A 99,076-nucleotide genomic window follows, 5' to 3' on the forward strand; every position below is an offset into this window, starting at 1 on the left:
TGTTGGCAAACAGGAAGACTCGCGCCTGACGATTTCCAGCAAGGAGAAGAAAGGTTTTTGGGGCAGGTTCAAACACAAGTATGCGCGTAACGACGCCTTTATGTGGCAGGTGCGAACTTTCCTTGAGGAAGAGAAATATGACGAAGCCCAGGCTTTACTGAACGTACTGGAGGCCGACCCGAACTTCCCTTCCCGCCTTACACCTGCCATGAACGAAATTAAAGCATATGGCCTGTATAAAAGGGAAATGTATGCCGAATCGGTAAATCCACTGAAAATAGCCATTGAAGGCAGCCGTAGTAAGGAACAGAAGGCACGTATGTCTTACATCCTCGGCCAGATCTATCTTTCCCAACGAAAAGCCGATTCGTCCATTGCCTACTTCCAGGATGTGATCCGACTGAAGCCCGATCCGATGATGGACTTCCATGCCCGGCTGGAAATAGCCAGGGCGAACATCCAGGCCAGCGGTGGCACCATGGAGGAAAGTATTGCTGCCCTTCAGCACATGCTGCGGAAGGAGAACTTCATCCCCTACCGCGATGTTATTTATTATACCATGGGCTCTATTGCCGCCACCAGCGATCCGGAGGCGGGTAAAGCATTTTTACAGAAAGGGCTGAACGTGGAAAGCACCAACCTGCTGCAGCGCACCCTTACCTTCAAAGCCATGGCCGACATCAACTATAAACAGCGTAACTACCTGGATGCCAGGCGCTGGTACGATAGCACGGCCGCCATTATGCCACCCGAATTTACGGATGCCAATGATGTAAATGCCCGCAAAAATGTATTGGGCGATATCGCTGCTAAAATAGCCATTATCCGCGCAGAGGACAGTCTTCAGCAAATTGCCGCCCTTCCTGAAGCACAGCGAAACCTGGTGCTGGAAAAGAAGATACGCGATATGCAAAGGCAGGCAGCAGCCAAAGTACAGGAAGAAAAGATGCAAAACAGCAGGAACAATGCTGCCAATACACCTTTTAATCCTGCCATGAACCGGTATAATACTAACCAGAATTTACCCGGACAGGAAGCAGCGTCAGACTGGTACTTCTATAATATGGCCAGCAAAGCCAGTGGTTATTCGGAATTCCGCCGCCGCTGGGGTAACCGTAAACCCGTGGACAACTGGCGCAGGAGCCAGCAAAGCGGCACCCAGGAAACGGTGTTAACACCTATCCCGATCGATTCTGCCAATGCCACAGAAGGGGAACTAGCCGCCGCAGCCATCGATCGACTGCCGGCTGACAGTCTTACCGCCGATATTCTCAGCAAGGCACTGCCGCTTACAGAAGCAAAAATGCAGGACTCCCGCAACCGCCAGATGGATGCCTGGTACGACCTGGGTAAAATGTATCACGACCAACTAGACAACTATCCTGATGCGATTGCCACTTACGACACCCTGCTGATGCGCTTCCCTAACCACCCCCGCCGGGCGGAAGTAGCGTATTCACTGTACGTATGGAATAACAAAATTAACCGTGCTAACGCAGCTTCACCGTATAAAAACATTGTACTCAACGAGTTCCCGACCACCAACTTCGCAGGCCTTATCCGCAGCGGAGGCGCTATCAACGATGCGTCCAGCGAAACGAAGAAGGCAGCAGCGGCCATTTATGGTGAGGCTTACACTGCTTTTAAGGAAGGGAAATACGAAGAAACGATGGCTAAGAAACGATTGGCAGACTCTTTGTATCCATTTAACTACCTGCAGCCCAGGTTCGACCTGCTGGCGGCGATGACAAAGGTGAGGACAGGTACGGACGAGGAAGGCAAAGCGGCCATACAGGAAGTGATTACCAAATATCCTGCGGACGACAGGATTCTTGGTCAGGCGAATGATATTATGGCAGCACTTACCCGTAAAAACGAGATCGTAGGGTATTTGTCTAACCTGCAAACTACTGTTACCAAAGATTCTACCGGTAAGATAGACGAGAATATCAGCATTCGTTACCCATGGCAGACCCCGCAGCCCAATCTTATAGATTCCGTTGCGATCAAGAAAAGAATGGCAGATTCGTTGGCGGCCGTGGTAAAAAACATACCACCACCTCCGCCACCTAAGCCAGTAACGCCGTATAAGCTTACCGATGAAAAATCGGCCACGGCCACCCCGCACTTTGTGGTGATGTCGTTCAAGCGGGTCGATAAAACCCTTCTGGACGAGGCATTAACACAGTTTGCGAAGTACAATGCAGATAAACACGCCGCCGATAAAATCGAGGCCAGCAGTTTTGTACTCACGCCTACGGAACTGATGCTTATTTTCAGACTGTTCCCGGGCGAAGAGCAGGCGTTTAAGTACTATGATGAGGTGAGGAAAGAAGCGTCACTTAGCATTGTACCGCGCATCAGGCCAACAGAGTATACATTCTTCATTATCTCACGCGAAAACTTCATTTTGCTGAACAGTACCAAAGACCTCGAAGGTTACGCAAAGTTCTTTAGGGAGAGCTACTATACAGAATAAGGCTTTAACAGCGTTTTAGTAGTAACAAGAGATATTTTTCGATAGCTTTGCACTGTTGCACTCAATTTTATTTTAATATGAATAAATCCTTGAAACCGATGTGGGAGAAGGTCAGGAAAAATGCAGTGAAAATATTATGGTATACAGTATTCGGCGGTATAGGGCTGCTCGTTTTACTGGTGCTGCTGATCAACTTCCGCATTATCGGCAATATGCCATCTATGGAGGACCTCGAAAATCCCCGTGCCGCACTGGCCTCTGTTGTGCTGGGCGACGATGGCTATGTGTTAGGTAAATATTATGAAGTAGACCGTTCCAATACTGACTATAAAGATATTTCTCCAAACGTGATCAAGGCTTTGATCGCGACGGAAGAAACACGTTTTTACGACAACTCTGGCATCGATGCCAAAGCAACCATTGCCATCCCTTTTTACCTGGCTATCGGTAAAAAGCGTGGTTCCAGCACCATTACCCAGCAGCTGGCGCTGAACCTGCGTAACGACCGGCTTAACACCCAGCGTTCCTCCAACATGTTCGGCAGGGGTTTCCAGAAACTGGAAGAGTGGATCATCGCCATCAAACTGGAAAGAAACTTTACCAAACAGGAAATTCTTACATTATACCTCAATACGGTAGCCTTCGGCGACAATGTGTACGGCATTGAGAACGGCGCCCGCACCTTCTTCAGCAAAAGTGCCGCTACGCTCACGATTGAAGAAGCTGCCATACTGGTAGGTATGTTGAAGGGTAACACCCTTTACAATCCACGTCGTAACCCGCGTACAGCGCTTTCACGCCGCAATACGGTAATCGACAACATGGTGAAGGAAAATGCCATTACACAGGCAGAAGCCGCTACGGCCAAAAGCAAACCTATCGTATTGCGCTATAACAAAATCGATCACAATAAAGGTCTGGCCCCTTATTTCCGCGAAGTGCTGAAAGATGAGTTGAGGACCTGGTGTAAAACACATACAAAAGCAGACGGTTCTAACTACAACCTGAACCGCGATGGTCTTAAAATATATACGACCATTAACCCGCGTATGCAGATGTATGCAGAGGAAGCGGTAGCCCATCACCTGAAAGACCTGCAAAAGATTTTTTACCAGCAGGCCAACATCAAATCGGGCAGTGTTTGGAAAAAATGGGATAAGGAACTGGATAAAATGGTAAAACAGTCGGACCGCTACCGCAACATGAAAGCCGACAACCCCGACATTACCGACGAAGAACTTCAGAAAGCCTTCACCACCAAAACGCAGATGAAGATTTTTTCCTGGAAAGACATTACTAAACCAGAAGCGAATGAAATAGATACCGTAATGACCCCGCTGGACTCGCTCAAATACATGCGCGCAGTGCTACAGGCTGGCTTTATGGTGATGGACCCTGAAAGCGGCGAAGTAAAAGCCTGGGTAGGTGGTCCGAACTTCTTCTATTTTAAAAACGACCACGTAAGAAATATGCAACGCCAGGTAGGTTCCACATTTAAACCTTTCCTGTACACCTTTGCCATCATGAACGGTATGTCGCCCAACACCATGTTGCCGAACGAACCGATTTCCATTGGCAACTGGCATCCTAAAAACTCCGAAGGCAGCACGGGTGGCAGCATTACGATGGCAGGCGCACTGGCCAAATCACTCAACCTGGTTTCTGCCTACCTCGTTCGCGAACTTACGCCTAAAGCCTTTGCTGATTTTGCACAGAACAAGATCGGTTTCAAAAGCAAGATACCAGAAGTGCCTTCTATCGCACTTGGTTCCGCCGACATTTCTCTTTTTGAGATGCTGCAGGCCTACACTATGTTCCCAGGCAGGGGCTTTAACACCAGGCCTACTTACATCACCCGCATAGAAGACCGTAACGGCAACATACTGGAAACCTTTGTATCAGAAAAGCGTGAAGTGATCAGCGAAACAGAGGCCTACACCATGGTGAAGATGATGCAGGGCGTGGTAGATCACGGGACGGCTACACGCTTACGCAACAGGTTTGCTATTAAGGGCGAAGTGGCCGGCAAAACCGGTACTACGAATGATAATACAGATGGCTGGTTTATTGGTTATACTCCACAGCTGCTGGCCGGTGCATGGGTAGGTTGCGAAAACAACTTTATCCACTTCTCCAGCACCGCTAATGGTCAGGGTGCCAACACCGGCTTACCGATATGGGCTTACTTCTTCCAAAAGGTGTATGCAGATAAAACACTCGGCATCGATCCAAACTCCACCTTCCCCGTTCCGCCAAACATGCGCGGCGATCTTTACCTGAACTACGACTCTAACGTAGAATCAGGTGCAGAGGCAGAAGATGTGGGCAATGGTGCGGCCAGCGATTTCGGATACCCGGCGGAAGATAATCCTTATGATGATCAACCTGCTCCGCCACCTGCCAAACCTGCAGATAACAAGGAGCCGGTAAAACAGCAGCAGCCGGCTACGACTCCGGCCAAACCAGCTACAACTCCGGCTACAACGCCGCCGGCACAGCAGCCGAAGGCTACGTATCCGCCTAAGCCGGGTAAGGGGAATTAAGAAAGATAAAATTGAGAATATTAGAGCCCCGTGTTACCACGGGGCTTTTTGTTTTAGAGAAACTGTGGAAATCCAGGCGGTGTATACTCCGTAGTAAACTAATGCACAAAAAAGGATACACCGTACGGCATATCCTCTCGTCTTTTATTTAATGGTACTTACTTCTTCTCCTCTCCCACATAATTAAGCTTAGGATACTTCATCGCATTACCCAGCAACTTCAATCCTAACTCAATAATAGAGGCTTCTTCTACCGCCTTTAATTTCTCCACATCATCTGTTGGTTTGTGGTAATCGTCGTGGCCGCCGGTATGGAAGAACATTACGGGAACACCGGCTACGAAGAAACTGCCATGGTCGGAACCTCCTTTGCCTGCGGCATCTGTAAAGTATTTAATGCCATCCTGCTTCACATCTTTGAAGATAGCAGGCCATTCCTGCGCACTGCCGTAACCGCCAATACCAATGCCTCTCTCCCCGTTGTAACGACCTATCATGTCCATGTTCAGCATAAAGTGCATTTTTTCCAATGGCAGGGTGGGATGGGCTACATAATACTTTGAGCCCTGCAGTCCCAATTCTTCGCCACCAAAGGATATGAACAGGAAATTGAAGGGTTCCTTTTCACCGTTTTGTGTGTAGTAGCGGGCAAACTCCAGCAGGCCGGCCACTCCGGACGCATTATCGTCGGCCCCGTTATGAATTTGGCCAACCGGGTACTTACCATCAAACAATCCCGCGGTACCCAGGTGGTCGTAGTGCGCCCCAATAACAATCGTGTAAGCGGCGCCGTTATCGAGGTAACCGATTACGTTACGGCTGGGGATGTTATTATGTTTGTTCTTATTGAATGTAAAATCCTGGAAATAACTATTGCCGTTACCAAGTTGAAGCCCCAGTTTCTTAAACTGTTTCGCTACCCAGGCCGAAGCTTTTTTACCACCTTTTTCGGCCGTACCACGACCTTTCAGCTTCTCAGAGGCCAGGTAACCAACGTTGGCCTTAATACGGCTGGCTGAGGGCTGGTAATCCTGTGCAAAGGTCATGTTAGCGCTAAAAGCCAACAGCAGCGCCGCGGCTATTATTTTCTTGTACATATTCACTGTTTTTCGATGGGTAAAAATAGCGAAGGCTCCCTGTTATAGGAGCCTTTCGCGAAAATTTATAAGCTAATTGCGCAAATGCTATTACTTCTTACGGTTGGGCTGTTGCTTCTGCATATCCTGCTGGCGCTTCTGCATTTCCGAAAGTTTCTCCTGCCATTTAGACTGGGTCTTAGGCTTCTTTTTGTTCTCCTCGATCTGAGCATGGATCTTATCATGGTTGATAATAAACTTCTGGATCACGAACTGCAGTATGATACTGATTACGTTGGAGAGGAAGTAGTAGAAGGTAAGCGCCGCGGCCAGTTTGTTGAAGATACCGAGCAGCATTACCGGGAATACGTACGGCATGTACTTCATTACCGGGTTGCTCTGGTCGGTCATGCCCCTGTTGTAGAATGCCAGGAACAGGCTGGAAACAGTCATCAGCAGGGTAAACAGGCTGACGTGGTTACCATAGAAAGGTATCTCAAAACCGAAGTTAAAGATGGAATCGTAAGTCGAAAGATCTTTTGCCCACATGAAGCTTTCCTGGCGCAGCTCGATAGACGATGGGAAGAAGCTGTACATCGCTACCAGGATCGGTAACTGTAGTAAAGCCGGTAAACAGCCGCCCAACGGACTAACACCTGCACTACGGAACAATTTCATCTGTTCCATACCAAATGCCTGCTGGTCGTCTTTATGTTTAGCACGAAGCTCGTCCAGTTCTGGTTTCAGCACTTTCATTTTAGCCTGTGATACATAGCTCTGGTAAGTAAACGGAGCGATCAGGAGGCGGATGAAGATAGTGAGCAACAGGATGATAAGACCATAGTTACCAATAAAGCCGCTCAGGAAGTTAAACACAGGGATAATGATCCATTTGTTCACGTACTTCACGAAAGCGAAGATGCCAGAACCCAGTGGTATAATGCTCTCCAGGTTGTTATCGAACGATTTAAGCGTTTTATAGTGGTTGGGACCGTAGTAGATATCGATCGGGAAGTTGTAGTTCGCCGAGTGGTCGTAAGGCAGTTGCAGGGTCGTCATTTGCTGACCCACGATGTTCGGGCTTTGCGGTACGGAAGTAGTAATGTCTGCACTGGCAAAGTTATCTTTCTTCGCAATGAAGGTCACGTTGAAGAACTGCTGTTTGAAGCTGAGCCACTGGATTTTCTCCAGTTTCTCCTGGCTTTTGTTCTGCAGGGTAAAGTAGTCGTGGTCCTTGTTACCCAGGCGGTAATGCATCTGGTTGTTCATGCGCTCCGACGTCATATCATGTTCCTGCTTGGTAGCGCGGCTGTTCCATTGCAGGGCAATGGTGTTACCGGGAATCATGTTCTGCATACCTACAGCGTGTACGTTGAAATTAACCACGTAGCTGTCTTTCTGCAGGGTATAAATGTACTCCAGGTATTGCCCGGGATTACCGGTGTTAAGGCGGTAAGTAACTACCTGGCTGCCGTCTGCGTTTTTCTGTACTTCGCTACCCGCGAAATACAGATCGGCCGTGTTTACAGGTTTGCCGTTAACAGGAAGCTGGAGGGAAATGCGGTTGAATGCGCCAGCCTGGAGGTCCAGTGGCTGGCCATCGGAAGAAAGGAATTTTTTCGTAGCCTTATCGCCGGTTTTACCCTGCGATTTAAAGGTTAACACCCTTACCAGTTTAGGCTGGCCGCCCTTGTTGGTCAGTTCGATCCTTACCAGGTCGTTTTCAAGTACCTGTACCTGTTCGCTGCCTGTAGCTGCGCCGGCCAGTGTACCGTAATCGGCGGCCAGTGCGGCAGAATCGGCTACGACGTTACCGGTCGAATCCTTCTTGATCTTCTCTTCCTTCGGTTTGTTCAGGTTTGCAATAGAATCCTGGCGGGCTTTTTCTTTCATAGACGCAACCTGACTCTTATTGTTGTATACGATGTAGCCAACAAGCAGGGCGCCTAATAACAAAAAGCCGATGATCGAATTTCTGTCCATGAAGTGCAATTAAAATTTAGGGAGCAAAGGTAACGAATAAGGGAAGAAAAGGCGAAACAGTTCCTGGAAAAAAGGACTATTTAAGATGATTTAACTTTTTAGCTGAAAAAATTTCTTATCTACCTAATTATCAACCATTTATTCATTAAACAAAAAGGGAGAAAAGATAGACTCTTTTCTCCCCTAAACTATAAAATTGAAGTATTAACCGTGATGTACGATTTTTTCCTCGATGATGATCGCCTTTTCGTTCCTGATTTCGGCAGTTTGTTTGGCTGCGCGGATAAAGCCTACGAAGATAGGTGCCGGAGCTTCAACGGTGCTTTTCAGTTCCGGATGGAACTGGCAGCCTACGAAGAAGGGATGGCCAGGAATCTCGATCATTTCTACCAGTCCGCTTTCCGGGTTGCGGCCAGAAAGCAGCAAACCGTTTTCTTCGAACTGGCTGATGAAGTCGTTATTGAATTCGTAACGGTGACGGTGACGTTCGGTAATCGCAGTTGATCCATAGATCTCGGCTGCTTTTGAACCTTCTTTCAGGTCGCAGGCGTAAGCACCCAGGCGCATCGTACCGCCTTTCGCAGTTACTTTCTTCTGCTCTTCCATCAGGTTCACTACCGGGAACGGGGTTTCCGGGTTCATTTCCACGGAATGCGCATCTTTCAGTCCTACCACGTTACGTGCGTATTCTACCACAGCCATTTGCATACCTAAACAGATACCGAAGAACGGCAGCTGGTTTTCGCGGGCATACTGGATAGCGGTGATTTTACCCTCGATACCCCTGTGACCGAAACCGGGAGCCACCAGCAAACCATCGAGGTTTTTCAGTTTTTCCGCTACGTTATCGGCAGTAATATGCTCAGAGTGAATATTTTGTACAATTACTTTACACTCATTCATAGCACCTGCGTGGATAAATGACTCCAGGATAGATTTATAGGCATCCTGTAGCTCCACGTATTTACCAATGAGGCCAATAGTAACTTTTGATTTCGGGTATTTCAGTTTGTCGAGGAACTCGCGCCATTTAACCATCTCCGGTTCTTTTTCAATCGGCAGATGCAGACGCTGGAGTACTGTAATATCAAGCTTCTCGCGCATCATTTCGAGTGGAACTTCGTAAATGGTGCTTACGTCGTTCATTTCGATAACCGCTTCGATCTTCACGTTACAGAACAGGGCGATCTTCTTTTTAAGGTCGCGGTACATCGGCTCCTCCGTACGGCAAACGATAATGTCGGCATGTACGCCATATTCGCTGAGCAATCTTACAGAGTGCTGTGTAGGCTTGGTTTTCAATTCCTTAGCTGCGCGCAGGTAAGGAATGAGGGTAAGGTGGATAACCAGGCAATCTTCTTCACCCAGCTCCCACTGCAACTGACGAACCGCCTCTATATAAGGCAGCGACTCGATATCGCCCACAGTGCCACCCAACTCGGTGATGATGATATCGAATTTATTGTCTTTACCCAGCATCAGGATCCGGCGTTTGATCTCGTCGGTGATGTGAGGGATAACCTGTACTGTTTTACCCAGGTAGGCACCTTCGCGCTCTTTATTGATAACGGTCTGGTAAATACGGCCGGTGGTAACGTTATTAGCCTGGGAAGTAGGCGTGTTCAGGAAACGCTCGTAGTGACCCAGATCCAGGTCGGTTTCCGCGCCATCTTCGGTTACATAACATTCCCCATGTTCGTAGGGGTTGAGTGTTCCCGGATCCACGTTGATATATGGATCAAATTTCTGAATTGTCACTTTTAAACCACGCGCCTGCAAGAGCTTTGCCAGCGAAGCAGCTAAAATTCCTTTACCCAATGAGGAAGTAACACCTCCCGTAACGAAGATATATTTTGCCATAAAAATGATGTTCGAAAAAAAATACTTGACCTAAAGAGGAAGCCCGGACTGTTTGGTGTTGGTGTCAAGTACATTTACTTCCGCAGGTCATGCAAAGTTACATAAATTTGGTGCTCAGCCAAGCGGGTTTTTCATAAAGGTGTTGAAACACATTTCCAAATCAGCCACCATGGCCACTTTAAACCGACTCATTTGTTAATAACTAATATAAAGTGTTTTTACAGGGATGCTCCCCCTGCGGGAATTTCCATTTCATTAACGTAATTTCGCGTCCGAAATATATACCACACAATGACGCTTTCGCCCAAAACCGCACAGCAATCGATTATCCAGATGACAGAACTGGTTCTTCCGAACGATACCAACACTTTTGGTAACCTTATGGGAGGCCGTTTAATGTACTGGATGGATATTGCCGCAGCGCTCTCCTGCATGAAACATTGCGCTGCCCCGGTGGTGACTGCCTCTGTAGACAATATTTCCTTTGAAAACCCCATTAAACTGGGCAATGTTGTGCATATCGAAGCCAAAGTGAGCCGTGCGTTCAATACTTCGATGGAAGTACATATGAAAGTTTGGGGTGAAGACCCTGTACAGCAGTATCGCTACAAGTCAAACGAGGCCTTTATGACCTTCGTGGCGCTTGATCCCAACGGCAACTCCCGCCCTGTTCCCCCTGTAGTACCCGAAACCGAAGACGAAAAGAAACTGTTCGATGGCGCTCTCCGCCGCCGCCAGTTACGCCTTATCCTGAGTGGGAAAATGAAGCCGGCAGATGCTGCCGAACTCAGGGCCCTGTTTATGGAGGCATAAAAGCGCCCGGTTTTATCCCGATGTTGAAGCGAGCGTGGCAACGGCGGCCTAATGGCTGTTCCCATGCTAAGTTCAATATCTATTCTTTCCCCTCCCACTCTTTGTAAAACCTGTCGAGGAATTGCTCCATGAACTGGTGCCGCTCTTCCGCCAGTGATTTACCTGTGTCCGTATTCATACGGTCTTTCAGTAACAACAGCTTTTCATAGAAATGGTTGATGGTAGGGGCTGAACTGTGTTTATATTCCTCCCTGGTCATATTCAGGTTGGGGGCTATAGTTGGATCATGGAGTGCGCGATTCTTGAAACCGCCGTAGTTAAAGGCCCTGGCAATACCAATAGCGCCCAAAGCGTCCAACCGGTCGGCATCCTGCACGGCTGATAACTCTGGCGATGTGAAGCCCGCCGCCTGGTGCCCACCTTTGAAAGAAATATAACGGATAATGTTTTCAACATGATCGATTACCGGGGCATCGACCTGCAGCGAGGTTAAAAAAGCCCTTGCCTTCGCAGGGCCCACTTCTTCATCGCCATTATGGAACTTGGAGTCGGCAATATCATGCAGCAAAGCGCCCAACTCTACAACAAATAAGTTCGCCCCCTCTTTTTGGGCGATATGTTTGGCCAGCTGCCACACGCGGTATATATGCCACCAATCGTGTCCTCCCTCTGCCATAGCCAGTTCCTGCTTTACGTAAGCAACCGTTTTTTCGATAACCATGACGGCAAATTAAAACAAAAAAGCCGTCCCGGATAACCGGGAACGGCCTTAACTAAACCTTTAAGCGAATATTTTTATCAGGAAGAGGATTCCTTTTCTTTGACCAGTACGGAAGTAATGCGATTAAGCTCTTTCACCTTTTCGTTAAAATCACCTTTCAGCTTTTCGCGCAGGAAATGCAGCTTTTGCAGCACATCTTCCAGCGCATCCGGCAAGGCTTCCTGGAATACTTCCTTCAGTCTTTTGGCGATGGTGGGCGATTTGCCATTGGTAGAAATAGCGATCTTTAAATTACCTTTCTGTACAATGGAACCAAGGTAAAAATCACAGAGGTCCGGTGTATCGGCTACGTTGATCAGTACTTTAGCAGCTTTCGCTTTTTCCCAGATGCAGTGATTCAGTTCGCGATCGTTCGTGGCGGCTATCACAAGGTCTTTACCGAAAATATCGCCGCAGGAAAAGGCTTTTTGTACCAATTCCACATCAGGATAACCTTTCACCAGCTTTTCCAGTTCGTCGGAAAACCAGGTGGCCACTACGGTAATACGCGCACGGGGACTGTTATGGAGCATTGCACTCACTTTTTCGTGACCGATGTTGCCACCGCCCACTACCAGTACCTGCAATTGGTCCAGCTTAAAAAACACCGGGAATAAATGATTTTCTTCCATTATACTGCCAATTTATAATCTTCCGCCAGCTTGGTCTGCAGCGCATGGAACGCCTCATGGAACCTCACTACTTCGCCTATCACGATGATAGCCGGGTTGGTGAGTTGATTCTCCCACGCGATCTTCGGCAAATCGGCTGCAGTACCTACTCCGATTTTCTGCGTAGGCAGTGTGCCATTCTGGATAATGGCCGCCGGTACAGCCCCAAAGCCCTGGGCTTCGTAAATACCCGCGATCTGTTCCAGTTTCTTCATACCCATCAAAATCACCACCGTTGTATTCGCCTGGATGGCGTACTCAAGGTCGCGGCTCAGTTTACCGTCCTGCGTGCTGCCGGTAATTACCCAGAAACCTTCGCTTACATTGCGGGCGGTAACTGGTATATTGTTGATACCGGGTACGGAAATAGCACTGCTGATACCGGGAATTACTTCCGTTTTAATATCATATTGCTGTGCATAGGCAATTTCCTCGGAGCCGCGGCCAAACACAAAGGAGTCGCCCCCTTTTAGCCGAACTACGTTACCGAAAGTTAGTGCATATTTTACAATCATCTTGTTGATTTCGGCCTGTGTATACACATGCATACCTGCACGCTTACCAACAAAGCGTTTAAGACAGGTGGGGGAAGCGTGTTCCAGCAGTTCGTTATTGGAAAGAGCATCGTAAAGGATAACTCTTGCCTGCTGAATGGCTTTCAGTCCTTTCACTGTAATCAGTTCCGGATCACCGGGTCCGGCACCCACAAGGGTCAATTTGGGCTGAGTTGGTAACATGTTGGTCGTTTTACAGGTTGATAATTGATTATACGCTTGCTTCTACAGTGGCTTCCGTTTTCGTCTGCCGGTACTGTTGTACCTCTTTGTAAAATGTTTGTGCCTGCGCAAAGTATTGTTTAGCGAAACTTTCGGTAGGCTCGTGCTGATTGATCTGCAATACCAGGGTCTTAAAGTTCCCGATAGGCAGTTTGCCGGTTTCTACGAAATGTTTATCAAAGTCGTTGATAATACCATGCTGACTGTTGCAGCTCACGTTTTCGTCAAGCAGCAGTGCTTTTGCAGCCTGCACGAAGGATGAATAAGTGTGATAAATACCGTCGGCCCAGGCTTTGGCTTCCAGCGCCTCTGCTGCCCAAACCTGCTTTTCTTCTGCTTCAAAAAGCAGGGTGGCAATCAGGTCGATCACTACGCCCGCACACTCCCCTACACCAATTGCTGTAGCAAATGTTTGTGCCTGTCCCCAGTCTACAAAATCTTCATCCCTGATAGACGCGAGGTCGGTCAGTGGTTTCAGCAGGTCATAGAAGTAACGTTCACCCTGGCGGTCGAAGTAATCGTTAAACAGTTCTCCTTCGTTGCCATTGCCTTCGTAATCGTGCAGCAGGCTGCGGAGTACATCCGGACCACGGCGGCTGGGCACCTTAATTACCTTATCGGCTACACGGCCAACGCCGTCGCCAACCAGGCCACCCCCCAGCAATACCTGCAGTGCGGGAAGTACCTTACCGTTCGCCTTCATGGAGCTGCCATGGAAGCCGATATGGGCAAGACCGTGCTGACCGCAGGAGTTCATACATCCGCTTATTTTTATTTTAATATCGTTATTATAAATCAGGTCGGGGAATTCGTTGGCGATCACTTCTTCCAATGCGCCGGCAATACCCGTGCTGCTGGAAATACCCAGATTACAGGTATCAGTACCGGGGCAGGCGGTGATATCAGCAATAGAATCGAAACCAGGAGCGGCCACGCTATTTTCATCCAGTACGGCGAAAACGTATGGCAGGTGTTCCGGCCTTACGAACTTCAGCAACAGGCCCTGGTTAACGGTAACGCGTACGTCGTCGGCAATCACGGGGCGCAGTTGTTCTATCAGCTTACGGGAAGTAGCCGAACTGATGTCGCCCAGTGGGATACGGATGTAGGCACCAAAGAAGCCACCTTGTTTTTGTTCGAAAGTATTGGTCCGTTTCCAGGCTTCATACTTTTTAGGATCGGCGATAGTATAAGCAGGCACCGCGTTATCGGCAGCAGCAGGCAGTGTTTCGGGCCAGGCATCAGCATCTACCGGAACGGCTTTCAGCTTCACTGCTTTATATTCTTCTTTTACCAGGCGATCAAATTCTTCAAAGCCAATTTTCTGGATCAGGAATTTCAAACGAGCCTTGTTACGGCTGGTCCTTTCACCATGGCGGTCGAACACACGCAGTACACTTTCGATGTAAGGGATCAGCTGTTCTACTTCCAGGAACTCGAACGCCACTTTGGCGAGCATGGGTTGTGCGCCCAAACCACCGGCCAGCATTACTTTAAATCCCCTGACCTCTTTGCCGTCCACCAGCCTGATTTTGGGTATTACGCCAATATCGTGCATGAAAGAGAAAGCAGTATCCTTATCGCTGGAAGAGAAAGACATTTTAAACTTACGGCCCATATCCTGGCTGATAGGGTTGCGCAGGAAGTAGCGGAAAGCAGCATCGGCGTAAGGAGTAACGTCAAATGGTTCCTCCGGATCGATGCCCGCTTTGTCGGAAGCCGTGATATTACGCACCGTGTTACCGCAGGCTTCGCGGATCGTAATTTCGTCCAGTTCCAGTTTAGCCCACAGTTCCGGTGTACGGTCGAGGCTTACATAATGGATCTGGATATCCTGGCGGGTAGTAAGGTGCAATTTGCTGGTGGCGAACTCGTCGGAGATGTCCGATATACGTTTCCACTGCTGCAAAGTCATTTTACCATAAGGCAGTTTGATGCGCACCATTTGCACACCCGGCTGGCGTTGGCCATATACGCCCCTTGCCAAACGGAGACTACGGAACTTTTCGTCCGGAATTTGTCCTTCGCGGTACAGGCGGATCTTCTGTTCCAGTTCTATGATGTCCCGTTCTACAAGTGGATTTTCCAGTTCTGTTCTGAAGCTTTGCATTTACTGATAATTTTTTTGCGTCAACAATTGATAACCACAACGTTTGGTACCGATGCAACAAAAAACCCCCGTTTGATACCGGAGGTTTCTGTTATAAGAAGCTATTATGTGTGTATTGATCACTAATATTTCAGAAAAACCTCCTCTACTCTGTTGATTTCCAACAGCTACACATCGAATTTACAAAACCAACAATACCCATATTTCCTATCTATTTAGTAGAGTAATACAAAGGTAGCCATGTGAGTGAGAATTCCAAAATTATTTTGGTGATTTGTGAAGAAAATTCAGGGATGGGGGTTGTTAACAGCCCGGGTACTGCCGCTGGGTTGCAAACAGATCTTTTGCCAGCCGGGCCAATGCGGTGTTTTGACAATCCCGTGCCAGTGTTGCGGTAAAAGGGCCGTATATTTGCGGCGCAAAAGCTTGTAATTATGATCAATACGGTGATTTTCGATATGGACGGACTGTTGGTGGATTCTGAACCGCTTTGGGGGTTGGCCATGCGCGAGGTGTTTGAAACGATCGGGGTTGAACTTACGCCCGAGCTGACGCACCGCACAACCGGTTTGCGCACGAAAGAAGTGGTAGACTACTGGCACGACCATTTTAAATGGAATAATAAAAGCACCGAGCAGGTAACTTCTGAAATCATTGAAAGTGTAACGGGTAAGATATTAGCTAAAGGCCGTCCGATGGAAGGTTTGGAGTACATTCTTGCGTTCTTTAAGGAGCGCGGGTTCAAAATGGGCGTGGCCTCTTCGTCCAACATGAGCATTATTCGTTCCGTGTTAGACAATCTGGATATTAACTCCTATTTCCAGACGGTTATTTCCGCGGAGTTCGAGCCTTACGGCAAACCACACCCCGCCGTTTACTTATCCGCCGCCCGCGAATTGGGCAGCAGCCCGCTTCAATGCGTGGCTTTTGAAGATTCCGTAACAGGCATGACGGCAGCCAAAGCCGCCCGCATGAAGGTTGTGGCGGTACCGGAAATACATAACCGCAACGACAAACGTTATGCGTTGGCGGATGTGCAGTTGAATTCTTTGCTGGAGTTTAATGATGACGTGCTGGCCCGACTCCGTTAGCATTATCTATCTTTATAAAGTAGTTTTAGCCCCGCTGCTTCGCAGCGGGGCTAATTATTATTCCAATGTCAGCGGGGGGCCTACTACCTGCATTTCATTGTCGGCAAATGCACGCGCGACTTCTTCCCGGCTGGGCTCGTGATCCATTCCGGCCATGGTGACAAAGAAGTTTTCCAGCTTTCCTGCTGGTTGTAAGATAACCAGCATCCTTCCTTTTGCCGACGCCTGCGTCCAGGCGTGGGGTATTTTACGTGGCAGAAAAATGCTTTCGCCGCTGGCTAGTTTAAATTTCTGATCTCCTACTTTGAATTGGTAACTGCCCTCAAGTACATAAAAAATCTCGTCCTGGGCCGGGTGTACGTGCAATGGCGTGCCTCTGCCCTGAGAAAGAGAGGTTTGTTCAAAAATAGCCAGGTCGCCATCGGTGTCACTGCCAGATATTTTTACATCCAGCACATTTCGATTTACGCCTTTTAGTTGCAGATGGCCATGAATACGGCCTTTACCGACATTTGCTTTAAATGCCTTCGCCCTGTCCAGCAGTCGGGGAATGGCAGCGGTGAGCATTAGAGGAGCGCTGGCAATAGCAGCGAGCGCGGCGAGGAACTTTTGTCGTTTCATACTTTTGGGGGTATTTAGATAGTTAAATATACCACTCCCTTTTTTACTACGAAGCAGACAAGGCTGTTCCTGTTTGTTGTTCGCGCACTGCAAACAGGGAATATAGGCACAAAAAAAATCCCCCGGCCATAGCCAGGGGATTCCTTATTTTTTAACACGTCTTAAGACTACTCAGCTTTCTTTTCTTCGCCGCCTTCAGATTGTTTGAGTTTTTCTCTCAGTTCAGCCAGTGCGCCCAGGTCGCCCAGAGTAGCTTTTTCTACTTTAGACTGGATGGTTTTCACTGCTTTACGGGTTTTGTCAGCATCGGCACGTTTTTCTTTAACAACAGCCTCTTTCTCTTCGATCTTAGTTTGTTCCCAAACTTTAGTGTGAGATACGAGGATGCGTTTTTCGTTACGGTCGAATTCGATGATCATGAAAGTTTTCACGTCTTCTACTGCAACTGGTTTTTCGTCTTCTGTACGCAGGTGACGGGCAGGAGCGTAAGCTTCCAGGCCATATTGCAGCTGAACGGTAGCACCTTTTTCGTCTTTCTTAACGATGGTACCTTCGTGGGTAGAACCGATCGGGAAGATAGTTTCGAAGGTGTTCCATGGATCTTCTTCGATTTGTTTGTGACCGAGGCTCAGTTTGCGGTTATCTTTATCGATACCCAGGATCACCACGTCGATTTCGCTACCAACTTTGGTATACTCGCTCGGGTGGTTGAAACGTTTGATCCAGCTGAGGTCGGAGATGTGGATCATACCACCGATACCAGTTTCCAGTTCTACGAACACGCCATAAGGAGTGATGTTTTTAACAACACCTTTGTGACGGCTTTCGAGCGGGAATTTAGTTTCGATTGTAGACCATGGATCTTCGGTCAGTTGTTTGATGGAGAGGCTCATCTTACGCTCGTCTTTGCTGAGCGTAACTACTACTGCTTCGTACTCTTCGCCCAATTTGAAGAATTCCTTCGCGTTGATCGGAGTAGATGCCCATGAGATCTCTGATACGTGCACCAGACCTTCTACGCCAGGCAGAATTTCCAGGAATGCACCGTAATCTTCGATGTTCACTACCTTTCCTTTTACTTTTGCACCTTCGGTGATGGTTGCAGGCAAAGTATCCCAAGGATGTGGGGTCAATTGCTTGTAACCTAAGCTGATACGTTTCTTCTCGTCGTCGAAGTCCAGTACCACAACGTTGATCTTCTGATCCATCTGCAGTACTTCGCTTGGGTGAGAGATACGACCCCAGCTGATGTCGGTGATGTACAGCAGGCCATCCAGACCACCCAGATCGATGAATGCACCGAAGTCTGTGATGTTCTTGATAGTACCTTCCAGTACCTGACCTTTCTCCAGTTTGGAGATAATGTCCACCCTTTGTTGTTCGATATCGCTTTCGATGAGGGCTTTGTGAGATACAACGGCGTTCTTAATGGCTTCGTTAACCTTAACCACCTTGAATTCCATTGTTTTACCCACGAACTGATCGTAGTCAGTTACAGGTTTAACGTCGATCTGTGAACCTGGTAAGAATGTTTCCATTCCGTACACGTCCACGATCAGGCCGCCTTTGGTTTTGCTGGTAACAGTACCGGTAACCACTTCGCCTGTTTTGTAAACTTCCACGATTTTTTCCCATGCGCGTTGCATACGAGCTTGTTTACGGCTCAGGTGCAGGTTGCCATCGCGGTCTTCTTTTTCAACTACCAATACTTCAACCTCGTCTCCGATTTTGATGCCCTGCAGATCGCGGAACTCGTTAAGGGAGATAAGACCGTCGGATTTGAAGCCGATGTTGATCACTACGTCGGTTTTAGTAACACCTACGATAGTACCGGTCAACAGACCGTTTTCCTCGATTACCTTGAACGTGCTGTCATAGGTAACGTCGTACTTAGCTTTCTCTTCTTTAGAATAAGAAGATACGTTGCGTTTGTCTACGCTCCAATCGAAATCGTCATGGGCAGTTTCAACGGCAACGGCAACAGGAGCGTTTTGTGTCGCAGTTTCAGCCGTAGCTGCCTGTTGTTCTGCGTTTTGTTCGTTAGTAATGTTGTTTTCTGTCAAAATTTGTTTCCTCCTTTTAAAATAAAATGTTTAAGGACGGCAAAGATAAGGATAATATCCCTATTCCAGACATTTTTAAGGAGAAAAATCCGACCCACTATTACATATCTATCCTTATAACAACCAAGGTGTTACAAGACTTCTCCACGCAACAAATCTTGCTGCCCCAACAACGGCCGTTTACACACCAGCCGCCAAAAAACTCTGCATTTTCACAAAATCACAACGCTTTTCTAGGGTAAATGCAATAATTTTAGAGTAGGAAATTCTTTATTATTTTTTTGCATGAACGGCACTTCACTGAAATCGGATGTACGCAACTGGCTTAACCAGGGTAACACTGTTAACCATCTACTTTTATGGAATACAGCAATATTCCTGGTTGTGGGGATATTACGGCTTTTTGCTATGGCCAGCTCCAATGCGGCATCAGCCTCTTTTTTCTTATACGATAACCTTGCCTTACATTCCGACATTCCTACGCTTATCCAAAAGCCATGGGGTTTCATTACCTACATGTTTACTCACCAGGCAGTATTCCACTTCCTCTTTAACATGCTGAACCTGTACTTCTTCGGAAATCTTTTCCGTTCGGACATAGGACAGCGGCGGGTATTGCCGGTATATATTCTTAGCAGCATATTGGGCGGACTACTATTCGTACTGGCCTATAATGTAATACCTGGTCTGGGAGTAGGCGGTACGCTTGTGGGCGCCTCTGCGTCTATTATGTGTTTTATCACCGCTACTGCTATGACGTTGCCCAATATGGAATTGAACATACTGCTGGCCTCCATTCGACTTAAATGGCTGGCCATAGCGATCGTAGTAATAGATATCATTTCCATCCCCGAGGGTAATATAGGTGGTATTATAGCACATATGGGAGGTGCGCTGTTCGGCGTGCTTTACGTTTTGGCGCTTCGTGGCGGATTGGAACCTGCTAAACCGCTTATATGGTTATTCGGGAAATTGAGCAACATCAACACTAAACGTGAGCCCGCCCCTTCCCGCGGCTTTAAAACCTTTAAACCGAAGAAATCGCCGCTAAAGGTGGTAAAACGCTCTGGCGAGGAAAACCGGCAGCAGAAATTAGATATCCTGCTGGATAAAATAAATGAAAGAGGTTACGACAGCCTTAGCAGCGAAGAAAAATCATGGCTAAAAAAATACAGCAACGAGAACAGCTAAGCTTTAATATTCATTTTTAACTCCATTTTAGCTGGCTGCAGGTATATACACCCTGTGTCCGGGACGATATTATTTAATCACCACCCCAAAACCCCAAAGGGTATGAGTAATTTACCACAAGGCGACCAAAGCCTGAATTACCTGTTCAATGACCCCATTGTACAGCATAAAATCGCGCAGCTAAAAGAGGCCGATCTTCATATATCGGACATCGTAGACGATGCCGGCCATCAATACATAGACATTGTACTGGAAGGCGGAGGCACACTGGGCATGGCTTTGCTGGGTTACCTGTACACGCTCGAACAACTGGGCATCCGTTTCCTGTGTATCGGCGGCGCCTCCGCAGGAGCTATCGCCGCTTTGCTGCTGGCTGCCGGCCCTATCGAGGATGCCAAAACGGAATGGATCATCGAAAAAGTAGCCCACAAGGACTTCTATGATTTTGTTGATGGAGATCCCGATTCCCGTAACTTCATCGACAACCTGCTTAAACACCGCCACGACGACCCCGGGGTGTTCGATACCTTACGCCGCGCATGGTATTTCACCTGCATTATCGATAACCTCTCCAGCAACAAAAAAGGACTGAACCCGGGCACGGAATTTCATAACTGGATAAAGGAGATACTGGCGGAACGGGGCATTACCACTTATGGAGAGATGCGGCAAATGCGGATGAAAATGCCGCAGGGACTGCGCAACCGGGCCACTGGCAAACCTTTAGGTGATGAATTTAACGAAGAATATATAGAACTGGGCATTGTAGCGGCCGACATTACCACTGAAACCAGGGTAGTGTTCCCGCGCATGGGCTCCTTGTATTACCCAAACATCGACCAGGCCAACCCGGCCGACTTCGTGCGGGCCTCTATGTCGATTCCCCTGTTCTTCCGTCCTTTCGAAATTCCTAATATCCCCACGCACGAAGGCCAGCAGGACGCCTGGAGAACACGCTGTAATTTTTACGGCACCATCCCGGAAAAGGTATTGTTCGTAGACGGCGGCATACTTTCTAACTTCCCCATCGACATCTTCCACGACTATCATAAAATACCCTCCTCTCCGACTTTCGGTGTTAAAATCGGGTTCGATCGTACCAAATGCAACGATACCCATGGCTTCCTCGACTACATTGGCGCCATCTTCTGGTCGTCGGCCCACAGCCTCGATAACGAGTTCATCCACCGTAACCCGGATTTCAAGCAGCTGGTATCATTTATCGATTACAACATGAAACGATACAGCTGGCTGGATTTTTCGCTGGATGAAGACGAAAAACTGGAACTGTTTAAACGGGGCGTGGAAACGGCCGCCTTCTTTATCAGCAACTTTGACTGGGAAAAGTACAAGCAATCGAGGCAGGTAGTGAACGGGTAAACGGTGTATACACCGCCTGGAGGTAATGACAAGGTATGCTGAAAGTATGGTGAAGCGGAGGGTGAGCGGACGGTGAGCGGACGGTGAGACGTGTTTTAAGCCTGCGGGTGTAATTGCGACAAGGTACCTGTCGCACAATTGACCATATAATCCCACCGTTGAAGGGAGTGACGTTGAGATTTATATCGCTGTGTATACACCGCCTCCATGGGAATAACGGAACCTGCCCAGTGCTGTTACTGTCGCTGAAGGGAGTGACACAACGGCGGCTGATAGCAGTACTATGCCAGCCCCACCCGTCTCCCGGTTAACCGGTTAAAGTAAGCCATGGCGCTTGTGACCGGTAATCGTTATCTTTGTGGCACTGGAAGCTACCGCACAAACATGAAAACATTCAACGTTCCGATTATATACCGCAGCCCGCTGATCAGTGCTATCAAACAGAAGCGCAAGGTGGACGATAAGATGAAGAAAGATTTTACGCCAACGGCCCTGGACTTTGGCCCTGTAAAAATATTACTGGCGCGCCACTTCGGGTTTTGTTACGGCGTGGAAAACGCGATTGAGATCGCTTTCCGTACCGTAGACGAAAATGAGGGTAAACGCATTTTCCTGCTTAGCGAAATGATCCATAACCCCCAGGTGAACAATGATTTACTGTCGCGCGGGGTGCGTTTTATTATGGATACCGGCGGCAAACAACTGATTTCCTGGGAAGAACTGACGCCGGACGATATCGTGATTATCCCGGCCTTTGGCACCACCCTGGAAATTGAAGCCCGCCTAACTTCTATGGGCATTACCCCGCTGCAATACAATACCACCTGCCCTTTCGTGGAAAGAGTATGGAATAAGGCCGACCAGATCGGCAAAAAGGATTACACGGTAATTATACATGGTAAGCCTAAACACGAAGAAACCCGCGCCACGTTTTCGCACAGCCAGTCGGTAACGCCAACCGTGGTGGTAAAAGATATTAAAGAAGCCGAAACGCTGGCCGCCTACATCCGTGGCGAACTGCCGGCCGAAAGCTTTTACGAAAACTTCAAAGGCCAGCACTCACCTGGGTTTGATGTTACCAAAGACCTGCAACGTGTGGGGGTGGTGAACCAAACTACAATGCTGGCGTCAGAAACACAGGCTATCGCGGACTACATCCGCAGCGTAATGCAGCAACATTACGCACTGCCGGACGAACAGGTGCAGGAACGGTTTGCCGATACCCGCGATACGCTCTGTTACGCCACCAACGACAACCAAAGCGCCGTTACCGGTATGCTGGCCGAAGAGGCCGACCTGGCCATTGTTGTGGGCGGATATAACAGCTCCAACACCTCGCACCTGGTGGAACTTTGCGAGGAGAAACTGCCTACTTTCTTTATTTCTTCTGAAGACAAACTGGTATCGCGCAACGAAATCAGCCATTGGGACTTCCATCACAACCAGGAACTGTACTCTACCGGCTTTGTGCCTGAGAAAGAGCAGGTTACGATCATGCTTACCAGCGGCGCCTCCTGTCCCGATGCTATCGTGGAGGCCGTCATCCGGAAACTATTGTCGTTCTGGGAACTGGAGGATGAGGTGGAGAAAATGAGCGCATCTATCAACTAGATATAATAAAAAAGACACCGTCCGGTGTCTTTTTTCTTTGGGGCTAATCAAACGCTAGTAATGCAGAGAAAAATCTTTATTGTAATAACAAACAGTTAATTTTCAATTGTGTACTCAAAAGTAACCCAAGGCGCTGCCTCCTGCAACCATGATTTAGTATCCGGTACGATCTAACAGATAACTGGTATCGAAATGACTAAAATTGGCTTAGAACTGTACCGCCTTTTTCAGAAACTCCGCTTTCCTTCTCCTCGATACCTCTACCTGTGTGCCATCGCTCATCAATGCAAATCCGCCTTCACCCTGGATATAGGAGTCCATTTGCTGGAGGTTGATAAGATGAGAATTGTGTATACGGAAAAAATCGATGTCGCTCAGTAATTCTTCAAACTCCTTTAGTGGTTTAGACACCAGCAACTGTTTGCGATCGGTAAAGAATATTTTCGTGTAGTTGCCTGTAGACTCGCACCGCACGATGCTCTGCACCGGCATAAACACCAGTCCGTTCAACGTGGGCAGCGCTATCTTTTTATTGGAGTGCTGCATTGTTTTCATGTTCTGGAGGAACATTTCGATAGGCGCAGCTACCGACCCGTCGGCTGCCTTTCCGTTCCGGCGGTTGGTGAATTTCTGCAACGCATCCTGCAGGTCGGAAATACCGAAGGGCTTAAGCAGGTAATCCAGCGCGTTAAACTTGATCGCTTTCAGTGCGTATTGCTCATAGGCGGTGGTGAATATCACATCGAAATCTACCTTATCGAACAGTTTCAGTAATTCGAAACCATTCTGGTAAGGCATTTCCACGTCAAGAAAAACCAGGTCGGGCCGCAGTTCGTCTATCAGTCCTTTACCTTCCTCCACACTACTGGCGCCTCCCAGTACCGTTACGTGTGGAAATTTCTTCTGCAACATAGTTTTTAACGCATCGACGCAGTGCTGCTCGTCATCTATGATGACTGCTTTAATCTCGCTCATGTCAAACAATTAATACATTATGGTTGTAAGGGCTGGCATGTTTCCTTTCCTGAATGCTGCATTACACACATGCTGCCAATGTTCGTTAAAATAAAAATTCGGCGGGCAATACGATGGTCACTTTGGTGCCTTCCGCTTGTCCTTTATCATCTTCCAGGTCGGTGATTTCAACGTTCGCGTCTTTGGTGTTATTTATTTTCCTGATGAGTGCTATTCTTCCTTCGGTTACTTTCATACCCATTGAATTATGGGTTTTGTTCTTCTTCTCTTTGATTTCCATCGCCACTTTACGGCCAATACCGTTATCGGTTACGATACATTCCAGCACCTTTCCTTTCAGTCGTACTTCGATATCCAGCATACCCTTCATTTTACGATGTACCAGGCCATGCCAGATGGCATTTTCCACATAGGGCTGGATAATCATCGGGGGAATCATTACCTCTTCCTCATTAATATTATCGCTAAGGATGATGCGGTATTCGAACATATTATTACAACGCAGCACCTCCAGGTCGAGGTAAAGGCGCAACGATTCCAATTCTTTATTCAGGGGGATGAAGGCATGCTGACTGTTATCCAGTATCATACGCATCAACTTGGAAAATTTAGTAAGATAGTCGGACGCTTCTTCCTGGTTGTTACTCCAGATGTAGCGGTGTATAGAACTGAGAGAGTTAAAGATGAAGTGCGGGTTCATTTGCGCACGCAGCGAACGCAGTTCCAGCTGCAGGGCCTGGCGGTTGCTTTCAAGGTTACGGTGCCGCATGTAGAAAAAGCCACCGATTATCAGCATAAATAAGATCACCCCGAGGGAAATAGCCACGGCCAGGTTGCGCTTTACGCGGAGTTTCTCATTATCCTGCGCCTGGTGCAGTGTTTTTATTTCGTTATCCTTACGGTTTACGTTATAACGGGTTTCCGACTGGGAGGCTACCAGTTCGTTCTTCTCCATTTGTATACTGTCGTTGTATACAATAAGGCTGTCCATATAAGATACTGAACGATCGTAGGCCTTCGACTCCCGCAGGCTGTGCGCCATACCTTTGTAAGCGTCCACCAGTATCGATTTAAATCCCCACTTCCGTCCCATATCAATTGCTTTCTGGAAATAGATGCGGGCACTGTCCTGATTGCCCTGCTCGTCCAGCAGTTTGGCTATGCTGAGGTAGTTATCCGCTACATGGATCTGATCGTCTACTTTGGAGTTGACTGCCAGCGATTTAAGCAGGTAACTTTTGGCGGTGTTATAGTCTTTCTTCTCCTGGTACACCGCACCGAGGCAGTTGTAACAAATAGAAATACCGGTAGTACTGTTGATTTTCTGATTGGCATCCAGCGAGCGTTTAAAGAACTCGATGGCCATATCGAGGCGGCCGAGGCCCTGGTAGGCATAACCAATATTACCTAAGTTGATAGCCACGCCCAGCTCGTTGCCCGCCTCTTCTTCCAGCTGCAGCGACTTGGTAAAATGCCTTAAGGCCTCCTGGTACTTTTTGTTAGACAAGTGAATATTGCCAATGCTATTAGTAGCTACACAGATGTTTTTGATATCGTTACTTTTCTCCGCCATGATCAGCGCATTAACATGTGCATCAAAAGCTTTGTCAAGTTTGTCGAGCCGGCGGTAATCGACACCTAAGTTATTGTAAGAGAAGCTGATGAGCCGGTCGTCTTTGGAGAGTTGCGCATTTTGCAGTGCCTTTTCGTGATAGTCGGCCGCCAGAATGTACAAAGACCGGTTGCGTTTACTGGTACCTATTTCATTATATATTTCCGCGAGTGCCTTATAATAACGATTGGCCTCGGCGATAGCGATGGCTTCTTTATAAAAGAGGTTGTCGGTGTTGCGGCTATCGAAATAGCGATTAAAGGTACGACCACGTTTAGCCATCAGGTTTACCTTCAGCGTATCGTCTTTTAACGCCTTAAGTGAGTCGAGTGCTTTATACACTGAAGAGGAGTCCTGCGCATAAGCGCTGGTAACCAACCCCAGGCACAGGAGTACAATGACAGATAAGTTTTTGAGTAACATGCTGCAGGGGCGACAATTATCAGCCACAAGTTAGATATTTTATTCCAATGTTGCACGCCTGGGTACCGTAGGTTGGTTAGCGGTGATGGCAACACGTAAATAGTTGGTAAACAAGGCCTTTGTAAAAAAAATGAAGGGGCGAAAGAATTCGCCCCTTTCCTATTAACCGAATACACCTACTGAAAATATGAAACAAAGCCAAATATGGCCCTACTTCACATTACCTTTAAAACATCCAGTCCTGGTGTTGGACCGGCGTTAGAATTTATTGAAGTGTTAGTTTAATAAACGGTTAATAGTTTGGTCTTTTTCTAGAATACAGTCGGATATGGCTCAAAAACTTTATAGATGAGTAATCTATATTCAATTCGATCTACACTGTCCATCTGTCCGCTGATCTCTGCACAAATGCTTTTAGCCGGCAATAAAAATGACATTCATGGTCATAGGTAAAACGGGTCTATAAAACATCTCTACGTGAGTTGCGCTTTGCGGGTTATAGCATTAGCTCAACACGTAAATGTATCATTTACAACACTTGACTAACTTAATAATAATGCAGGAATTTCTGAGGATTTGGCAAAAAACTATATGGTGTGGCACAGGATGTATCCTGTAACTATGACAAATGTAATAACACTTTTTTAATATAAAAAAAAAATTCAAGAAGAATGTTCCATTATCGCATCTTCTACCCATTGTAACACGAGGCCGAGTTGCTCGTCCATAGTTAACTGACTGTTATCCAATATGATAGCATCGTCGGCTCTACGAAGGGGGCTAATTTCACGATTGGCGTCGATGTAATCGCGCAATTCCAGGTTCTCTTTTACCTCGTGGATCGTTATATTCTGGTTCTTTTCGTACAGTTCTTTAAACCGGCGTTCTACGCGTACTGCAGGATCGGCGGTCATAAATATTTTCAGTTCAGCCTGAGGGAAAACAACGGTACCGATATCACGGCCATCCATTACAATGCCCTTACGGTTGCCCATCTTTTGCTGTTGTGATACCGCAAAGTGGCGTACAGCACCAATAGCGGCTACTTCGCTCACCTTTTCGGCCACCAGCATTTCGCGAATAAGGTGCTCCACATTCTCATCGTTGAGGTGCATATCTGCCTGGGCGGTGGCAGGGTTGTATACAAATTCGAGGTGTACATCGGCCAGGGCCTTCTTTACTTCGGCCTCATCTTTCCAGTTAATGTCATGACGGATAAAGTAGAGCGTAACCGCACGGTACATGGCGCCGCTGTCTATGTATATATAGTCAAGTTTCTTCGCCAGCTGTTTAGCCAGCGTGCTCTTTCCACATGAAGAGTACCCGTCGATGGTAATGATTATTTTTTTCAAGCCCTGTTAGATTATGGCAAAGTTAAGGCTAAAAAACAAAATGCAAAAACGGGATGCAACGCAAGCGCTGCATCCCGTTTCGGTTGCTAACTTTCCCAGAAAACTACCGGTCGATAACGATTACTTTTTCAGTTCGCATTAACCGGTGAGTAGCTTTATCGTAGAACACCACGAGGTAGGTGCCCTTACTAAGATCATTTACGTACACTGTGCCTTGTGAAACCAATTCGTACTGATGCATCACCTGCCCCAGTATGTTGGTGATCTGCACCAACACGGCCCCTGTGTTACCCTGCACCCTCAGCTGGAACTGTCCCCTGTTCGGGTTAGGCCAGATATTAACTTCCAGGAATGGCGGTACTGCTTTGACTTCGGAATAGCTGGTACGGCCATTTTTAGATACTGATTTGATACGGTAGTATGTCCAGCCGCCGTACTGGTTAGGATCGGCGTGTTTGTAATCAATTTTGAAGGTGCTGTTACCGTTGGCTGCCATGGTGGGCACAGTGCCCACTTTAACAAAACCCGTATCCTGGTCGTAACGTCTTTCTATTTCAAACACGCTGTTGTTCAGCTCGCGGGTGGTGGTCCACTCCAGCTGGGCGAAGTATTTAGAAAGGCGCCAGGCGTTAAAATAAAGATAGATGGCGGGAGAATAAGGTCCGTAAATAACAGAGGCCTTTGCAAAGTATTCGTTAGGGCCGAAACCATCGCTAAAGCGGCGCATTTGCATGGTGGACGTACGTAGTGCAGCTCCTGATGTAAGAGCGCCGGCTACGGGCAGGTAATCAGGATTATCGATGAAATCCCACGCGCTATTATCATAACGGCTTACATAACTGTTGGAGCGGAAAGAAGAGAAGTCCTGCCCTTCGTCCGCATTCATGTGCTGCAGGGTAAGATCAGTACTTACCAGCTGTGAACCATGTCCAATATTCCATGTTTTATTTGTAAAGTCTTTCCTGTTTGCCGGACCGCTGGTCGCATACTGGTATACACTATCAAATACGCGTACACGAAAATCCTCTACCGTGCCAGAAAATTTAAGCTGGGCAGGAGAATAAGAAGCAATATTAGTGCCCACCGGGAACACCACGTCGCCATCGGCGGCGCTTACCTGTTCGCGGTAAACGAAGCCTCCGTTAATGGCAGGGCCGGTAATGATGAATGATTTGTCGCTATAACCAGTAATAGTTCCCGGCCTGTTATTTCCCACTACCAGGTTCCACCCATTGAGAAACAGGTGACCGTTAACGAGGTGAAGGTTATGACGCACTTTCAGATCGCTCAGATCGGCCAGCAGCACACCCAGGGGATTATCTATTTCCAGGTTAGGAAAAGTAGTGCCCGATTTACCGGCTACATTATATCCGCCGAAAATGCTTTGTATGCCAATATTGTTGTAGCGCGGATTATTACCGAGGAAACGGAATACACCGCCTGTACCGCTAACACCGTCAACACTTTCGTCGAGCAGGGCCGAGCCTACAACGTTATACCAGTACTTCCCGTAGAAGTTCACAACTGCGTTCGGATTTGTAAGTATAGCGCCTTCATTCACCACATTGCTGTAAATGGATACAGGATCGCCGGTAAGTACGCCTACTCTCGACACAGCCGGTACGAACACCGTATCCTGTGCGGAAGCAGCGGACCATAGCACGCAGCTGATTAATATGGTTAGAATGTGTTTCAGAAGTTTAAGTTTTTGGTGTGAGAAACAGTGAATTTTTTTTAATTCGATGTTACGTACCAGATGTTACCGCCACCGGATTGAAAGGTGTAAGAACGGTAAACCGCATTGGTTTGCCCGGAGATTCCTGCCACGATGGTATTGTCGATATCGAACGACGTTGGTCCGGCAGCCCGTTCAAATGTGTCACCAACAGGCGTTTCAACGCTAACGGCCACATCTTCGGTTTTCTTCACAACATAAATCCTTCCCGGGCATGTACTGGCAGGCGGCAGTGTTACGTTTCCCGCCCCTGTCATCACTACAAAATAATGAGCATCAGTTAATGTGATGGCCGAACCGCTAGTGGTTACTGGCTTAGATACAGATCCAGTTACCTGCAATGTACTCGTAGCCGCCACAGCGCTACCCACCGCAACATTTCCACTCACCGCCGCATTACCTGTAACACTTAACGGCTGTGTTGGTGTGGCGTTACCAATGCCTAAACGGCTATTTGTATTATCCCAGAATAAGTTTGTATTCGCTTGTGTTACTACGCCAGAAGCTCCTGCAAATAAAACAGAGCCCTGTGTAAGTGTGGCAGACGCTTTCAGAAAATCAGGCGTCCAGTTAGCCCAGCCTGTTCCGTTATGGCGGAGCAGCTGGTCTGTTGCTGGTGATGCAATGGTTACATCACCCAATAAGTTAAGGGTATAATCGGCTTCAGCAGGTACCACCGCGCCATTGCGGGTGTTAAAACTGATGACACCGTCGTTCTCAAACAAAGTTCCGGTTACGGTAAGGCCGGTTCCGGCGGTAAGCGAAACGGCTCCGGATGCGCCGTTAACAGACGATACTTGTGTAGCGCCGGCATCTAACACTTTTTGCCAGGAGGCACTTGTTCTTACAAACAAACTATTCAGATCAGTATTATATACCACCAGGCCATTGGCCGCTGTATCAAGAGGATGTTGTGCAAGAGCAGCAGAAGTTACACGGGGAAGTAAAAGACCCTGTTTATTCGAATTAAGTTCCAGCAGCGCATCTCCGCGCATAACGCCGGGAGCGGTACCACCCATCTTGATCTGGGCGTTTGCCGCCTGTTGTAGCAACATACAGGTGAGGAACGTAAAGCCGGCTTTAATAAAAGCTTCAGGTTTCATAGGAGGATTTTATAAAAAAGGGCGCTGGACAGATATGGAACAGTAAGAAGATGGAACGGCGCTTTCCGCCGCTCCATCGGTATTATGTGTATTAGTTTCTTCTCAGGATGTACCAGTTAGTACCATCAGACTGAACCTGGATACCAGAGTAGTCTACAGTGATAGTGGTTGATGCCGCACCTTCGATAGTACCACCTGCAGAGGTAATCTCCAGGATGTTTTCTGCACCGGCAGGTAATTTCTTGATGTTATAAATCCTTCCTTTGCTGGTAGTAGCATCTGGCAGGGATACAGTGTTTGTACCGGCACCACCGATCTGTACCAAAACAGTGTAGTCGTTATCCAGTATAGCACCGGCAGCGGTAATTGTTCTGATAGCAGCAGATAATGAACCTTCTACGTTAAGAGTAGAAACACCTGCAGTTGCGGAACCAACGGTTACCGCGGCGGCAAACTGCTTAGCACCTGCGAAAGCCTGTGCTGCGTTAGTTACTAAACCACGTGTAACGGTGGTAGCATTCGCATCGGGGAGCTGGAGTACCAGTTCGGTAGCAGATGGACTGGTAATGCCGGGTGCTGTACCAGCGTTATCTGTAGCAAGGGTAACAGCGCCTTTCAGTGTATTCAAAGTTGCAACACCGGGAGTGAATGCATCACTGTTCATATCAAGGGAACCAATCTGGTTACTGCCATCCAGGTACATTAAACGGTAAACAGTATTTGGAGTAATAGCACCGGCAGCTACGTGAGGCGCTTCATCCATTGTTACTGTACCATGGATGCTGGAAGTATTGGCATCGCCGAATGTACCGATCTGCACGTTACCTGAAAATTCAGCCGTTCTACCTACCAAATTCTGGTTAAAGGTTGCATCACCATCAGAGATCAAACCGCTTACGAACGTTTTGATACCATTGAAATTCTGGTCTGCAAGGCTCACCAAACCAGGAGATACCTCGTTGGCCAGGGCGAGAGAAAGTGAATATTTACCTGTAGCGGCATCATAAGTCAGCGTAGCACCATTAGTAGCAGTAGTTAAATCACCAGCTGCTGCGGCTGCAAGCGCAAGACGATCTGTAGCATTCAGTTTCAGGTAGTCATCTTTTGTAAGGAAACCGTACTCGATAGTGCTGGCTGCAGTTACTGTTGGTCCGAGTACTGGCGTATTAAACGTCAGTGTTTTTGCAGTCGCATCGGATAAGATATTAAAGTTGTTGTGGGTGCCCAGTACGCTGGTCTGGAACGTTGCATCACCTTTAACTTCTACACCACCGGAACCTACTGAAGTTACAGACTCCTCAAATGCACTGGCACTCATGGTGCGCTTCAGTACTTTACCGGTTGCATCCAACATCAGTACGTCGAGATCTGTTACAGCACCAACCGTAGGTTGTGTACCTAATTCCACCTGGCCGTTAGCTTTCAAAGTCAGGGCATTTGCGCCACCGGCTTTCAGTATAAAGTCAAAACCATCGTTGTTACCGATAGACTGGTTCGCGCCAGGATTGTTACCGCCGAACTTCCAGAAGCTCTGGCCGATAGCGTCCAGATCGCCCAGCTTACGCCATGCACCGTCTGAAAAAACATGCAACCCTGGATCTGTCGCACTTGCGAGATATACGATCATACCCTCAGTAACGCCTGTAGTTCCAATAGCTGTGAAGTCGGTAAGACGCGGAAGTAACAGACCCTTGCTGTTGCTTTCGAGGTGTAATAATGCCTTCGGGTCTATCACAGTTGGATTGGCACCGATTTTTAACTGGGCTTTTGTGCTACTGTACGACAAAGACAGCAGTCCCACCAGCGCAAAGCTGGCAATACGAAACGTGTATTTCATAGGATAAAAGGTTAAAAAATGTTCGTTTTAGTATAGAGTTTTTAAGATTCCTGAATCGGGTGTTCGGTATTAAAAAAGGTTTTTCATTCTGGTATTAAATCAATTTCCGCACTACAATATTACATATATAAATTGATTTTATACATCACACATGGAATATTTTTATAAATTAATATTCACATTCGCACCTTTAAATTACAACAGAATAAAATAGGGGTTGATAAGGAACAACTTAGGAAAAGGCGAACTGACATCTGCCAGATTAATAAATACATTTAATAATATATAAATAGACAAATTAGTGCCTAAAAACAAGAAAGGCCTCCTTAAAAAGGAGGCCTTTTACTTATCGAGAAAGTATTATTAAGCTTCTGATTTTTCGGACTTACTCTTAGAAGGATTCTTTAAAGTAAATACGAGTTTCTGATTTTCTGTATCCAGATCGGCAATAAGAATATCACCATTGTGAATGTTCATATTCAGGATCTCTTCCGCTAAAGGATCTTCCAGGTATTTCTGGATGGCCCTGTGCAGCGGACGGGCACCGAACTGCTGATCGTAACCTTTGTCTGCCAGGAAGCCTTTCGCAGCTTCTGTCAGCTCCAGGCTGAAGCCCAGGTTGTTAAGGCGTTTTAATACACCCTGCATCGTGATGTCGATGATGGTGTATATATGTTCCTTCGACAGCGCATTGAATATGATCACATCGTCAATACGGTTCAGGAACTCTGGAGAGAAGGTCCGTTTCAGTGCTTTTTCAATTACTGATTTGGTATTATCTTCTTCTGCCTGTACCCTCGCCGTGGTGGAGAAACCAACACCTGCACCGAAGTCTTTCAACTGACGAACACCAATGTTAGAGGTCATGATGATGAGCGTATTTTTGAAATCCACTTTACGGCCAAGGCCATCGGTGAGTATGCCATCATCCAGTACCTGCAACAGGATATTATAGATATCCGGGTGTGCTTTCTCTATTTCGTCGAGCAGGATTACAGAGTAAGGTTTACGGCGAACTTTTTCAGTAAGCTGACCACCTTCTTCATAACCAACATAACCCGGAGGCGCGCCTATTAAACGGCTTACAGAGAATTTCTCCATGTATTCGCTCATATCAATACGGATCAGCGCATCTTCAGAATCGAACATATAACGGGCGAGCGATTTAGCCAGCTCAGTTTTACCAACACCGGTGGGGCCGAGGAAGATGAAGGTACCAATTGGTTTCTTCGGATCTTTCAAACCTACACGGTTACGCTGAATAGCTTTGGTTACTTTGCTGATGGCTTCATCCTGACCAACTACCGCACCGCTAAGGTCAACGGTCATGCGGCGCAGTTTCTCCGTTTCGGCCTGCACCATCCTTTTAACAGGGATGCCGGTCATCATGCTCACTACTTCGGCTATCGCCTCTTCATCGATCGGGTAACGTTTGTGCTTTACTTCTTCTTCCCAGATGTTTTTGGCCTTTTCGAGGTCTTCACCCAGTTTCTTTTCCGTATCGCGCAAAGCTGCTGCCTCTTCGAAGCGCTGGCTTTTCACCACTTTATTTTTTTCCTGTTTGATGTCTTCGATCTGTTTTTCAAGATCGAGGATGTTCTGAGGAACGTTGATGTTTTTCAGATGCACCCTGGCGCCCACCTCATCCAGCACGTCTATCGCCTTGTCGGGCAGCAAACGGTCGGTCATATAGCGGTCGCTGAGTTTAACACATGCCTGGATCGCTTCATCATTATAACTTACGTTATGGTATTCTTCATAACGCGGTTTGATATTGTTGAGGATCTGGATGGTTTCGTCTACAGTTGGTGGTTCTACGATCACCTTCTGGAAACGACGGTCCAAAGCACCATCTTTCTCGATATACATGCGGTACTCGTCGAGCGTGGAAGCGCCAATGCACTGCAGCTCGCCTCTTGCGAGGGCTGGTTTAAAGATGTTGGAAGCGTCCAGTGAACCGGAAGCGCCACCCGCACCTACGATCGTATGTATTTCATCGATAAAGAGAATTACATCGCGGTTCTTTTCCAACTCGTTCATGATCGCCTTCATCCTTTCTTCGAACTGGCCACGGTATTTGGTACCGGCTACCAGTGCAGCGAGGTCGAGGCTCACCACACGTTTATCGAACAGCACGCGGCTTACCTTGCGTTGTACAATGCGGAGGGCCAGGCCTTCCACGATCGCGGTTTTACCTACGCCAGGTTCACCTATCAGGATCGGGTTATTCTTTTTACGACGGGAAAGTATCTGCGATACCCTTTCGATTTCCTGCTCACGGCCTACGATCGGATCGAGACTGCCACTTTCGGCCAGCTTCGTAATATCGCGACCGAAGTTGTCAAGTACAGGTGTTTTCGATTTTGCATTCGCCTGCTTCGATTTTGAAGCATAACTTTTTCTTTCGTCTTCGAACTCTTCTTCTCCGGGATCATCAAATTCGGCCTTAGGGTCTGTTGATTTCACGAAGCCAAGTTCATTTTTAAATGTATCGTAGTCCACGTCAAACTGTTGAAGAATTTGAGTACAAACGTTTTCTTTATTCTTAAGGATGGATAACATCAGGTGCTCTGTTTCCACGGTTGGGCTTTTGAGCGCCTTTGCTTCCAGTACGGTCACGCGTATCACCTTTTCTGCCTGTCGCGTTAGCGGCAAACTGTTGATGTTAGCGATATTCTTACCGGTTTTATCCTTGATAGCCAGTTCCACCTCTTTGCGCAGCTCATAAAGATCCACGTTCAGAGCCTGTAAAATTTTTACAGCTGTGCCCTCACCTTCCCGAATAATACCTAGCAGCAGATGTTCTGTACCGATGAAATCATTTCCCAAGCGTAAAGCCTCCTCCCTGCTGAATGAAATGATTTCCTTTACTTGCGGTGAAAAATTCTGGTCCATTGTGAGATTATTTATTGATTAAAACCCTTACGGGGGCGTGCCTATACAATATTAGCAAATAAATTTGATTTACCTTTTTGTCCTTGCAATTTTATACTTAAGATTTACTTTTGCTCCTGGAAGGCCTGCGGTGTAATAATATCTACGGAGAGAAGGATGTTTTGGTATGAGGTACTTCGTAGTGTTTTTTACAGATGGTTTCCTTGATTCCTTTTTTTAGAGATTAAAATTAAACATCCGGGCTCATGAAGTTCAAAATTGATACCAAAGAAAAAATAGTGATTTTTAGTCCTGAAGGCGACTCCCTGGATGCTAATTTGTCAGCTTCGTTTATCACCGGCATCACCCATTACCCCGACCTGGAAGGCCGCAATCTCATACTGGACATGGCCGGCATCGAAAAAACCGACGCAAAGGGAAAAGAAGCCATTTTAGCAGTCTACCAACACTGTTACGAGAACAACCGCTCCTGCGCACTAGCCCGCCTTCACCCCGACTTAGCACAATTTTTCACCCAAAATCACCCGGAAGTGCTAAATCTTGCACCTACTCTTGATGAGGCCGTCGACCTCGTGATGATGGAGGAACTGGAGCGCGAGATCGGCAACGGCGACTGGGAATAAGCGCCGTGTTCATCAACAATACTATCATTACACATGTTTGCGGTAACAATACTGGGCAATAATTCGGCCCTCCCAACCCCGGAAAGACACCCCACCGCGCAGATCATCACCCTCAACGAACAGTTGGTGCTGGTAGATTGCGGCGAGGGTACACAAGTGCAGCTGGCCAGGTACAAAATACGCCGAAGCCGGATCAGGCACATTCTTATCAGTCACCTTCACGGCGATCATTACTTCGGTTTGATAGGACTGCTTAATACCCTGAGTATGCTCGGGCGTACCGAACCGCTGTTCCTGTATGCGCCACCAGAGCTGGAAGCCATCATTGCCCTGCAACTGCAATGCGCCGCTTCGGTGCTTAACTACCCCCTTACCTTTAAACCCCTGCTGGGCGAAAACGCCGGACTGCTTTTCCAGGAAAAGGATTACGAGGTGAGCTTCTTCCCTACCCGCCACCGCATTGCCTGTTACGGCTTTTCCTTTAACATGCGACGCCGTAAACGCAAACTCATTCCCGAACAGGCAAGGGCTTACGAAATACCTGCCTCCTTCTATTCCCAGCTCCAGGAAGGCGCCGATTACCTGCGTAAAGACGGCACCCTGGTGCATAACGACTGGGTTACCCTGCCTCCCGAACCCGGCAAACGGTACGTATACTGTGCCGATACTATTTATAATGAGGAGATGATCCCTCACATACAGGGCGCCGACATGGTGTACCACGAAACCACTTACCTGCAGGACCAGACCCAGAAAGCCGCCGACCGGTTCCACAGCACCAGCGTTGAAGCGGCCACTATTGCCAAAGCTGCAAACGCTAAAAAACTGCTCATCGGCCACTTTTCCAGCAAATACACCGAACTGCAGCCCTTCCTCGACGAATGCCGCCCTGTTTTTCCAAACACCGACTTAGCCGAAGAAGGAGTGAGTTACATCATATAAGATACTGAATTTCCTACACTAAAATCTTATTAATTTTTAAAATACTCATATTTAGTGATTGTTTGGTAGTTTCTGCGTATTACCTTTACGTATTAATAAAATACCTATACTGTATGAAAAAAGCGCCATTCCACTACCTGGCACTCGTATGCCTGCTTGCCGGCTATTCGGCCAAAGCACAAGAGGCAGTACCAGATTCCGTAGCTTCACCTGTTGCCAGCGCCGACACTGCGTCGACGCCATTAACTAACGAATTTGAAAGTGAAAAGCCTGCCAAACAAGGCCGTAACTCTTTCTACTACAAGAACAACGTAAAGCTTGGCCTCAGCCCGATTTTGCTGGGTAATTACAGCCTTACTTACGAGCGCGTGCTGAACCGTTTCATTTCTGCATCGGCCAGCTACCGCATCATGCCTAAAACCGCTTTGAACGCCACTCCCCTTACCAAAACCGTAATGGACCAGCTGGCAGACGAGGGCGACGAAATAAGCGAGCAACTGGACAACGCAAAGGTTTCGGGCAATGCAATTACTGCGGAAGTGCGTTTCTATACCGGCTCCCGCAAAACAGGTGCAAGGGGCTTTTATGGTGGTGTTTATGGTCGCTATTCCAGCTTTAAATACGACTTCCCCTACGATTTCGAGGCTACCGATGCCGGCATCACCAAAACAGTACCGTTCCTCGGCGACTCCAAAGGGTTCGGCGGCGGTGTGCTGATGGGCGTGCAATGGCAAATCAAACGTGTAACCATCGATTTCACCATCCTTGGCGCACACTGGGGTAAAATGACCGGCAATGTAAACGGCCAAACCGACCTCAGCGAACTGTCCGAAGGCGACCAGGCACAGTTGAAAGAAGATATCGAAGGTGTAGTGAACTTCATCGAAGACAAGAAGTTTGTTACCGCCACCGTGGACAATAACGGTGTCAGGGGCAAAATAGACGCTCCATTCGCAGGCATCCGCGGGCTGAACCTCAGCATTGGGTTTAACTTCTAAACAGCGCTAACATAGCTTTTTAATACCGAAAGGGCGTCCGGTGAGGATGCCCTTTCCGCATTCGTATAAGCCCGGGGAAAGGGCAGCGAAAGGGCAGTTTAAGGGCAGGCAAAGGGCCTGGGTGCCTACTGGTAAGCTTTCCAGACACTTAAAAACAGCAAGATGCCTATTCCCACTGTTGTTTCCGCGGACTCCTTTTTCCGGAAAACCACTTTAATAGGACGGAAAATAACAGTTTAGGGACAAGCAGGAGGAATACTATTGCAGAAACCAGGGTAGCTGACAGGGAGTGAGCGAACGGCAGGTAAAAGAAGAAAAAGGATATTCGTGATATTATATCGACACCGGCTGGGCCTTTTGTTGCAGCTGAAGGGAGTGACACAACGGCGGCCGGGGGTGGTTACTGAAGCTGGTTAAAAAAGAAAAAGGCAAACACCGGATAAACCGGCGTTTGCCCTTGTGTCATATTGTCATAACCAGCTATTTATAAGCAGCGAGGTATTTTTTGATTTTAGCGTGTAGCTCGTCGCTCACCGGCACAACCGGCAGGCGGAAGGTGTTTTCCACGATGTTGGCGTAGGCCAGGAACGCCTTAACGCCGGCGGGGTTGTTTTCCGCAAACATCAGGTCGTATCCTTCGAGCATTTTGTAATGCAGGCGGCGGGCCTCTTCGTAGTTATTAGCCAGGGCAGCCTGCACCATGGCGGAGAAATCTTTCGCGAAGAAGTTGGCTGCTACGGAAATTACACCGTCCATACCACAGGCTATCTGCGACAAGGCCAGGCCATCGTCGCCGCTCACCACTACGAAACCTTCCGGTTTGCTGCGGATGATTTCCATGCATTGCTGCATATCGCCGGAAGCCTCTTTCATGGCTATTACGTTCTCCACCTCGTTCGCAATGCGCAGCGTGGTAGCTGCAGTCATGTTACGGCCTGTGCGGCCCGGAACGTTGTAAAGGATGATCGGCTTCGGAGAAGCTTCTGCTATCGCTTTATAGTGCTGGAAAATACCTTCCTGCGAAGGTTTGCTGTAATAAGGCGCCACGCTAAGAATAGCGGCAGCTTCGTCGAGCGGGCAGGATTGCAGACGTTTTACCACATCCTGCGTATTATAATCGCCGATGCCCACAACAACGGGCACCCGTTTATTTACCTTTTCGAATGTAAACTTTATGAGGTCCAGCTTCTCTTCGGACGAAAGCGTAGGTGTTTCGCCGGTAGTTCCTAAAGACACTACATAATTAACGCCACCAGTAATGACGTGATCGATCAGCCTTTCAAGGGCGTTCCAGTCGATGGCGCCGTTGGCTGAAAAAGGAGTAACCAGTGCTACACCGGTTCCCCTCAGTTGTTGCTGTAACATAGTTTGCATTCACTAAATTTCAAATATCCTGTTTGCCAGGCTCTGTAAAGAGGTGCAAAGATGGAAATTTGAAATGGTATGTCTGAGAATAATTTTAACGCTCTTCGAAAAATCCCATATTGGAGAATTTCTCTATTCTTTGCTGGATCCTTGTTTCCGGATCGATCTGCTTAAGTTCGGCCAAGGTGGCCTTTATAGAGTTCTTCAGGATTTCCGCCATTTCGTCGTGGTTGGTATGTGCGCCACCCAGTGGTTCCTTGATCACACCATCTACCAGGCCGAAGTTGCTCATCTGGTCGGAAGTAAGTCTCAGTTCTTCGGCCGCCTTCTCTTTGAAATTCCAGCTGCGCCAAAGAATGGTGGAGCAGTTTTCCGGAGAGATTACGGTATACCAACTGTTTTCCAGCATGAATATGCGGTCGCCGATGCCGATGCCCAAAGCACCACCTGAAGCACCTTCACCAATGATGATGCAGATTACAGGCACTTTCAGTTTTACCATTTCGAACAGGTTACGGGCAATAGCCTCGCCTTGTCCGCGTTCCTCCGCCTCCAGGCCAGGGTAAGCACCGGGCGTGTCGATGAGGGTAACGATGGGTTTATTGAACTTTTCGGCCAGTTTCATGAGGCGCAGGGCCTTACGGTAACCTTCGGGGTTAGCCATACCGAAATTTCGGATCTGGCGCATTTTGGTATTGATACCTTTCTGCTGCCCGATGAACATTACCGTTTCACCATCGAGGTCGGCAAAACCGCCCACCATGGCTTTATCGTCCTTAACGTTCCTGTCGCCGTGCATTTCCACGAAGTTGGTCACCATCCGTTCCAGGTACGCAAGCGTATAAGGGCGGTCGGGATGACGGCTCAGTTGTACCTTTTGCCAGGCAGTAAGGTTGGCGTATATGTCTTCGCGTGTTTGCGCGATCTTTTGTTCGTACTCTTTCACGGTGGCAGAAACGTCTACACCAGACTTGTCGCCATTCTCTTTGAGTTTATCGAGCTGCTCGTACAGTTCGGCAATAGGTTTTTCGAAATCCAGGAATTGCATAAATAGACTTAAAAAAGGTTAAAGAGAGTGTAAAGGTATGGTTTGATTTTTTTTAAAAAAAGATTTGCGCAATTGATTTTTTTGTTGCTATCTTTGCAATCCCAAAACGGAAGAGCATTGCTCTGAAGTTGCTGGAAGGATTGGTAGTTCAGTTGGTTAGAATGCCGCCCTGTCACGGCGGAGGTCGCGGGTTCGAGTCCCGTCCAGTCCGCAAAATTTAGAAAAGCACTCATAACGAGTGCTTTTTTTTTATGCGCGATATTCCCATATACGGTTGTTTTCAAATAATTGCATACCACAAAAACCTTTTAAAGTATCGGAAAAGATGACCTATTCGCTGACCCATGTTTCTGTGAAGGAGGGTTTAGAACGAGCGAATTTATTCGACCACCTACAAATGTGTTGTATGAAGTTGGTTAAAATTAATCTCCGGCGCCTCCTGTACCTGGAGAAAAGAAAACAGGGAGAACACGGGAAATGTCCTATTACCATCTGCATTACCTGCAAAAGCAGAAGAAACTACATTATTAATTGTTTCCTCTATAACACTTTAAAATGATACACACCGGATGCAAATTGTGCTTCATATTTGTTGTTGACTTTTTTTGTAGGGATGCTTTTGCCGGAGTTATCCACCAACTTCATTAGTTCTCCTGGTAAAACAAATGTTGCTGAAGTATTTGCAGGTATTTCTATTAGAATTTCCAGGTTTCCTCCCTCGCCAATCTTCCATTCGGAACGTACTATCCCGAATAAGCTATTATACGATGATTTGCAATAAGTCAAATCTCCTACCGGGTTAGGCTTAATAATGAAATGCTTAATTCCAGCCCCTGCCGTATCTTGTTTTATTCCAGCTATACCTGAATATAACCACTCGATCACACTGCCAAACATTGGATGACTATGAGAGCCGCCGCCGGCCCATTCTTCCCATAATGTACTGTTTTTACCGTCCAAAAGATAGCCAAATCCAGGTTTATCTTTTTGGTTCATGATTTTATAGGCAATGTCATCCCGGTCATTCTCGGAAAGCACTTTTAACAATAGCGGCGTTGCCAGTATGCCGGTATCAAAATGATAATCAAGTTTAGCTAAATGATTGATCAGGGAGTTGAAAACAGCGCCGTATTTTGCTTTAGGCACCAAGCCAAAAGCTAATGCAAAAACGTCAGCGCCCTGTCTTCCTTCCCAATAAGTTTTTGTTGATGCATTGTAATAGGCTTTATTGAAATCTATTTTAATCTTTTGGGCTAAGCTTGAAAACTCAGATTCGTCCCCACTTTCCCCTAAGATACGGGCGACCCTGGTCATCAAATCTGTAACATAGTAGAAATACGCGGTGTTGACCAGGGGTTCGGGTAATTGAATATCGGACGGCGTACACCAATCACCTAAGCACCAGCCATCAGGTTCTTCTTTGATGATCAGGCCGTTTTCATTGGTTCGTGTTTTTAAGTATGCTACCCACTGTTTCATACCCACATAGTGCTGCTTCAGGATCGTTGTGTCGTTATAATAAGTATAGTACAACCAAGGCATAATTACGTAGGCTGATCCCCAGGCAGGACCACCGCCTCCGCCTCCAAATGGAGCAGAATGCGTAACAAACCCTGTCTTATGGTTTCTAGCATCATCGATATCAATTAGCCATTTATTATAAAACTGAGGCATATCAAAAGACAATAGGGCACTTTCCATAGCTACTTGTCCGTCTCCGGTGTAACCAAGTCGCTCCCGGTGCGGGCAATCGCTGCTTATGCTGCCGTGGAAATTGGCCTTTTGGGTTGTTAAATAAGCGGTATTAATTTTATTCATGAAAAAATTGGAGCACTCAAAACTTCCATTTAATGCCACGTCGGTATGTACGTCTTTCACTTTAATGCTTTCTGAGTCAAGGACCACATCTTTTGAATAAACTTCTATTTTTCTAAAAGCATGCCAAGTGAATTTTGGTTCCCAAATCTCGATGCCATCACCCTTTAATATATAGTGATCATATTGCCCGTAATCTTCGCCTTCTTCACTGATGTACCTTATTTTGATTTCACTTCCTGCCTTACCTTTCACGCGCAAAGCTGCCCAGCCTGCTACCGTCTCGTCCAGATGATATTGATAAACAGAATCTTTTACCCGGCCATCAAAGACTGGGGTTAAAGTTCTTAACACTTTATCGAAAGGCGCTGTTTGCGAATGCAAAGGTCCTGTAGGAGGTTTTGCAATAATTGAGTATTTCCATTTCGAATCATCATATGCTGGCTTGTTCCAAGCCCCGAGTTCTGATCGCGCATCGTACTTTTCGCCAGTAAAAATTCCACTTTTTAACAGCGGACCATTACTTGTTTTCCACTTGTTATCTGACACAATAAGATCTGATGTCCCATCGGTATACGTAATCTCCATCTGGAAGATCAATTTCGGGACGTCATACCACATCTTACCCTCCACCGTTCTGTCCCGCTGGTTATACCACCCATCACCTAATATTATTCCTAAGGCATTATTTTGTGGAATAATACTGCTGGTAATATCGAATGTGTTATAATAAACCCGTTGTGTCGATTGATCATCATACGGATAAAGCAAATTTTTAAGCTGCCTTTTGTCGTAATTTGATACGGCCGGGGCCAGCACCTGGTCGCCTACTTTTTTACCGTTTATAAAAAGTTCATAAAAACCAAGTCCACTGACATACACTATGGCTTGCTTTATCTCCTTTTTCACCGTAAAGTCTTTTCGGAAAAATGGTGCCGGGTAAGTTATCGCTGTGTCGGGATTTTGATCAATAACAGATCCGATCCATTTCGCTTTCCAATCTGCAGCATTTAACAGGCCCATTGACCAGGTTGCTGCGGAGCTCCAGTCAGACTGAACGTTTTTCTCATCCCACACCATTACTTTCCAGTAAACCTTTTTTCTGGAACTTAGCGGCTTGCCCTGATAAATCACTTGCGTAGAATTAGATGAATTTACTTTATGACTATCCCATAAGTCACCTATATTCTTGTCTAATAAAGAGATACTGCTTGCTGCTAATATGTGATATGCTTTTTGCCTTTTGGCGAAGTTTACGGATGTTAATTGCCAGCTGATGATTGGATGCTGACTTTCTATAGCTATAGGATTGATTAAGTACCCGCACTTTAAATTCGTTACTTTTAAATCTGCCTGCCTGCTGAAGGCAACAGTTATAAAAACAAGTACAAATACTGCAATGCTAAAGCCAGCTTTTATTTTGAAATTCATGTTAGAAAATTTAAGCGCAGGTTGCCATTTAATCAGGTTAACAAAGATTTAAAGCCACAGCTTGTCAAAGTATTTACAAGTCTGTGGACCTTCAATACCGCACCCTAAAAATGAGTCTCGCATCTAAGCATACCATTTACTTAAACAGTATTTTATAAAGTAGACACTGCCTTATTAACATCCCCTACGCCCCAAATGGTTCCCGGTTTGCTCCCCATAGTAATTACCAATTCGCCACCATTCATGATATCAGAATGTTTAAAGTAGGTTTTTGTATAGTCAACGCCATTAAGTTTCATGGCGTTGATGTATTTATTTTTTGGACCGTTGTTTTTCACTGTGATGTGAAACGTTTTGTTTTCGTTCAATACCAGGGTAGCTTCGTTAATAGTCGGGCTGCCAAAAACGTATAACCCATTTGCAGGATTAACAGGGAAAAAGCCTAAGGCCGACAAGATGTACCATGCTGACATCTGACCAACGTCTTCATTTCCAATAATACCATCGACTTTATCGGTGTAAAAATTATCTAAAATAAATCTAACCTTTTCTGCTGTTTTCCAGGGCTGGCCAGAGTAGTCATATAAATAGGCCATGGAGTGTCCCGGCTCGTTACCATGTGCGTACTGGCCCATTAAACCAGATACATCCGGTGATTTGAATTCACCCATATCACCTTCTGCGGTAAACAACGAATCAAGCTTTGTATTAAACTTGTCTTTACCTCCCAATAGCTTAATTAATCCTTCCACATCATGTGGCACCATAAACGTATATTCCCAGCCATTACCTTCGCTAAAATCGCCGTTCTCATGTATGGAAGTGAAAGGGCTGTAGGGAGTACGCCACTTATTTTCCGAAAGGCGACCGCGCATAAAACCAGTTTGTGGATCGTAATAATTTTTATAGTATTCAGCACGTTTGCTAAAATAAACGTAATCATCCTGTTTGCCCATTTTTTTTGCTACCTGCGCTACACACCAGTCATCGATAGCGAATTCCAGTCCCTTTGAAACTGATTCCGCAACACTGTCAGCCGGAATATATCCGAGGCTTTTTACAAACTTGAGGCCTCTGGAATTTCCCATGGCGGTGGCTTTCAAGGCTTCGTATGCGAGGTTGATATCGAAACCTTTGTACCCTTTTAACAATGCGTCGGCAACAACGGGCAGCGCGCTGTTTCCCGGCATAGTGTTGGTCTCATTTGCCATGAGGTGCCAAATAGGCAAACTGCCTTGCTGCTGATAAATTGCCAGCATAGAATTGATCATGTCATTGACATGTTTGGGCTGGATAATGGTGAACAGCGGATTGTTTGCCCTGTAGGTGTCCCATAAAGAAAATGTAGTTACATTATTAAAACCCACATTCTTATGAACCTTTTTGTCTGTACCCCAATAGTCGCCATTAACGTCATTGAATATCGACGGCGCTATCATCGTATGATAAAAAGCAGTATAGAATTTTTTTAATTGAGATAATGAATCGGCTTTGATAGTGATCTTCGCTAATTGCGCATTCCAGGCTTTATCGGCGTCCTTAATTACTTTATTGAAATCCCATCCAGGGATTTCGGCTTTAATATTCAGCATGGCATTGGCCGAACTAACCGGGGAAACACCAACTTTGGCATAAACTACCTCGCCTTTTGTGGTTTCAAAGGTTAATACTCCTTTGACTTTTTTGCCTTTGAGCTGCGTACCCTGCTTGCTCTCGGTATCATCATACACAGCGAACGATATTATCGGTTTTGAAAAGACTGCCGTGAAGTATATACGCTGCGCTTCAGCCCAGCCATTAGAAAAGCGGTAGCCTTCAATGGTGTACTTATCCACCTGATTAATATAAGTTTCCGAAGATTCATCCCAACCGATTCCCTCCTTGAGATCGATCACCACGTGCGCATCTTTTGAAGCAGGGAAGGTATATTTATGCATTCCTACACGAGTACTGGCCGTTAGCTCCACACCAATATCATAACGCTGCAGCTTAACCTTATAATAACCTGGTTTTACTACCTCATCCTTATGGCTAAACAGCGAAACGTAACCGCCTTGAGGGTTTTCTAAAGTGCCCTTGACAACTTTTATAGCGCCGGTGGTGGGCATAAAAGAAATATCACCAAGGTCGCCGATGCCTGTACCGCTAAGGTGGGTATGCTGGAAGCCGATGATGGTGGAATCAGATATGTGGTACCCAGACGACCAATCCCACCCTTCAGACATATTAGTTGGCCCTAACTGAACAGCGCCAAATGGTACACTGGCCCCAACAAAAACATGTCCATGGAAACCGCTGCCAATATACGGATCGACATATTTTGTGAAATTCACCCCAGCCGGTTTGTTGGTCTGACTAAATAAATTAGAGGTAAAAATTGTTAGCATCCCAGCTAAACAAATCAGATTTTTCATATTTAACTATTACTTATATTAAGTTGATTTTCAAAGGGGACGCAGAATATAGCTCTTATAATGGCAGCTCATTACTAAGGCTGTCATTAAAAATGATATTTGATTAACGTCTTCTTTGAATCAAACATAATGATAAATAAAATTAATACTGTCCTGAACTGTCTTTCTAAGAAGGAATCTAAATGTATTGCATACCAGGAAAAAGATCAGCGAAAGCGCTAAACGAAACGATGTATTAAATTGCATAACTCGCGGTATGGGCGGTTGCAAAGATCATGAATTTCCAAAAATGACGTTGCTGGTGCTTGGTATACGTGACTTTTCGGGGTGGGGTGAAAGGCGTATTTTGGGTAAATAACGCTGGTTCTCTTATAACTGCGCGAGATACTCCGGGTAAATTATCCTATAAAATGCAACGAACGTGTAATGTCCGTTGTTGCATATGGCAAGCTACTAACGTTCCCGGCGGGCGGGGTTTGTCGCCATCTGCAACACCCCCAACTTTGTGCAACGTCCATCGGCAGTAAAACCATGGATCACCCGAGTTTGCTCATTCAGGCTCAATTAAAAAGTATAAACTTACTCGCCTTCCACATATCGCTTAAACTTATCTAACACCGACTGTGTAAACGCTTTCTGCTCATCAACAGGCGTCTGGCTTTCGGGATCAAAGTCCTCGGTCATCACTACCTTATTATCCACAATAGCAAACTTGTTGATTACCTTCCGGTTATCCGATAAGGTGCATTCAATGTATTCATTCACCACTACTTTGTTGTATACACCGCCGAAGTTGAAGGCTACACTCCCATCGCTGGCGATCATCTTATATAAAAAGCGACCACCATTTTGCAGATCTACCTCAGCACCAGTTGTTTCCCAATCGGCGGAAGGGGTGTTCCAGTGAATAATATCAGTGGGAGTAGTCCAGCATTTCCAGACTTCCTCAATAGAGGCGTTGATGGCAATATGGGCCGTGAGCATTGACATAGGATAGGTTTGTACCTGTAATTTACATATTTACGGGCATTTATATACGTTATGCGGATCATTTTTTCTTATATTGATGCAGTTATCTGTCTATCAATACCTAAATGAACAGTACTTACCGCGTCATTACTTGTCTTATTTCCGCCGTATGGCTGGCTAATGGTCTTTTTTGCAAAGTATTAAACCTGGTTCCACGACACCAGGAAATTGTAGCGAACATCCTCGGACAACAATATTCGAGGCCGCTAACGATTTGCATTGGTTTACTCGAAATGGGGATGGCTGCCTGGATCATTAGCGGGTGGAAGTCGCGGTTGAACGCTATTGTGCAGATAATTGCAGTGGCTGTAATGAACCTGCTTGAATTTATACTGGTGCCGGAACTGTTGCTATGGGGCAAATTCAATTCAGTATTTGCCTTTATCTTTATCCTGATCGTTTATTTTACTGAATTCCATCTCCGCCCAAACAGGCACACATCCCTTACCGCATGATATCCTTCCTGAAAAATCACCCTTTCTCTGTAGAGGCGTTCTTCGAAAGTTCGCTGGTACTCACTTTCGCAGCGCCTAAACAGGATTTACAACACTTTCTTCCTGACTGCCTGGAACTGGATACGTTCCAGGATAAATGGGCATTCGTAGCCATGGCGATGGTACAAACAAAAGATTTGCGTCCTAAAGGTTTTCCACGATTTATGGGCAATGACTTTTTCCTGATCGGCTTCCGCATCTTCGTAAAATATACCACCAATGCAGGTAAGCGACTGAGAGGTTTATACATCATCCAGTCGCAGACGGATAAAAAGAAGATGGAATTGATGGGTAATACTTTTACGCATTACAACTATAGCACCACGGATATTCAGCAAACGAAACAAAACAACATTATCCATATCAACTCCCGTAAATCAGATTTCTCCATAGCGGTGGAAGATGACCCGGAAGCGGCACTGCCTGCCGGTTCGCCATTTGCTGACTGGAAAGAAGCGAGAAGGTATGCGGGGCCGCTTCCTTTTACATTTACGTATAATCAAAACACTAAAGAAGTACTGATCATCGAAGGTGTAAGAGAAAACTGGACACCACAGCCTGTAAAGGTGATGGACCATCACGTTGCTTTTGTAAATGACCTGGCTTTAAGTGAGTGTGTACTGGCCAATGCGTTCATCATCAAAAACATTCCCTATTACTGGAAAAAAGGGAGGGTAGAAAAATGGGAAAGATAAGAAAACCCTTCCAGGGCGTATTCAACATCATCCGGTTTAACTGGCACTTCTACGTACTCTCTGTCGTTGTGGTATCGTTACTGCTAACGTTCGCATGGTTTGTAGATAACCCGGCCGACCCCTACGTTTACGTTGCGGCGTTATTAATAATCGACGTCAACCTTGTATCACTCGTAACATCCTGCCTTATATACGATTTCTCCGGTCTTTATGATTTTAAATGGATAAAGGCAAACGGGGATGAAGAAATGGTGGTGAATATAAACGCCGGCTTTGATGAAACGAGTACACTGCTGGCGGAAAGGTTTAAACACAGCAAACTGTTGGTACTCGACTTTTACGATCCCGCCAAACATACAGAAGTATCTATCAAAAGGGCAAGAAAGGCTTACCCTCCCTACCATGGCACAGTTCAGACAACAACTAGACGCCTGCCTGCAGTCAACAACACTGCCGATAAGGTATTCGTAATTTTCGCCGCGCACGAAATAAGAGACGAGCAGGAGAGAATTGATTTCTTCCTGGAACTTAACCGCATCCTTAAACCTGGCGGAATAGTTTATGTGGTAGAGCATCTCAGGGATGCCGTCAATTTCTTAACGTATAACATCGGGTTCCTGCACTTCCATTCAAAGTTCAGCTGGCAGCAAACGTTTACACAATCGAATTTTCGCGTTCGGCAGGAATTAAAACTAACACCATTTATATCTGCTTTTATACTTGTGAAAAATGGAGATACACATTAAAATCATCGGCATCCTGCTGGTAATACTGTCCCTTATCCACGCCATCTTCCCGAAATACTTCCGCTGGTCTGAAGAAATGGCTACGATTAGTTTGATCAACCGGCAAATGATGTATGTGCATACTTTTTTCCTGGCGATCGTGTTGCTGCTGATGGGCTTATTATGCCTGACTTCTGCCGCAGACTTAAGCAACACCAGTTTTAGCCGTAAGGTGGCGCTGGGCATTGGTATTTTTTGGCTATTGCGTTTGTTTATCCAGTTCTTTGGGTACTCTTCTTCGCTTTGGAAGGGCAAGCGGTTTGAGACATCGGTGCATGTGGTGTTTTCGTTGCTTTGGACGTATTTGAGCGGAGTGTTTTTAGGAGTTTATTTTATGTAAGATGTTCAACAAAAAAAGGGCACCCTCCATTATCGGAAGATGCCCTTCTATCAATCAGATCACAAATTATTGTTTCAATACTCTCGCATTATACACCTTACCTGCATTTATCACCCTCAACTGGTAAACACCTGCAGGCAGATTAGACACATCTACATATTGTAAACGCGAGCCGTTAGCGGTTTTCTTTTCTTCCAGCACCTGCTGACCTGCAAGGTTGTAAAGTTGCACCAGTAAATCGGCAGCTGCATCAACAGGCAGTTCGATGTTCAACCTGGATGATACCGGGTTAGGATACACTTTTGCTTTAGGCGAAGCCTCTACAGGCGCTATGTAAGGCGCTGCGGCCAGCAGGTTCAGCATATTACCATCGTACAAATCATCTACCTGCGCGGCACTGAGTGCATAATTGTAAATTACCAGGTCGTCGTAAGTATGATCAGAATACGGATCGGTGGAGTACTGCGAACGGCCTAAGTAATTATTCACGGTGATCCCCATATCGGAAGGTGTAACCGTGGCACTACTGTCGGTATATTGCAAAGTACCGTTCACATACATTTTAAATATTGAGCCCTGCTGGGATATAGCAAGATGCACCCATTGGTCCAGCGGCAGGTCGTATGCCATGTAACGATCATTGGTACCGGCCGGACAGGTTATTTTATAACGGAGTGACGGACCGTTTGCAGTACTCACTCTTGGTGTAAGCATCATAAACACGGACGTGCTGTTACCAAAGTCGAACAACCTGGTGTTGTAACCCTGGTTAGCAGGCATTTTAAACCAGGTAGCAATGGTAAAATCTTCCAGCTCACTCATGGCACCACTTTCCAACTGAATGTAAGAACCGGATGCTTTAACCAGGTTAACAGCACCGCTCCCTACATCTTTGCCAGTTGTCCATACCGCAGCATTAGCCAGTGTGCCATTGTAACCACCCCAGTTATCTTTCGCCAGTGTGCCTGCACCTTCATTAAAGTTCATCCGCAGGTAGCGACCAGCAACGGGCGCCCCGGTAAATGCAGCCGAAGCAGGACTTGAACCTGCGTTATTGTACGCGATAATCTTATAGTACCAGGTGGAACCATTAGCGCGGGTACGGTCTTCATACCTCACTGCATCGAGGTTATTGACAAGAGTATCGTAAGTACCACCAGCGGAAGATGAACGTAAGATCTTGTATTTCGCATCGTACATGAAATCCCAGCTGAGCGTAATCTTAGCATCCCCGGATGCGATCCTTGGATTAGTGGCACCTGCAGGAACAACCAATGCCGGTGTGGCTTTCAGCAATACGGTTGAATTTGCGCTCTCGCCTGCGGAGTTCAGTGTAGTAACTACATAATAGTAATTCGTAGCAGGCTGTAAACCTTCATCCAGGAACGTAAGTGCATTTGTGCGGGCAGCTATCGTAGTAAACGGACCACTGGCACTTAAGGAACGTTTGAGATTATACGACCTCGCGCTCGTTACGGCTGTCCAGTTAATACGAAGTTTAGTGGCGGATACTACATCGCCTGTTACAGTTGGCGCAACCGGTGCAACATCACGAAGTATTTCGTGGGTACCTGAATAAACGAACGTAACACCATTTGTACCGAAAGCTTTCAGGCGGTAAGTAGCTTTGGCAAACACACTGTCTTCGAACGTCATAACAGCCGCAGCGGCGTAACCGGTGTATTGCTGCAACAGTACAAAGTCAGCATCGCGGCCATCGATCTTTCTTTCGAGGATGTATTTAGAACCTAACTCACCGTTGATGTCTGTCCAGGAAATAGTAGTTTTAAAATAGTCGGTGCTTTTAATGGAACTGAAGATGGTAGGAGCAGTAAGCTTCCAGGCATGTATGTACTCTTTGCTGCGGTTAAATGCGAAGTCCGATTTGCTGGCGGCATAGTACTTGCCGGCAGGCGTAAGCGTGTCGGCCAATACAAGCGCACGTTTGTTTTCTACCCAATCGTAAATGGCATAACGTTCTACGAAGCTGGCAGTATCCAGTACGTTGAGAATGCCTTTCAGGTCTTCGAGTTGTTTCTGGAACTGTGCATTCTGTTCTGTGGGCCATGTTTCGGTAGTCCAGTTGGCACCATTGTTCCATTCTGTAATCCAGATGGGACGTTTGAACTGATCGTATATTGCTTTAAGGCGGTTGTACCAGGTTTGCGGTGTAATACCTCCCCAGTAACAATGTATAGCCACATAATCTACCCGGTAGTTAAGCGAATCGGCTTTTGCCATGAATTTGTCGAGCCAGGCCGGTGGGTTCGACGGTGCAGGTGAGCCTACACGCAGGCCAGACTTCATCAGTTCGGGCCACTGTGCAATGGCAGTTTCTACGCTCATATTGGCCTGATCGGGCCTGTCGGGTTCGTTAAAACCGAGCAGGTGACTGATGTTACTTTTCGAATTGATATCACCCCAGCCAGGCCAGTACTGTGTTTGCCTGATAGCTGCGTATTCATAATCGGCCGCTGTGCTGCCGCCAATGTTCCAGTCGTAATACCATGTCGAATTTGTTAGGTTGACGGGTGTTCCTCCACCGGCCTTTCCTTTTTTACTTACCCAGTTCCACTTTAACACACGCACAAAAGAAACCGTGGTATCAAGTCCCTGCGGCATTGTATTCACCACCAGGTCGGAGTCGCTGGCTATAAATACGCGGCTGTAACCGGTACCATCGGGGTTATTGCCAAAGGTGGCCATATAACCGCGTTTTAGCTTGAAAGACCGGATCTTATTATCCAGCGCGCCCAGACTGTTATACACTTCTATCGGGTAAGTAGCCGAAGTGCCTGACAGGTTTTGCTGACTATAAACCTGCAGGGCGGCCAGGGAAGTCTGGTTACCATTCGGTATCACCACCGTTCCATTTTTATAGGGGGATAAACGCACATTAGAATTTACAACAGCAGCAGCACCGTTGATCTTAACACTACTTAACCAGTTGGCAGTGATGAGAGACGGCTTCACATTATCGAAAAACAGCCAGGAGTCGTTGGAATTAAGCGTGATGGTAGAATTCACGAACGGTGAACCCTCGCCCGTAAAGTGTACATCCGTTTTACCCGCCACCACGTAATCGGTGTTGAATGCCGGTATCAGGTACTGCGCACTACCCGTAAGATTAACCGTTTGACGCGTACCGGTCACCAGGGTGGTAGGTGCAAAGGCTCCGTCTTCATAAGTGGCGGAACTGATTTCCATGTTCACCGCCCCCGAAGGATAGTTTTTACCAAAGATGAAACGGGAGTTAGCGGTAAACTGCTTCACCGTTAATTCGGCAATGGAAAACAAAGCCCAGTTGCCGGTAAAGGTGAGATAATATTGCCCGGCCTCCTGTGAGGTAAACTGGAAGCTCTCTCTTTTAAGCGCGCGTGTACCATCTGTTACAAAGGTTTTGGTAGCATACCTTGCAGAACCCGCGGTAGTTTTGCCTATGCCCACAGTGATGGTTTTAGAACCGGTAGCATTGGAGATATAAGCATGCAGCATAGAGAAGTTGTAAGTGGTATTGGCAGCCAGGGTTACCGGGTAACTATACACCGCATTCTGATAGGCGCCGCCATCCCAGCGGATGTACAACAACCTGCCTGTGTAAGTGCTGCCATTGAGGGTATGCACGTTACCGCCCGACGAAGCATTTACATCCATGTACCTCGACCCGCTGCCACCGTTGGCGGTGTTAAATAATGTAGTGGTAGTAGCATCCGTGTACGCCCATCCATAACTGCTGGGGGCACCGGAAGTGCTGGCAGCCGTACCGTCCCAGTCGGGAATCAGGTCGCTGCCGATAGTGGCATTTAGTACAGAATCGGTTTCCACCCCGGCAATAATGTCTTTAATAGCCGCCAGTGGTTTGCTTAACAAATAAGCACCGTTCTGGTAGATGTGTGCAGAATCTCTTTTCACGGCGATACGGATGGTGTGAAATTCACCGGCATTGGAAGTCGAGAGGTTTTGTGCGCTGGCCAACGGCGCTGTCCATTTCAGGTTGGCCGCATCCAGCGATAACCGGAAACCTTTCAGTTGTGCGTTACGGGCGTCAATATCCAGCCCGCGGCCAGCGGCCGAAGTCACTTTTGCTACCACCTGCAGGGTAAACTCCGACGGCAGGCTGCGAAATCGCAGGGAGGTGTCGGTAGCGGAGGAACTTGAATAGGTTTTAGCCGAAAACAGGGTGTTGGCTAACGTCGACTTTGTGGGTAAAACAGGCGCCTGCGCGCTCGTGTTGTACTGCCCCAGGCACATTGCGGCCATGAGCAGTAAGATGGGTTGAATTCTCTTCATAACGGATTCTTTATATTAATAAAAATGAGAGGGGAAAAATGATTTAGTGTCTATCGCCTGTATCAAGATGGTTTTTCTTTAACGTACTATAAATTTATCGAGAGAAATGGTACCGTAAGGAGGGGGAAATCGGATAAAAAGGGGGCATTTTCGTATAATCGTACGAAATGATGACCGGTAAGAATAAAAAAGAGGGAATACGTATTTTACCTGTCTACTAATATCTGTGTTTCCATGTTACGTTCCTGCATCGCCATTTGCGCCCTTTCGCTTTTATTAATAATACCTGCCGCTGCCCAGCAAAAGCCGGGATGGAAACTGGTGTGGCAGGACGAGTTCAATTATACCGGTTTGCCAGACAGTAGCAAATGGCGGTATGAAATCGGGCATGTTCGTAACATGGAGCAGCAATACTATACGGTAAAGCGGAAAGAGAACATTTGGGTGGGAAAGGGAGTATTGACGATTACCGGCCGTAAGGAACCTTACCGTAACAACCGCTATCGCCCGGGATCCACCGAATGGAAACTGAAAGACTCCCTGGCGCAATACACTTCTGCCAGTATCAATACCGAAGGTAAAGCCTCCTGGAAGTACGGCCGTGTGGAGATGAAAGCCAAACTGCCCAAAGGCGGCGGCATGTGGCCTGCGTTCTGGATGCTGGGCATTAACCGGGAACAGGTAAACTGGCCTCTATGCGGCGAAATAGATATTATGGAGTTTGTGGGCAACATGCCTAAAGATGTATATGGCACTATGCATTGGGCCGATACGGGCACACATAAACATGCTTCCTCCGGCACTAAAACCTTTGACACTACCATCAGCGATAAATTCCACATCTACGCAGTGGAATGGAACGAAAAATCGATCGATGTGTACTTCGATGATCTTAAGTATTTCAGTTTTGCTACGGAGGTGGCGGGTAAGGGCGATGACAATGCCTTCCGGAAAGAATTCTACCTGTTGCTCAACCTGGCTATGGGTGCGAAATGGCCCGGCCCTATCGACGATACCGTTTTACCACAGACTTTTAAGGTGGATTATGTGAGGGTTTACCAGCGGCCTTAAAGCTGGCCGCCATTCCTGTCAAAATCCGCCAACTCTCCGCTAATATAAAGGACACACTGCTGCTGAATTACAGTTAGCTTCGGAGTATGAGGTTTTGGCTTTTCATCTGCGCAGCACTGGGATGTTTCTCCCTGGCCGCCACCGCACAACACACGGACACGCTTAGCAACGGAGACTTTTTAATTATCAGGGACCAGAAGGGGCTTTCCGCTATCCGCAACCGGCATGATATCTATCCTACCAATTATGTGCGGGCAAACCGGCACTTTGGGGAAATAACCATGCGATACACGCAAAACGGGCGGCGCGACTCTTCCCTGACCAACCTTCTTACCCAAAGTTTCGACCTTAGGAACAATACGCTTTACTGGAATATCCGGATAAAAAACAACGGCAAAGGTCTGCTCATTATCGACGACCTTTTCCTAGACCTGCCCTATAACAGCCAGGGCGGTGAAAATCCAAAGGAGATATTTGAGCAGCAGGTGATCAAACACCATTTTATATCGGGCAACAACTCGTTCATCTTCTGGCAACGCCCTACCGGCGTTGGTCCCTATCTTTTAATGACACCACAAAAAGGCACCGGACTCGAATACTTCACCGCCAACCGTGGCTTCCAGGCCTTCATCCATTCTGCCTACACGTCGGGTAAAATACAGGGAAGCTGGCGCCAGCCTAATACCAAACTTACGCTGCAACCGGGTCAGGAACAAACATATAGTTTTGTTCTGCAGTGGGTGAAAGATTACAACAACATCCGGGAAAAACTGGCCGGTAATGGATTGATAGATGTACACGTAATGCCAGGCATGACCATCCCTACCGATATGCATGTAAAACTGGCACTGCATACCAAAGTACCGCTGAATAAACTCAGTGCCGAATTCCCGGCCCAAACAAAAATCACTTATCTCGGCGAAAAGCAGAAAGGGTATCATCATTATGATATCAGCTTCCGCAAACTGGGCGAGAATAAACTGACGTTAAAGTATAACGGTAACGAGAATACATACCTGGAATTCTTTGTTACAGAACCACTGGAAACCCTTTACAAAAAAAGGGCATCGTTCCTTGTTTCGCATCAGCAACATAAAGACAGTACTAAATGGTACAATGGACTCATATCGGTATGGGACATGAAAAACCAGGTACTGCGTGGCCCCGATAATACCGACGGTTTTGATGGCTGGTGGGGTTATGTGCTCGCCTGCGACGATCCGGCGCTGGGCAAAGCACCGTACCTGGCCGCCAAGAACCTTTATTACCCCGAGCAGAAAGAAATAGACGCCATAGAATATTACATCGAACATTTTGTATGGGGCGGACTGCAGCGCACGGATAAGGAAACGCCAAACCCGTACGGAATTTACGGCACTCCTAACTGGTGGGTGAACCGCGACAGCACACGCCGTTCGCTGATGGTAAACGACAAGAACCAGGACAAAATGCACATCTGGCGATCGTACGATTATCCGCACCTGATGATGATGTACTACCACATGTACCAGATCGCTGCCATGTACCCCGACAAAGTTCATTATCTCGATAAAAAGGGCTACCTGGAAAGGGCGAGGGAAACAGCGAAAGCTTACTTCATCTATCCCTATCAAATATTACCCTGGTACGAAACTTACAAATGGGGCTGTTATAACGAACTGCTAATAGTGCCGCTCATAGCCGATCTTGAAAAGGAAGGATATAAAGAAGATGCAGACTGGCTGAGAAAAGAGTGGGAAAAGAAAGTAAAATACTTCGTATACGACGACCCCTACCCTTTCCGCTCCGAATATGCAGTAGATGCTACCGCTTTTGAGTCGAGCCAGGCATTGGCCGCGTACGGAACTGATCATGAAATGAAACCAGACAGCAATCTTTGGTTTGATAAGAACCTGCAGAAATGGTATTCGCACCCTGTTGTTACCCGCGACAGTGCGCGACGTTTTATGGACAGGCAAATACAGGCCAACATTGCATTACGTGGCTGGCTGGAACCATCGTTCTATTACCTGGGCAGCGACTTCCGTGGTAAAAGTGATGGCTTTACATTAAGTTATATGTCACAGATGGGTGGCTGGGCCATACTGGATTACGCGCTCCATTATGCTACCGAACCTGCAGATTACCTGCGGCTTGGTTATGCCTCTTACCTCAGTTCCTTCGCGCTGATGAATACGGGCACAGCCGAAAGCAACTACGGCGCATGGTACCCCGGCAAAGAGAACGACGGTGCCAGCGGTTGGGCCTTCGAGCCACAACAGCGCGCACGCACCTGGATACGTAAGGAGCAGGGACGTGGTCCGTGGTTTTATGATGGAGAAATAGATTTAGGATACGGAGGGGCCACCCGTGCAGCCGCCACCATCGTAACCAACGACCCCGTATTTGGCCTGGTAGCTTATGGCGGAACATTACGTGCCTTTAAAGACAGCCTGCAAATTGTACCGCATGATGGCTTGCGGAACAGGTTGTATTGCCGACATGCAGCCCCGCTGGATATTACGCTCAACCGCGACAGGTTTGAAAAACTTACGATCGGAAAAAACTTTGTGAATGCGACACTTACACATGCCGTTATTACAGCCCATACTACTGTTATAACGCTGAGCGGATTACCGGCAGGGAAATATAACGTACAGGTGAACGGTCGTCAGACAGGAACAATTACAAATACAGGAAAAATGGAAGCAGCAATAGAAGTGTTGGGGGCAGGGAGTTCCATCAGCATAAAAAAGATTTAAGCGTTACCTGTTAGCCAGGCGACTAACTCATTGGCAAATGCCCCGTACCCCAACCAAGCAGGGCCTGCTATTGCTGGCAAACCTTTTCACGAACGCCTTTTTACACATCCCGGGCATCCTAACCGTCATTTCGGTGCTTAAGCAATCCGCCGACTACATCCTTCCTTTAATTTGCATCCCGGAATATCCCAAAAACTAAATTGCCGGAGCCAAGCTTACGGCGACACGATCAAACTCCAAAAGTACACCTATTATGAAACGTTTAGCAGTTTACCTCCTGACAGGCTTGTTAGCCATAACCGCCTGCGACAAGAACAAAGAAGAAAACGAACTTCCCGTAACACCTGGTACTGGCAAAGTAACGCCGGTGGGCACACCGGAGGAAACGGCAAAGGCGGAAAAAACGATCGGAGCCGCCGGAGGAACACTGAGCAGCCTCGACGGACAAATGACAGTAACAATTCCGGCTGGCGCTTTTACTGCCGATCAGAATGTTACCATCCAGCGTATTACCAATAACAATCCAATGGGGATTCACAGTGGTTACCGCATTACACCGCACAACGTAACATTTGCGAAAGAGGTGACCATCACCTTCCCATATACGGATGAAGATGTTACCAATACGGTCCCGGAAGCTCTGGGCATTGCATTTCAGGATGCAAATGGTGTGTGGCAGCGTATCGTAGATCCAGTACTCGATAAAACGAATAAAACAGTATCTGTAAAAACAGATCACTTCAGCGACTGGAGCTTTTTTGAAACTTTCGAAATTACCACAACCGCCAGCACATTATCTGTTAATGAATCCGCGATCCTGGAAGTATGGTCAGATGCAGATTTGCTGGCACCAATTCAAGGTAACACCCAACCCATTGGTGAACGAGCTAAAGGCACGGAAGACTACATAAAGGGCTGGAAACTTACGGGGGCAGGTAAGCTCAAAGTGGCTGCAGGTAACAAAGAGGCTACCTATACCGCTCCTGGTACTGTTCCCGGTTCACCCAACCCGGTTGCCATTACCGTAAATATTAACTTAAGAAAAAAAGGTGTTTACCTGCTTATCACTCATATTACAATCGTGGACGGCGAAATCTCTGTTCGCGTAAACGGTGGAGAATGGTTTACACAGCCTGCATCTCCTTCGGTGAAATTTGCCGATGGGTATTATTCCATAGCAGAAGCAGATGGTGATGCATCAGGGCGATTTGTTTTTGGCAGATGGCCCGGCGGCACAGGCACCTTCCCGTTTAAAGAACCAACTGCTCCCACCGGCACACATGTCCACTATCACATCACCGGTGTTGACAACTACACCGCTTCTTACATCAATAACGAACGGCTGGTTGCCAGCGGCGGCGGCATTACCATTACCAGCATCGGCGAGCCTAATGGCTTCTTCGAAGGCACATTCCTCCTTGAACCGGCAGGCCACGGTCCTCTTTTGCAGAACACAGCTAAAGTGGAAGGAAAATTCAAGATAAGGAGAACCTGGTAACGTACACAGTTGCCCAAATTGGCAAACCTGTTAACGAAACTGCTCAGGCAGACCGAAAGTTCAAAGTACGCAGGTAGCAATACATTTGATAAAAAAGAGAGCGGATAAACCTGGTGGCTTATCCGCTCTTTTGCTTGAGGTATGATCAACTTCGGATCACGTCCAATAAATGGATACTAGTCTATTAATTCAAGGTCTTTAAGTTTTGCTACCGCTTCTATCAGCATCGCACCGCTCAACTGGATAGTGAGATCGGTGTTCGTTACTTTATTGTTCCAGTTAGGACCGTATACAACAGCCGGACGGGTAGTACCTTTCAGCCAGAGTGTTTCCCCATTCAGCTTCAGGAAGTTCGCAAACTTGGTTTTATCAGTGCTGCTAAGGCTGCCATCGGTAATCAGCAGCATCATGTAACGTACCAGTATGCCTTTGAACAACCCGCCATCTCCGCCACCTTCATCTTTCATGATATTACCGGTGGTAAAATCGCCTGTAAGTGCATTATTGGCAGTACGCAGCGCATCGGCCATATACACGGCTTCGCCGGTGATCTTATATAATTCTACAGCAGCGCCAATAAATACGCCCTGGTTGTAAGTGAACTTCCAGGCTTTGTTGGTACCGGTATCATCCAGTCCGTCCCACACCAAACCGGTCATAGGGTCGGTAAGATTGTTCTTTTGCCACAGGTAGCTTTTCTTCGCCCAATCCAGGTCTGCCGGATCGCGGTTTAACTGGTACATGCGGGATGCGATAATACAGGCAGGCGCATTGGCCGGTGTATTTTTGTTCGCACGATCTTTGGTCCAGTAGAAGCCGCCGCCCCACCTGTCGTCCCAACCACCTTTGATGTCGTTCCACAAAAGTTCCGCGGTGGTTTTGTAATTCACATCGCTGGTTACTTCAAATGCGCGGATACAGGCCAGTGCCATCCATTCCATATCATCATAAAAATGATTGATATAGGTGTTACCGTTCTTTACCTTCATACCTGCAAGCAGATCATCCATGCGGGCTTTTACCTGCGGATCGTTTTTACGGATATAAGCATCGGTAAGTACATCCAGCGCATGGGCATTGGGCCAGTAATGAAAGGTGGTTTTGCCTGAATTATTCTCGTTAAAATATTTGCCTGAGGCATTGTAAAAGTTAGCCAGCAGGGAAGTATAAGATGAATCCGCGATCAGTGGCCAGTTATAAACATAAGCTGTTTTACCGGCGCCGGGGCCCGGACCATCATCTACCGGCTCCTTTAAACAGGAACTAAAAGATGCAGCCACCAGCAGGCTTACGGATAATTGTTTTAAGTAATTACGCATACTCGGGTTATTTTACGATTACTTCGTGTGTATAATTCTTATCGGCCCTGAAGTAAACGTTTACGTCATTGGCTTTTGTGTCTACAGTGGCTTTAAACTTAAAGCTGTTCTGCCAGCGGTCGCTGGAAACGGATCTCAGCTCCCAGAAAGAAAGTGCAGTAGCATCGGTAGGACGTTGGTTATCCGCATTCGCGCTACCCCACCATTCGTCTGCAGCAACACCGGCGGGCGTGGTCGTTTTCATACGGAATTTGTAACGTTCATCCCTACCCCATGATTCGGCCCTGAATGTAATTACCTGGTTCTGAATACTCCAGGTGCCATTGCTGATGTACGGAATTTCAAACAGGAACTTGTCATCCGGCGCAAACCAAAGGCCAATTGTACCCAGTTCAGTAGCGGTAGCCGTTGCATTGTTAAAATCCAGCCGAATGCGATAAACTTTAGTACCAGTCTGTGTATTATCACCACCTTCTTTCAGTAAACCTGCGTCCATGGAATACAAGTTAGGCGTACCGGTATTGCGGTCGGCAAACTGGTATTTACCATCTTTCAAAGAAGTGTACAGTTCGAATACGCCCGCGGTGGTAGACTTAAATTTGAGCGCATTGGCCAGGGTAGCACCGCCCTCTGTAGCTGCACCTGTGAGGTAAAGATCCACTGGAATTTCAGCAAAACCGTTAGGCCTTTCTACTTCAATTGTCCTGCTTTCTTTGGCAGCCTGGATGTTGTAACCTTTAGAAGCGTTTACGGTCCATTTGATCTTACCTGTGCCGAGTGCAGCAATACCAGCTTTACCCGCCAGACTGTTCAGGTCTTTGTGCGACAGGGTAAGCCTGTTCTGAATACCACCGCCATCAGAAGCTATTTTACCGATCGGGGTGGTAAAGTTACCGTCAGCCTTATCAAACACCACTTCGTACAGCACCAGCGAACCGTCTTCTGCACGGGCCTGGTCCCATTCAAACGAGAGCGCAGCGCTTGTTGCGGGCTGCAGTTTGGTGAATTTATCGTTTACAGGCGCCGTCAGCTTGTCAACGGGCTGTATGTTCGTATTGAGTTCGTAATCATCTTTACAGCCGGTAAGCATAGAGGCTACCAGTAAAGGCAGGGACATTGTTAAAGCAGCTATATATCTTTTCATAACAGAATTTTTAAGAGTGTTTATTGCCAATCGTCGTTCTGGCCAAGGTTTTTGTTTTGGTCGCGCTCAAAGGTAGGCACAGGCCAGAGGTAATGTTTAGGATCGATGAAACGCCTTGATTCTACGATAATATAGCCATTCGGATCTTTATTGAAAGCGCCGGAAGTAACTTTAATACCGCGAACGGGCACGTTAAGCACCGTGGCTGCAATTTTCCAGCGACGGATATCGAAAGCACGCAGGCCTTCAAACGCCAGTTCGGCTCTTCTCTCGCGTTTCACGATGGTAAGCAACTGTGCCTGTGTGGCACCAGTTGGAAACTCTGTAGCCGCAGCATCGGTGAACTTGGCACGAACGCGTAACGCACGCACTGTTTTATCCCAAACAGCCTTATCCATTACTTCTGTTTTTGCCATGGCTTCTGCATACATCAGCAACACATCAGCATAACGGATAAGAGGCAGATTGAGTGTAGAAGCGAAGTTAGCGGCAGTTACTTCGCTGAACTTATAGAAGTAATAACCGGTAGGCGATGCGCCCTGGTCTTCTACTGTATTGGTGGCTGGATTAGAACCTGGGAGCGTAAGAATGGTCTGCACTTTACCTTCCTGATCGCTGATGGTAGAACCATGGCGAAGGATGGTACCATCCAGGCGCGGGTCCCTGTTAGCATAAGGATTATTGGCATCGTAACCAGAACCGGCTTCACCAATGGCCCGGCCATTGGTCATGATATAATCATCCACCAAATCCTGTGTAGGCACCAGTGTGGCGCGCAACAGGGATAATGTTTGCGGAAGGAAGCTACGTTGTGTACCAAAAGTGCGGCCACCTCCATATTGCAGATCAAGTATCACTTCGTCATTAAACTCGGACGATACTTTCGAAAGGTCTGCGTAGTTAGGAAGCAGGCTGTAAGTACCGTTCTCGGAGGAGTTCATCAGCAGTTCACATTCTTTCTTTACCTCGGGCCATTCTTCTGTAAACAACCTTACTCTTGCCGTAAGCGCGATAGCTGCGCCACGGGTAATACGCCCTCTGTCTTTTTCTGCATATTGCTTGTTGGTAGGCAGGTCAGCACGGATCTCAGACAGCTCCTTCAATATAAACTGAAGGATGGTGGCTTTGGGAGTGCGGCTAATTGTTTTAGCTTCATCAATGGTGATAAGGTTGGTATAGAAAGGAACATCACCAAACCAGTTTACCAGTTCGAAGTAAGAGTAAGCGCGGATAAAGCGGGCTTCTGCAACAATACGTTTCTTCAACGTTTCATCCATGGCCGGTACCCTGTTAATGTTTTCGGTAACAATGTTACACTTGCGGATAGCGCGAAAACGGTACCCCCATTCATCATTCACACGGCCGTTAGCCTGATCGTAACTACCACCTGCAATCAGCGACACACCGTTAAAACCGGTACCGTTTACAAATGCGTTATCGCTCAGTGCTTCGTTACCGAAAAAGTAAAAGTCGCTGGACATATTTTCGTAGCAGCTGGCCAGCGCGTCCAGTGCATCCTGGCTGTCACGCCAGTAAGCTTCGTCGGTGAACTCGCGTGTGTTCGGCTGATCGAGCTTGCGGCAACTGAACAACATCGCGGTGCAACTTATCATTAATAATAGTTTCTTCATAATAACTTTTGTTTATCAGAATTTGATATCCAGTCCAAATGCGAACGTCGCGGCATTAGGATAGTTACGGCCTGCAATAGCGTTATAGTTCCTGAAGTCCAGCTTATCATCGAACTGCGTAAACTCAGGATCTACACCAATTTCGCGGAAGCGGCGGGGCATGAACGTAAGCAGGTTCTGGCTGGTGAAGTACACACGTGCGCTCTGCATTTTTACGGCCCCGGTTACCGATTTCGGAAGTGTATAACCCAACTGCAGGTTCTTTAACCTCAGGTATTTGGTATCAAACATCCAATAGTCGGAGTAAGCAAAGTTGTTCGCATTCGCAGTACCAATGGTCAGGCGCGGATAAGAAGCACCGGGATTAGTAGGCGTCCAGCGGTCCAGGTGTTGCACCATGGCGTGGTCTTCGTTATTATGGAATGCTTCCACGATATCGCCGCGCAGGTATTGGGTACGTTTACCCACACCCTGCCAGAACATAGTGAAGTCGAAGTTGCTGTAACTTACGTTGTAAGTAAAACCGAATGTATAACGCGGGAAAGGATTACCGAACACAAAACGATCGTCTGCATCAATAGTTCCATCTTTATTCCTGTCGATATACCTCACGTCACCCGGCTGTACCTGCTGGTTAAACGCGAAAGGCACTTTAGGCGCACCCTTGATATCGTCCAGGTTCTGGTACAGGCCATCGGATTTGTAACCGAAGTAAGAAGCAATCGGGAAACCTTCGCGGATAATATAAGTGAGATCGGAACCACGAATCGACTCCTGCCCAAACTTAATCACCCTGTTCAGGTTATCGCTCAGGTTAGCGCTGATGTTGTGATTGAACTTGCCGGTACGCGCACGGTAAGTAACCGCCAGTTCCCAACCTTTGTTTTCTACCTCACCTACGTTTTGGATAGATGAGCCGATACCCGCAGTACCAGGCACTACCTGCGCCAGGTAAATACCTGTAGTACGTTTATTGAAGAAGTCGTATGAAACAGTCAGCGCATTGTTGAACAGGTCTACATCCACTCCATAGTTGGCCATCGTTGAAATTTCCCACTCCAGCAGTTCGTTGAACGCGGTAAAATCAGCCCCGGCGTTACCGGTATTGTTAAACGGATACTTTGCTGCACTGAGGTTTACACGGGCGAGGTAGTTGAATCCACCGATATTGGAGTTACCCACCTGTCCCCAAGAATAACGGAGTTTCACATTACCGAACCTGTCTTTCACATCTTCCAGGAAAGCTTCGTCTGTTACACGCCAGCCGAGAGAAAAGGCCGGGAAGAACTGCCAGCGGTGACCGGGCGCCAGTTTAGAGGAGCCGTCGTAACGCCAGGTAAATTCCGCCAGGTATTTATCGTTGTATACATAGTTAACCCGGCCAAACAGCGAGTTAAGGGCATACAGCGCCGGGTTGGCAATGTCGTTGTACGTACCGATCTGGTCGTAGTTAAAGGTACCATCGGGGTTCGGAATATATCCGCCTCCAATAGCCCAGTCCGGGTCCAGGTTGGTAACACCCGCGCGGGAAGCACGCATGCCGTAAAACTCGTTGATTGCATCGCTACGCACACCAACCTGACCTTTTACGTAATGTTTACCAAAGGTATTTTCATACTCAGCGGTGGCATACACGTTGGTGGTAAGGTCTTTGTAAGAAGACGCTTCCGAGAAATTGTACATGGGCGGGTTAGCCGTTGTATAATATGGAGCGTATGAATACTTATTGGTACGGGCGTTATTCGTATTAATCGTATAATTGCCGGAAGCGTTCAGGTTAATTTTGAAGTGATTGACAGGAGAAATCACGATATCCAATCCACCCAGCAAATTATCTCTGTCAGTATTATTAAACCCACCATATTGCAGTTGCGCGAACACGTTGTTGCTGTTCAGGGCAGGCACCACATAGTTACCCAGCGAATCTTTAATCGCATAAATACGCGGCGTACGCATGGCGTCGCGCATCAGGAAGCCGATATCGGCGCGTTGCCTGTTAAAATACGATTTGGTGTACGCCAGGTTCACACTGGCCTTTACCCATTTGCTGATATCTACCGAAACGTTCGCGCGGGCGTTGTAACGTTTGTAGTTCAGGTCCTGGTTGTCCGACACATAGTCGTTAGCTAACATATTGCCCTGGTTAACATAACCCAGCGAAAGCAGGTAGCTGCTGCTTTTACCACCACCGGTAAGGTTGATGCTGTGGTTCTGCTGCGGCGTATACCTGCGGATCATTTCACGCAGATAAGCAGGCTCCGAGCCACGTGTTTTCCAGTCGGCAATTTCCTGTGGCGCATACTGAGGTGTTTTGCCAGAGTTAACCAGCGCTTCGTTTTTCAGTGCCATATATTCCCAACCTTCTACCTGGCGGGGTAATGTTGTGGGCATTTGCCATCCGTACATGCCATTATAAGCTACTGCAGGCGGCTGATCCTGTTTACCTCTTTTGGTAGTGATATAGATAACGCCGTTTGCTGCCTGAGAGCCGTATATCGCGGAAGAAGCCGCATCTTTCAATACAGAAATGCTTTCCACATCATTTGGGTTCAGGTTTTGCAAACCATCGTTACCAGTCTGTACACCGTCGATAATAATCAGCGGCGCGTTGCCGGTAAGACTACCCACACCGCGAATGTTCAGCACCATCGGAGCCCCTGGCTCGGCTGTGGCCTGTTGCAGTGTAAGGTTTGGCGCATTACCCTGCAGCGCCTGGAACATATTGGTTACGGGCCTGTTCTCAATATCTTTTGTGGATATGGTACTAATGGCTGCGGTCACCTGTTTCTTTTTCTGAGAACCATAAGCGGTGATAACCACCTCTCCCAGTTCTTTAGAATCGTTGCTCATTAATACCGTAAGTGTAGTACGGCCGTTAATGGCAATCTGACTGGCTGTAAAACCAACAGATGAGAACAGCAATGTGCCATTTACTTCGGTGTTAGGTATCTGAAGGGTGAAGTTGCCTTCTTCGTTGGTAACCGTACCAATGTTAGGCATACTTTGCAGGCGAACGTTTACTCCTGGAATGCCCTCACCGTTATCACTCACCACCCGACCTTTAATGGTCACGTTCTCCTGCTGTGAATTTACGGCGGCGGACACGTTTCCCTGTTTCAGGATAATCTTGTCGCTGATGAGCTCATAGCGGATGTCCAGCGGAGATAAAACCATCTCCAGCACTTCCGCCAGCCTCTTGTCTTTAACGTTAAGGGAAATTTTTTGTACAGCACTGATATCGTCGTTCGAAAACACGAATACATAGGGTGCCTGTTGTTCAATTTTTTCAAGTACCTCGGCCAGCCGGGCGTTTTTTACCTGGAGGCTGATACGTTTTTCAAGTGGTTTACGGGAGTCGTTTCCTTGCTGATCAAATGCCGTATGGCGCAACGTGTTGGCGGCATAGGCATTTTGCGCTTTTAGATCTGCCATGCCAAATGTAATCAGGCATGTCATAAACGCGGAACACAACAAACGGAAAAGCCCCTGATTGGGTAGCGGTCTTTTCATAACGTTTAGCGAGTTGATTTTTTACGTTGACTTATTTATTTGTGGTGGTGTTACTCATTGATGATGACCAGGCTGTCTGTAATCGTGTAATGGAACGCTTTTGACCGGGCCAGGTAATACATAATATCCTGTAAACTATTGTCCTTAAAGGAACCGGTGAGCCGGAACTGCTTAGGCCCATCCGATTGGAACTTTACCTTTTTACCGAATGTTCTTTCCAGTTCCAGGCAAATGTCTTCCAGTGCTACATCCTTAAATACCAGGCGGCCTTCCGTCCAGGCTTTTTCATCTTCGGCAGATGTAGTTTCCTTGATTACGTCGCCGCTGTTGTGGCGGTAAGTCACTTTTTCGTCGGGTGTAATAAGAATGGTATCGGGCTGATTGTTTCCCACATAACGCGGTATGAAAGCTACCTTGCCGGTAGTTACAGAAGTTTGCACCGGTTCGTTCTCATAAGCACGCACGTTAAAAGAAGTACCTAATACCTTAACGGTACCCTGCGCCAGGTGTACGATAAATGGCCTGTCCGGATTGGCGGCCACATTAAAAAACGCTTCGCCGCTGAGGTATACCTCGCGACTGTTTTTACCAAATACCGGAGGATACTGCATTTTACTGTCGGCATTCAGCCAAACCTTACTGCCATCGGCAAGTTCAATCACTGCCCGTGTAGCCTTGCCGTTCTGGCGCGATAACCACAACGCGGTGTCGGCCGGTGTTTTTAAAGCAGCGAGGTTGGCGGTACGACCGGTGGGCCAGAACATTACCGAAGCCACGACTATACCTGTTAAGGCGGCCGCTGCGGCCATCCACTTCCAACGGTTACTGTGTACTTTAAGTGATTGTTCCTCCCTGCCATGCCTGATTTTACCCAGCGTACGCTCCAATGCCTGCTCAGTATTAGCAGCTGTTTGAGCAGCCGAAGAAGTAAAATATTGTTGCATCAGATGGAACCTTGCCCTAAGGGGCTCATTATCCCGCAACAGCTCGTCCAGCTCGCGCAATTCCTCCGTGGTGGCTTCCGCCGCCAGTTTCCTGGCAACCAGAAAAATGAATTGTTCTTCGTTGATCATATGATTAGTAGAGCTGTTATCCGATTAAGGACAGGCAAAAAGGAAAAACTACTTACAGGAATGAAATATTTTTTTGTGGATGAGCAGGCCGGCCATAGCAAAGGCAGGTTCAGGCGGATGAAACACCTTACATCCAGGAAGACAAAAGAGAAATCAGTACGAGTAACGGCGGTTTTATTTTACCCGGCCGTGAGGGTAATAACGGCGCCACTGCCTCGTTCAAACGACGGATGGCCCGAAACAACTGCGTTTCTACTGTACGGGGCGAAATATTCAGGATAGCGGCAACGTCTTTATATTTAAACCCATCTTCCTTTATCAGCCTGAAAATCCTGCGACACTGCTCCGGCAAACGGTTGATTTCCACATCCAGCTTTACCTGCATTTCTTTCCACTCCATTTCCTTCTCCGGATCGGCAGATGCGCTCAATTGCGATAAACCGGTATCCAAAGGGGTAATGCGAAGCGATGAGTATTGCTGAAGATAGTTGAGAGAATGGTTTTTTACTGCTACGAAAAGATATACTTCCAGGTTGTCCACGTCCATCAGGCCGGCCCGGCGGTTCCAGATTTTTACAAATACGTCAGATACAATCTCTTCACCGGCCTCGTGCGATTGCACATACTGCACGGCAAAACGAAGCAGGCGATCATACAGCAGCCTGAACAAGCTGGAAAAGGCCTGCTCATCTCCATAACGCGCAATCTGCATTTGCAGTTCTCTTATATGATCCGTTTGGTTGGGACTCATTCCAGTATCACTGTCTTCACGTGGTTTAAATAAGTAAAACGGTTTCTGGCCGTTTCCGATGATAGGACAACGAATTTGAAGAAATTACTTACAAACGGGAAAAGTTTTTTTTGAACGGCTAACGCTAAAACGCTCATTAGCATAGTCAAATGGAACTATAATTATTTAATTATCAATCTAAAACAAAATACAGAGAACCGCTATTTTGCTAAAAAACAACCTTTTCTCAAGCGAATTCTGCTTATTACTCCTTGGAAGGTCTAAAAGGCTCATGAAAAATAAATTTGGCAAATAAGACCAATCGGTCTAATTTTACATCATGAACAAAGCAGAACGTACCAAACAGTTTATCATTGAGAAGGCGGCGCCGATCTTCAACCGAAAAGGAATGGCGGGCACCTCTATCAGTGATATCATGGAGGCTACGCAAATGGCGAAGGGTGGTATTTATGGAAACTTTGAAAACAAAGAAGAAATATGTGCGCGCTCGCTGGACTACCTGCTGCAACAATTAAATACCGCGATCGAAGTAAAACTGGCCGGACTTCCATCTTACAAAGCACAATTACTGGAATTACTGGAGTTCTATAAAAGCCAGCCCGGTAAAGAAGGCGCATCCGGTTGCCCAATGGTCAACTTTGGTGTGGAAGCCGATGACACTAACCCGGAAATCAAACAACAGATCGCGAAGGCTATTACCGCCACACAAAGCCGCATCGCGAAGATTATTAAAAAAGGCATTGAGGCCGGCGAATTTAAAAAGGGGTTTGATGCAGAAAGCTTCGCCATTAATGCCTTCAGTCTGATCGAAGGTGCTATGTGGGTCAGCAGGATGCAGAACAGCACCAGGGCTATTAAAACGGCCATCGATTCACTCAAAAAAGAAATAGATATCCAGTCGAAATAATATTTTTTTCACCAATAATAGACCGTACGGTCTATATTTTATCTCTAACAAAAGACCGATTGGTCTTAAAATACAAACATCATGAAAACAAGTAACAAACGAATTCTCGTAACAGGTGGCGGAGCAGGTATTGGTTTCTCTATTGCCAAAGCATTTTCCGGTAACGGCAACCAGCTTATCATCACAGGTCGTACAGAAAGCAGGTTAAAAAGTGCGGTAGCACAGCTCGAAAATGCAACTTACATTGTAGCGGACGTAACCAGCGAAACCGATGTAAACAACCTGGTAAAGGAAGTAAAAGCTGGCGGCGGGTTGGATATACTGATCAATAATGCCGGTACCGGCGTGGCTTATAATCTGCTGAACGGGGAATCGGCAGTAAAGAACGGCCGTTATGAAATGGAAATTAATTATTTCGCCGTACTGAACCTCATCGACCAGTTTGTACCCACGCTGAAAGAAAGCAAAGAGGCGGCGATCATCAACGTACAATCAGTTGCCTCCTACGTACCAAGCGCCATACTTCCTACCTATGGTCCAACCAAAGCGGCATTACACAGCTATTCGCAATCACTGCGCATTACGCTGGAACAAACTGCGCCCAACATACAGGTATACGAGGTTTTCCCTCCGCTGGTAGATACCGAGCTGGTAAAAGATTTCAACGGGCCTAAGCTATCGCCGGATGTGGTAGCACAGGACATCGTTGATGCCTTGCAACAAAATAATTTCGAGATCCGCAATGGCGGTGCCGAACATGTGTACCAGTTGCATTTGCAATCGCCCAAAGAGGCTCTGGCCTTGATGAACACAATGGAAGCAACTGCATAACCAACTATAAAAAAGGCGCCCTCGTTATAAGCGAGAGCGCCTTTACTTTTTTAGAGGAACATACCACCCGAAGCTTCCAGGCGTTGCGCAGTAACCCACTTGGCATCATCGCTGCAGAGAAACGCTACTACCTTGCCAATATCATCAGGCAGCCCTACCCTGCCCAAGGCGGTTTGCGAAGCAATATGTGCGTTCATCTCATCATTATCTCTTACCACACCACCGCCAAAATCAGTTTCTATGGCACCAGGAGCAATTACGTTCACTCTTATTTTACGGGCGCCCAGCTCCCTGGCCATATAGCGCGATAGTGTTTCAACCCCTCCTTTCATAGCGGCATAGGCTGCATGGCCCGGCAGGCTAAAGCGTGCCAAACCTGTAGATACATTTACAATAGCACCGCCATCGGCCAATATAGGCAGTGACTTCTGGGTAAGAAAAAACACACCTTTTAAGTGAATATTCATCAAAGTATCGAACTGCTCCTCGGTGGTTTCTGCGAATGATGCATGAATGCCAATACCGGCATTGTTTACGAGATAGTCGAAGTGCGAAGCTCCGAAAGTGTTTTTCAGTGTGCTGGAAAGACTGATAATAAAGTTATCAAAGGATTTTATTTCGCCGGTATTAAGCTGCAGGGCCGCGGCTTTACGGCCAATGGACGTAATTTGCTCGACCACTTGCTCTGCCTCATCTTTTTTACTGTTATAGGTAAGAACAATATCCACGCCCTTTGCGGCAAGGCTCAATACCATCTCTTTACCTAAACCACGGCTGCCGCCGGTTACCAATGCTATTTTATTTGTTGCCATATGCTTTGTTTTATGAATACAAAACTATGACAGCGGCAGTAGGTAAAATGATGCACTCTTAAGTATTTACACCCTAAAAATGATCCACTTTTAAGTATTTTGCTCCTGGAGTACCTTTTTACGGTATTGCAGCGGTGTAATACCGCACATCCCCCTGAAGAACTTTATAAAATTGGTAGGTTCTTTATAGGTGAGTTTAAAAGCAATGTCAGCCACAGACATGTCTGTTTCCACCAACATCTTCTGCGCTTCCGCTATAGTACGCTCTTCCATCCAGTCGCACGGCGACTTTCCGGTAGTTAGTTTAATGGTATTGGTAAGATGCACCGGGTGAATGAACATCAACTCCGCAAAATTCTTTGAATGATACATATCATCGGCCTTCCCATTGAGAACGTCTTCGAAATGGTTTTCCATGATCTGGAGAAACACTGTAGTAATTTCGTCTTTACGGGAAAGTATCTTTTTCGGTACCGGCATCAGCTACACATTTTCTCAAATTTACGGAAAACTCAGGAGGGGAAACTCACTTTGCCCATCGATACGTTTGGGATACCGTTTCTTCCTTTCCCGAAGTTCACAGATCCGCCGCATATCATTTCATTCGCAAGCACAGCGAATAGTACGGCCTCCTTCGCATCGGGATTGATATGCAGATCTTTGGTACTCAAAAAGGTACAACCAGGCAACAGTTCGGTAATATGCCGCATCAACAGCGGATTATGCATCCCACCGCCGCTTACGTAAAACCGGAATCCTTTACCGTTGTCAGTTACCGACTTAATTGCCTCCGTAATAGTTTCTGCAGAAAAGCGGCTGAGCGTGGCCATCGTATCCTCATGACTGATATCAACTGTTCCCGAAACTTCTTTCGCATGATGCAGGTAGGCCAGGTTGAATAACTCAGGGCCTGTAGTTTTAGGGAAAGGCTGACGGAAGAAGGGGTGATCCTTTAGCGCCGCCAGCAATGATGTATTTACACTCCCCTGTAACGCCACACCTGCATGCTCATCAAAATATTTTCCGTAGTGTATGCGCATGTAAGCGTCCATCAACGTATTGCCGGAACCGGTGTCGCTGCAAAACACGGCATCAGCATCAAGACTACCAGGCAGGTAGGTAAAGTTGGCAATACCGCCAATATTTAGCATTATCCTGTTTTCATCTTTTTTAGAGAAGATGAGATAATCGCCGTAAGCTGCCAGTGGTGCGCCTTCTCCCCCCGCTGCTATATGCTTTTGCCGGAAATCGCTCACGGTAATAATCCCTGTATGTACCGCCACATGATCGCCATCACCGATTTGTAAGGTAGCGTTGCCGAATTTTGCTTGTTTGTGCAGGGATTTAGGTGCATGGAAAATCGTTTGTCCATGGCTGGCTACCAGGTCTATTTCAGAAGGTTGCCTGCCCCATTTCCGCAGGCAGTCCAATATAATGGCTGCATGTTGTGTGCCCACCCAGGCATTTAAAAGACAAACTTTTTCGAGGTCGGCCATCTTCTTCGAGAACACGGCGGCGATCTCCTTTTTATAGTCTTCTCCGTAAGAAACGGTTTCAAAATCAACCAGTTCTATATTCGTATCCATGCCCGTACCGCTAAAACGGCATAAGGCTACGTCAAGTCCATCTACAGAAGTCCCCGACATCAGTCCAATAATTAAACGTTGCCCGCGGCCGGCAATTTCGTGTAAACGGGAAATGTTCTGGTTCATATGCGTGTTTTGGTTGTTTGAATAGGATTATTTGCAGCTTTATTCAGGTATTGAAGTAAAAATATGCACTTTTTTGCGTTTTTGTGAAAAATAAAGTAAGTTTGTAAGAGAGGCCAAAATCATTTGTTTATGCTTAAAAAGGAGCGGCAGTCATTTATTTTACACCAGGTAAATTTGCATAACAAAGTATTGTCGGTAGACCTAAGCCAGCAAATGGCGGTGTCTGAAGATACGATACGCCGCGACCTGAACGAAATGGCTAAACAGGGTAAATTAATTAAAGCCCACGGCGGCGCTCTTTCCAAATCCTTCCATCTTTCCATAGCTTCTGATCACGTATACGCATTAAACAGTAAAAAACGTATCGCCACCAAAGCCTGTCGCCTTATTAAAGATGGCATGTTCGTACTTACATCCGGCGGTACAACGATAATAGAACTGGCAAAGTCGCTCCCACCGGAGCTTACGGCTACGTTTATTACAGTAAGTTTACCAGCGGCTTATGAATACATTCATCATCCAAACATCGAGGTGATTTTCATTGGCGACAAAATTTCAAAAAATTCGCAGATCTCTATCGGCGGAAGTGTGGTCTCCAGAATTAAAGGCATCAGGGCCGATTTATGTTTCCTGGGCACGAATGCAATAGACATCAAAAACGGTATTACCGACAACGACTGGGAAGTGGTAGAAGTTAAAAAGGCGATGATAGAGTCGTCAGACCGCATAGCTTCCCTGTCTATCACCGAAAAATTAAACACTGCACAACGTATTAAGGTTTGCGACCTTAACTGCATTCACACCCTTGTTACAGAACTCGATCCTGAACACGAAACTCTCCAGCCATACAAGGCCACAGGCATCGAAATAATCTAAGAGTCATGTAAGCGAGAAGTATCCAACCAATTTACTATTCTTCACTTTTTAAAACTGGGTTTATGATAAGAAATTTATTGGCCGGGCGGGTAAAGGGGAAATTCTTTTCCCTGGGCCTGGTCCTGCAGCTGGTGTCCCTATTTACCTACGCGCAGACCAGGATTTCCGGAACGGTAACAGGAGCAGATGGCAAGGGATTGCCTACTATTGCCGTACAGGTACAGGGCACTAATACCGGCGCATTTACTGGCGCCGATGGCAAGTACGAACTAACAGGTAACCTGAAGAACGGCAGCTATACACTCATTTTTTCCAGTATTGGCTTTAAACCCGTGGAGAAAAAAATCGATGTAAATGGCAGCACACCTATCACAGCAGATGCAAGCATGGTGGAAGATGTGTTAGGCCTCGATGAAATTGTAGTAACCGGTAACATCGTAGCTACTTCCAAAAAGAGACTGACAAACGCTATCTCTACCGTATCATCCAAAGAAATTCAAAACACTGCTGCTACCGGCATTGACGGAGCTTTACAAGGCAAAGTGGCAGGTGCCACTATCAGTCAGAACTCGGGCAACCCGGCAGGTGGTATTTCGGTAAGGCTCCGCGGCCCCAGCTCCATAGTAGGCAGTTCGGACCCGTTGTACATTGTGGACGGCGTTATCGTCAACAATGAATCCAAACAACTGATAGACCTTGGCGGTTATGCACAAAACAGGCTGGTAGACCTGAACCCTGCAGACATCGACAGGATCGAAGTCATTAAAGGTGCCGCAGCATCGGCAATTTACGGATCACGTGCGAGCAATGGTGTGGTGCAGATCTTTACTAAAAAAGGTAAAACAGGCGCACCGCAGATAGCGTTTAATACCGCATTTAAAACCAACAGCGTTCGTAAAAAGCTGGAGTACAACGAATATCCTTTCCGCTTTAACAATGCCACTGTAACCGATACCACCAAAACAGCCGTGCAGCGTTACGATTACCAGGACGATATATTCCATACTGGTATTGGGACCGACAACTCACTTTCTGTTGCCGGCGGTACCGATGCTACCCATTATTATATAGGGCTTTCGAACTTCTATAACGAGGGTATCATTAAAAACACCAACTTTAACAGGAATGGCCTCCGGGTGAATTTATCACAGAAGCTGGGTAAGATTTTTACACTTAGCGGCGGTGCGAACTATACACTAAGCAGCAGCAACGAAATTCCGAACGGTGGTATTACCGAAGCTTACGGTGCTTTAACAGGCTTCATTTTTGCCAACAACTTTGTAAACCCGGAAAAAGATCCGGTGACAGGTATTTATCCTTCCACCGCCCCTACCGCTATTTTGCGCAGGACTAACCCGCTGGAAGCGATCGACCGGTTTAAGTTCCGCCAGAAAGTAAACCGCTTCATCGGTAGTTTGCAACTGAACGCGAAACCTATCGAAGGCCTGAACATCGATTATGTTTTCGGTCTGGATAATTATACACAGATATCAACCGCATATATTCCGCCTAAAAACACCACACCGTCTTACGATGGAGGTTTCTCTCAAACAGCGAATGCCACTGTATTACAAACCAACAACGACCTGAGCGCCAGCTACCGTAAAAAAGTGAACAGCTGGCTGGAATCTACTACCGGTATTGGTGGTACGATGCAGTACGACAGGCTTAATACCCTGGTGGCAAAAGCGTTACAGCTGGGCACATTCGGAGAAACGGTGAACAACGGTACAGCTACGGTAACTGAAAACAGAACCGAACGTTCCATTATGGGCGGTTACCTGCAGGAAACGATTGGGTTGTTTGATAAGATTTACTTAACCGGTGCGGCCAGGCTCGATGCATCGTCTGTATACAGTCCTGATAACCGCTGGCAGTTCTACCCTAAAGTGAGCGGCGCTTACCTGCTTTCCGAAGAAGACTTTTGGCGCGATTCTAAACTGGGCGAAGTAATGCCACTGGTGAAAATCCGTGCAGCCTGGGGTGAATCAGGCAACCTTACCGCCATTGGTGCTTACGATCGCTACTCCCTTTATAGCCCGGTTAATTACAGCGGCTCTACTGGTTATATTACTGCTCCTTTACTTGGCAATACGAATATCCAACCGGAAAGGCAACGTGAGTTTGAAGTGGGTGCCGACCTTTCTTTCTTAAAAGACAGGATCAGTGTGGAGTTCAGTTATTATAACAAGGACATCCAGGACATGATCCTGAACAGAACACTGGCACCAAGCACCGCTTACAACAACCGTTTCCAGAACGTGGGCGTAATGAAAAACAAAGGTATAGAAGTGATGTTGAAAGCCGTAGCTGTAAATTCCAAAGACTTCCAATGGGTAACTACATTGAGCTATACGCACAATACGAACGTGATTAACGGAGTAGAAGGTAATGGCATATTGCCTTTTGCCGGTGGCTTTGGCCAGGTAGCCGCTGTTAACGGTTACGCACTCGGCGCTTTCTACAGCACCTTCTATGCGCGTAATACCGACGGCTCCCTGTTGCTTACGCCCGGAGGATTACCACAACGTGAAAGAGGTGTGCAGGGTGCTAACGGTACTTACACCACACAACGCGATGCCAACGGTCAGCCAAGCGGCACCATCCTCAGTAAAGTAATCGGCGATCCAAATCCTAAACACATTGTTTCCTGGATCAACGACCTGAACTATAAAAAGTTCAGTCTGCGTATGCAGTGGGACGGTATGCTCGGTTTCGATGTGTTCAACTTTACCAGGCGCGTGGGCGATAATGCCAACTACGGTGGATTAAAAGGATATGAAGCAGAACTGAAAGGCCAGGTTCCTAAAGGTACCAGCGCCGCCCTGTTCTCCATCTTCGAAAACTGGATTGAGAAAGGAGACTTCGTGAAACTGCGTGAGCTGTCGCTCGCCTACAACCTGGTTCCAGATGCGGGCAGGTTGAAAAACCTGCGCATTGTTGCTTCCGGAAGGAACCTTTTCTCTATCGATAACTACAGCGGCTACGACCCTGAAATTAACGCCGCCGGGCAGGATAACGCGGTAAGAGGCTTCGACTTCGTGGAAGTACCTTTACCAAGAACTTTCCAGCTGGGCCTTAACGTTAACTTCTAATTTTCACCGGACGATTAAATGCTGAACAACATGAAAAAGAAATCAATTTATATAGGGCTTACCGTAGCGATGCTGGCCATGGGCGGTTGTAAATTAGACTACACCAATCCCAACGGGCCTACCGATAACCAGATACTCACTTCCCGCGAAGGTATGATTACCCTGGCGGTGGGTTTAAAACAATACTATTCACAGTCCTGCGTACAAAACCTGATTAACGCAGTAGGAGTAACCAGCCGTGAATTAAAAGGCGTATCCACCTTTACCAACGTACTGGAACTGGAAGCCGGCGGTACTGCGCTACCGACCTTTAATGCCAACATACTCAATCTATGGAGCGCTGAATTACGCGCCATGGGCATGGCCGACAACCTGATGAGCCAGTCGAAAGTGATACTGGCAGCAGATTTGCCGACACAAACAGGGCTTGTTGCCTTTGGCAGTTTGTTTAAAGCGATGACCATTACGGGGCTGGCTACTGCATACGAACAATTCCCGATTACTACTTCTACTGCAGGCAACGTTAGCTTCGTTACCAGGCAGGCAGGGCTCGAAAACGCCATCGACCTGCTGGATGCAGCCGTTGCTGCTATCGCCGCCAATGCACCATCTACCGAGTTCAACACCCGTGTATTGGGTAGCAATATTATCCTGCTGGATTGTATTAATACCTACCGCGCCCGTATAAACATGATGCTGGGCAGGTACGCACCCTCGCTCACCGCAGCTAACCTTGTAAACCTGGCTACCAAATCGCAGTTCGACTATACCACACAAAGTCAGAACCCTATTTACAACCAGGTAGTAATTGCCGCTAACTTTAAACCCCGTGCGAACTTTGGTTTACCTGCGGGTTTATTTGAGGCCGGTGATGCGCGCCTTAACTTCTACCTCTCCACGCCCGATGTAGTTGTTGGTGGCGAAACCCTTAAAACGATCAAAGGCTTTTTCGATGCCATCGACAAACCCATTCCGGTTTACCTGCCCGATGAAGTACGCCTGTTAAAAGCAGAAGCTATCATCCGCAGCAATGGTGACCTGAATGTGGCCAAAACATTTATCGATGAAGTACGCACACAAACCACGGGCGATCCGTTTGGGGTATACGCGGCATTGCCGGCTTACAGCGGCCCATTAACCGCCGACGCTTTACTCACCGAAGTATACAAACAACGTTCGGCCGAACTGTTTTTACAGGGCTTACGCCTCGAAGACAGCCGCCGTTTTGGTCGCCCGGCACCACCAGCCAACCTGAACCCGGTGCCCACGACTTACGAAAGAACAAGAAACTTCTATCCATACCCGGACCAGGAAAGATTAAACAATACGAATACACCTGCCGATCCGGCCATTTAACACAAACTATAATGGAGGCGCGTTACAGCGCCTCCATTACTAACTATCAGGAATGAAGAAATACCTGGCTTTTATTCTTTGTTTAAGTTTCACGGCTACCTATGCGCAACAACATTCCACGAGCCTTGCAAAGGCGGAAGCACTGCGTAAGGCGGAACAGCAAACTGTATTGCTCAACAACAAGGCTAACCTGATACCGCTGGAAAATCTTTCCCGTTATCATGCGGCCGTACTTCATTACAACGACCGCCAGGCGCCTGTATTTGATAGTATTACAGGGCGCTATAAAGCCGTTAAAAGTTTTTATATAGATACCATTAGCAGTACAGAAAGCTTCCACGCCCTGCATGATCAACTGAAGTTTTACAACCTTGTTATCGTTCGTTTATCTTCCCTTAATACCCCCTTAATCAACTTTTTAAAACAGATAGAAAATAACCGGCAATTGATAATTGTATGCAGCGGCGCACAAAACCTGGCTTCATTGGGAGCATTTCGATCGCCGGTTATCTGGAATGAAGACGATAGCGAGATGAATGCTTCGGTGGCTGCGCAAATAATTTTTGGTGGCATGGCGGCAAGTGGCCGGCTGAAAACAGCTTACGGCTTGTTCCCTAAAGGCGCAGGCTTTACCACCAGCAAAACACGGTTGGGATACGCTTTCCCCGAATCTGTAAAACTGAACAGCGAACAACTGAACAACATCGATTCTATAGTAACTGCAGGCATTGCCGCCCATTCGGCCCCATCTGCAGTCATATTATTAGTGAAGGATGGAAAAGTAATCTTCCACAAAGCTTATGGCCACCATACCTATAACATCAGTTCCCAGGCCAGCCAGCCCGATGACATTTTCGATCTCGCATCTATTACCAAAGTAAGTGCTACCACCCAGGCCGTAATGGGGTTGTATGATAAGGGCTTACTGAAACTGGAAGACCCCATCAGCCAATATGTAACGGTTAATAAAAACATCCCCGACAAAAAAGATATTAAGATCAAAGAGGCGCTGCTGCACGAAGCGGGATATACGCCTTATATTAAGTTCTTTGAAAAACTGCAACCGGGCGATATGAGCCACGACTCTTCCGCCCTCTACCCTACTAAGGTGGCAGATGGCTATTTCCTGCGGGCAGGCTATTTTGACAGTGTAATGTGGCCCGTCACCCTGGCCTCGCCGGTGTTAACGAGGGGCAAATACGTGTACAGCGATGTAAGCATGTATATGATGAAGGAGGTGGTAGAAAACATCACCCATCAACCTTTAAACGAATACCTGGATAACGGCTTATACGCCAGGCTGGGCATGCAAACTATGGGCTACCTGCCACGCAACCGCTTTACCCGCCAGCGCATTGTTCCTACTACCGAAAACGATAACTGGTTTCGCAACATGCTGGTGCAGGGTTACGTAAACGACCCCGGCGCTGCGATGGCCGGCGGCGTGGAAGGTCATGCAGGACTATTTGCGGATGCCAATGATATGGCCATCCTGTTCCAGATGCTGCTAAATAAGGGCAGTTACGGCGGCGAAACGTTTTACAAACCAGCCACGGTGGAGCTGTTCACCTCGGGACAATCAAAAGTAAGCAGCCGGGCACTGGGCTTTGCAAGGGTGGCCGACAATCTGCCGAGCAGCAGTGGCCTCGCATCGGCCAGCTCCTTCGGGCACAGCGGTTATACAGGCACTTTTGTATGGGCCGACCCTGCTTATAATATGATCTACATCTGCCTCACCAACCGCGTGTACCCGGATGATGGAAAAACCTACGGTCCGGCGAAGGTGAACATACGTCCGCTGGCGCTGGACGTGTTTTACAAGGCGGTGTTAAACAGCCGGAAGGAATAAGGCCGGTAACAACAATTTATCATGACCGGCGTTCAGGAACATAACAGGCTATATATAAATCCTTATTCTGCTATATTTACAGGCTAAGAGACAAACTATAACAAACAACTAAATTCAATTATGTCACCAGTATTACTATTTTCTCTCGTCATTGTTTACTTCCTGATTTTACTGGTTGTAGCATGGTTTACCTCCCGTAATGCCAATAACGAATCGTTCTTTATCGGCAACCGCGGCTCCAACTGGATGCTGGTAGCCTTTGGGATGATAGGCACTTCGCTTAGCGGGGTTACTTTTGTAAGCGTACCTGGCACCGTTGGTATTGAGTCGTTCTCTTATTTTCAGATCATTATTGGTAACCTGATTGGTTATGCCGTGGTGGCCTTTGTGCTGCTGCCGGTGTACTACCGCATGAACCTTACCTCTATCTATAATTACCTGCAGGGCAGGCTGGGCTTTGCCTCTTATAAGGCAGGCGCCTCCTTCTTTATCCTGTCGCGCATACTGGGTGCTACGGCCAGGTTATACCTGGTGGTAAACATCCTGCACCTCACCATTCTTAAAAACTTTGACCTCCCCTTCTGGTTTGGGGCTTTGGTAATATTACTGATGATATTACTGTACACTTTTGAAGGCGGCGTAAAAACCATTGTATGGACCGACACCCTGCAAACCGGTTGTATGCTGATAGGCCTCATTGTTTGTGTATGGTACATCCTCAGCAACCTCGATATGAGTTTGCTGGATGGCGCAAAAGCATTGTCAGACAAAGGCTATTCCAACATATTCGTCACCGACCCGGCGAGTAAGTTTTTCTTCCTCAAACAGATCATTGCCGGGGCCTTTATATCTATCACCATGACGGGTATGGACCAGGAAATGATGCAGAAAAACATCAGCGTAAAAACATTGAAAGACTCGCAGAAGAACATGATGACCTTTGCTGTGATATTCATGGCCGTGGTACTCCTGTTCCTGTTCCTCGGTGGATTGTTACACTTGTTTGCAGAAGCAAAAGGCATTGATGCGAAAGGTGACGCGCTGTTCCCCACTATTGCTTTGCAATATATGCCAGGCGCGGTATCCATTATCTTTATTATCGCACTGATCTCCGCGCTGTTCCCCAGTGCTGATGGTGCTATTACGGCTTTAACTTCTTCTTTTTGTATAGATATTCTCGGTATACAGCGCAACCAGCAAATGACCGACAAACAGAAAAAAACCACCCGCCAGATCGTGCATCTCTCATTTGCTGCATTGTTCCTTCTTTTTGTGATGGTGTTTAAATGGATGAACAACCCCAGCATGATCGGGTTAATATTAAAGATCGCCGGTTATACTTACGGGCCGCTACTCGGCCTGTTCGCATTCGGGATTTTAACGAAGAGAAGTGTGAAGGACAAACTGGTACCTGTTATTGTGATTATATCACCCATCCTCTGTTTTATTTTAGATAAATACCAGAAACAGATATTCGGTGATTTCCAGATAGGCCTCGAACTGTTGTTTATCAACGGCCTTATTACATTCCTGGGCCTTTGGCTTATTTCCGGGAAACAAAATGAAATTGCATTACAAGGAAACTGAAAAGCCTGAACATGAAAGATTTTATAAAAATAACCGAGCAATCTTCCAACTACCGTCATTTAGAGCAGATGAGCGTGAACGAGCTGCTGAACAACATTAATACGGAAGATGCAGGCGTACCGGCGGCTGTAAAAAAGGCCATCCCCGAAATAGAAGCTTTTGTACTGGCTGCCACCGATAAAATGCTGGCCGGCGGAAGGTTGTTTTACCTGGGCGCAGGCACCAGCGGAAGGTTAGGCATTCTGGATGCATCTGAATGCCCGCCCACATATGGTGTTCCTTTTGACCTGGTAATAGGCATGATAGCAGGCGGCGACAAAGCCATCAGGAGAGCGGTGGAAAATGCGGAAGATGATATGGAGCAGGGATGGAAAGACCTGGCGCAATGGCAGATCACCGAGAAAGATGTGGTGATAGGTATAGCCGCCAGTGGCACTACGCCTTACGTGATTGGCGCGTTAAAGGCGTGCAGAGAACATAATGTGCTGACGGGCAGCATCGCCTGCAACCCCAACAGCCCGGTAAGCCAGGTAGCCGATTATCCTATCGAAGTGATAGTGGGCCCGGAATTCGTAACCGGCAGCACCCGTATGAAAAGCGGCACCGCACAAAAACTGGTGCTGAATATGATCTCTACGTCTTTAATGATCCAACTGGGACGTGTGGAAGATAATAAGATGGTGAACATGCAGCTCACCAACGATAAACTGGTAGACCGAGGCATTAAGATGCTGATGGAGAAAGCGAATATTGGCGATTACGAAAAAGCGAAAACATTACTGTTGCAGCATGGATCGGTGAAGAACGCACTGAACGCCATGAGCGGCCGGTAAAACGACAGGGATATGAATAAGGAGCTATTAGACAAAGCATTCAGTGATTTAAAACCACAGCTGGCGGGCGACCTGTTCTTCGGTACAGACAGTCTTAGCAGCACCGTGCTGATGGCCTACGCCACCGATGCCTCTGTATACCAGGAGCATCCCCTGGGCGTGGCTTTGCCCAAAAACAAAAACGATATCAGTCTGCTGATTAAGTTCAGTCAACAACATAATATTCCTTTAATCCCCCGCACGGCCGGCACCTCTCTGGCCGGACAGGTAGTAGGACAGGGACTTGTAGTGGACGTAAGCCGCTACATGAATAAAATACTGGAAGTAAATGTGGCAGAGAAATGGGTGAGAGTAGAACCCGGCATTGAAAGAGATGTGCTGAACGAACTGCTGCTGCCGCATCAATTATTTTTCGGCCCCGAAACGTCTACCTCCAACCGTGCCATGATAGGTGGCATGATCGGCAACAACTCCTGCGGTCTGCATTCTATGGTGTGGGGCGCTACGCGCGATAACCTCTTATCGGTGAACGTTGTACTCACGAATGGTGAGGAAACCGTTTTTGCAGAGATGGAAGAGGAGGAATACGCCCGCAAACGCGCGCAAACTACTTTCGAAGGACATATTTATCAATCCATACACAAACTATTATCTAATGAAGATAACCGGCAGGCCATACACGATGGCTATCCTGCAAAAGCCGTGAGGCGCAGGAATACCGGTTATGCACTGGACGCACTGGCTGATACCGTACCTTATGGCGGAACAGGCAAATTCAATCTTTCGCGCCTCATTGCAGGCAGCGAAGGCACACTGGCGTTCATCACCGAAGCCAAAGTAAAACTACTCGATTTACCACCACAGGTAAACGGCCTGGTATGTATTCACTGCAACAGTCTGCGTGAATCGTTGCTGGTCAACCTGATTGCCGTAAGACATCCTGTTACTGCATCGGAACTGGTGGATGATGTGATCATGAACTTTACCAAAGAACATCCTGAACATCAGCAGAACCGCTTCTTCATAGAAGGCGATCCGGCGGCAGTGTTAATGGTGGAGTTTATGTGTAACAGCGAAGCGGATCTCATCTCCCAAACCAACAGTTTTATTCATGAAGTAAAAGGAGCAGGACTGGGATATGCGTACCCGTTATTACGCGGCCCGGAAATCAACAAAGCCTGGAACCTGCGTAAAGCAGGACTGGGTCTTTTACGCAACATCAAAGGTGATGCGCAACCTGTAAACCTTATTGAAGATTGCGCCGTGGCCCCTGAAGTACTGCCCGACTACATTGCCGATGTACAGGAGATGCTGGCCAACCTTAACCTCCGCGCATCTTACTACGCACACGCAGGTGCAGGCGAATTACACGTTGAGCCCATCATCAACCTTAAAAGTGATGAAGGCCGCATCGTATTCCGCACCGTACTGGCCAAAACAGCCGAAATCGTAAAAAAATATAAAGGTTCTCTTAGCGGAGAACATGGGGATGGCCGGCTGCGCGGTGAGTTTATTGGTTTTATGCTGGGCGAAAAATGTTACGACCTCTGTAAACAGGTTAAAGGCATCTGGGACCCTGCGAAACTCATGAACCCGGGCAAGATCGTAGACACACCGCCCATGGACACCGCTTTCCGTTTTAAGAAACTTCCGGAAGGCCCTGGCATTAAAACACATTTCGATTTTACTGAACAGGGTGGCATCCTGTCGCTGGCCGAGAAATGTTCCGGCTCCGGCGACTGCCGCAAAACACAGTTTGCAGGCGGCACTATGTGCCCCAGTTACATGGCCACCCGTTTCGAAAAAGATACCACCCGTGCGCGCGCCAATGTTTTGCGCCAGTTCCTGTCGCGGGACAATTCTTCGCAGGCATTTAACCACGAGGAAATCCATCACGCCATGGACCTCTGCCTTTCCTGCAAAGGTTGTAAAGCAGAGTGCCCATCGAGTGTAGACGTGTCGAAGTTAAAAGCCGAATACCTGCAACAGTACTACGATTTAAATGGTACGCCCCTGAAAGCCCGTATGATCGGTGAGTTCCCGGCTTTAAACAAACTGGCCAGCATAGCACCCGGCCTCTACAATTTTGCTTTTGGCAATAAGGTTATTTCGGGCATGCTTAAAGGGATGATGAATATGGCACAGGAGCGTGAAGTACCTGCCATGCACGCTTTCACTTTAAAGTCGTGGTATAAAAAATTCCGCCGCCAGCAACAGGGCAACACATTTACATCAAAAGTCTATTTCTTTTGTGATGAGTTCTCCAACTATAATGATGTTACGATCGGCATCCGTTGCATAGAACTGCTGACGGCACTTGGATATGAAGTAATTATCCCCGACCATATCGAAAGCGGCCGCACCCATCTTTCGAAAGGATTAGTGAAAAGGGCCAAAACAATTGCCGCTAAAAATATAGAGCTGCTGTCGTTCATCATCGACAGCCCCTACCCGCTTATTGGCACAGAACCATCAGCCATCCTCACTTTCAGGGATGAGTACATCGATCTGCTAGTCGGAGAGCAAAAGGAAAAAGCCAAACGTTTAGCCGCGAAGGTGATGCTATTCGAAGAGTTCATGGCCGCGGAAATAGACAAGGGTAATATTCCTAAAGAACGTTTCCGGGCAGATAAACGTAAGGTGGTGATTCATGGTCACTGCCACCAGAAAGCACTATCATCGGTGAACTTCGCACAAAAGGTATTGTCCTGGCCCGCGAACTACGAAGCCTCCGTGATCAACTCCGGTTGCTGCGGCATGGCAGGCTCTTTCGGTTTCGATAAAGATCATTACGCAACATCCATGAAGATAGGCGAGCTCGTGCTGTTCCCCACTGTACGCCAGCAGGCGCAGGATGTGATCGTAGCGGCTCCCGGCACCAGTTGCCGGCACCAGATAAAGGATGGTACGGGCAGGGAGGCTCAGCATCCCGCCGAAATACTGTTCGAAGCTTTAGTGTAAATTATGCGCAACGCACTGCATAGTACCGCCGTAACCGTAAAGGTGCGGCGGTTTTCTTTTAATATATACCGGGATAATATCCGGCTTAGCAGCTTATTGTCTACATGTTGATGTAGGAAAGGTGTAGGATTTATGCAGGAATGATGTAGGATAACAGCGGGAATAGTAACAATGAGGATAAGATGAATACAAGGGAAGCACCAAACATACAAGCTACTGATTATTATATCATTACAAGCTAAATACGACAATTACGACAAAAACGACACGCAATTTGGCGAGCCTCCCCACAGCATCTATTTTCGTATAAAGGGCGGCCTCGTAAAAGCGCTCTCTTACACCACAACAATGACAAATAAACAATTGAGAAGAAAGATCGAAGAAACCCTCGCCGGCCTCGTAGTAGTGAGGACCGTAGATGGTTTGAAGGTGCGTCGCAAGCGCGGCCCCAAACGCGAGCAGGTACTGAATGCGCCCGAGTTTGAAGGCTCGCGCGGAAGCCTGGGCGACTTCGTAGCAGCAAGCAGATCGGCGAAGTTGTTGCGTAATTCACTCCGCGAAAGCCTGCTGAAAGTAGATGACAGAGGGATGTATAACCGCCTTACCAGCACCGTGTGTAAAGTATTGAAGGCAGACCTGCGGCATGCTGCCGGTTCAAGACGCATTTCGGATGGTGAGCCCGGCCTCTTAAAGCAGTTTGAATTCAATGCAAAGAGTGCATTAGGCACCACATTGCTCGCGCCGCATCGCACAACCATCAATAAGCTTACGGGCGAAGTAGTGGTAGATGTGGCCTCCTTTAACGCCAGTAAACTTGTATATGCGGCGCCTGGCGCCACGCACTTCATATTACACGCTTCCGCATCCACAGTCGATTTCGACAACATGCGTTATCACAACGCCTACCAGGAATCAGCGCTGATACCCGTAGATGCCATGACTACAGGCAATATTCAATTCAATATGCAGCTACCGGCCGGAAGCAGTTTGCCCACGTTCGTCGCGTTTGGAATATACTTTGTGCAGCAGATGCATGGTGTAACCTATCCGTTGATGAATAACAGTTATAATGCATTGCTGTTAACCGCTGTTGATAATGAGAAAGTGGTGAAAGATGCCCCAGCGACTGAAATCAAAGAGGTGGCTTTACAGCCTCCAACAAAGCCCGGGTTAAAGACATTCTTAGGGCCGGTAAACCGACTCGCGGGCCGAATGATTTCCCGGCGCGACAGGACTGGCGATGGATAGCAGCCATTGGCCCAGCTCCTCCCAGTTAACGGCAGATTGACCACCCAGCCTATTTGCGATCATGGTGTATACATCGGCAGCGCTTTTACCTTCGTTCCGCAGGAACTGGATAGAAGTAGATCCCGCAGACTTCGACAATTTACCGCCATCCTTTTCCAGTAAAAGGGGATGATGATAGAATTGGGTTTGATGAAATGTGTTGCCAGGCAGTAAAGATGATAAATACAATTGCGCCAGCGTTGAGTTCCAAAGGTCGAGCCCCCGCACAATAAGATCGATACCAAAGTGCTGATCATCGATGACGGAGGAGAGTTGGTAAGCCGGGTAACCATCCTTTTTACGAACAACAAAGTATTGCATATCGGCTGGCAAAACATCCTGCTTATCTCTTATTGTGATAGCCCGGTTATCCGTAATTAACCGCCAGCTTACGCCATCCGTATCCAGCGGAATGTTTTTATGCAGGCAGGTACCCGGATAAGCGCCATTCGTGCTTTGCCGTGCTATTTGTGCCCGCGAGCAGTTACAGGCGAATACGTAAGGGCGTAGTTGTTCCAGCGCGGCGTTGTACAGGTACAGACGATGGAGTTGGGAGAAGTCAGATTGATATTCATCGAAGCTTTTTGGCCCCTCCGCCCACGGGATATCCAAAAACTCCAGGGTGTCAAAGATGTCCTGTATGTATTCAGGCGCTGCCCGATCGCGATCAAGATCATCGATGCGGAGCATCGTGGCAGCTTTCGTTTGTTTGGCGAGCGTAGCAGTAATAGCAAACGAGAGGATGTTACCCAGGTGGAGATATCCACTGGGCGTAGGGGCGATTCTTGTTTTTTTATAAACTGCCGGCACTGCCATCAATTAAATTTAGGCAAAGATTTGTTTTTTTGAATGATTTGTCCATATATTTGCAGCCCGGAATTACGGAATGGATCGGTAGTTCAGTCGGTTAGAATGCCGCCCTGTCACGGCGGAGGTCGCGGGTTCGAGTCCCGTCCGGTCCGCAAAAAGGCGCTGAGAGATCAGTGCCTTTTTCGTTTTTATGTGATCACGGGAATAACGTGTCCTGTCATCCCCACAGGACTGTTTTGATGAGCCTGAGCCCCTCTGCTCTGCAAACGAAACAAATATCCCAAAGTATAGAATCCATCACAGCCGTTTTCTAAATAATTGTATCCGTAAAAACGAGTGTACATTATCACTTACTTGTTGTAACAATCCTACACCTATGCAAACATCGCCTCTTTGAATCCGAAATTCAAATAGCGCAATAACAGTCAGGAAGTTAAGCACGCTCATCTGGGGTAAACATCTCTGAAAAAAATCTCGTCGACGACGCGGCGGGAGTACTCCTATTACACCATGCACCACGAAATACTTACCGCGCAAACAAAATATTTTTGAAAATTAAAAATCTGCCCTTATCTTACCTATTAAGGGCAGGGAATTGAACCAATTTCCGGTTAGTGTTGTTTAAATTATAACCTAATTAAAAAGCCTCCTTCGGGGATATAAAATGAATGTTCGAGTAAACGCAGAATAGCTGGGGTACACTTGTTTATTGTTAACAGATCGCAAATGACCTTCAAAACTGGCTGCAACTGATGGCCGGAAGGATGAGATTTCTTATCTTTCCTGTAGCAGTAATATTTTCGGTGATCTACCGTCCAACCAACAGACGGCCAATCATGCCCGATTTGTCCTTTTAGTTTGAGACCTTCTCCCAATTTGCTATTGACACTGAAACATGTTTACATTTAATTGAACTTCTATTTACATTTATTTATAACATGTTGTAGCTTTTGTCGCTACGATTACCAAGGGCTATGAACGAATACAATCGCTTAACAGATGAGAATTTATGGGAACTGGTGAAAACCGGCTCCGATCATTCTGCATATGCGGAGTTGTATGACCGTTATTTCGTTAAGCTGCGGCGTTTTGTCACGGCATCCCTGAAAGATGATGATACCGCTAACGATATTGTGCAGGACCTGTTTCTTTACCTGTGGATGAAACGCGATGAAATCGATATCCATTTTAAAGTTGCTAATTTTCTTTACCGCGCTTCACTTTTTCAATTACTTAAGACGAAACGCAAAAGTAAGGTCGTCCAAACATACATCCAGCACTTTCAAAAGTTCTATGAAGAAGGGCATTTTAGTACTGATAATATAGTCGCGGTGAAGGAGACTACGGAAACGATGGAACGCGCATTAAAAAACATGAGACCAAAAACTAAAATGGTTTTTGAATCGAGTCGTTTTGCAAACATGCAGAACGGTCAGATCAGCGAGTACTACGGCATACCAAAAAATACCGTCAAACATTTGCTCAAAGAGGCTTTGAGAGTCATGCGCGACTTCGGCCTGAAAGCAAATTCATGGTTCTGGTGACAATATAAATTCCATTAGCTTTTGACACTTCACTCAATAAATACAGGCCAAAAAATGGCCTGCTATTGTCTTTTTGCGTTTATACGGCAACGTTATAAAAAAATAATGAAAATTTTACACCCGCCCCCCCATACTAAGGGTACCTAATAAGTATGAGGGCAATTGTATCTCTAAACTAAAGCAGATGGATGAACGTGAATTGGCAGACTTACTGAAACGTTACAAAAACGGCAAATGCAGCCCTGAAGAAGTAGCGTTGGTAGAATCAATCATCTTTCCCGGTGATGATCAGGAAATAAAAGATCAGACGCAAGCGGAATTGGATGATAAAGCGGCCGTGTGGCATAACCTGAACGAACTTACCCAGCGCCAACCAAAGCGTGGTGGTATATACCGGGTATTACCTTATGCTGCCGCTGCTGCTGTAATTATCGGAGCCATCATCGTCTTTGCAACCAAACAAAATCCTTCAGTCAAGGAAAATAATCAAATTGTACGGATCAATGACGTAGCCCCCGGCACAAACCGGGCTACGCTCAAGCTGGCAGACGGAAGTGTGGTAGACCTGGAGCAACAGGCAAACGGAAAGATAGCCACTCAGGGAGACGCTCAAATCCGGAAGTCAGGCTCCGGAAAACTGATTTATGCGTCAGACGCCGAATTAGCATCGAAGACAGGTTCTCCAGTCTTTAATACACTCACCACACCTAAGGGAGGCCAATACGAACTTACCTTACCCGATGGAACGAAAGCATGGCTGAATGCCGCATCTTCTATTTCATTTCCCACCAATCTAGGCAGCAGCGCAACGCGGGAACTGTCTATAACCGGCGAAGTTTATTTTGAAGTCGCCAGGGATCAATCCAGGCCCTTCAGGGTAAGTTCAGCGACCCAAACTGTAGAGGTATTGGGCACACACTTTTCGATAAATTCCTACGCAGATGAACCACAAGTAAAGACTTCTCTTCTTGAAGGTTCTGTACGCATCACTCCACATACACTTGCTTCCGGCATCGTTCTCAAGCCCGGTCAGCAAGCACTTTTAAACCAAAACAAAAAGATTGAAATTGTTCCGGTAGATGAATCTGAGATCGCCTGGAAAAATGGGCTGATCCGCGTTCGCAATGCGGACCTGAAAACCGTCATGCGCCAGCTTGCCCGCTGGTATGACCTGGAAGTAGTTTATCAGGGGCAAATTTCTAATGAATCAATCAACGCCGCAGTACCCCGCAACAGCCGCCTTGCCACCGTGCTGGAACTTTTATCGGGTATAGGTGTTGAATTTAAAATCGAACAAACAGCAACAGGCAAAAAAATTATTGTCCAGGGAAACTAACAGACCGTATCAAACGAAGAACAAAAAAATAGCCGTAAACCAGTACAACCAGAAAGGAGGAGTCAAAAAAATAAGAACCGTAAAAAACCGCGTGAAACTATATGAACCCCGGATGCGATCCTACTCGCACCCAGGGTGGTAGTTTTGGCGTAAATCATCCCTAGCAGGAAACATTTATTCACCAACGACAAAACAAAAGTATGAAAAAATCTACTCACAAGAGTGGAGCATGGAGGCCGTTTGCCTATAACAGGCGCATTTTTTCAACCAATATCATTATGCGTATCCAGCTTCTTTTCTTAATCATGCTGATGGCAGCGATGCATGCATCTGGCTCTGCCAAAGGGCAATCAGTAACTCTTTCCGTAAAAAAGACCCCGCTGGTAAAAGTCTTCGACCAGATAGAGACACAGACCGGCTACTATTTCAATTATAAAACAGAAACCGTTGACGACCTTACGTTAACTATTGAGTTGCAGAACGTCACTCTGCAGCAAGCATTAGATGCTTGTTTTAAAAACCTGCCAATAACTTATAAAATTTCCGAACGCGTTATAATCGTTAAAAGGAAGGCTCAGCAGAACGGCCAGGAAGCGCCTGAAGCAACACGTATACCACCAGTAACAATCACGGGAACGATCACAAACGAGAAGGGTGAGCCTTTCCCTGGGGTTACGGTAAGGGTTAAAAGAACCGACATTGGAACAGTTACAGACGAACAAGGCCGATATTCTATTATGGCAAATCGGGGAGCAACACTTGTTTTCACCTACATTGGTTATCAGCCTAATGAGGTATTAATAACAAACGGCCAGACAGAAATCAGCTTCGCATTATTGGAAAATCCCAACCAGTTAAAGGAAACGGTCATAAAGGGATATTATACTACTACTAAAGAATTAAACACAGGCACAGTAACCTCAGTAAAAGCGCAGGATATCAAGCGACAGCCTGTTAGCGACCCCTTGCTAGCATTGCAAGGACGGGTGCCAGGTCTGGTCGTACAGCAACTAAGTGGTGTACCGGGCAGGCAAGTTAGAATACGTCTGAGAGGTCAGAACAGCCTTGAAAACGGCAATGATCCGTTGTTTATCATTGATGGAATACAAGTCACGTCAAATTCCATGAATTCAGTTAGTAATAGCTTGCCGTTAAGTGCGGGTGGTGTGGCAAGTCCGTTTAACTACTTAAATCCAGCTGATATTGAGAGTATTGAAATATTGAAGGATGCAGACGCAACTGCCTTGTATGGTAGTAGAGGAGCAAACGGAGTAATACTAATTTCCACAAAGAAAGGTGCGACAGGGAAAACACAAGTAGACGCGCGTGTATATTCCGGAATGGGAAAGGCGGATCGTCGAGTGAATTTTATGGATAACGTCGAATACCTGAAGACTAGAAGACAAGCGTTTTTAAATGACAACGCACAGGTTGAGCTTTATGATTATGATCTAAATGGAACCTGGGACACGACTCGTAACATGGATTGGCAGAAATACTTTATTGGAAACTCTGCACCACTCACCGAAGCGTCTTTAAGCATTTCTGGCGGAAATCAACATACTGTTTTCAGGATTGGGAGTACCTATCGAGACGAAAAAACCATTTTTCCAGGAGATTTTTCTGCTGCAAAGACAGCAGTACAGTTAAGCTTGGATCATCATGCACTTAACGATAAGTTAACTATATCCATAAATACATCATACCTAAATAGCACTAATAAAATACCCACATTTGGTATCGAGAAATACATTACTGTATCTCCAGTCGCTCCAAAACTTTACAACGAAGACGGTTCTATCAATTGGGAAAATTCAACATGGGAGAATCCGTTAGGACCATTACAAAAAAGTGCAAAGGAGGTGGCCAAAAATCTCATTAGTAATTTCAACATCAGCTACAACATCATTGGTGGTCTATCATTTAAAAGCAGCTTCGGGTACAATAAGACAGATTTCAATCAGGTTAATTTAACGCCGTGGGCGTCGTATGACCCTAGTACAACTTTTATTACGGCAGCGGATGGACGAAGTCATGAAATACTAAATAGTAAAATCGAATCGTGGATAGTAGAACCGCAATTAGCCTTCACTTCAAAGCTTATTTTCGGAAAGCTCGACGCTCTGATAGGGATGTCGCTTCAAAGTACCTCAAGTGATTATCTAGGCTTAATTGCTTATGGCTTTAATAGTGATGCAACGCTTAGATCATTTGCAGCGGGTTCGTCAATAAACAGTGTTGGAGCCATGAGTAGTGAATATAAATATCAGGCTCTATATGCGCGTCTTGGTTACTCGTTGGGCGATAAATATGTGCTCAACCTCACTGGACGAAGAGATGGAAGCAGCAGATTTGGTCCGGCACGTAGGTTTGGCAACTTTGGTGCAATAGGTGCCGCATGGATTTTTTCAAAAGAACCATTTGCTAAAAACAACTTTCCCTGGCTTTCTTTAGGAAAAATCCGTTCGAGCTATGGCACTACGGGTAATGATCAAATAGGCGATTATAATTTCTTAGATACCTACGTGGTTTACGCAACCCAGTATCAGAACAACACAAGTATGACACCTACCCAACTTACCAACCCTCTTTATGGCTGGGAAAGAGTCAATAAGTTGGAATTGGGTTTAGAACTTGGTTTTATTGCTAACAGACTATCTATCAACTTTGACTATTACCGGAATAGAACAAAAAATCAGCTAGTCTTATATGGACTACCGTCTGTTGCAGGTTTTCCAAATGTTAGAGCCAATTTGCCAGCTGTAGTGCAGAATAGCGGCTTTGAAATAGGAATTGATTGCATTAACATTGACAGTAAAAGATTCTCTTGGAGCACAAATGTCAATTTAACTATTCCCAAAAACAAACTAGTATCATACCCCAATTTGGAGGCTTCAACCTATGCTAGAAAATTCGTTGTCGGCGAGCCAATAAACTCTCTTTCGTTTTTATACGAATATACTGGAAAAGACTCCAACACTGGCCTTTATACGTTTACTGATCTAAATAACGATGGTAAAATCACGACCGCATTTGATCGACTTCCATACTTTATTGGTCAAAAATATTATGGTGGAATTCAAAACAATATAAAGTTTGATAGGTTCGAACTTGACTTTCTCTTTCAGTTTACTAAACAGAATGGGAATGCATACATAATGAATGGAGTTCCAGGCTTGATGAATGGCGGCCTTGGAAATCAGCCAATTGTGAGTGATTTCACCGAAGCTATACCACCCTACACTCAGGCCAACACGGATATCATTAACGGAATCTCGTTATTGAATTCCAGCAATGGAACATTATCGGACGCGTCTTTTATTAGGCTGAAAAATACATCGCTATCTTATCAGATTAATATGGGTCAGAGGCTGCAAAGATTCGTAAAAAGCGGTAAAATATTCCTGCTGTCTCAGAATCTTTTTACGATAACGAAGTATAATGGATTTGATCCAGAAAGGCCACTTAATGGTGTTATAATCCCCCCCTTAAAAATGTTTACTGCGGGAATAAATGCGACTTTCTAATATAAACTAAAGTGAAAATTATGAAAATTATTATATATACGGCGTTAATCTTTTTCGTACTTCAAGGCACATCCTGCGAAAGCTTTGTCGAGGTTGATGCACCCAAAGAACGGCTAATTACAAAGACAGTCTTCAACAACAATGAGACCGCTATATCAGCAATGACTGGACTGTATGCAAATATGATGCAGATCGGCTTTCCACTTTCTTACAATATATCTCTCTATACTGGTTTATATTCTGACGAACTCGAATATAAGCAGAATAGTGTTCCTGTTCAGTCATTGTATAAATATTCATTAAATGAGAAGGATGCGCTTACAAATACATTATGGTCGAACGGATACAATTTCATTTACCAAAGTAATAGTATTATTGAAGGCCTAAAGAGATCGACTGAAATTACGGCATCTCTAAAGTCGCAACTTCTAGGTGAGGCATTATTTTTTAGAGCTTTCTGGCACTTTTACCTATGTAACCTGTATGGTGATATACCGTTAGTTACGTCGACAAACTACCAAGAAAATTCAAAGCTTCCTAGAACTTCTGCACAGAAAGTCTTTGATCAGATCGAACTTGATTTACTAAGCGCAAAAACGCTTCTGTCCCCAAAATATGTGAGTGCTAACTCAGTCGACGAATCTGCGGATCGCATAAGAGTCAATGTTTTCACATGCGCTGCATTATTATCTAGATTGTATTTGTTTCAAGAAAAATGGCAAAAGGCCGAAACTGAGTGTACCGATATCATTAACAGTGGCCTTTATTCACTTGAAAAGGTTGGCAATGTTTTCAAAAGAAAAAGCAGCGAGCCGATCCTGCAATTGGAACTTCCCCAAGGTGCTATTAATAATTCCTTTGAAGCCAATTATTTTACAATAAAGGCCAAGCCGAGTTTAACTTCTACGTTTCGATCTACATCAATAACGGGTACCCTTTTAGAAGCCTTTGAAGCGACGGATTTAAGAAGAATTAACTGGATTGGAACGTATACTGATGCTTCGTTGATTCCCAATGTGAAATATTTTTTCCCGAGTAAATATAAATCTACAGCAAGTCCGGCGGACGAGTATACTGTCTTATTTCGACTAGCTGAAACCTACCTAATAAGGGCAGAAGCACGAACCCAATTAAATAACCTGAGTGATGCAATTAAAGACCTAGATCAAACGAGAAAGCGTGCCAACATTAATCTTATTGGCGACATCAGCCCTAATATCGGTCAGAATGCATTGCTGGACAGCATCTTCAGGGAAAGACAAAGAGAACTTTTCTGTGAGTGGGGAATTAGGTGGTTAGACATTAGAAGATCGATATCTTCGGATGATCTAATGAAGACAATAGCTGCTCGTAAAGGCATCGTTTGGTCCCCCAATTGGTCAGCATGGCCAATTCCTTTAAACGATATATTAAACAACAGAAATTTAATTCAAAATGAGGGATACAATTAGTTTTGTCTGGAGAGTGTCGGGCCATTTGCTTCTACCTTTTCTTATGCTTTTGAGTGGGCCTCAAACTGCTGTCGGTCAATATCAAGACTATCCTGAGATAAACAAAAACGTCCCTGAATTTGTCTTGAATAACGTAGAAAATTCTAAAACTAGCACTATTTCGTCCGAAGACTTGGAAGGGAAGTATTACATTCTTGATTTCTGGGCGACAAGCTGCGGGACATGCGTATCTAGTTTTCCTAAAATGAATGAAATACAAGAACAGTATAAGGAGAAGATTAAAATTATACTTGTCGGTCTTGAAGAAAAAAACAGGGATGTAAAGAAATTCTATAATATCTATAAAAATAGATTTCGCTTAAATCTTACATCCAGCTATGATTCTTCTGCATTTAGAAAATTTGTCCATTTTGGAGTACCTTTTTTAGTTTGGGTAGATAACAATGGAATTGTTCGGGCAGTCACTACAACCGCTGATGCGAATCCCGAAAATATACAGAAGTTTATTAGCGGTAAGCATTTCGAATTTCGTGATATCAGTTTTAAATCAAGGAAATCAGAGAAGAGGATCGACCCGCTGCAACCTCTGTTAATCAACGGTAACGGTGGTCAGGATACGGATTTTCAATTTAGGTCTATTCTTGCGGAATGGAAGCCTGGAATGGGAATATCGTCATTGCCAGACATTGATTTTTATAGTTCGCTTCAGGTGGGGCGATATCAAGCCGTGGCCGCGTCTCTTTTTAAGCTTTACAAAGTTGCATACTTTGGCAGTTTCATGACCCCGTCGGAAATCTACCATTGGCCGATTCTTAATCTTAAGGACTCTTCTCTTTTCTCAGGTGAAGGTGCTCGAAAGGTGCTTTATAATTATGGGTTAGAGGTTCCGCTGGCTCGAGCTAACAGAAGCGAGCTAATGCGAATGATGCAAAACGACCTCCGAAACTACTTTAATTTTACAGTTAAGATCGTTGATAGAGAGGTAGAATGTTATAAACTTGTCGTGATAGATCATCAAAAGGCTGAAAAAATAACAAAAGCAGCGGGACCCCCAGAAAGCAGTTGGAGTGCAGAAAAACAAGTTAATATATTTAACAATATACCAATCTCGTACGTCGCTGATGTCTTAGTGCACAAGATAGGAATCGCGAGGGCATTTTCTTACAATGATACAGGAATAACAGGTAATGTTTCTTTAACTATCGAAGCGGACATTACTAACATCGACAGCATTAGGATCGGTCTTAAGAAAATTGGCCTTGATCTTGTGAATGGAAGAAAAATGATGAAAGTGTTAGTAATTAGCGATGACAAATAGATTATACATCAAGGCCAGAACTTCTGGCCTTGATGTAGATAGAATAGTTATTCTGCTTTTGTATAAGGCTGCAAACAACCTTGCGCTGGATTTGCTTTAGGCGCAGCATAGATCTGAGTAATCAGACTGGGAACTCCTGTTGCATCTGGATCAACAAGAACGTCATTACAAAACGCTTCGCCTGGTTCGCAAATTTCGGCTTGTGCAGGGAGACAAACGCCGCTTGTATTTTGATACCATACGGCAGTGAAAGTTGTATTTTTCGCTGTTGCAAAAGCACCGATAGAAGCGATCAGACATACTGCAGCTCCAAAAATTAATTTTGAACGGTTCATAATCTTCTATTTTTTGATTGTAAGTAATTTTTCCTACTCTATCTAAGGTTTTCGGATTCCCCTTATACGCGTAATATTTTTATGAATTTTAAGCAAATGGACGGACTGACATACTTTGGTAATAGAATTCTATAGCACTCAAGGCTTTCGTTTTTTTGAAAATCTAAGCTCTCAGCCAGGATGTTGGCACTTATTGCCTCGCGAAACTCCTAAACTGGTTATTCTCATTCGAGGGTTCTTTTTTCGTCAAGTGCAAGCCAACTGCAGCCAACATCGTAAAGAAAATGTTAAAAATAAGATGTTGGGGCCAGCTTAGTTGCCTAATGATACCACCGCATGTGCAGGGCAGATCTGATGCATAGATGAGCACATAGGCTACATATGCGGTGAATATTAGCATCAGTACAAACGAAAACCATAGGCCTTTTCGCAATGTTTTATCGAATAGTAATAAACCTGCTGCCAACAATTCCAAACCTGGAACCAGTAAAGAAATCGGTAGTGCAAACCGGCCTAAATCTGGAGACCTCCTAAGATCATACAGATAGATATTGTATGTAAACCACTTTGATAGTGCTGTGTAAACAAATAGAAGGATAAATGCATAACCGATAATTTGGACAAATTTCTTATTCATGTTTTACAGTTTGTGATTTACAATTGTCGTAAACTTTTGCATATCGGGCTTGCCGGAGAAAACTTCCCGGACTATCTTATCATTGTTGAGAACAACTGTTAATGGAGTTGACCTTATTTTGAAATGCTTTGGGATGGCTCGAGTAGTATCAATTCCTATCGTTATGTTTCGACACGTATCCAACCGAAGGTGGTCGTGGAAAACCATCATATCCTGATAGGAGTACTTCGTTACCAAATAAAAGTCTACGGCGGCAAACTTATCCATGTTTGCAAGGATATATTCAGTTTCCTCCTGACAATCTCTGCATGCTGGATCAAACCAGATGATAACAGAAGTTTTACCGAAAGGAATGTCTTTTGAATGAAAGACATTGTTGCTGCCAGGCAATGTCATTGAGAAATTTGGAATAGTCAGCGGATACTCTGGGTTTTTACAGCCAAGTATTGCAGATAGTAAAATGTAGGAGACTAATAGCAAATATTTGAAATTCATTGCCTATCATTTAAAAGGGCTCAACGATAATTCACTAAATTGACGACGAAACCAGTTTTGGCGGATAATTAAACTGTTGAATGAAAGACATAACGCCGGGACTTGGACAAGTGAGTCGCATATAAACACCCTCCTAATAGCGCGTCTGTATCCATTCCTGAATTTGGAAAACCTATGGTTACATTTACCGGAAGCTTTTCCAATCTTTTAAAGTCTTTTGCATTTTTGGGAAAGACCATGATAAAAGAGATAGGACAAGTATCCGGCTCTACGCTAAGGAAGATTGCCCGAACCCTTCTTAGCATTGGCATTACCTTCCTCTTCAGCGGTACATAATCCTCAGGATAGGCCATCACCTGCAGCCACCATCCCGTTCGGCTATTTCCAAACTGTTGTTCCATTTCAGGTGAGTCAGCGCCATAGAGTTTCCGCCATTTTTGGATGATGCGACTTGAGGATTCGAGGGCTTTCTGAGCCTTGTTTTCTGGAATAGTTGTTACTATATTCATCGGGAACCTTTCCTTTTAATCAGCAGATATCAATTAGGGCTAAAATATACCGGGCACGTATGCCCGGTATGGACAAACTTCCGTGATCTAAAGCTATTTATAATGAAGCCAATGTTGTATAAGGGTAAATTGGGCATGCCATCACGGCAACCTTCAAAGGTTTAATCTCAGATGCCGTATGCTATAGGTAGATCAGATGCATCTGTTAGGCAGCAGTGCATGTGTTATTGTCATTAAGCTTATTTTATGGTTACGGGCTAAAGGCTAATCTATCAATGCGTATTTAACGTGAGGGCTAATCTTACTCTTTCAGGATAACGTTTTTCGTTGTGTCTTTGTTTCTGTATGCAAATTAAAACTTCATTTTTTATCTGACAAAAAAACACGCATACATTTTAAACTTTGTTGACCGCATTATTTTTGCGCAGTGCAATCTGAAGGTACCGCACCTTTAATGCGATGATAAGCCCTGGTGAAACTGCTGGTATTACTGTATCCTAATCTCAAGGCCACCTCCTTTATTCTTACACCTGATTGCAATAACTTGTCTGCATAACACATGGCCTGATGTGCTTTGAATTCTCCAATCGATACCTGGAAAAGAAACCTGAAACTGTTATTGAGTTTGGTACTGCCCATACCTGTGAATTTGATGAGATCTTTCGTATCATGCCTGCCGGTAGGGTTGTTAGCCAGCATTTCGCGCAGCAAATGGAGCTGTCGGCATTCTTCTTTGGTTAAGTTCATGGTTATCATTTTATATGAACAATGAAAACGTAACGTAGAACGGATTTTCAAAAATAGTACAGTCTACTGTATCGCGACTTCAGTAACCATTCCGATTTTTCGCTTAAACTCATGGCCAGGGTTAGGCGTTCTGACCATACCTTGCATCAATACTATACCGCATCGCAAAAAAAATCCCGCTACCGAAGCAGCGGGACCATTCCTATATTCATCATCTACTCTAAAAAAATTATTGCGCGCCCTGCCCTGCCTGCATTGGCCAGCCTGGATTCTGATAAATCGGTGAGGTAGAAA

General features: G+C 46.4%; 69 protein-coding genes and 2 tRNA genes (1 of these 71 only partly in view). 34 read left to right on the forward strand and 37 right to left on the reverse strand.

Annotated features, from left to right (window positions below; genetic code table 11):
* Both QZT80_RS13110 and QZT80_RS13115 read left to right on the forward strand, forming a co-directional pair.
* Positions 1 to 2,479, forward strand: the 3' portion of a protein-coding gene (locus tag QZT80_RS13110; RefSeq protein WP_295122455.1) for a tetratricopeptide repeat protein. It extends 536 nt beyond the left edge of the window; 2,479 of the gene's 3,015 nt are visible here — the last part of the coding sequence; its start codon lies beyond the left edge, outside the window; the stop codon is at positions 2,477 to 2,479.
* Positions 2,480 to 2,556: 77 nt separating this feature from the next.
* Positions 2,557 to 5,022, forward strand: coding sequence for a transglycosylase domain-containing protein (locus tag QZT80_RS13115; RefSeq protein ID WP_295122457.1), 2,466 nt, complete (start codon positions 2,557 to 2,559; stop codon positions 5,020 to 5,022).
* 158 nt (positions 5,023 to 5,180) lie between these two features.
* Here the strand turns inward: QZT80_RS13115 and QZT80_RS13120 are convergent, their stop codons facing one another.
* The 3 genes from QZT80_RS13120 to QZT80_RS13130 all read right to left on the reverse strand — a co-directional run bounded on the left by QZT80_RS13120 (position 5,181) and on the right by QZT80_RS13130 (position 9,941).
* Positions 5,181 to 6,119: a M20/M25/M40 family metallo-hydrolase gene (locus QZT80_RS13120; RefSeq protein WP_295122459.1), complete on the reverse strand. Its 939-nt coding sequence runs from the start codon at positions 6,117 to 6,119 to the stop codon at positions 5,181 to 5,183.
* Positions 6,120 to 6,209: 90 nt separating this feature from the next.
* Positions 6,210 to 8,081, reverse strand: a complete 1,872-nt coding sequence (yidC, locus tag QZT80_RS13125) for a membrane protein insertase YidC (RefSeq protein ID WP_295122461.1) — start codon at positions 8,079 to 8,081, stop codon at positions 6,210 to 6,212.
* Positions 8,082 to 8,285: 204 nt separating this feature from the next.
* Positions 8,286 to 9,941: a CTP synthase gene (locus tag QZT80_RS13130; protein WP_295122463.1), complete on the reverse strand. Its 1,656-nt coding sequence runs from the start codon at positions 9,939 to 9,941 to the stop codon at positions 8,286 to 8,288.
* A gap of 291 nt (positions 9,942 to 10,232) precedes the next feature.
* Between QZT80_RS13130 and QZT80_RS13135 the strand changes: the two genes are divergently transcribed.
* Positions 10,233 to 10,754: an acyl-CoA thioesterase gene (locus QZT80_RS13135; protein WP_295122465.1), complete on the forward strand. Its 522-nt coding sequence runs from the start codon at positions 10,233 to 10,235 to the stop codon at positions 10,752 to 10,754.
* Positions 10,755 to 10,833: 79 nt separating this feature from the next.
* Here the strand turns inward: QZT80_RS13135 and QZT80_RS13140 are convergent, their stop codons facing one another.
* The 4 genes from QZT80_RS13140 to QZT80_RS13155 all read right to left on the reverse strand — a co-directional run bounded on the left by QZT80_RS13140 (position 10,834) and on the right by QZT80_RS13155 (position 15,071).
* Positions 10,834 to 11,475: an HD domain-containing protein gene (locus QZT80_RS13140; protein WP_295122466.1), complete on the reverse strand. Its 642-nt coding sequence runs from the start codon at positions 11,473 to 11,475 to the stop codon at positions 10,834 to 10,836.
* Between the two features lie 77 nt (positions 11,476 to 11,552).
* Positions 11,553 to 12,146 (reverse strand): bifunctional precorrin-2 dehydrogenase/sirohydrochlorin ferrochelatase, encoded by a 594-nt coding sequence (locus QZT80_RS13145; RefSeq protein WP_295122468.1) that lies wholly within the window; start codon positions 12,144 to 12,146, stop codon positions 11,553 to 11,555.
* A complete protein-coding gene (cobA, locus tag QZT80_RS13150) occupies positions 12,146 to 12,922 on the reverse strand; it encodes a uroporphyrinogen-III C-methyltransferase (RefSeq protein ID WP_295122470.1) in 777 nt (258 codons plus the stop codon). Before cobA ends, QZT80_RS13145 begins: the two co-directional genes overlap by 1 nt.
* Before the next feature lie 28 nt (positions 12,923 to 12,950).
* Positions 12,951 to 15,071, reverse strand: coding sequence for a nitrite reductase (locus tag QZT80_RS13155; protein ID WP_295122472.1), 2,121 nt, complete (start codon positions 15,069 to 15,071; stop codon positions 12,951 to 12,953).
* Between the two features lie 434 nt (positions 15,072 to 15,505).
* Between QZT80_RS13155 and hxpB the strand changes: the two genes are divergently transcribed.
* Positions 15,506 to 16,162: a hexitol phosphatase HxpB gene (gene hxpB / locus QZT80_RS13160; protein ID WP_295122474.1), complete on the forward strand. Its 657-nt coding sequence runs from the start codon at positions 15,506 to 15,508 to the stop codon at positions 16,160 to 16,162.
* 57 nt (positions 16,163 to 16,219) lie between these two features.
* Here the strand turns inward: hxpB and QZT80_RS13165 are convergent, their stop codons facing one another.
* Both QZT80_RS13165 and rpsA read right to left on the reverse strand, forming a co-directional pair.
* Positions 16,220 to 16,783, reverse strand: a complete 564-nt coding sequence (locus QZT80_RS13165) for a cupin domain-containing protein (RefSeq protein ID WP_295122476.1) — start codon at positions 16,781 to 16,783, stop codon at positions 16,220 to 16,222.
* A gap of 167 nt (positions 16,784 to 16,950) precedes the next feature.
* Complete coding sequence (rpsA, locus tag QZT80_RS13170) at positions 16,951 to 18,846, reverse strand: 30S ribosomal protein S1 (RefSeq protein ID WP_295122478.1); 1,896 nt, start codon at positions 18,844 to 18,846, stop codon at positions 16,951 to 16,953.
* Between the two features lie 285 nt (positions 18,847 to 19,131).
* Between rpsA and QZT80_RS13175 the strand changes: the two genes are divergently transcribed.
* The 3 genes from QZT80_RS13175 (at position 19,132) to QZT80_RS13185 (ending at position 23,028) form a co-directional block, all read left to right on the forward strand.
* The gene (locus tag QZT80_RS13175) at positions 19,132 to 20,037 is read left to right on the forward strand and encodes a rhomboid family intramembrane serine protease (protein WP_295122480.1); all 906 of its coding nucleotides are present in this window, start codon (positions 19,132 to 19,134) and stop codon (positions 20,035 to 20,037) included.
* A 102-nt stretch (positions 20,038 to 20,139) separates the two neighbouring features.
* Positions 20,140 to 21,417: a patatin-like phospholipase family protein gene (locus QZT80_RS13180; RefSeq protein WP_295122482.1), complete on the forward strand. Its 1,278-nt coding sequence runs from the start codon at positions 20,140 to 20,142 to the stop codon at positions 21,415 to 21,417.
* A 384-nt stretch (positions 21,418 to 21,801) separates the two neighbouring features.
* Positions 21,802 to 23,028, forward strand: a complete 1,227-nt coding sequence (locus QZT80_RS13185; protein WP_295122484.1) for a 4-hydroxy-3-methylbut-2-enyl diphosphate reductase — start codon at positions 21,802 to 21,804, stop codon at positions 23,026 to 23,028.
* Between the two features lie 207 nt (positions 23,029 to 23,235).
* On the opposite strand, the gene QZT80_RS13190 is transcribed toward QZT80_RS13185, so the two are convergent.
* The 7 genes from QZT80_RS13190 to QZT80_RS13220 form a co-directional block, all read right to left on the reverse strand.
* Positions 23,236 to 24,003: a LytTR family DNA-binding domain-containing protein gene (locus QZT80_RS13190; protein WP_295122486.1), complete on the reverse strand. Its 768-nt coding sequence runs from the start codon at positions 24,001 to 24,003 to the stop codon at positions 23,236 to 23,238.
* A gap of 85 nt (positions 24,004 to 24,088) precedes the next feature.
* Positions 24,089 to 26,038, reverse strand: coding sequence for a tetratricopeptide repeat protein (locus QZT80_RS13195; RefSeq protein WP_295122488.1), 1,950 nt, complete (start codon positions 26,036 to 26,038; stop codon positions 24,089 to 24,091).
* Between the two features lie 662 nt (positions 26,039 to 26,700).
* Complete coding sequence (cmk, locus tag QZT80_RS13200; RefSeq protein WP_295122490.1) at positions 26,701 to 27,390, reverse strand: (d)CMP kinase; 690 nt, start codon at positions 27,388 to 27,390, stop codon at positions 26,701 to 26,703.
* A gap of 103 nt (positions 27,391 to 27,493) precedes the next feature.
* Complete coding sequence (locus QZT80_RS13205; protein ID WP_295122492.1) at positions 27,494 to 29,053, reverse strand: T9SS type A sorting domain-containing protein; 1,560 nt, start codon at positions 29,051 to 29,053, stop codon at positions 27,494 to 27,496.
* A 71-nt stretch (positions 29,054 to 29,124) separates the two neighbouring features.
* Positions 29,125 to 30,228, reverse strand: coding sequence for a hypothetical protein (locus QZT80_RS13210; protein WP_295122494.1), 1,104 nt, complete (start codon positions 30,226 to 30,228; stop codon positions 29,125 to 29,127).
* A 91-nt stretch (positions 30,229 to 30,319) separates the two neighbouring features.
* Positions 30,320 to 32,065, reverse strand: a complete 1,746-nt coding sequence (locus tag QZT80_RS13215; protein WP_295122496.1) for a hypothetical protein — start codon at positions 32,063 to 32,065, stop codon at positions 30,320 to 30,322.
* A 363-nt stretch (positions 32,066 to 32,428) separates the two neighbouring features.
* Positions 32,429 to 34,960, reverse strand: a complete 2,532-nt coding sequence (locus QZT80_RS13220) for an ATP-dependent Clp protease ATP-binding subunit (RefSeq protein WP_295122497.1) — start codon at positions 34,958 to 34,960, stop codon at positions 32,429 to 32,431.
* A 245-nt stretch (positions 34,961 to 35,205) separates the two neighbouring features.
* On the opposite strand from QZT80_RS13220, the gene QZT80_RS13225 reads away from it, so the two are divergent.
* The 3 genes from QZT80_RS13225 to QZT80_RS13235 all read left to right on the forward strand — a co-directional run bounded on the left by QZT80_RS13225 (position 35,206) and on the right by QZT80_RS13235 (position 37,523).
* A complete protein-coding gene (locus QZT80_RS13225) occupies positions 35,206 to 35,583 on the forward strand; it encodes an STAS domain-containing protein (RefSeq protein WP_295122499.1) in 378 nt (125 codons plus the stop codon).
* Between the two features lie 33 nt (positions 35,584 to 35,616).
* On the forward strand, positions 35,617 to 36,525 hold the full coding sequence (locus QZT80_RS13230) for a ribonuclease Z (protein ID WP_295122501.1): 909 nt from the start codon (positions 35,617 to 35,619) through the stop codon (positions 36,523 to 36,525).
* Positions 36,526 to 36,638: 113 nt separating this feature from the next.
* The gene (locus QZT80_RS13235) at positions 36,639 to 37,523 is read left to right on the forward strand and encodes a hypothetical protein (RefSeq protein ID WP_295122502.1); all 885 of its coding nucleotides are present in this window, start codon (positions 36,639 to 36,641) and stop codon (positions 37,521 to 37,523) included.
* A gap of 480 nt (positions 37,524 to 38,003) precedes the next feature.
* Here the strand turns inward: QZT80_RS13235 and dapA are convergent, their stop codons facing one another.
* Both dapA and QZT80_RS13245 read right to left on the reverse strand, forming a co-directional pair.
* Positions 38,004 to 38,888, reverse strand: coding sequence for a 4-hydroxy-tetrahydrodipicolinate synthase (dapA, locus tag QZT80_RS13240; RefSeq protein ID WP_295122503.1), 885 nt, complete (start codon positions 38,886 to 38,888; stop codon positions 38,004 to 38,006).
* Between the two features lie 94 nt (positions 38,889 to 38,982).
* Positions 38,983 to 39,936: an acetyl-CoA carboxylase carboxyltransferase subunit alpha gene (locus QZT80_RS13245; protein ID WP_295122505.1), complete on the reverse strand. Its 954-nt coding sequence runs from the start codon at positions 39,934 to 39,936 to the stop codon at positions 38,983 to 38,985.
* 137 nt (positions 39,937 to 40,073) lie between these two features.
* Between QZT80_RS13245 and QZT80_RS13250 the strand changes: the two genes are divergently transcribed.
* A tRNA-Asp gene (locus QZT80_RS13250) sits at positions 40,074 to 40,147 on the forward strand.
* 329 nt (positions 40,148 to 40,476) lie between these two features.
* On the opposite strand, the gene QZT80_RS13255 is transcribed toward QZT80_RS13250, so the two are convergent.
* The 3 genes from QZT80_RS13255 to QZT80_RS13265 form a co-directional block, all read right to left on the reverse strand.
* Complete coding sequence (locus QZT80_RS13255) at positions 40,477 to 43,182, reverse strand: family 78 glycoside hydrolase catalytic domain (protein ID WP_295122507.1); 2,706 nt, start codon at positions 43,180 to 43,182, stop codon at positions 40,477 to 40,479.
* A 152-nt stretch (positions 43,183 to 43,334) separates the two neighbouring features.
* A complete protein-coding gene (locus QZT80_RS13260) occupies positions 43,335 to 45,596 on the reverse strand; it encodes a GH92 family glycosyl hydrolase (RefSeq protein WP_295122509.1) in 2,262 nt (753 codons plus the stop codon).
* A 579-nt stretch (positions 45,597 to 46,175) separates the two neighbouring features.
* The gene (locus QZT80_RS13265; RefSeq protein ID WP_295122511.1) at positions 46,176 to 46,586 is read right to left on the reverse strand and encodes an SRPBCC domain-containing protein; all 411 of its coding nucleotides are present in this window, start codon (positions 46,584 to 46,586) and stop codon (positions 46,176 to 46,178) included.
* A gap of 104 nt (positions 46,587 to 46,690) precedes the next feature.
* Here QZT80_RS13265 and QZT80_RS13270 point away from each other — a divergent pair, with 104 nt between their 5' ends.
* From QZT80_RS13270 to QZT80_RS13285, 4 genes are read left to right on the forward strand one after another with little or no spacing between them, the layout of a single operon-like run.
* The gene (locus tag QZT80_RS13270) at positions 46,691 to 47,080 is read left to right on the forward strand and encodes a DoxX-like family protein (RefSeq protein WP_295122513.1); all 390 of its coding nucleotides are present in this window, start codon (positions 46,691 to 46,693) and stop codon (positions 47,078 to 47,080) included.
* Positions 47,077 to 47,814, forward strand: coding sequence for a DUF2071 domain-containing protein (locus QZT80_RS13275; RefSeq protein ID WP_295122514.1), 738 nt, complete (start codon positions 47,077 to 47,079; stop codon positions 47,812 to 47,814). The genes QZT80_RS13270 and QZT80_RS13275 overlap by 4 nt, the downstream gene beginning before the upstream one ends.
* Positions 47,802 to 48,560 (forward strand): class I SAM-dependent methyltransferase, encoded by a 759-nt coding sequence (locus QZT80_RS13280; RefSeq protein ID WP_295122516.1) that lies wholly within the window; start codon positions 47,802 to 47,804, stop codon positions 48,558 to 48,560. The genes QZT80_RS13275 and QZT80_RS13280 overlap by 13 nt, the downstream gene beginning before the upstream one ends.
* Positions 48,544 to 48,939, forward strand: a complete 396-nt coding sequence (locus tag QZT80_RS13285; protein WP_295122518.1) for a hypothetical protein — start codon at positions 48,544 to 48,546, stop codon at positions 48,937 to 48,939. Before QZT80_RS13280 ends, QZT80_RS13285 begins: the two co-directional genes overlap by 17 nt.
* Before the next feature lie 66 nt (positions 48,940 to 49,005).
* Here QZT80_RS13285 and QZT80_RS13290 read toward each other — a convergent pair whose 3' ends face one another.
* Positions 49,006 to 53,229 (reverse strand): glycosyl hydrolase, encoded by a 4,224-nt coding sequence (locus QZT80_RS13290; protein ID WP_295122520.1) that lies wholly within the window; start codon positions 53,227 to 53,229, stop codon positions 49,006 to 49,008.
* A 234-nt stretch (positions 53,230 to 53,463) separates the two neighbouring features.
* On the opposite strand from QZT80_RS13290, the gene QZT80_RS13295 reads away from it, so the two are divergent.
* The 3 genes from QZT80_RS13295 to QZT80_RS13305 all read left to right on the forward strand — a co-directional run bounded on the left by QZT80_RS13295 (position 53,464) and on the right by QZT80_RS13305 (position 58,539).
* Positions 53,464 to 54,300, forward strand: a complete 837-nt coding sequence (locus QZT80_RS13295) for a glycoside hydrolase family 16 protein (protein ID WP_295122521.1) — start codon at positions 53,464 to 53,466, stop codon at positions 54,298 to 54,300.
* Positions 54,301 to 54,386: 86 nt separating this feature from the next.
* Positions 54,387 to 57,041: a DUF5695 domain-containing protein gene (locus QZT80_RS13300; RefSeq protein WP_295122523.1), complete on the forward strand. Its 2,655-nt coding sequence runs from the start codon at positions 54,387 to 54,389 to the stop codon at positions 57,039 to 57,041.
* A gap of 253 nt (positions 57,042 to 57,294) precedes the next feature.
* Complete coding sequence (locus tag QZT80_RS13305) at positions 57,295 to 58,539, forward strand: hypothetical protein (RefSeq protein WP_295122525.1); 1,245 nt, start codon at positions 57,295 to 57,297, stop codon at positions 58,537 to 58,539.
* A gap of 176 nt (positions 58,540 to 58,715) precedes the next feature.
* Here the strand turns inward: QZT80_RS13305 and QZT80_RS13310 are convergent, their stop codons facing one another.
* From QZT80_RS13310 to QZT80_RS13335, 6 genes are all read right to left on the reverse strand, one after another.
* The gene (locus QZT80_RS13310; RefSeq protein WP_295122527.1) at positions 58,716 to 59,858 is read right to left on the reverse strand and encodes a glycoside hydrolase family 76 protein; all 1,143 of its coding nucleotides are present in this window, start codon (positions 59,856 to 59,858) and stop codon (positions 58,716 to 58,718) included.
* Between the two features lie 7 nt (positions 59,859 to 59,865).
* Entirely contained in the window at positions 59,866 to 61,002 is a 1,137-nt protein-coding gene (locus QZT80_RS13315) for a SusE domain-containing protein (RefSeq protein ID WP_295122529.1), read from the reverse strand.
* A gap of 20 nt (positions 61,003 to 61,022) precedes the next feature.
* A complete protein-coding gene (locus tag QZT80_RS13320; protein ID WP_295122531.1) occupies positions 61,023 to 62,633 on the reverse strand; it encodes a RagB/SusD family nutrient uptake outer membrane protein in 1,611 nt (536 codons plus the stop codon).
* Positions 62,634 to 62,648: 15 nt separating this feature from the next.
* Entirely contained in the window at positions 62,649 to 66,065 is a 3,417-nt protein-coding gene (locus tag QZT80_RS13325; protein WP_295122533.1) for a TonB-dependent receptor, read from the reverse strand.
* 128 nt (positions 66,066 to 66,193) lie between these two features.
* Positions 66,194 to 67,216, reverse strand: coding sequence for a FecR family protein (locus QZT80_RS13330; RefSeq protein ID WP_295122535.1), 1,023 nt, complete (start codon positions 67,214 to 67,216; stop codon positions 66,194 to 66,196).
* Between the two features lie 127 nt (positions 67,217 to 67,343).
* Positions 67,344 to 67,967, reverse strand: coding sequence for an RNA polymerase sigma-70 factor (locus QZT80_RS13335; protein ID WP_295122537.1), 624 nt, complete (start codon positions 67,965 to 67,967; stop codon positions 67,344 to 67,346).
* A gap of 319 nt (positions 67,968 to 68,286) precedes the next feature.
* Between QZT80_RS13335 and QZT80_RS13340 the strand changes: the two genes are divergently transcribed.
* Positions 68,287 to 68,874, forward strand: a complete 588-nt coding sequence (locus tag QZT80_RS13340; RefSeq protein WP_295122539.1) for a TetR/AcrR family transcriptional regulator — start codon at positions 68,287 to 68,289, stop codon at positions 68,872 to 68,874.
* A gap of 81 nt (positions 68,875 to 68,955) precedes the next feature.
* Complete coding sequence (locus QZT80_RS13345) at positions 68,956 to 69,705, forward strand: SDR family oxidoreductase (RefSeq protein WP_295122541.1); 750 nt, start codon at positions 68,956 to 68,958, stop codon at positions 69,703 to 69,705.
* A 50-nt stretch (positions 69,706 to 69,755) separates the two neighbouring features.
* Here the strand turns inward: QZT80_RS13345 and QZT80_RS13350 are convergent, their stop codons facing one another.
* The 3 genes from QZT80_RS13350 to QZT80_RS13360 form a co-directional block, all read right to left on the reverse strand.
* Positions 69,756 to 70,517: an SDR family oxidoreductase gene (locus tag QZT80_RS13350; protein ID WP_295122543.1), complete on the reverse strand. Its 762-nt coding sequence runs from the start codon at positions 70,515 to 70,517 to the stop codon at positions 69,756 to 69,758.
* 90 nt (positions 70,518 to 70,607) lie between these two features.
* Positions 70,608 to 70,997: an AraC family transcriptional regulator gene (locus tag QZT80_RS13355; RefSeq protein ID WP_295122545.1), complete on the reverse strand. Its 390-nt coding sequence runs from the start codon at positions 70,995 to 70,997 to the stop codon at positions 70,608 to 70,610.
* A gap of 32 nt (positions 70,998 to 71,029) precedes the next feature.
* The gene (locus QZT80_RS13360) at positions 71,030 to 72,229 is read right to left on the reverse strand and encodes an anhydro-N-acetylmuramic acid kinase (protein WP_295122547.1); all 1,200 of its coding nucleotides are present in this window, start codon (positions 72,227 to 72,229) and stop codon (positions 71,030 to 71,032) included.
* A 129-nt stretch (positions 72,230 to 72,358) separates the two neighbouring features.
* Between QZT80_RS13360 and QZT80_RS13365 the strand changes: the two genes are divergently transcribed.
* The 8 genes from QZT80_RS13365 (at position 72,359) to QZT80_RS13400 (ending at position 86,034) form a co-directional block, all read left to right on the forward strand.
* A complete protein-coding gene (locus QZT80_RS13365) occupies positions 72,359 to 73,105 on the forward strand; it encodes a DeoR/GlpR family DNA-binding transcription regulator (RefSeq protein WP_295122549.1) in 747 nt (248 codons plus the stop codon).
* Positions 73,106 to 73,167: 62 nt separating this feature from the next.
* Positions 73,168 to 76,200 carry a SusC/RagA family TonB-linked outer membrane protein gene (locus QZT80_RS13370; RefSeq protein WP_295122551.1) on the forward strand — a complete coding sequence of 1,011 codons (3,033 nt, stop codon included), beginning with the start codon at positions 73,168 to 73,170 and terminating at the stop codon, positions 76,198 to 76,200.
* 30 nt (positions 76,201 to 76,230) lie between these two features.
* Positions 76,231 to 77,556, forward strand: a complete 1,326-nt coding sequence (locus QZT80_RS13375; protein WP_295122553.1) for a RagB/SusD family nutrient uptake outer membrane protein — start codon at positions 76,231 to 76,233, stop codon at positions 77,554 to 77,556.
* A gap of 52 nt (positions 77,557 to 77,608) precedes the next feature.
* Positions 77,609 to 79,405 carry a serine hydrolase gene (locus tag QZT80_RS13380; RefSeq protein WP_295122555.1) on the forward strand — a complete coding sequence of 599 codons (1,797 nt, stop codon included), beginning with the start codon at positions 77,609 to 77,611 and terminating at the stop codon, positions 79,403 to 79,405.
* Positions 79,406 to 79,525: 120 nt separating this feature from the next.
* Positions 79,526 to 80,992, forward strand: a complete 1,467-nt coding sequence (locus QZT80_RS13385; RefSeq protein ID WP_295122557.1) for a sodium:solute symporter — start codon at positions 79,526 to 79,528, stop codon at positions 80,990 to 80,992.
* A gap of 11 nt (positions 80,993 to 81,003) precedes the next feature.
* A complete protein-coding gene (gene murQ, locus QZT80_RS13390; RefSeq protein ID WP_295122559.1) occupies positions 81,004 to 81,825 on the forward strand; it encodes an N-acetylmuramic acid 6-phosphate etherase in 822 nt (273 codons plus the stop codon).
* Between the two features lie 12 nt (positions 81,826 to 81,837).
* Positions 81,838 to 84,786, forward strand: a complete 2,949-nt coding sequence (locus QZT80_RS13395; protein ID WP_295122561.1) for an FAD-binding and (Fe-S)-binding domain-containing protein — start codon at positions 81,838 to 81,840, stop codon at positions 84,784 to 84,786.
* A gap of 348 nt (positions 84,787 to 85,134) precedes the next feature.
* Positions 85,135 to 86,034 carry a hypothetical protein gene (locus QZT80_RS13400; RefSeq protein ID WP_295122563.1) on the forward strand — a complete coding sequence of 300 codons (900 nt, stop codon included), beginning with the start codon at positions 85,135 to 85,137 and terminating at the stop codon, positions 86,032 to 86,034.
* Here the strand turns inward: QZT80_RS13400 and QZT80_RS13405 are convergent.
* On the reverse strand, positions 85,969 to 86,889 hold the full coding sequence (locus QZT80_RS13405; RefSeq protein ID WP_295122565.1) for a glutamate--tRNA ligase family protein: 921 nt from the start codon (positions 86,887 to 86,889) through the stop codon (positions 85,969 to 85,971). The two genes, QZT80_RS13400 and QZT80_RS13405, sit on opposite strands and share 66 nt — an antisense overlap.
* A 72-nt stretch (positions 86,890 to 86,961) precedes the next feature.
* Here QZT80_RS13405 and QZT80_RS13410 point away from each other — a divergent pair.
* The 6 genes from QZT80_RS13410 (at position 86,962) to QZT80_RS13435 (ending at position 96,059) form a co-directional block, all read left to right on the forward strand.
* Positions 86,962 to 87,035, forward strand: a tRNA-Asp gene (locus QZT80_RS13410).
* Positions 87,036 to 87,857: 822 nt separating this feature from the next.
* On the forward strand, positions 87,858 to 88,427 hold the full coding sequence (locus QZT80_RS13415) for a sigma-70 family RNA polymerase sigma factor (protein WP_295122567.1): 570 nt from the start codon (positions 87,858 to 87,860) through the stop codon (positions 88,425 to 88,427).
* Positions 88,428 to 88,611: 184 nt separating this feature from the next.
* A complete protein-coding gene (locus QZT80_RS13420; protein WP_295122569.1) occupies positions 88,612 to 89,763 on the forward strand; it encodes a FecR family protein in 1,152 nt (383 codons plus the stop codon).
* A 200-nt stretch (positions 89,764 to 89,963) separates the two neighbouring features.
* Positions 89,964 to 93,290, forward strand: a complete 3,327-nt coding sequence (locus tag QZT80_RS13425) for a SusC/RagA family TonB-linked outer membrane protein (RefSeq protein WP_295122571.1) — start codon at positions 89,964 to 89,966, stop codon at positions 93,288 to 93,290.
* A 20-nt stretch (positions 93,291 to 93,310) separates the two neighbouring features.
* Positions 93,311 to 94,741, forward strand: coding sequence for a RagB/SusD family nutrient uptake outer membrane protein (locus QZT80_RS13430; protein WP_295122573.1), 1,431 nt, complete (start codon positions 93,311 to 93,313; stop codon positions 94,739 to 94,741).
* On the forward strand, positions 94,725 to 96,059 hold the full coding sequence (locus tag QZT80_RS13435; RefSeq protein WP_295122574.1) for a TlpA disulfide reductase family protein: 1,335 nt from the start codon (positions 94,725 to 94,727) through the stop codon (positions 96,057 to 96,059). The genes QZT80_RS13430 and QZT80_RS13435 overlap by 17 nt, the downstream gene beginning before the upstream one ends.
* A gap of 47 nt (positions 96,060 to 96,106) precedes the next feature.
* On the opposite strand, the gene QZT80_RS13440 is transcribed toward QZT80_RS13435, so the two are convergent.
* From QZT80_RS13440 to QZT80_RS13455, 5 genes are all read right to left on the reverse strand, one after another.
* Positions 96,107 to 96,394 carry a hypothetical protein gene (locus tag QZT80_RS13440; RefSeq protein ID WP_295122576.1) on the reverse strand — a complete coding sequence of 96 codons (288 nt, stop codon included), beginning with the start codon at positions 96,392 to 96,394 and terminating at the stop codon, positions 96,107 to 96,109.
* A 190-nt stretch (positions 96,395 to 96,584) separates the two neighbouring features.
* The gene (locus QZT80_RS26725; protein ID WP_367112868.1) at positions 96,585 to 97,031 is read right to left on the reverse strand and encodes a MauE/DoxX family redox-associated membrane protein; all 447 of its coding nucleotides are present in this window, start codon (positions 97,029 to 97,031) and stop codon (positions 96,585 to 96,587) included.
* Positions 97,032 to 97,034: 3 nt separating this feature from the next.
* Positions 97,035 to 97,526 carry a hypothetical protein gene (locus QZT80_RS13445; RefSeq protein WP_295122578.1) on the reverse strand — a complete coding sequence of 164 codons (492 nt, stop codon included), beginning with the start codon at positions 97,524 to 97,526 and terminating at the stop codon, positions 97,035 to 97,037.
* Between the two features lie 68 nt (positions 97,527 to 97,594).
* Positions 97,595 to 98,035, reverse strand: coding sequence for a hypothetical protein (locus tag QZT80_RS13450; RefSeq protein ID WP_295122580.1), 441 nt, complete (start codon positions 98,033 to 98,035; stop codon positions 97,595 to 97,597).
* A 414-nt stretch (positions 98,036 to 98,449) separates the two neighbouring features.
* Entirely contained in the window at positions 98,450 to 98,782 is a 333-nt protein-coding gene (locus QZT80_RS13455) for a helix-turn-helix domain-containing protein (RefSeq protein WP_295122582.1), read from the reverse strand.
* Positions 98,783 to 99,076: the final 294 nt, after the last annotated feature.

Source organism: uncultured Chitinophaga sp. (assembly GCF_902168175.1).
Classification (GTDB): domain Bacteria; phylum Bacteroidota; class Bacteroidia; order Chitinophagales; family Chitinophagaceae; genus Chitinophaga.

Bases quoted from the DNA above. Each gene is read 5' to 3' on its own strand.
- QZT80_RS13260 (WP_295122509.1), bottom strand. From the start codon at position 45,596: ATGAAAAATCTGATTTGTTTAGCTGGGATGCTAACAATTTTTACCTCT.
- QZT80_RS13440 (WP_295122576.1), bottom strand. From the start codon at position 96,394: ATGAACCGTTCAAAATTAATTTTTGGAGCTGCAGTATGTCTGATCGCT.
- QZT80_RS13145 (WP_295122468.1), bottom strand. From the start codon at position 12,146: ATGGAAGAAAATCATTTATTCCCGGTGTTTTTTAAGCTGGACCAATTG.
- QZT80_RS13340 (WP_295122539.1), top strand. From the start codon at position 68,287: ATGAACAAAGCAGAACGTACCAAACAGTTTATCATTGAGAAGGCGGCG.
- QZT80_RS13190 (WP_295122486.1), bottom strand. From the start codon at position 24,003: ATGAGCGAGATTAAAGCAGTCATCATAGATGACGAGCAGCACTGCGTC.
- QZT80_RS13345 (WP_295122541.1), top strand. From the start codon at position 68,956: ATGAAAACAAGTAACAAACGAATTCTCGTAACAGGTGGCGGAGCAGGT.
- QZT80_RS13115 (WP_295122457.1), top strand. From the start codon at position 2,557: ATGAATAAATCCTTGAAACCGATGTGGGAGAAGGTCAGGAAAAATGCA.
- QZT80_RS13225 (WP_295122499.1), top strand. From the start codon at position 35,206: ATGAAGTTCAAAATTGATACCAAAGAAAAAATAGTGATTTTTAGTCCT.
- QZT80_RS13185 (WP_295122484.1), top strand. From the start codon at position 21,802: ATGAAAACATTCAACGTTCCGATTATATACCGCAGCCCGCTGATCAGT.
- QZT80_RS13350 (WP_295122543.1), bottom strand. From the start codon at position 70,517: ATGGCAACAAATAAAATAGCATTGGTAACCGGCGGCAGCCGTGGTTTA.
- hxpB (WP_295122474.1), top strand. From the start codon at position 15,506: ATGATCAATACGGTGATTTTCGATATGGACGGACTGTTGGTGGATTCT.
- QZT80_RS13255 (WP_295122507.1), bottom strand. From the start codon at position 43,182: ATGAATTTCAAAATAAAAGCTGGCTTTAGCATTGCAGTATTTGTACTT.
- QZT80_RS13220 (WP_295122497.1), bottom strand. From the start codon at position 34,960: ATGGACCAGAATTTTTCACCGCAAGTAAAGGAAATCATTTCATTCAGC.
- QZT80_RS13325 (WP_295122533.1), bottom strand. From the start codon at position 66,065: ATGGCAGATCTAAAAGCGCAAAATGCCTATGCCGCCAACACGTTGCGC.
- QZT80_RS13375 (WP_295122553.1), top strand. From the start codon at position 76,231: ATGAAAAAGAAATCAATTTATATAGGGCTTACCGTAGCGATGCTGGCC.
- QZT80_RS13405 (WP_295122565.1), bottom strand. From the start codon at position 86,889: ATGGCAGTGCCGGCAGTTTATAAAAAAACAAGAATCGCCCCTACGCCC.
- QZT80_RS13155 (WP_295122472.1), bottom strand. From the start codon at position 15,071: ATGCAAAGCTTCAGAACAGAACTGGAAAATCCACTTGTAGAACGGGAC.
- QZT80_RS13395 (WP_295122561.1), top strand. From the start codon at position 81,838: ATGAATAAGGAGCTATTAGACAAAGCATTCAGTGATTTAAAACCACAG.
- QZT80_RS13310 (WP_295122527.1), bottom strand. From the start codon at position 59,858: ATGCGTAATTACTTAAAACAATTATCCGTAAGCCTGCTGGTGGCTGCA.
- QZT80_RS13330 (WP_295122535.1), bottom strand. From the start codon at position 67,216: ATGATCAACGAAGAACAATTCATTTTTCTGGTTGCCAGGAAACTGGCG.
- QZT80_RS13430 (WP_295122573.1), top strand. From the start codon at position 93,311: ATGAAAATTATTATATATACGGCGTTAATCTTTTTCGTACTTCAAGGC.
- QZT80_RS13400 (WP_295122563.1), top strand. From the start codon at position 85,135: ATGACAAATAAACAATTGAGAAGAAAGATCGAAGAAACCCTCGCCGGC.
- murQ (WP_295122559.1), top strand. From the start codon at position 81,004: ATGAAAGATTTTATAAAAATAACCGAGCAATCTTCCAACTACCGTCAT.
- QZT80_RS13265 (WP_295122511.1), bottom strand. From the start codon at position 46,586: ATGTCAATGCTCACGGCCCATATTGCCATCAACGCCTCTATTGAGGAA.
- QZT80_RS13455 (WP_295122582.1), bottom strand. From the start codon at position 98,782: ATGAACTTAACCAAAGAAGAATGCCGACAGCTCCATTTGCTGCGCGAA.
- QZT80_RS13210 (WP_295122494.1), bottom strand. From the start codon at position 30,228: ATGAAACCTGAAGCTTTTATTAAAGCCGGCTTTACGTTCCTCACCTGT.
- QZT80_RS13425 (WP_295122571.1), top strand. From the start codon at position 89,964: ATGAAAAAATCTACTCACAAGAGTGGAGCATGGAGGCCGTTTGCCTAT.
- QZT80_RS13270 (WP_295122513.1), top strand. From the start codon at position 46,691: ATGAACAGTACTTACCGCGTCATTACTTGTCTTATTTCCGCCGTATGG.
- QZT80_RS13315 (WP_295122529.1), bottom strand. From the start codon at position 61,002: ATGAAAAGATATATAGCTGCTTTAACAATGTCCCTGCCTTTACTGGTA.
- yidC (WP_295122461.1), bottom strand. From the start codon at position 8,081: ATGGACAGAAATTCGATCATCGGCTTTTTGTTATTAGGCGCCCTGCTT.
- QZT80_RS13180 (WP_295122482.1), top strand. From the start codon at position 20,140: ATGAGTAATTTACCACAAGGCGACCAAAGCCTGAATTACCTGTTCAAT.
- QZT80_RS13420 (WP_295122569.1), top strand. From the start codon at position 88,612: ATGGATGAACGTGAATTGGCAGACTTACTGAAACGTTACAAAAACGGC.
- QZT80_RS13140 (WP_295122466.1), bottom strand. From the start codon at position 11,475: ATGGTTATCGAAAAAACGGTTGCTTACGTAAAGCAGGAACTGGCTATG.
- QZT80_RS13355 (WP_295122545.1), bottom strand. From the start codon at position 70,997: ATGCCGGTACCGAAAAAGATACTTTCCCGTAAAGACGAAATTACTACA.
- QZT80_RS13165 (WP_295122476.1), bottom strand. From the start codon at position 16,783: ATGAAACGACAAAAGTTCCTCGCCGCGCTCGCTGCTATTGCCAGCGCT.
- QZT80_RS13195 (WP_295122488.1), bottom strand. From the start codon at position 26,038: ATGTTACTCAAAAACTTATCTGTCATTGTACTCCTGTGCCTGGGGTTG.
- QZT80_RS13230 (WP_295122501.1), top strand. From the start codon at position 35,617: ATGTTTGCGGTAACAATACTGGGCAATAATTCGGCCCTCCCAACCCCG.
- QZT80_RS13275 (WP_295122514.1), top strand. From the start codon at position 47,077: ATGATATCCTTCCTGAAAAATCACCCTTTCTCTGTAGAGGCGTTCTTC.
- QZT80_RS13365 (WP_295122549.1), top strand. From the start codon at position 72,359: ATGCTTAAAAAGGAGCGGCAGTCATTTATTTTACACCAGGTAAATTTG.
- QZT80_RS13175 (WP_295122480.1), top strand. From the start codon at position 19,132: ATGAACGGCACTTCACTGAAATCGGATGTACGCAACTGGCTTAACCAG.
- QZT80_RS13290 (WP_295122520.1), bottom strand. From the start codon at position 53,229: ATGAAGAGAATTCAACCCATCTTACTGCTCATGGCCGCAATGTGCCTG.
- QZT80_RS13305 (WP_295122525.1), top strand. From the start codon at position 57,295: ATGAAACGTTTAGCAGTTTACCTCCTGACAGGCTTGTTAGCCATAACC.
- QZT80_RS13435 (WP_295122574.1), top strand. From the start codon at position 94,725: ATGAGGGATACAATTAGTTTTGTCTGGAGAGTGTCGGGCCATTTGCTT.
- cobA (WP_295122470.1), bottom strand. From the start codon at position 12,922: ATGTTACCAACTCAGCCCAAATTGACCCTTGTGGGTGCCGGACCCGGT.
- QZT80_RS13120 (WP_295122459.1), bottom strand. From the start codon at position 6,119: ATGTACAAGAAAATAATAGCCGCGGCGCTGCTGTTGGCTTTTAGCGCT.
- QZT80_RS13295 (WP_295122521.1), top strand. From the start codon at position 53,464: ATGTTACGTTCCTGCATCGCCATTTGCGCCCTTTCGCTTTTATTAATA.
- dapA (WP_295122503.1), bottom strand. From the start codon at position 38,888: ATGTTACAGCAACAACTGAGGGGAACCGGTGTAGCACTGGTTACTCCT.
- QZT80_RS13335 (WP_295122537.1), bottom strand. From the start codon at position 67,967: ATGAGTCCCAACCAAACGGATCATATAAGAGAACTGCAAATGCAGATT.
- QZT80_RS26725 (WP_367112868.1), bottom strand. From the start codon at position 97,031: ATGAATAAGAAATTTGTCCAAATTATCGGTTATGCATTTATCCTTCTA.
- QZT80_RS13370 (WP_295122551.1), top strand. From the start codon at position 73,168: ATGATAAGAAATTTATTGGCCGGGCGGGTAAAGGGGAAATTCTTTTCC.
- QZT80_RS13130 (WP_295122463.1), bottom strand. From the start codon at position 9,941: ATGGCAAAATATATCTTCGTTACGGGAGGTGTTACTTCCTCATTGGGT.
- QZT80_RS13360 (WP_295122547.1), bottom strand. From the start codon at position 72,229: ATGAACCAGAACATTTCCCGTTTACACGAAATTGCCGGCCGCGGGCAA.
- QZT80_RS13320 (WP_295122531.1), bottom strand. From the start codon at position 62,633: ATGAAGAAACTATTATTAATGATAAGTTGCACCGCGATGTTGTTCAGT.
- QZT80_RS13280 (WP_295122516.1), top strand. From the start codon at position 47,802: ATGGGAAAGATAAGAAAACCCTTCCAGGGCGTATTCAACATCATCCGG.
- QZT80_RS13135 (WP_295122465.1), top strand. From the start codon at position 10,233: ATGACGCTTTCGCCCAAAACCGCACAGCAATCGATTATCCAGATGACA.
- QZT80_RS13245 (WP_295122505.1), bottom strand. From the start codon at position 39,936: ATGCAATTCCTGGATTTCGAAAAACCTATTGCCGAACTGTACGAGCAG.
- QZT80_RS13215 (WP_295122496.1), bottom strand. From the start codon at position 32,065: ATGAAATACACGTTTCGTATTGCCAGCTTTGCGCTGGTGGGACTGCTG.
- QZT80_RS13380 (WP_295122555.1), top strand. From the start codon at position 77,609: ATGAAGAAATACCTGGCTTTTATTCTTTGTTTAAGTTTCACGGCTACC.
- QZT80_RS13300 (WP_295122523.1), top strand. From the start codon at position 54,387: ATGAGGTTTTGGCTTTTCATCTGCGCAGCACTGGGATGTTTCTCCCTG.
- QZT80_RS13385 (WP_295122557.1), top strand. From the start codon at position 79,526: ATGTCACCAGTATTACTATTTTCTCTCGTCATTGTTTACTTCCTGATT.
- QZT80_RS13450 (WP_295122580.1), bottom strand. From the start codon at position 98,035: ATGAATATAGTAACAACTATTCCAGAAAACAAGGCTCAGAAAGCCCTC.
- QZT80_RS13235 (WP_295122502.1), top strand. From the start codon at position 36,639: ATGAAAAAAGCGCCATTCCACTACCTGGCACTCGTATGCCTGCTTGCC.
- QZT80_RS13285 (WP_295122518.1), top strand. From the start codon at position 48,544: ATGGAGATACACATTAAAATCATCGGCATCCTGCTGGTAATACTGTCC.
- QZT80_RS13445 (WP_295122578.1), bottom strand. From the start codon at position 97,526: ATGAATTTCAAATATTTGCTATTAGTCTCCTACATTTTACTATCTGCA.
- QZT80_RS13415 (WP_295122567.1), top strand. From the start codon at position 87,858: ATGAACGAATACAATCGCTTAACAGATGAGAATTTATGGGAACTGGTG.